General features: G+C 57.1%; 98 protein-coding genes and 1 pseudogene (2 of these 99 running past the window's edge). 44 read left to right on the plus strand and 55 right to left on the minus strand.

Annotated elements, in window-relative coordinates; translation table 11 throughout:
• The 7 genes from AB8B29_RS33490 to AB8B29_RS33520 all read right to left on the minus strand — a co-directional run.
• Window positions 1-3,416, minus strand: the 5' end (the start) of a protein-coding gene (locus tag AB8B29_RS33490; protein WP_439007057.1) for a hemagglutinin repeat-containing protein. Its footprint begins 6,238 nt before the window's first position; the window shows 3,416 of its 9,654 coding nt (coding positions 1-3,416); it begins with the start codon at window positions 3,414-3,416; the stop codon falls past the left edge of the window.
• An 88-nt stretch (window positions 3,417-3,504) separates the two neighbouring features.
• A complete protein-coding gene (locus tag AB8B29_RS33495; RefSeq protein ID WP_439007058.1) occupies window positions 3,505-3,939 on the minus strand; it encodes a hypothetical protein in 435 nt (144 codons plus the stop codon).
• A gap of 52 nt (window positions 3,940-3,991) precedes the next feature.
• On the minus strand, window positions 3,992-5,743 hold the full coding sequence (locus AB8B29_RS33500) for a ShlB/FhaC/HecB family hemolysin secretion/activation protein (RefSeq protein ID WP_439007059.1): 1,752 nt from the start codon (window positions 5,741-5,743) through the stop codon (window positions 3,992-3,994).
• Between the two features lie 20 nt (window positions 5,744-5,763).
• On the minus strand, window positions 5,764-6,441 hold the full coding sequence (locus AB8B29_RS33505) for an invasion associated locus B family protein (protein ID WP_439007060.1): 678 nt from the start codon (window positions 6,439-6,441) through the stop codon (window positions 5,764-5,766).
• A 484-nt stretch (window positions 6,442-6,925) separates the two neighbouring features.
• On the minus strand, window positions 6,926-7,420 hold the full coding sequence (locus AB8B29_RS33510; RefSeq protein WP_037197766.1) for a hypothetical protein: 495 nt from the start codon (window positions 7,418-7,420) through the stop codon (window positions 6,926-6,928).
• Between the two features lie 1,038 nt (window positions 7,421-8,458).
• Window positions 8,459-9,379, minus strand: coding sequence for an NmrA family NAD(P)-binding protein (locus AB8B29_RS33515; RefSeq protein WP_245297672.1), 921 nt, complete (start codon window positions 9,377-9,379; stop codon window positions 8,459-8,461).
• Complete coding sequence (locus AB8B29_RS33520; RefSeq protein WP_425350062.1) at window positions 9,376-9,786, minus strand: DoxX family protein; 411 nt, start codon at window positions 9,784-9,786, stop codon at window positions 9,376-9,378. The genes AB8B29_RS33515 and AB8B29_RS33520 overlap by 4 nt, the downstream gene beginning before the upstream one ends.
• A gap of 130 nt (window positions 9,787-9,916) precedes the next feature.
• Between AB8B29_RS33520 and AB8B29_RS33525 the strand changes: the two genes are divergently transcribed.
• A complete protein-coding gene (locus AB8B29_RS33525) occupies window positions 9,917-10,822 on the plus strand; it encodes a LysR family transcriptional regulator (protein ID WP_037201528.1) in 906 nt (301 codons plus the stop codon).
• 127 nt (window positions 10,823-10,949) lie between these two features.
• Here the strand turns inward: AB8B29_RS33525 and AB8B29_RS33530 are convergent, their stop codons facing one another.
• Together AB8B29_RS33530 and AB8B29_RS33535 are read right to left on the minus strand one after the other, a co-directional pair.
• On the minus strand, window positions 10,950-11,168 hold the full coding sequence (locus AB8B29_RS33530) for a DUF6500 family protein (RefSeq protein ID WP_037201539.1): 219 nt from the start codon (window positions 11,166-11,168) through the stop codon (window positions 10,950-10,952).
• Window positions 11,169-11,602: 434 nt separating this feature from the next.
• Window positions 11,603-11,812: a helix-turn-helix domain-containing protein gene (locus tag AB8B29_RS33535; RefSeq protein ID WP_037201537.1), complete on the minus strand. Its 210-nt coding sequence runs from the start codon at window positions 11,810-11,812 to the stop codon at window positions 11,603-11,605.
• A gap of 147 nt (window positions 11,813-11,959) precedes the next feature.
• On the opposite strand from AB8B29_RS33535, the gene AB8B29_RS33540 reads away from it, so the two are divergent.
• The 3 genes from AB8B29_RS33540 (at window position 11,960) to AB8B29_RS33550 (ending at window position 14,340) form a co-directional block, all read left to right on the plus strand.
• Window positions 11,960-13,075, plus strand: a complete 1,116-nt coding sequence (locus AB8B29_RS33540) for a hypothetical protein (RefSeq protein WP_439007061.1) — start codon at window positions 11,960-11,962, stop codon at window positions 13,073-13,075.
• A gap of 216 nt (window positions 13,076-13,291) precedes the next feature.
• On the plus strand, window positions 13,292-13,753 hold the full coding sequence (locus tag AB8B29_RS33545; RefSeq protein ID WP_037201522.1) for a mobile mystery protein A: 462 nt from the start codon (window positions 13,292-13,294) through the stop codon (window positions 13,751-13,753).
• Window positions 13,750-14,340: a mobile mystery protein B gene (locus AB8B29_RS33550; protein ID WP_037201520.1), complete on the plus strand. Its 591-nt coding sequence runs from the start codon at window positions 13,750-13,752 to the stop codon at window positions 14,338-14,340. Before AB8B29_RS33545 ends, AB8B29_RS33550 begins: the two co-directional genes overlap by 4 nt.
• Window positions 14,341-14,722: 382 nt before the next feature.
• Here the strand turns inward: AB8B29_RS33550 and AB8B29_RS33555 are convergent, their stop codons facing one another.
• From AB8B29_RS33555 to AB8B29_RS33575, 5 genes are all read right to left on the minus strand, one after another.
• On the minus strand, window positions 14,723-15,496 hold the full coding sequence (locus tag AB8B29_RS33555; RefSeq protein WP_092577586.1) for an alpha/beta fold hydrolase: 774 nt from the start codon (window positions 15,494-15,496) through the stop codon (window positions 14,723-14,725).
• Window positions 15,497-15,561: 65 nt separating this feature from the next.
• The gene (locus AB8B29_RS33560; RefSeq protein WP_092577588.1) at window positions 15,562-16,080 is read right to left on the minus strand and encodes a Dps family protein; all 519 of its coding nucleotides are present in this window, start codon (window positions 16,078-16,080) and stop codon (window positions 15,562-15,564) included.
• A 27-nt stretch (window positions 16,081-16,107) separates the two neighbouring features.
• Window positions 16,108-16,293, minus strand: coding sequence for a hypothetical protein (locus AB8B29_RS33565; protein ID WP_092577591.1), 186 nt, complete (start codon window positions 16,291-16,293; stop codon window positions 16,108-16,110).
• Window positions 16,294-16,551: 258 nt separating this feature from the next.
• Window positions 16,552-19,740, minus strand: coding sequence for an efflux RND transporter permease subunit (locus AB8B29_RS33570; protein ID WP_092577593.1), 3,189 nt, complete (start codon window positions 19,738-19,740; stop codon window positions 16,552-16,554).
• A 5-nt stretch (window positions 19,741-19,745) separates the two neighbouring features.
• Window positions 19,746-20,888 (minus strand): efflux RND transporter periplasmic adaptor subunit, encoded by a 1,143-nt coding sequence (locus AB8B29_RS33575; RefSeq protein ID WP_051964198.1) that lies wholly within the window; start codon window positions 20,886-20,888, stop codon window positions 19,746-19,748.
• 240 nt (window positions 20,889-21,128) lie between these two features.
• Here AB8B29_RS33575 and AB8B29_RS33580 point away from each other — a divergent pair, with 240 nt between their 5' ends.
• The 4 genes from AB8B29_RS33580 to AB8B29_RS33595 all read left to right on the plus strand — a co-directional run bounded on the left by AB8B29_RS33580 (window position 21,129) and on the right by AB8B29_RS33595 (window position 25,209).
• Entirely contained in the window at window positions 21,129-22,091 is a 963-nt protein-coding gene (locus tag AB8B29_RS33580; RefSeq protein ID WP_439007062.1) for a GlxA family transcriptional regulator, read from the plus strand.
• 93 nt (window positions 22,092-22,184) lie between these two features.
• Window positions 22,185-23,003 (plus strand): alpha/beta fold hydrolase, encoded by an 819-nt coding sequence (locus AB8B29_RS33585; protein ID WP_439007063.1) that lies wholly within the window; start codon window positions 22,185-22,187, stop codon window positions 23,001-23,003.
• Between the two features lie 129 nt (window positions 23,004-23,132).
• A complete protein-coding gene (locus AB8B29_RS33590) occupies window positions 23,133-23,891 on the plus strand; it encodes an SDR family NAD(P)-dependent oxidoreductase (protein ID WP_037200422.1) in 759 nt (252 codons plus the stop codon).
• A 79-nt stretch (window positions 23,892-23,970) separates the two neighbouring features.
• A complete protein-coding gene (locus tag AB8B29_RS33595; RefSeq protein ID WP_037200423.1) occupies window positions 23,971-25,209 on the plus strand; it encodes an MFS transporter in 1,239 nt (412 codons plus the stop codon).
• Window positions 25,210-25,314: 105 nt separating this feature from the next.
• Here the strand turns inward: AB8B29_RS33595 and AB8B29_RS33600 are convergent, their stop codons facing one another.
• The 4 genes from AB8B29_RS33600 to AB8B29_RS33615 form a co-directional block, all read right to left on the minus strand.
• Window positions 25,315-26,181: an aldo/keto reductase gene (locus AB8B29_RS33600; protein ID WP_037200425.1), complete on the minus strand. Its 867-nt coding sequence runs from the start codon at window positions 26,179-26,181 to the stop codon at window positions 25,315-25,317.
• Between the two features lie 496 nt (window positions 26,182-26,677).
• Window positions 26,678-27,964, minus strand: a complete 1,287-nt coding sequence (locus tag AB8B29_RS33605) for a cytochrome c (RefSeq protein ID WP_112440932.1) — start codon at window positions 27,962-27,964, stop codon at window positions 26,678-26,680.
• Between the two features lie 21 nt (window positions 27,965-27,985).
• Complete coding sequence (locus tag AB8B29_RS33610) at window positions 27,986-29,878, minus strand: monovalent cation:proton antiporter-2 (CPA2) family protein (protein WP_439007064.1); 1,893 nt, start codon at window positions 29,876-29,878, stop codon at window positions 27,986-27,988.
• Between the two features lie 3 nt (window positions 29,879-29,881).
• Window positions 29,882-30,484 carry an NAD(P)H-dependent oxidoreductase gene (locus AB8B29_RS33615; RefSeq protein ID WP_051964201.1) on the minus strand — a complete coding sequence of 201 codons (603 nt, stop codon included), beginning with the start codon at window positions 30,482-30,484 and terminating at the stop codon, window positions 29,882-29,884.
• A gap of 197 nt (window positions 30,485-30,681) precedes the next feature.
• Between AB8B29_RS33615 and AB8B29_RS33620 the strand changes: the two genes are divergently transcribed.
• The 4 genes from AB8B29_RS33620 (at window position 30,682) to AB8B29_RS33635 (ending at window position 35,237) form a co-directional block, all read left to right on the plus strand.
• Window positions 30,682-30,876, plus strand: coding sequence for a hypothetical protein (locus tag AB8B29_RS33620; RefSeq protein WP_081938863.1), 195 nt, complete (start codon window positions 30,682-30,684; stop codon window positions 30,874-30,876).
• A 379-nt stretch (window positions 30,877-31,255) separates the two neighbouring features.
• A complete protein-coding gene (locus AB8B29_RS33625) occupies window positions 31,256-33,982 on the plus strand; it encodes an ATP-binding protein (RefSeq protein ID WP_439007065.1) in 2,727 nt (908 codons plus the stop codon).
• 291 nt (window positions 33,983-34,273) lie between these two features.
• A complete protein-coding gene (locus AB8B29_RS33630) occupies window positions 34,274-34,513 on the plus strand; it encodes a DUF2188 domain-containing protein (RefSeq protein ID WP_037200430.1) in 240 nt (79 codons plus the stop codon).
• A gap of 4 nt (window positions 34,514-34,517) precedes the next feature.
• Window positions 34,518-35,237, plus strand: a complete 720-nt coding sequence (locus AB8B29_RS33635; protein WP_081938864.1) for a helix-turn-helix domain-containing protein — start codon at window positions 34,518-34,520, stop codon at window positions 35,235-35,237.
• A gap of 146 nt (window positions 35,238-35,383) precedes the next feature.
• On the opposite strand, the gene AB8B29_RS33640 is transcribed toward AB8B29_RS33635, so the two are convergent.
• Together AB8B29_RS33640 and AB8B29_RS33645 are read right to left on the minus strand one after the other, a co-directional pair.
• Complete coding sequence (locus AB8B29_RS33640; protein WP_113134376.1) at window positions 35,384-36,241, minus strand: alpha/beta fold hydrolase; 858 nt, start codon at window positions 36,239-36,241, stop codon at window positions 35,384-35,386.
• 25 nt (window positions 36,242-36,266) lie between these two features.
• Entirely contained in the window at window positions 36,267-37,667 is a 1,401-nt protein-coding gene (locus AB8B29_RS33645) for an FAD-dependent oxidoreductase (protein ID WP_037201632.1), read from the minus strand.
• Between the two features lie 223 nt (window positions 37,668-37,890).
• Between AB8B29_RS33645 and AB8B29_RS33650 the strand changes: the two genes are divergently transcribed.
• The 6 genes from AB8B29_RS33650 to AB8B29_RS33675 all read left to right on the plus strand — a co-directional run bounded on the left by AB8B29_RS33650 (window position 37,891) and on the right by AB8B29_RS33675 (window position 41,368).
• Window positions 37,891-38,727: an alpha/beta fold hydrolase gene (locus AB8B29_RS33650; RefSeq protein WP_439007066.1), complete on the plus strand. Its 837-nt coding sequence runs from the start codon at window positions 37,891-37,893 to the stop codon at window positions 38,725-38,727.
• Between the two features lie 133 nt (window positions 38,728-38,860).
• Window positions 38,861-39,196, plus strand: coding sequence for an SH3-like domain-containing protein (locus AB8B29_RS33655; RefSeq protein ID WP_037201636.1), 336 nt, complete (start codon window positions 38,861-38,863; stop codon window positions 39,194-39,196).
• 1 nt (window position 39,197) lies between these two features.
• Complete coding sequence (locus AB8B29_RS33660) at window positions 39,198-39,845, plus strand: nitrile hydratase subunit alpha (protein ID WP_037201638.1); 648 nt, start codon at window positions 39,198-39,200, stop codon at window positions 39,843-39,845.
• Window positions 39,842-40,186, plus strand: a complete 345-nt coding sequence (locus AB8B29_RS33665; protein ID WP_051964374.1) for an SH3-like domain-containing protein — start codon at window positions 39,842-39,844, stop codon at window positions 40,184-40,186. The genes AB8B29_RS33660 and AB8B29_RS33665 overlap by 4 nt, the downstream gene beginning before the upstream one ends.
• 1 nt (window position 40,187) lies before the next feature.
• Window positions 40,188-40,955 (plus strand): aquaporin, encoded by a 768-nt coding sequence (locus AB8B29_RS33670; RefSeq protein ID WP_439007067.1) that lies wholly within the window; start codon window positions 40,188-40,190, stop codon window positions 40,953-40,955.
• Window positions 40,952-41,368, plus strand: a complete 417-nt coding sequence (locus tag AB8B29_RS33675) for a DUF302 domain-containing protein (protein ID WP_037201645.1) — start codon at window positions 40,952-40,954, stop codon at window positions 41,366-41,368. The genes AB8B29_RS33670 and AB8B29_RS33675 overlap by 4 nt, the downstream gene beginning before the upstream one ends.
• A 212-nt stretch (window positions 41,369-41,580) precedes the next feature.
• Here AB8B29_RS33675 and AB8B29_RS33680 read toward each other — a convergent pair whose 3' ends face one another.
• The 7 genes from AB8B29_RS33680 to AB8B29_RS33710 all read right to left on the minus strand — a co-directional run bounded on the left by AB8B29_RS33680 (window position 41,581) and on the right by AB8B29_RS33710 (window position 48,466).
• Entirely contained in the window at window positions 41,581-42,453 is an 873-nt protein-coding gene (locus tag AB8B29_RS33680; RefSeq protein WP_439007068.1) for a hypothetical protein, read from the minus strand.
• Window positions 42,454-42,575: 122 nt separating this feature from the next.
• Window positions 42,576-44,729 carry a xanthine dehydrogenase family protein molybdopterin-binding subunit gene (locus AB8B29_RS33685; protein WP_092574620.1) on the minus strand — a complete coding sequence of 718 codons (2,154 nt, stop codon included), beginning with the start codon at window positions 44,727-44,729 and terminating at the stop codon, window positions 42,576-42,578.
• 11 nt (window positions 44,730-44,740) lie between these two features.
• Window positions 44,741-45,190: a (2Fe-2S)-binding protein gene (locus tag AB8B29_RS33690; protein ID WP_017965601.1), complete on the minus strand. Its 450-nt coding sequence runs from the start codon at window positions 45,188-45,190 to the stop codon at window positions 44,741-44,743.
• Between the two features lie 21 nt (window positions 45,191-45,211).
• Window positions 45,212-45,586, minus strand: a complete 375-nt coding sequence (locus AB8B29_RS33695; protein WP_037201220.1) for a c-type cytochrome — start codon at window positions 45,584-45,586, stop codon at window positions 45,212-45,214.
• 71 nt (window positions 45,587-45,657) lie between these two features.
• Window positions 45,658-46,875 (minus strand): MFS transporter, encoded by a 1,218-nt coding sequence (locus AB8B29_RS33700; protein WP_439007069.1) that lies wholly within the window; start codon window positions 46,873-46,875, stop codon window positions 45,658-45,660.
• Between the two features lie 28 nt (window positions 46,876-46,903).
• Window positions 46,904-47,731 (minus strand): alpha/beta fold hydrolase, encoded by an 828-nt coding sequence (locus AB8B29_RS33705; RefSeq protein ID WP_037201233.1) that lies wholly within the window; start codon window positions 47,729-47,731, stop codon window positions 46,904-46,906.
• A gap of 165 nt (window positions 47,732-47,896) precedes the next feature.
• A complete protein-coding gene (locus tag AB8B29_RS33710; RefSeq protein ID WP_245297513.1) occupies window positions 47,897-48,466 on the minus strand; it encodes a helix-turn-helix domain-containing protein in 570 nt (189 codons plus the stop codon).
• Between the two features lie 242 nt (window positions 48,467-48,708).
• Here AB8B29_RS33710 and AB8B29_RS33715 point away from each other — a divergent pair, with 242 nt between their 5' ends.
• A complete protein-coding gene (locus AB8B29_RS33715) occupies window positions 48,709-49,497 on the plus strand; it encodes an SDR family NAD(P)-dependent oxidoreductase (protein ID WP_051964338.1) in 789 nt (262 codons plus the stop codon).
• A gap of 182 nt (window positions 49,498-49,679) precedes the next feature.
• Window positions 49,680-52,436: a winged helix-turn-helix domain-containing protein gene (locus AB8B29_RS33720; protein ID WP_113134334.1), complete on the plus strand. Its 2,757-nt coding sequence runs from the start codon at window positions 49,680-49,682 to the stop codon at window positions 52,434-52,436.
• 40 nt (window positions 52,437-52,476) lie between these two features.
• Here the strand turns inward: AB8B29_RS33720 and AB8B29_RS33725 are convergent, their stop codons facing one another.
• On the minus strand, window positions 52,477-53,235 hold the full coding sequence (locus AB8B29_RS33725) for an SDR family oxidoreductase (protein ID WP_092574631.1): 759 nt from the start codon (window positions 53,233-53,235) through the stop codon (window positions 52,477-52,479).
• Window positions 53,236-53,423: 188 nt separating this feature from the next.
• Window positions 53,424-55,997, minus strand: coding sequence for an MFS transporter (locus AB8B29_RS33730; protein ID WP_245297515.1), 2,574 nt, complete (start codon window positions 55,995-55,997; stop codon window positions 53,424-53,426).
• A gap of 210 nt (window positions 55,998-56,207) precedes the next feature.
• Between AB8B29_RS33730 and AB8B29_RS33735 the strand changes: the two genes are divergently transcribed.
• A complete protein-coding gene (locus tag AB8B29_RS33735; RefSeq protein ID WP_037201210.1) occupies window positions 56,208-56,870 on the plus strand; it encodes a response regulator transcription factor in 663 nt (220 codons plus the stop codon).
• A gap of 51 nt (window positions 56,871-56,921) precedes the next feature.
• Here AB8B29_RS33735 and AB8B29_RS33740 read toward each other — a convergent pair whose 3' ends face one another.
• The 3 genes from AB8B29_RS33740 to AB8B29_RS33750 all read right to left on the minus strand — a co-directional run bounded on the left by AB8B29_RS33740 (window position 56,922) and on the right by AB8B29_RS33750 (window position 58,094).
• Entirely contained in the window at window positions 56,922-57,329 is a 408-nt protein-coding gene (locus AB8B29_RS33740) for a nucleotidyltransferase family protein (protein ID WP_245297516.1), read from the minus strand.
• 4 nt (window positions 57,330-57,333) lie between these two features.
• The gene (locus tag AB8B29_RS33745) at window positions 57,334-57,693 is read right to left on the minus strand and encodes a response regulator (protein ID WP_037201208.1); all 360 of its coding nucleotides are present in this window, start codon (window positions 57,691-57,693) and stop codon (window positions 57,334-57,336) included.
• 98 nt (window positions 57,694-57,791) lie between these two features.
• Window positions 57,792-58,094, minus strand: a complete 303-nt coding sequence (locus AB8B29_RS33750) for a hypothetical protein (protein WP_037201205.1) — start codon at window positions 58,092-58,094, stop codon at window positions 57,792-57,794.
• Between the two features lie 355 nt (window positions 58,095-58,449).
• On the opposite strand from AB8B29_RS33750, the gene AB8B29_RS33755 reads away from it, so the two are divergent.
• From AB8B29_RS33755 to AB8B29_RS33790, 8 genes are all read left to right on the plus strand, one after another.
• Window positions 58,450-59,844, plus strand: a complete 1,395-nt coding sequence (locus tag AB8B29_RS33755; RefSeq protein WP_439007070.1) for an ATP-binding protein — start codon at window positions 58,450-58,452, stop codon at window positions 59,842-59,844.
• A 142-nt stretch (window positions 59,845-59,986) separates the two neighbouring features.
• The gene (locus AB8B29_RS33760) at window positions 59,987-60,547 is read left to right on the plus strand and encodes a TetR/AcrR family transcriptional regulator (RefSeq protein WP_245297517.1); all 561 of its coding nucleotides are present in this window, start codon (window positions 59,987-59,989) and stop codon (window positions 60,545-60,547) included.
• A gap of 379 nt (window positions 60,548-60,926) precedes the next feature.
• Entirely contained in the window at window positions 60,927-61,757 is an 831-nt protein-coding gene (locus AB8B29_RS33765) for an alpha/beta fold hydrolase (protein WP_112440924.1), read from the plus strand.
• Between the two features lie 26 nt (window positions 61,758-61,783).
• A complete protein-coding gene (locus tag AB8B29_RS33770) occupies window positions 61,784-62,503 on the plus strand; it encodes a hypothetical protein (protein ID WP_037201200.1) in 720 nt (239 codons plus the stop codon).
• A 187-nt stretch (window positions 62,504-62,690) separates the two neighbouring features.
• Window positions 62,691-63,104 carry a GlcG/HbpS family heme-binding protein gene (locus AB8B29_RS33775; RefSeq protein WP_037201199.1) on the plus strand — a complete coding sequence of 138 codons (414 nt, stop codon included), beginning with the start codon at window positions 62,691-62,693 and terminating at the stop codon, window positions 63,102-63,104.
• Between the two features lie 392 nt (window positions 63,105-63,496).
• A complete protein-coding gene (locus AB8B29_RS33780) occupies window positions 63,497-63,976 on the plus strand; it encodes a sigma factor-like helix-turn-helix DNA-binding protein (protein ID WP_112440922.1) in 480 nt (159 codons plus the stop codon).
• 376 nt (window positions 63,977-64,352) lie between these two features.
• Complete coding sequence (locus AB8B29_RS33785) at window positions 64,353-64,655, plus strand: UBP-type zinc finger domain-containing protein (protein ID WP_081938877.1); 303 nt, start codon at window positions 64,353-64,355, stop codon at window positions 64,653-64,655.
• Window positions 64,656-64,679: 24 nt separating this feature from the next.
• Window positions 64,680-66,338 carry an FAD-dependent oxidoreductase gene (locus AB8B29_RS33790; RefSeq protein ID WP_092574639.1) on the plus strand — a complete coding sequence of 553 codons (1,659 nt, stop codon included), beginning with the start codon at window positions 64,680-64,682 and terminating at the stop codon, window positions 66,336-66,338.
• 456 nt (window positions 66,339-66,794) lie between these two features.
• Here AB8B29_RS33790 and AB8B29_RS33795 read toward each other — a convergent pair whose 3' ends face one another.
• The 4 genes from AB8B29_RS33795 to AB8B29_RS33810 all read right to left on the minus strand — a co-directional run bounded on the left by AB8B29_RS33795 (window position 66,795) and on the right by AB8B29_RS33810 (window position 73,682).
• Window positions 66,795-68,069, minus strand: a complete 1,275-nt coding sequence (locus AB8B29_RS33795; protein WP_439007071.1) for a hypothetical protein — start codon at window positions 68,067-68,069, stop codon at window positions 66,795-66,797.
• Window positions 68,070-68,219: 150 nt separating this feature from the next.
• Window positions 68,220-71,486, minus strand: coding sequence for an error-prone DNA polymerase (locus AB8B29_RS33800; RefSeq protein WP_439007072.1), 3,267 nt, complete (start codon window positions 71,484-71,486; stop codon window positions 68,220-68,222).
• Window positions 71,483-73,006, minus strand: coding sequence for a Y-family DNA polymerase (locus tag AB8B29_RS33805; protein WP_439007073.1), 1,524 nt, complete (start codon window positions 73,004-73,006; stop codon window positions 71,483-71,485). The genes AB8B29_RS33800 and AB8B29_RS33805 overlap by 4 nt, the downstream gene beginning before the upstream one ends.
• Complete coding sequence (locus AB8B29_RS33810; RefSeq protein WP_439007074.1) at window positions 72,921-73,682, minus strand: ImuA family protein; 762 nt, start codon at window positions 73,680-73,682, stop codon at window positions 72,921-72,923. Before AB8B29_RS33810 ends, AB8B29_RS33805 begins: the two co-directional genes overlap by 86 nt.
• A 239-nt stretch (window positions 73,683-73,921) precedes the next feature.
• On the opposite strand from AB8B29_RS33810, the gene AB8B29_RS33815 reads away from it, so the two are divergent.
• Together AB8B29_RS33815 and dinB are read left to right on the plus strand one after the other, a co-directional pair.
• Window positions 73,922-74,593 (plus strand): SOS response-associated peptidase, encoded by a 672-nt coding sequence (locus tag AB8B29_RS33815; RefSeq protein WP_439007075.1) that lies wholly within the window; start codon window positions 73,922-73,924, stop codon window positions 74,591-74,593.
• An 86-nt stretch (window positions 74,594-74,679) separates the two neighbouring features.
• Complete coding sequence (dinB, locus tag AB8B29_RS33820) at window positions 74,680-75,774, plus strand: DNA polymerase IV (protein WP_439007076.1); 1,095 nt, start codon at window positions 74,680-74,682, stop codon at window positions 75,772-75,774.
• Between the two features lie 177 nt (window positions 75,775-75,951).
• Here dinB and AB8B29_RS33825 read toward each other — a convergent pair whose 3' ends face one another.
• Window positions 75,952-76,380, minus strand: coding sequence for a thermonuclease family protein (locus AB8B29_RS33825; protein ID WP_439007077.1), 429 nt, complete (start codon window positions 76,378-76,380; stop codon window positions 75,952-75,954).
• Window positions 76,381-76,643: 263 nt separating this feature from the next.
• Here AB8B29_RS33825 and AB8B29_RS33830 point away from each other — a divergent pair, with 263 nt between their 5' ends.
• From AB8B29_RS33830 to AB8B29_RS33875, 10 genes are all read left to right on the plus strand, one after another.
• Entirely contained in the window at window positions 76,644-76,847 is a 204-nt protein-coding gene (locus AB8B29_RS33830; RefSeq protein ID WP_439007078.1) for a dehydrogenase, read from the plus strand.
• Window positions 76,848-76,919: 72 nt separating this feature from the next.
• The gene (locus AB8B29_RS33835; protein ID WP_439007079.1) at window positions 76,920-77,399 is read left to right on the plus strand and encodes a hypothetical protein; all 480 of its coding nucleotides are present in this window, start codon (window positions 76,920-76,922) and stop codon (window positions 77,397-77,399) included.
• A gap of 234 nt (window positions 77,400-77,633) precedes the next feature.
• Window positions 77,634-78,152, plus strand: a complete 519-nt coding sequence (locus AB8B29_RS33840; RefSeq protein WP_439007080.1) for a hypothetical protein — start codon at window positions 77,634-77,636, stop codon at window positions 78,150-78,152.
• 643 nt (window positions 78,153-78,795) lie between these two features.
• Complete coding sequence (locus tag AB8B29_RS33845; RefSeq protein WP_439007081.1) at window positions 78,796-79,536, plus strand: restriction endonuclease; 741 nt, start codon at window positions 78,796-78,798, stop codon at window positions 79,534-79,536.
• Window positions 79,537-79,569: 33 nt separating this feature from the next.
• Window positions 79,570-79,872 (plus strand): hypothetical protein, encoded by a 303-nt coding sequence (locus AB8B29_RS33850; RefSeq protein ID WP_439007082.1) that lies wholly within the window; start codon window positions 79,570-79,572, stop codon window positions 79,870-79,872.
• A gap of 146 nt (window positions 79,873-80,018) precedes the next feature.
• Window positions 80,019-84,620, plus strand: coding sequence for a hypothetical protein (locus AB8B29_RS33855; protein ID WP_439007083.1), 4,602 nt, complete (start codon window positions 80,019-80,021; stop codon window positions 84,618-84,620).
• A 620-nt stretch (window positions 84,621-85,240) separates the two neighbouring features.
• Entirely contained in the window at window positions 85,241-87,169 is a 1,929-nt protein-coding gene (locus AB8B29_RS33860) for a hypothetical protein (protein ID WP_439007084.1), read from the plus strand.
• Window positions 87,170-87,186: 17 nt separating this feature from the next.
• Window positions 87,187-87,525, plus strand: a complete 339-nt coding sequence (locus AB8B29_RS33865; protein WP_439007085.1) for a hypothetical protein — start codon at window positions 87,187-87,189, stop codon at window positions 87,523-87,525.
• A gap of 14 nt (window positions 87,526-87,539) precedes the next feature.
• A complete protein-coding gene (locus tag AB8B29_RS33870; protein WP_439007086.1) occupies window positions 87,540-90,056 on the plus strand; it encodes an Hsp70 family protein in 2,517 nt (838 codons plus the stop codon).
• A 287-nt stretch (window positions 90,057-90,343) separates the two neighbouring features.
• Window positions 90,344-91,204 carry a hypothetical protein gene (locus AB8B29_RS33875; RefSeq protein ID WP_439007087.1) on the plus strand — a complete coding sequence of 287 codons (861 nt, stop codon included), beginning with the start codon at window positions 90,344-90,346 and terminating at the stop codon, window positions 91,202-91,204.
• Here the strand turns inward: AB8B29_RS33875 and AB8B29_RS33880 are convergent.
• The 13 genes and pseudogenes from AB8B29_RS33880 to AB8B29_RS33940 all read right to left on the minus strand — a co-directional run bounded on the left by AB8B29_RS33880 (window position 91,181) and on the right by AB8B29_RS33940 (window position 107,200).
• Window positions 91,181-92,014: a TniQ family protein gene (locus tag AB8B29_RS33880; protein ID WP_439007088.1), complete on the minus strand. Its 834-nt coding sequence runs from the start codon at window positions 92,012-92,014 to the stop codon at window positions 91,181-91,183. The genes AB8B29_RS33875 and AB8B29_RS33880 overlap by 24 nt on opposite strands.
• Window positions 91,974-92,897 (minus strand): TniB family NTP-binding protein, encoded by a 924-nt coding sequence (locus tag AB8B29_RS33885; RefSeq protein WP_439007089.1) that lies wholly within the window; start codon window positions 92,895-92,897, stop codon window positions 91,974-91,976. Before AB8B29_RS33885 ends, AB8B29_RS33880 begins: the two co-directional genes overlap by 41 nt.
• A complete protein-coding gene (locus tag AB8B29_RS33890; RefSeq protein ID WP_439007090.1) occupies window positions 92,857-94,491 on the minus strand; it encodes a Mu transposase C-terminal domain-containing protein in 1,635 nt (544 codons plus the stop codon). Before AB8B29_RS33890 ends, AB8B29_RS33885 begins: the two co-directional genes overlap by 41 nt.
• A gap of 145 nt (window positions 94,492-94,636) precedes the next feature.
• Window positions 94,637-95,077: pseudogene (locus AB8B29_RS33895) on the minus strand (NAD(P)-binding protein); the annotation flags it as partial.
• Between the two features lie 40 nt (window positions 95,078-95,117).
• On the minus strand, window positions 95,118-96,017 hold the full coding sequence (gene folD / locus AB8B29_RS33900) for a bifunctional methylenetetrahydrofolate dehydrogenase/methenyltetrahydrofolate cyclohydrolase FolD (RefSeq protein WP_439007091.1): 900 nt from the start codon (window positions 96,015-96,017) through the stop codon (window positions 95,118-95,120).
• Window positions 96,018-96,020: 3 nt separating this feature from the next.
• A complete protein-coding gene (purU, locus tag AB8B29_RS33905; protein WP_125850816.1) occupies window positions 96,021-96,905 on the minus strand; it encodes a formyltetrahydrofolate deformylase in 885 nt (294 codons plus the stop codon).
• Window positions 96,906-97,076: 171 nt separating this feature from the next.
• Window positions 97,077-98,009, minus strand: a complete 933-nt coding sequence (locus AB8B29_RS33910) for an electron transfer flavoprotein subunit alpha/FixB family protein (RefSeq protein ID WP_125850819.1) — start codon at window positions 98,007-98,009, stop codon at window positions 97,077-97,079.
• Window positions 98,010-98,036: 27 nt separating this feature from the next.
• The gene (locus tag AB8B29_RS33915) at window positions 98,037-98,789 is read right to left on the minus strand and encodes an electron transfer flavoprotein subunit beta/FixA family protein (RefSeq protein ID WP_125850821.1); all 753 of its coding nucleotides are present in this window, start codon (window positions 98,787-98,789) and stop codon (window positions 98,037-98,039) included.
• A gap of 11 nt (window positions 98,790-98,800) precedes the next feature.
• Window positions 98,801-99,913: an aminomethyltransferase family protein gene (locus tag AB8B29_RS33920; RefSeq protein ID WP_125850823.1), complete on the minus strand. Its 1,113-nt coding sequence runs from the start codon at window positions 99,911-99,913 to the stop codon at window positions 98,801-98,803.
• A gap of 18 nt (window positions 99,914-99,931) precedes the next feature.
• On the minus strand, window positions 99,932-101,968 hold the full coding sequence (locus tag AB8B29_RS33925) for an FAD-dependent oxidoreductase (RefSeq protein ID WP_439007092.1): 2,037 nt from the start codon (window positions 101,966-101,968) through the stop codon (window positions 99,932-99,934).
• A gap of 8 nt (window positions 101,969-101,976) precedes the next feature.
• Window positions 101,977-103,218 (minus strand): Tm-1-like ATP-binding domain-containing protein, encoded by a 1,242-nt coding sequence (locus tag AB8B29_RS33930; protein ID WP_125850827.1) that lies wholly within the window; start codon window positions 103,216-103,218, stop codon window positions 101,977-101,979.
• A gap of 32 nt (window positions 103,219-103,250) precedes the next feature.
• Window positions 103,251-105,722, minus strand: coding sequence for an FAD-dependent oxidoreductase (locus AB8B29_RS33935; protein ID WP_245510434.1), 2,472 nt, complete (start codon window positions 105,720-105,722; stop codon window positions 103,251-103,253).
• Entirely contained in the window at window positions 105,719-107,200 is a 1,482-nt protein-coding gene (locus AB8B29_RS33940) for an aldehyde dehydrogenase (protein ID WP_125850831.1), read from the minus strand. Before AB8B29_RS33940 ends, AB8B29_RS33935 begins: the two co-directional genes overlap by 4 nt.
• A gap of 289 nt (window positions 107,201-107,489) precedes the next feature.
• Between AB8B29_RS33940 and AB8B29_RS33945 the strand changes: the two genes are divergently transcribed.
• The 3 genes from AB8B29_RS33945 to AB8B29_RS33955 are packed head-to-tail and all read left to right on the plus strand — an operon-like array spanning window position 107,490 to window position 110,309.
• Window positions 107,490-108,278, plus strand: a complete 789-nt coding sequence (locus tag AB8B29_RS33945; protein ID WP_125850834.1) for an IclR family transcriptional regulator — start codon at window positions 107,490-107,492, stop codon at window positions 108,276-108,278.
• A gap of 1 nt (window position 108,279) precedes the next feature.
• On the plus strand, window positions 108,280-108,927 hold the full coding sequence (locus tag AB8B29_RS33950; protein WP_125850861.1) for an HAD-IA family hydrolase: 648 nt from the start codon (window positions 108,280-108,282) through the stop codon (window positions 108,925-108,927).
• 26 nt (window positions 108,928-108,953) lie between these two features.
• Window positions 108,954-110,309, plus strand: coding sequence for an aminotransferase class III-fold pyridoxal phosphate-dependent enzyme (locus AB8B29_RS33955; RefSeq protein ID WP_125850836.1), 1,356 nt, complete (start codon window positions 108,954-108,956; stop codon window positions 110,307-110,309).
• Between the two features lie 72 nt (window positions 110,310-110,381).
• Here AB8B29_RS33955 and AB8B29_RS33960 read toward each other — a convergent pair whose 3' ends face one another.
• The 5 genes from AB8B29_RS33960 to fahA form a co-directional block, all read right to left on the minus strand.
• A complete protein-coding gene (locus AB8B29_RS33960) occupies window positions 110,382-112,334 on the minus strand; it encodes an acetoacetate--CoA ligase (RefSeq protein WP_125850838.1) in 1,953 nt (650 codons plus the stop codon).
• A 112-nt stretch (window positions 112,335-112,446) separates the two neighbouring features.
• The gene (locus AB8B29_RS33965; protein WP_125850840.1) at window positions 112,447-112,659 is read right to left on the minus strand and encodes a DUF2783 domain-containing protein; all 213 of its coding nucleotides are present in this window, start codon (window positions 112,657-112,659) and stop codon (window positions 112,447-112,449) included.
• Complete coding sequence (locus tag AB8B29_RS33970) at window positions 112,652-114,286, minus strand: FAD-dependent oxidoreductase (protein ID WP_439007093.1); 1,635 nt, start codon at window positions 114,284-114,286, stop codon at window positions 112,652-112,654. The genes AB8B29_RS33965 and AB8B29_RS33970 overlap by 8 nt, the downstream gene beginning before the upstream one ends.
• A 21-nt stretch (window positions 114,287-114,307) precedes the next feature.
• A complete protein-coding gene (locus AB8B29_RS33975; protein WP_125850844.1) occupies window positions 114,308-115,258 on the minus strand; it encodes an MBL fold metallo-hydrolase in 951 nt (316 codons plus the stop codon).
• 11 nt (window positions 115,259-115,269) lie between these two features.
• A protein-coding gene (gene fahA / locus AB8B29_RS33980) for a fumarylacetoacetase (RefSeq protein WP_125850846.1) crosses the window boundary here: on the minus strand, window positions 115,270-115,343 show its end. Its footprint extends 1,189 nt past the window's final position; only the last 74 of its 1,263 coding nucleotides appear in the window; the start codon falls outside the window, past its right edge; its stop codon occupies window positions 115,270-115,272.

A 115,343-nucleotide genomic window follows, 5' to 3' on the forward strand; every position in this document is an offset into this window, starting at 1 on the left:
CTGAATGCGAGGCTGCCTGCGGTGATGGCAATATCGCCCGAGCCGCCGGCATTCGTGGCCGTCTTCACGTTTGCGCCGGTCAGATCGGCCTGGCCGCTGAGGTTGAGCGCCAGTCCGCCGAGGACAAGGCTGCCGCCGGTCAGGTTCGCGGATGTGGCCGTGACCGATAGCGTGCCGCCGACAGCGAGCTTGGCGCCGCGTGTTCCCGAGAGATCGATCGTGCCGGTGTCGATGGTCAGATTGCCGGTGACATTGGTGTTGTTTGTGTAGCTGATGGTACCCGGCGCGGTCAGCGAGGCGCTGGCAAGGCTCTGCAGTAATGCGTAGCTGATGCCGCCATTTGCTACGGCGCTCAGATTCCCACCGGACAGCAGCGCGTTGCTGGCGGTGATATCGCCATGGGTGGTGGTGAGTGTCATCGTGCCGGACTGAGCATTGCCCTGTGCCAGCATCAGCGCGCCGGTGCTGGAGGCACGCGTCGCCGCGAAATCCACGCCGGAAACCAGGCTTCCAGCTGATATCGACTGGCCCTCCAGGCTGACATTGCCTGCCGCCATAGACTGGCCGGTAAGGGCGATCGTGCCGCCGGCCGTCATGGTCAGGTTCTGGTGAGCAACCGCATTGGTGGCGACGCTATTGCCGATGCTGCCGCTTGCAGTGACGCTCGTCGTACCAGCCGAGAGCAGGTTAGCAGCGTTGATGTTGCCGGCTGTGGCCTTGAGCGTGAGGCCCCCCGTCGAACCAAGAACGACACTGCCGTCGGCAGACTGCCCGGTTGCCACGAAATCGACACCTGAGACAAGCGTGCCCGCGGTGATGCTGGCGCCGGTGATGCCGACATTACCCGCAGCCAGAAGCGTCCCGGTCAGATTTGTCGCAGCGTTCACCGTGACATTGCCATGACCCGTGACATTCGAGCCGGTGAACGAGCCGCCTGTCACGCTGAGATCACCGGCGACCAGCAGCGGTCCGGCCGTAGCGCTGGTGGCATTGATCGTAAGGTCGCCTGCCGAGCCGATGACGATAGCGCCGGTCGAGGATTGCGCCATGGCGGCGAAATCGACCCCGGTTACCACCTGGCCGGTCGAAACCGTACCGCCCGAGAGCGAAATGTTGTTGGCTCCGAGGATCTGGCCGGTCGCGGTGAGGCTGTTACTACCCGAAAGCGAGATATCGCGGTGACCCGTTACACTGCCGAGACCGAGATCTGCCGCCGTGGCGGTGATCGTGCCGGCTGAGAGCAAGGCATTGGCAGTCAGAGTGCCGGAGGCCTGTAGGGTCAGATCACCGGCAGCACCAAGCGTGATATTGCCGCCATTGGCTTCCGTTGCGACGAAATCGAGGCCGCTAACGATCTGGTTGGCTGAGACCATGCCGCCCGAGAGCGAAACATTGCCGGCACCGAGAACCTGGCCGGTGGTCGTCAGGCTGGAGCTGCCTGTGAGCGTGATGGTCTGGTGACCAGTGATGTTACCGACAGTCAGATCGGCGGATGTGGCGGAAATCATTCCCCCGGCAAGCAGCGTATTGGCTGACAGGCTGCCCGAGGACTGGAGCGTCATGTCGCCGGCGTTGCCAAGAACAAGATTGCCGTTGGCCGCCTGCGTGGCGGCGAAATCCACGCTGGAGACAATGGCACCGGCCTGGATGGCCGCCCCTGAGATGAGGATGTTGCTGCTCCCAAGAATTTGGCCACTCACATTTGTAGCGGCATTCACGGAGAGCAGCCCATGTGACGTGAGGCTACTTGATGTCAGCGACGCCGCAGTTACCGTCAGATCGGTGGTAGACTGAAGGCTGCCTGCGGTAATATTGCCGGTCGCCGTGGTATTCAGCGTACCGGCCGATAGCAGGTTGCCCGTCGCGATATTGCCACCACTGGCCGTGAGGCTGAGATTCCCGGCGGAGCCGAGAACCACATTCCCGCTCGGGTCGGCACTCGTGGCAGCGATATTGATGCCCGAGACGACCAGACCGGTGGACACCGAGCGACCGGTGGCGCTGACATTGCCTTGCGCCAGCACGTTACCTGCAACAACAATATCGACGCCGGCGTTCAAGGCGATCGTCTGGTTGCTTAGCAGCGAAGCTGCCGAGATCGAACCGGCCGTGGCGGTCAGATTGAGGTCGCCGGTGCTGTTGGCCGCGCCCGCTATCGCGAGATCGCCGGAGGTGGCGACAAGCGTCGCGACGCCATTGTCTGCCGTGACACTGCCGGCGGCAATGCCGCCGCCCGAGCTCATCTGCACTGTCGTGCCGCTGGTGATGTCGCCAGAGACACTGAGCAGGCCAGTACCGCTTGCAAGCACGATATCGCTATCGGCGGCGACCGACTGCAGCGTGATTCCCTGATCGGCCTGGACCGCCACCTTCTGCTTCGAGGTGATCTTGGCGGCGGAGACTTGTCTCTTGGAACTGATGGTGACACCATCCCTACCCGAGGCATTGCCGATCGAGATCTTGCCGTCGGCCGATAGCGACAGTTCGCCGGCGTTGGCCGCCATGTCGCCGCTCATCTTGACGCCGGCGCCCTTCTCGGTAACGACGACCTTGATGCGATCTGCCTGCATAGCACCGAGGGCTGAGCCGTCGATGGCATATTCCGGTGTGCCAGAGGTCGCGGTCAGCGCCGTCACCTCTCCGGTGGCATAGTTGTACTGGCTGGCGCCGCCCGTCAGCCGGATGGTTTTGCCGTAGACCGGGGCATTCACATGGATCTGGCGTGAAACGACGTCGAAGAGGTCGACAGCGCCAGGAGCGGTCGCAAGATTTGCCCCAGCGCCTTCAAAGGTGACGTCGCCACCATTGACGGTGAAGCCCGTCAGGCTTCCGTCGGTGCCGATGTTGGGCACACCGGTCGTCAACGTCGCATGCGGCGTGTTGATGAAGCCACAGCCGGCGCACGTGATGCCGTTAGGATTTGCGATGATGACATCAGCCCGACCACCAAAAACTTCGGTGGGACCATTCAGGGCGGAGCGATTACCGCTCGTCACTTCGTTGAGGATGACCGAGGCCGGACCGGAATTCCTCAGATTCGGATTGCCCGGAGTAACGCCGCCGAGGTTCGACGTGCCAACTTCACCGTTGAAATTATTGAGGATCAGGCCGGGAGTGCCAACATTAAAGTTGTCATACTTGTTGTGCGACAGACCCGCCCCGTTTGGAGTGACGATATCGATCAGCGGCACGCCATTCGGCGCAGCACCTACGCCTGGTTGGTTGGCTGCGGGTGCCGATCCGGCCGCAGAGACCGACTGAGCATTGGCGATTGCCGGCTGCAGGAAGAGAAGTGCGCTGAGGACGATGGCGAGCGACTTTTGAGCAAGGCCGATAAGATGGTGGACCAAGCGCTTGCGGTCCCGCGCTACGGTGACTTTTGCTTTGCTGGAAAGCCGTCCGATCTGCTTGCTCATCGCTCGATTCCGTCTCTTTGAACGCCAACTCGTCTCATGCACTGCGGGTCTAAGTGACAACGGCGGTGGACCGTCGTCCGCCGCCGCCTTAACGATCTTTCTTGGCGGGCGCCGTCTGCGCACCGCCATCGAGCTTCTTGTATAGGTCGCCGAGTTTCGACGCCGGCACTGGGCACTTACGTGAACGGGCGAAATCACTCAGCACCTGATTGCGATTGCGCAGCGCATCGATCTCGACTTTTTCCGGGGACTTGGGGTCCATGAAGAACAGGGCCGGGAAGAACAGAAGGACACCGGTGGCACCCAGGATGACATTCTTGCCTTGTGCTTGAGAACGCTCCTTGACCGTCGCAAGGATCTGGCGCTCATTGGCTTCGAACTCGCGGGAGATGCCGCCGCAATCCATCCCGCTATCACCGACATTGGTCGCCGCGATCGGATGCGCCTCGCGGCCACCGCAACCCGAAAGGGCGATCGCACAGCAGAGGAGCGCTGCAATCGGAAGCGTGTCCGATCGCACCATCTTGTTATTCCTTGGCCGAATTAACCCCATTTACTTCCCCTAAATTAGCCAATCACCACCGCACCGCCGCGCTCGCAAAGAGCAGGCCTGCATTCTTTTTATCGATCGTGCCGGCCAGCGCGTCCGAATAGCCGATATCGAAATTGACGTTTCCACCGGCAAATTTGGCCCCGACCGTCCAGCCAAACATGTCGCCACCATCAATCCGATAGCGCGCCTGTGAAGCAATCCGCCCATAATCGAGACCGACGTAGGGACGGAATTCACCGAACATTTTTGCGAGCTCCGCATTGCCGGCGAAGGGCTGCGTTCGCCAGACCAGATCGTTGCGGACGAAGAAGCCGTTATTGCCGTAAAGCATGGTCTCGCGCGTACCGCGGACGGTGGAATAACCGCCAAGCGAGAATTGCTCGGCCCCGAACAGATTGTCGGGGGAATATTGCCCCGTGACGATCGAATTGACTTCAAAGCGTTGGCTGGCAAGCTCGAACGGCCTCGTCATGGTGATCGTGCCGGTGAATTTGGAAAAACGAGGATCCGCGTCTCCAGCACCGACATCGCCGGGCGCGACTGCATCAAAGAGATTGAGGCCCTGGCTATAGGATAGGTCGAAAACCCAAAGCCCACCCAGCATGCGGCGCGAATGAGATATACCAAGATCGCCAACCGTATATTTGCGGCTGCCAACCTCGATTTTGTTACCGAGCAGGAAATTGTTGGTTTCCTTGTAGGTCAGGCCGCTGTTGAGGGTGGTGATCGAGTCCTTGTCGCGGAAAATCACGCGATCGGCACCCACGCCCAACTGCTTGCTGTCGCCGGATGTCTGGAGCGGCCCGAAGTTCCCCGGAACGGAACTGTCGTATTCGTACCAGGAGCCATTCGCCGAGAAGGTCCAGTAACCATAGGGCACGCTGACATTGCCTGAATAGCTGTTGCTCTTGCCCACGCCATCGTCGCGCCAGGGATAGTCCGGGCCGCTATGCTCGTATGAAAAGTTCCATTGATCGTTGATGCCGAACAGGTTGTCATAGCCGACGGACGCCGAGGACTTGGAATACCCCGTCTGTTCCTGCCCGAGATTACTGTTGCCGAAGGAGAGATGCCACGGGTGTTCCGGCTTGTTCTCGACATTGAGGATCGAGGTGCCGTCGGTCTTGCCCGGCAACATCGCGGTCTTGGCGTTGTTGGACGAGAGACGGTTGATCTGGTCGAGACCCTGCTCGATGTCGCGCAGATTGGTGATCTCACCCTTCATGCCGGGAAAGGCCGTTGCCAGCACGCCGGAGCCGGAGGCGGGTTTACCGTTGATATAGATGTCGGACAGCGTGCCTTCGACGGCGACCAGGCGCAGCACCTTGGTTTTAGCGATATCCTGGGCCGGCACGTAGACACGCGAACTCACAAAACCCTTATCAAGGTAGAGATGTGTCAGGTCGCGCAGCAGGCCATTGATCTCGCCGACACCGACGCAACGGTTCGCATAGGGTGCTGTGACCTTGTCGATGGCAGCGGCCGAAATCTGCCTGACGCCTTCGACCTCGATACGGGTGATGGCAAAGCATGGGCCAACCTTCTTTCCCCCAGCTGCCGCAGGCGCCTGAGCCTCGGCTTGCGCCGGCTTCGGCGTCATCCGACCCAATGTCTCCAGACGTTGCTGCTCGGCTTGCTGGGCCTGACGGCGCGCGAAGTCGTCGTTCGGGGTTTGGGCGGCCGCAGGCGATACGGCAAAAGTTGCCGCCAGCAGGGCGCTGGCGGTCAAAACCACATTTTGGCGAGGAGCAGCTGGGCGCCGGGCTGACGTCATAAGAGATGCCTGCCTTTGCGTCAGTTGGAAGCAGGCTTCTGCAGCGCATCCAGCGCCGCCGACAATCCCTTCAACGAGAACTTGATGTTGACCTTCTGGCCATTCATCAGCTGCACATGACCGGTGCCATCCGCTGCCTTGGACAATGCCGCGATCATCTTGGCATCCAGCTTCTGCTGCGACCAGCAGCCGGCCTGATTGCAATTGCGATAGGCGAGTTGAACCACCAGCTTGTCGCTTGCGTCGATGCTCAAGCCCGCCGGCAGATACATGTTGAGTGGCACGAGCGCCGTCAGGACCAGCTCGCTCGCCGGCTGCTTTGCCGATTTCTTGTTCGATGCGGCTGGCTCATCTGTCGCCTTGGCGATCGCCAGCGTCAGAACATTGACGTCCTGGTCGCCCTGCTTCACCGTCGCGATCTGCGCCACTTCGCAATGCGTAGCTGCAGAGCCGTCTGCGGCTCTGCTGTCGATGCAGCGATAATACCAGTCGTCGAACTTCTGCACCCGCGCCTGCGGCGCTGGTGGCTGCTGGCCGTTTACCGCCTCGGCTGGTTTCTGCTGGGCATCCGTGCCTGCAGGTGCGGCTGACGGCTGCTCCTGAGCAAGGGCGGATGACGCGTATAGTGCCGATGAAACGAGAATTACGGATGCGAGGGACTTGATGGCATATGTCATAGCCTGCGCCGAAAACGTCATGCGAACCTTCCTGAAAGCAAAGGGACTTCAAAGAGGACAAAGGGGCTTTGTCCTGCGATCAATCATCAAATTCATGGAACAGCACCAGTACGCGGTGCAACCTGTCATCGGCTAAGGCGCTACATAGCAGACTTCTAATCTATGCATCAAAAAGTAGCGGGTGCGGCGCACCAATTCGCGCTCGTTTTTGGAGAGACGTGTTGAATCCGCAACATCATAGTTGCTATTCGCCATATTCGCGCAGATCTAAGGTCAAAATTTGCAACTACGCCGTGACCTTTACCTGCATGGATGGGTACCTCGTGAAGACACACGTTGCTGTTTACGCCAAGATTCTAAGTTGTGGGAAATAATCTAGGCGGCGGGCCTGGAGCGAGCGGCAGCTTCACCATTCGCTCAGCACAAGGCTCATATACTGCCTGATCGTTAAATTGAGAGTTTCCCACGACAAGTTTTAGTGTGGGCCTCTACGATTTGCTGTAGTTCAGACGGGATCTTTGATATCAGGGCCGTACGTGTAAGTGCCGTCCCACTCGATGACGGCTTTCGGCCGAACCCGTTTGAAATGGGATTTCACCGGTAACCCCGTATCAACTGATATCCAAATCTTCCAGTAATCAACCTGTTGGTACGATAGGTGGTCGTAAGACCAAATTTCGGTCTGGACGCCATCTATCGTTTCGCTCCCGAGATGTTCGCAGTTTTCGAGATCATTGGTTTTTGAATATTGGCGTGGTTCTACATGCCACGGTTTGGAATCGCCATGCCACCACTGCTTAGTGTCAACATATAGGGTGGTAAAATGGATTGCCTCAAGAGAATTGGTGCCGACCAACCGAATTCGTGGTGTGGCATTGAATTTATCCGTCATGGCCCTGACAGACGCGCATGCGTCATCTGCGGCAAAAGCTGGTGTCATTTCGGCGATGTGGGTGCATATCGCAAGTGCCACCGTCAGAGCCATGGCGTGTTTTTGCATGAAAGTCTCTCCCGACCTGAGCATCAATCATGGAAATACCAGAGGTAGCAAAAGCTGTCACGTCGCTGAGGAGAGTTGAGGTTGCCCGCACCATTGCCGTGCGATCCACCAATTGCTGCCTTGATGGAGATAGATGTGAGTCAGCGCCGAACTGTAACCCCACCCATAGTTTCAGATAACTGTCTGATAAAAATAGACATTTTTGATTTGAGCGGGTCCCCGATCGGCGCCGATTGAGACCCCGGTGATTTCGAGATTCTCTTTTTATTTTCAATGATGTAGAAAATAACGCCATGGGTTCCCGCTTCGGTGCTGTTTTACAACAGTGGGAATTGTGGGAACGCATCCGCTGTTCGGACCCCAAAGTGCGCAGAACGGTATGCATAAGCTGCGGATCGCAATTTGTCCCGTTCGCGGGCCGCATTTGCGTGTCGCAGCGTTCTGCCGAAAGTGGGTCTGGAAGTCATTGTGACGGCTCCGGACGAACACGATCGCGATGCCGCCCAGGCCCAAGGACTAACGCATCTCATCGCGAACTTGCTTGTGAAAATGGATCTCAGGCAGACTCGAATGACGACCAGGAGCTTCGAGGCAATGATGTCCGCTGTGGAGATGGTCCGGCACGACGCGCCGGAAGTGCTTGAGGCAATCTTGGGGGCAAACCCATATGCAAGCGGTATCCTCAAACGCTTCAAGTCACTTGCTTCTGCGTTAGAGGAGCGCACATAACTATGGAGCCTTTCTTGAGGCTTGGCGAAAATAGCGATCCACCAGGATGACCGCTTTATGGCGCCTTGCGGACAGACTGCTCAAGCCGGAACCGGCCTGTCAACCTTGGGGTCGATAGCAGTCGGACCGCTATGAAATGAAAAGACACGGATAGCGGACTTTTCCTAAGCCGAAAAGTCCACTATCCGGAGATTCAGAAGATTGGGCGGGAGTAGACGCGCCTCGTGTTGACTTGAGCTGTTGAGTGCCTCCTGCGACGCGTCGGACGCAGAAGCGGGTAGTCTCCGTCATGCCTGATCCGTCCCCGGCTTACGCCTTGGCGGCGTTCTGTGCAGCCGCGAAGACATCGCGTGCGGACGTCGTACCCGCCACTTGCTCCGTACCCTCGGTTCCGAGGGCCATCCATCCTGCATTCACGGCCTCAAACATTTCTTCGGCAGGTCCGGTGCGGCCCTTCGGGATGCCGAACTGCTCGAACGCTTCCGCCCACCCTGCACGCGGGACTGCAAAGGCTTTCACGTCGAGATTCAGGACTTCACCCAATTGCGCCGCGACTTCATCCGCGCTGACCATCGAACCGAGCTCGATGACGCGCTGTCCTGACCAGGCTGGCCCGACCAAAAGGGTTGCGACCTCCGCGCCGATGTCGTTCGTCGCGACCATGGTCGATTTCCGGTCTGTCGGATTATAGTAGACCGGTAGCGTTCCACCCTGGGCGACCTGCAAGCCGTAGAGGAAATTTTCGAAGAATCCGCCTGCGCGCACAAAGGTGACCGGAGATGCCAGGTCGCGAAACCCCTGCTCCAGAAGCGACAGCGCCGTGATCATCCCCAGCCCGCTAGTTCTGTTCGCACCCATCGACGAAAGCGCGATCACCCGCGGCGGCGCTGCCTTGGTGAGCGCTGCAAGATAGTTCGCAATCACGCCTTTTGCTTCTTTGTAATCGGGCGAAGGCGCCCATACAGAAGGTAACATAACGAACGCACCTTCAACGCCTTTTAGCGCCTGCTCGATGGCTGCCGAGTCATTCCAATCGCCATCTACCAGCTCAACGCCTTGGGCCGCCCAACTAGCCGCCTTTTCGCGATTGCGGACGAGCGCGCGTACCTTCCTGCCTTGTGCCAACAGATGTTCTGCGGTTGCACCGCCTACTTTTCCGGTAATTCCCATTACTAAAAACATGCGTTTCTCCTGATTTTTAGGGACAGAAAAATGCCCCTGTTTGTTCAACGGACGAGCGGCAGAATGGCCCGGACACGGGGATCGCGCAGATAGAGCCCGCCCCATGTCATCGCGCCGAGAGCCAAGGAAATGATTTCCGGCGGCGACCCCAACTCACCGATACGGACATGGGCGCAGATCGCACCTCCCAGAAAGCCCGTCACCAGGATCGCACCGAGGACGGTGGTGGCCGGAATGGCGTAAAGGATGGCGCAGGCGAGTATGATCGGACCCACGACACGGGTCAGGTCCATCGCGAATCCTGTTTCCTGCAACATGCTCGCGATCTGCGCCGGCGCGAAAAGCTGAATAGTCCCATCTGCCGCCAGAGCGGTAACGACAAACGCGCTCATTATCCGGCCAGCCCACAAGGAGCGATGCAAGGTCTTAGTGTCAGGCATCGGAAGCCGGTTCATAGTTTCGGACACTTGTCATTCTCCGATGAGATCATCTGATTTCGAAGGCTACTGTGTCTCTTGGATATGATAAACACCCAGGAATGGAACCAACTGTTCTCTCTGCGGCGAACAATACCGAGGCTCGACAATGCAGAATCTCGAACCCATCCTGATTTTCATAACGGTCGCGGAAATGGGGAGCTTCACCCGAGCAGCCGATAGCCTGGGCATCCAAAAAGGGAGGGCATCAACGGCGGTCCGGAAGCTGGAAGAAGAAGTTGGTGTCAGGCTTCTGCACCGGACGACGCGCAGCGTGCAGTTGACGGAAGATGGACGCGCATTTCATGCCCGTGCCCGCGATCTGCTTGCCGAGGTCGATGACCTACACTCGATGTTCGCAGGCGATAGCGTGGCACTTCGCGGGCGTTTGCGGGTCGATCTTCCGACCGAGGTGGCGCGCACAACGATCGTGCCGGCGCTGCCGGACTTCATGGCGGCTCACCCCGAACTGGAGCTGGAGGTATCGAGTACGGATCGGCAAGTTGATCTGGTTCAAGAAGGGTTCGACTGTGTACTGCGCCTTGGTCCCATCAGGGACGAAACGCTGATTGCCCGCCCACTGGGCCTGTTGCGCATGGCCAACGCTGCCAGTCCCGCCTATCTGGCGCGCTATGGAGTTCCTCGATCGCTAGAAGATCTCCAGCGCCAGGGGCATCGGACAATTCATTTTTCGACGATGCTGGGCGCAAGACCCCATGGATGGGAATATCCGGACGGCGACGGTTATGCGACGCTTCAGTTGCCGGGTGCGCTACACGTCAACAGCGCGCAGACTTACGACGCCGCTGCCCTCGCCGGCCTTGGCCTGATTCAGGCGCCAGTCTTGGGAATCGGCCAATACTTCGAGAGTGGAGCGCTTGTGGAGATCATGCCCGATTTTCGTCGCCGGGCGATCCCGGTGTCCCTCGTCGTAGCACATAGGAGCAATCTGTCGCGCCGAGTCCGCACGTTCATGAAATGGATCGAAGATGTGCTGACGCCGTATCTGGAATAGATGGCCGCTTTCGGGACGACCCACTTTACCCGAGAACGGCGAGGATGCGGGCGCTTTGCCGACGGGCCGAACGACCCCATGGCAAGTGTTTAACGCAGACAGGCACGATCCTGAAAGCGGTCGTCACCTACTGCCCAGATCTAATCATCTCACGAATTTTAGTCGCCTTCTCGAAATGATCGAGAGCATGGGTTTTGATCCACCACTCGGCGGCTTCCATAAGGAGGTCGGGGTCGTCGTTCTTGTTTGCAAAGAATGCATAGAATGACAGGCCAACGCCTTCACCCTTTTTTGAGATTTTGTCGTCGCAGACTGAAATGGCTTTCGCCCTTAGGGTTAGTCTCATGGTGTGCCTCATACTTCGCAACTCATCTTCGAGCTACCATGCCTTACTCGCCACAGAAATACTGAGATCCGTGGACAGATCGAATTGTGTGAGCAATACCTGCTCTCGACTCCATTTCGGCCCGCGGTCACGAGCCGTTCGGCAATAGAAGACACAGGAATGAGCATGGAGGCTTGACGCGTACGAGCGCCGACGACCGCTTGATTTGCCCAAAACTGAGCGCTATGACGCCGCCATTGTTCAGGAGTAGATATGGCTGACCAGATCCGCATCTAGTTGACGCTACGAGCGTCTCTCTACTGGACCGCAGAGGCACAACGCGCGGCACGTTCATCTGGTAGCACTTCCATGAAACTCCATTTCGGCCTGACAGTGTTGATTTCCTAGAGGAAAGCCTACCCAGACTGACAACTCGCCGCACAATCCGCGCCAGTTCAATCTCTTGGTTTGGAAAAGCGGACGCCGACGCCGCCACCATTTTCAGGAATAAACTCGATGCCAGCAGCCTCGAACGCTACCTGTATCGCCTCCAACGTCGCGGCATACCCTGGACGACCGGCTTCGATCCGCGTCACGGTAGCCGCCGTAATGTTAGCGCGGCTTGCCAGATCGCGAACGCCCCACCTAAGGGCAGCTCGCGCCATTCGGATTTGATCGGCATTCAACATTATAACCTTGACATAATCTCTATATGATTCAAACTCTATGCGACGGTTCACAGCGGCCACGCAGGGTGCTTGCGACACTCTACGCGGCCTGACCGCAATTCAAGCTTTTAGGGAGCTCGGATCATGGCTGATTCTGAGAATAGCAGAACTACGCGTGGAAAAGAAAATCCGGAGCGCGGCACGTCGGAAAACCTGCCGCACCTCATCGACCGCCGAAACCTTCTTCCCGTCGCGGCACGCCTCTTGAGCACGCTTGTTGTAGAACCCGGCGATCACTGGAAATCTAGCAGCCCGACGCCCGTCAGAGACATGTGGCCTCGCTGGTATGCCTGCCACCAGCAGCGCGTGAGAGCCACCCGTCTTAGAGAAAAGCTGGAAAAACAATTGCTCGAAGAGGCCGGTGGTCTTCCGATCGCGACGCTACGCAATGTTGGAAAGAATGGCGCCGTCGAGGTTCACTCTTTTGCCGACATCAATCGAATGGCCGCTCAGCTCGATGCCGAACACCTGTCTCAGGCGCGAGCCGAGCTTCGAAGACATCGGAGACGATGGAAGGAAGCCGATCGGCGTTTGGGATTCAGTGCGGCGGTCGCTCAGGAACAAGAGCTCGCGGAACGAGCCGGGATATCCGGACGTGTCATGTGGATCACACGGCCCTCCTCGCTCATCGAAGACACCGCAAAGCTCCATTGCCTCATCGTCATGCACGATCCCAGCCTGACGCTCGAAGATACCCCTTGGCCCGAGCTGCGGACGATGCTGAAGGATCTTATCCGCGTTGCGGAGAAGCGCCGGCCGAAATCATGCAATGGACCTGCATATCCCGTCAACGCAGCAGGCGTACGAGGCATTCTAAATTTGGCGAAGCATTACCAAGACGCGGCCAGCAAGCTTGGCGAGGGCTCGTCCAAGCCCAACCAGGCACCGCAGCGTCTTCTGGCGCTCCATGCGATGGAGCTCTATCTGAATGCATTCTTGCTCGCCAAAGGCGTGGACCCCTCCGCGATCCGCGGTCTTCAGCACGACCTTGGCGAGCGGGCGCGTTTAGCGTCTGACGCTGGCCTTGTTCTACGCAAGCGTACGGTGGCGCACCTGGCAACGCTCTCCACAAGCAACGAGTATCACGTCATCAGATATGCCCCAGAGCTTACGTCTACGCTGTCACAGGTGAACCGAGTTATGGCGACGGTCGATGAGCTCTCGCGGAAGGTGCCAAAGGCGTTGCGGGTATCCTCTTGATGACATCTTACCCGAGCGGCTGGCCAGGCGTGTACCTCAAATCCGCACCTACCTGAAATCCCGCGTTTTCACCTTGGTCGGCTCGTTCCGTTTGCAGACGACAGGCTGATTTTTCTGCCTGAAGATCAGATTATAGGCTGATTAAAATGCATTGATAATCAGCTTGTATACTGATAAGGATTGGCTCGTGATCAGGTTGCAGTCTGAGGACCATAGATGAAGAGCGACAGTCGAAAAAGGGGGCGCCGCCGGCTCGATGAAAGACTTCGAGCGCTCCAACCGATTGACCGGTTCAGGGCGCCGCCGAAGGGATGGGTGCGCGCACTACGCGACGCGCTCGGGATGACGGGTGCGCAGCTCGGCAAACGCATTGGCGTGCGCCCTCAAACTGTTGAAGCCATCGAGAAGTCTGAAGCCGCAGGCACAATCCAACTCAATACATTACGGCGCGCTGCTGAGGCGCTGGATTGCACGCTCGTCTACGCCCTCGTTCCAAACAGTTCACTTGAGACTGTCATCGAGTCGCGCGCGAGGAAAATCGCAACTCGCGAGCTTCAGCGCGTCGCACATACAATGCGGCTCGAAGCTCAAGGCACAGACGAAGTGGACTTCGAATCCCGAGTGCAGGCTTACATTCGCGATAAGCTCTCCGAGCGCGACCTCTGGAACGAGGCATGACAGATCTTTTTCAGGAGCCAGAGGACGCCACACCCCTTGAACCGCATGAGCGAGAGGGATTGCTTCAGACATGGATAACCCACCGTCGTGACCTCAACGAGGCGGAGCAGGAAAACATTGTGGAAGGTGCGGCTTGGGCGCGCCGGCGCGCGTCGCTTAAGCGGATGCTCAGCGAAGACTTCATGCAAACACTGCACAAGCGGATGTTCGGAGACGTCTGGGAATGGGCCGGCACATTCCGAACGACGGAGCGCAACATCGGCGTTGAGGCTTACCGTATCGGCGTAGAGCTTGCCAGCTTATTGAGCGACATCCGCTATTGGATCGAGCACGAGACATTTCCGCCCGATGAGATTGCGATCAGATTCCACCATCGCGTGGTCGCGATTCACCCGTTTCCGAACGGAAATGGCCGCCACGCTCGCCTGGCGGCCGACCTTCTGATCGAACGCCTTGGCGGCGAGCGATTCAGTTGGGGCGGCGGCAGTCTGGCCGATGTTGGTAAACTGCGCGCTCGATACGTCACAGCCCTGCGCGCGGCAGACAATCATGATATTGCACCGCTGCTGGAATTCGCGCGTATCTGACGGCCGTCGACTGCGCATCGCTCGCCTTGAAGGGCTTCGAACCGACGACCCCTCGGTAAAATTTCAATGTTGAAACCAAATATAAGTGTGATATCAATATTTTGACTTGTTTTAGATCGGCAATGGCAATTATGGAACTCGCTTGGAGAGGTGGGTTAATGTGTGCCCCAAGCATTTTTCAATATAAACTGCTTCGGCCTCGATGCCTTGGACTAGGCGCTTCATGATTTACGGAACAAGCGCTGAGCCGCCACTTGAAAAATGCGGCCACTAAGCTAGCGACCGCACCTCATTTAGCCATTGAAAATTCTATCACGCTCCGACTTCATGAATGTCGGCGACATCGGAATGTGTGAACTTCTCGAATCTCAAAGGCGTCAAATCACTTGGCTGTCGCTGCCTCTTCGATGATCTTCGCAACCTTGTCGGGATGGGAAACCATGACGACGTGCGATGCGCCCTTCACAACGACGGTATCTTTGGACTTGGCGCGTTCCGCCATCCAAGCAATAGCTTTCGGCGGGATGTTTTTGTCGGCGTCGCCGTAGATGAACCAGGACGGGATATTTTTCCACGCGGCATTCACGGACTTCTCCCCCAGGGCAGCCGACGTGACAGGGCGCTGGGTTGCCGCCATCAACTTCGCGGCAGCTTCCGGAACATCGGCGGCAAACTGGCTGTGGAACTTGTCCTGCTGAATATACAGGTCCTCTCCTCCATCATTCAGCGCTACAGGTGCCGCAAGCGTGCCACCAAGGGTGCTCCCAGGAAACTTACCTGAGAGATCGATAGCGGATTCGCCAGTGTCTGGCGCGAATGCGGAGACAAAGACCAGCGACTTTACCTTGGACGGGTACGCGGCCTCGGAGATGACCGATCCGCCGTATGAGTGACCGACCAGAACCACCGGCGTCTTAAAGCTGGCGAGGAGATGGCGCACATAGTCGCCATCGGATTTAACACCACGGAGAGGATTTGCGACCGCTGTGACGGAGTATCCATCAGCTTCCAGCTTTTTGATCACGCCGTTCCAGCTCGACGCTTCCGCGAACGCACCGTGGACGAGGACGATTGCTGGCTTTTCGGCAGCATTCGCCGAACCGGTCATACCGAGCGCCGCGGCGCCGAGCAGCGCGGCAGTTATCAACTTAATCATGGGAATTACCTTTTGCTTTAGGGAACGTTATTCGGTGAGGCAGACCTTGCTTTTGCGGCTAAAGGTCACCCGTTTGTGGAACGAAGGGTCTCAAAGAGGAACCACACCCTCATCTCGCCTTGGTCGATCCAGTTTTCGAGCAGACTGGCGGTCGCAACATCGCGATATTCATCGCAGAGCTCATGCAGAGCCCTCATCCTGGCGATGAGAACACCGTTGTCCTCGCGTAGCTCGGCGAGCATCTCATGCGGGTGAACAAATTCTGCGTCGTTATCTGTGATACGCTGCTGTCGCGCTATATCGCCGATGGAACGCAGTGTCGTACCGCCGAGCTTTCGAACTCGTTCGGCCAAGGGGTCCGTGATGGCAAAGAGTTCTTCGCCATGGGTATCAAGAAGCAGGTGATAGCTCCGAAAATTCGGCCCCGACATGTGCCAGTGAAAATTCTTGGTCTTAATATAAAGCGCGAAGACGTCAGCTAGCAGCGTTGTGGCAGCAGCAGAAATGTCCTTCACCGCTTCCCCGCCCAACCCAGTCGGCGTTTTAAGCGCAGCGGCGCGGTGCAAGTTATCGATCTGGTCCATTGAAAACTCCTTCTGCGTTTCTAGAGTTCATTCCATTCTGCCCGATGCCATTGGATCGCTTGCGGGGAATGACTCCAGTAGCGCCTCATCAACGAGTTCATCTGCTGTGGTGCGCTTTGCCTGGCGCCACTCAGGTGGCAAATCGACCATCTCGGGCATGACTTCGATGCCATCGCGGATCTCGGGTCGACTGCCGCAATTTTTGCTGTCCATTTCTAGATCTCCTTTTGCCTTTGGTGATCTTTGCGAAATGCAACGAAAATATCTTGGACATTTCAGCTCCTGCGCCGTCGGCAAGGACGCTTATCAATCTCGAAGATCGATAGCTGACCACTCATTTAGGATGTCGCGGCACCGAGCGACTAGATCGCTGTCTCGAACCAGCAAGCTCACCATCCTTTTCGGGGCCGCATATAGGACACCAAAAGAAGCGGCGCCCAAAGGGCGCCGCATGGAAGTTGCGATAGGGAATTACTCGGCGGCTTGTTGATGCTCAATGAGCACATTGTCATCTTTTTCCGCTGTCCGCGGCGAATATCTCGACCGAAGAACCACATAAAAGACCGGCGTTAGAAAGAGACCAAACACCGTTACACCGAGCATGCCGCTAAACACTGCTGTTCCAAGTGACTGACGCATCTCTGCGCCGGGGCCCTCCGCTATGGCTAGCGGCAGCACACCGAAGATGAACGCCAAGGCGGTCATCAAGATCGGCCGGAGGCGCAGGTGGCTTGCCTCAACTGCGGCCTCAACCGCCGACTTACCATTGTCTTGGGCCTGACGAGCGAACTCAACGATCAGGATTGCGTTCTTGGCCGCGAGACCAATCAGCACAACAAAGCCGATTTGCGTCAAAACGTTGTTATCCATGCCTCTCAGGTAAACACCCGTGAGAGCTCCGAGGACCGCAAGCGGAACGATCAGAATGATTGCCAGTGGAAGGATCCAGCTCTCATACTGCGCCGACAGCGCCAGGAAAACGAACACTACGGAAAGGGCAAAGATCCAGATCGCGCTGCCTCCGATATGCGTTTCCTGATAAGCGAGCTCGGTCCACTCGAACGTAGTGCCTGGCGGAAGAACTTGCGCCGCAATGCCTTGCATCTTGGCAATTGCCTCGCCTGTCGAGACGCCGGGAGCGGCATTTCCCTGGAGCGGGACGGAAACGTACATGTTGTACCGCTGCACCAAAGTAGGCCCACTTGCCTCCCGTATATCTGCGAGGGTTCCGAGCGGCACCAGAGCACCGGTTGCGGAACGCACTTTCAGATCAAGCATGTCATCTTTCTCAAGTCTGAACTTCTTGTCAGCTTGAGCTCGGACTTGATAGACACGGCCAAAAGCATTGAAATCGTTGACGTATGATACACCAAGGTTGCTCGATAATGTCTCGAAGATGTTGGGGATCGGAACATTCAAGAACTGTGCCTTATCCCGATCAATCGACAAGAAATATTGCGGGCTCGATTCAGAAAATGTTGTGAAGACTCCAGTCAAGCCCGGCGTCTTGTTGGCCATCACCATCATCTGTCTTGCGAGCGCGAGCGCACGCGTCATGCTGGAACTGTCCTGGTCCATCACCTGCATTTTGAAGCCACCGGAATTACCGATGCCCTGCACTGGCGGCGGCGGAATGGCGATGATGAAGGCCTCGTCGACCGCCTGGAGATTTTTGTAAAGGGTTTGAATAATCTTCGTTGATGTGTCCCCGCTCTTCAACCGCTCGTCGAATGACTTGAACGGTGTGAAAATCACGCCTGCATTAGATGCGTTGGTGAATGTTGCGCCGCTGAACCCGGCGAACTGAACGGCGTTAGCAACGCCTGGGGTCGACCTCGCGATTTCGCCCGCTTTTTTGATCACCGCATCAGTTCGTTCCAGCGAAGCTCCGTCGGGAAGCTCGACTACGACAATTGCATAGCCCTGGTCCATGATCGGAATGAACCCACTTGGCACCTTCGTGCTCAAGAACCATGTGGCGACCAACAAACATGGGAAGACAATCAAGGCACAAGTCAGTCCAGTCTTCGTACTAACGATATGACGAATGCTTGTGGAATAGGCACTACTCACTCTGTCAAAGCCGCGGTTGAAGAGCTCCGCCGACTTATGACCGATTCTTCCCGCGATGCTTCGCTTTGCAGATTCGTGTTCATGCCTCTTCAGCACCAGTGCCGCCAGTGCAGGAGACAATGTCAGCGAGTTGACTGCCGAGATCGCCGTTGCGATCGAGATGGTCACTGCGAACTGCTTGTAGAACTGTCCGGAAATTCCGGGAATGAAGGCGGTTGGCACAAACACGGCGATAAGCACGAGCGAGATAGCGACGACGGCCGTCCCGACCTCGTCCATCGTCCGATGAGCTGCCCCCCGCGGGCTCATACCGGCGGCGAGGTTTCGTTCAACGTTTTCCACTACGACAATCGCATCGTCGACCACAATGCCGATTGCCAGCACCAAGCCGAACAGTGTCAGCATGTTCAGAGACATGCCAAACGCCGCGAGGAAGGCGAACGTACCGACAAGAGAGACCGGGATGGCAACGATGGGCACTATCGCGGTTCGCCAGGACTGGAGGAAGATGAGAACCACGAGCGCGACGAGGACAATCGCTTCGCCGATGGTGCGGTAAACCTCATCGATCGAAGAAGCCACGAAGTCGGTGGTGTCATAGATGATGCGATACTCAAGACCAGGAGGGAACTGAGCTGACAGGTCCTTCATGATCGATTTTATCTGAGCCGCCGTTTCCAGCGCGTTCGTCCCCGGCCGGGCAAAGATGCCCATGCCCACCGCTGGCTTGTTGTTCACATAGGCGTTGGTAACGTAATCGCGGGCTCCAAGCTCAATGCGAGCAACATCCTCAAGCTTCACAAGTCGCCCGTCGGCTGTCGACTTGACGATGACATATCGAAATTGTCGGGCGTCGGAGAAGCGGCCATCTGTCCTGACGGTATACTGAAACGGATTGTCGACCGCTGCCGGAGGAGCTCCGATTGAGCCGCCGGACACCTGAACGTTCTGATCACGCAAAGCACTCACGACGTCGTTCGATGTCATGCCGTAAGAGGAGAGCTTTTCCGGGTCCAGCCAGATGCGCATAGCGTATTGGCGTTCGCCGAAGATCTGAATGTCGCCGACACCCTGCAGGCGTACCAGCACATCTCGAACGCGGTTTCTCGCGTAGTTGGAGGTATAGAGTTGGTCATACCTCCCGTTGGGAGAAAGCAGGTGGACCACCATCAGGAGGTCAGGCGAGCTTTTGTTCGTCGTCACCCCCAGTCGCTGGACTTCTTGCGGAAGTCTTGGGAGCGCAATCGCAACGCGGTTTTGCACGAGGACCTGCGCCTTATCCAGATCAGTGCCCAACGCAAACGTTATTGTGAGGGTCATCGCGCCGTCGGCACTCGAATAGGACGACATGTACAGCATGTCTTCCACGCCATTGACTTCCTGCTCAATCGGCGTGGACACCGTGTCAGCTATCGTCTGAGAATCTGCGCCTGGGTATGAGGTGCGGACGACGATTGTTGGGGGCGCGATTTCCGGATACTGAGCGACTGGCAGTTCGAAATAGGCAATTGAACCCACGATAATCAGCAGGAGCGAAATGACGGACGCAAAGATCGGCCTGTCGATAAAAAAGTGTGCGAACCTCATCTCAGCTACTCCGCATTCACGGCTGTCAGTGGTGCTGACTCAACCGGATCTTTGTTTTCAGGCGGAAGGGTAATTTCTTTCGGGTCGACTTTAACGCCTGGGCGGACGCGTACGACGCCCTTCACAACTAGACTCTCGCTGCCGTCGAGGCCACTTCTGACAACACGGTATCCGTCGATTCTCGGACCTGGCCGAATCGCTTTTGTCGACACGACATTGTCCTTGCCAACGACGAAGACAACGCGCTCGTCTTGATCGGAGCTAATAGCCTCGTCCGGTATCAAGATCGCCTTGTATGAATTTGAACCTTCAAGCTCGACCCTGCCGAACAACCCTGGCTGAAGCACGAAATCAGGATTTGCAAACCTGGCGCGGGCGCGAAGGGTTCCGGTCGCCGCGTCGACCTGATTTTCGGCAAAATCGAGCGTGCCAGTATAGGCCGTCCCGTCCCGGTCGCCCAGCTTAACCGAGACCTTCAAACCTCCGCCACCGCTCTGCAGGACGGAGCCGTTTTTGCGGGCGGCTTCGGCGTAACTCAGAAGACGACGTTCATCGATGTCGAAATAGAAGTCGATCGGGTCAAGCATGACTATCGACGTGAGGACTGTCTGGTCTGCGGTGACCAGGTTGCCAACGGAAATCAGATGGCGGTCGATGCGGCCGCTCAATGGCGCAACGATCCGGCTATATGTCATGTCGAGCTCAGCGCGGTCGACACTCGCTTGAGACCCTTGGAGATTTGCTTGCGCCGAGTCCAGTTCCCTCCGCCGATCATCGAGGGTCGCAACCGTCTGGCTCCCCGACTTAACCAGAGCGTTAACGCGATCAAATTGGGCCTGCGCATAGGTTAAGCCCGCATTTGCTACAGCGAGGCTGGCCTTAGCTTGGCTCAATGCAGTCACAAAGGGGCGTTGGTCGACCTTAAAAAGCTCATCACCTTCCTTGACCAGCTGACCGTCTTTGAAAGCAATGCTCTGCAGATAGCCACCGACGCGCGAACGGATATCGACCTGTTCGGCAGCTCGAAACCGGCCAATGAATTCATCCCTGTCTGTCAGGTCGCGAACCAGTGGCTTCGCTACAACCACCTGCGGAGCTGCCTCTTGGGCAGTGACGAAGTCAGTCAGAGCTACCGCCCATCCGGCCATACAAAGCGATAATACAAGAATTCGGGCTTTCATTTTCCACCTCACAAGTTGCAGCGTAACAAGGGCTGACGCCGACCTCGCATGAATGCGGGTCTGGCATTGTGAAAGCAGACTGACAGCACAGCAGTGCTAGTTATTGTACAATCAACGACTAATGTCCGGTCTTAGGACTGCGCTCTTGACCAAAACAGGCCCATGTCTCAAATAAGACGTATGCGGCACTTTAAGACGGAGCGATTGATGCGATCTGTGGGCTTTATTCTTGAAGACGGTTTTCAGGTCATGGGTCTTGCTGCCCTTTCGGCGTTTGAATTCGCCAATCAGGATCAGGGTACGGAGGCCTATAAGCTGACGGTAATGTCCGAGAAGGGAGGCACCGTTCGATCGTCGCTGAAGATTGGCGTAGAGACCGAACCCCTCGGTGATTTTCCCGACACGCTTATGGTTGTTGGCGAGCTGATCCCAAGCCCCTCTTCGCCGGTGTTGCGAGATTACATTTCCAAAGCGGGCACAGAATCGCGGCGAGTTGCCGGGCTTTGCACCGGAGCATTTCTGCTAGCCGAAGCGGGATTGCTGGATGGGAAGGTGGCGACTACGCATTGGGCACACGCTCGCGACCTCCAGAGACGGTTTCCCATGGCGCATGTCGATGAGGATCGAATTTTCACGCACGATGGAAACATCTGGACATCCGCGGGCATGAGTTCGGCGATAGATCTCACGCTGGCTCTGATCGAGGACGACTTTGACGCGGCCATTTCACGGTCGATTGCGAGGAAGCTTGTCGTCTATCACAGGCGGCCTGGAGGCCAGTCGCAGTTCTCGGCGCTCTTGGAGCTTGAGCCAAGGTCCGACCGAATTCGTCGCGCCTTGATTTATGCGAAGGAACATCTCCGCAATCCATTGACGGTTGAGGAGCTGGCGGAGGCCGTCAGCTTGAGCCCAAGGCAGTTCAGTCGCCTTTTTAGGGAGGAGACCGGCCAATCACCAGCGAAAGCGGTCGAGATGTTACGTCTCGAGGCCGCGAAAGCCATGTTGGAAGACGGTCGCCACCCAATGGAGATTGTAGCTCGCGACACGGGATTTTCCGATCGAGACCGGATGCGCCGCGCGTTTCTTCGCACACTCGGACAACCACCACAAAGCTTGAAGCGGGCATTAAAGCTCATGGATGGCGAAGATGTCGATTTAGCAGACGCATGAGTCAAAGTCCTAAAACGACGGATACCTGTCATATGAGACAAACTGGACTTTGGCTACAATGGGTCCAGCAATAGGTACGTCGGGAGCCAATAAATGCCTTCAGGGCCAGAGATCCACTCAGTCCAAACCAAGCATGGTGAAATTGCCATCCGGACCAATGGCGCAGAAAGGGGCACACCGCTAGTCCTCCTTCCTCGTTTCAGAGCCACAATGGACGATTGGGATCCGGCGTTCATCAAGTCGCTTTCCCGCGACCACCAAGTCGTGCGGTTTGACAATCCGGGCGTCGGTTTGTCTCGGGGCAGTTCGCTCAACAGCATAAAATCCATGGCCAGCGTAGCCGCCGAGGTAATTCTCCAAGTCGCTCCGCGCCATGCTGATGTTTTGGGTTGGTCTCTCGGAGGCGCGGTCGCCCAGCAGCTTGCCTTGGATTATCCCCACCTATTGCGTCGGATGATCCTGGTCGGCGCGACGCCAGGCGCAATCGCCGAAGGACCGCGCCAACAACCCCGTGTTGCCACCGTTTTGGCGAAGCAGGAAAACGACGAACAAGACTTTCTCTACCTCTTTTATCCCGAGACGGAAGCTGCGGTGTCATGCGGTCGAACCTCGATCCGCCGGATCGCAAACCAGCCCTACAGAACTCCAGGAGTAAGCGCCCTCGCCTTTATGGAGCAAGTTCAAGCCTTCAAGCGTTGGCCAGGGATACTACATCGAGCAAGAGAACTTAAATTGCCAATACTCGTCGTGGCAGGCGCACAAGATATTGTGGCCCCCGCCTATTGTTCGTTTGTCCTGTCTCAGCAGGTCCCTGACGCGAAATTCATCGTTTACCCAGACTCGGGTCACGCGTCGCTCTTTCAACATGCCGAAGAATTCGTTGAGGACGCAACGCGCTTCCTCGAAGCGTAACGAGACATCGAATGTCCGAAATCGCCGTTTCAATGGCATTTGAGCCAGCACGATTCTCCGCCATCATTCTCCCATCGAAACACGGTTGCCCAGCCAGAAAGTTGGCACCGAAAATAGATGGAGCGACTTATGCAAATGACTGGCAACACAATCTTCATCACGGGCGGCACTTCGGGGATTGGCCGGGCCCTTGCTGAAGCGTTTCACAAGCTTGGCAACAAGGTGATCATCGCCGGTCGCCGTAAAGCCCTGCTTGATGAGGTCTCGGCCGCCAATCCAGGGATCGACGGAATCGAGCTGAATATCGCCGACGCTGCGGATATCGAGCGGGTGGCGACCAAGCTGATCTCTGAATATCCGAAACTCAACGTGGTCATCAACAATGCGGGTATTATGCCGTTCGACGATCCGGCAGGCAAAATCGACGATTCCGTTTCGCAAAAGATCATCGAGACAAATCTTCTTGGCCCAATTCGCCTGACTTCGGCGCTTGTCGACCACCTTAAGGCTCAGCCGGACGCGACGATCATTCACAACACGTCCGTTCTTGCGTTCGTTCCGCTCGCTGGAAACGCTGTGTATTCCGCGACCAAGGCTGCGCTGCATTCCTATTCACTGTCCCAGCGTTTTGCGTTGCGTGACACCAACCTGAAGGTTCAAGAGATCGCTCCGCCGTGGGTCGACACAGACCTCGTTAAGAAGAGCGGCGATCCACGGGCAATGCCGCTGGGCGTGTTTATCGAAAAAACGATGGCGGGGCTCGCCACCGACGCTCCAGAGGTCTTCGTCGAAGAAATCACGGCTCTTCGCGATAACCCGGGCCTGAAAGAACATCAACTCGTTCACGACTTCAACGCGGCCCTCGTAGCAGACCCAATCCCCGTTTGAATATTGGACAGTAAACCATCGGCCTTCCCGCCGGTTAGACGGGAAGGCCGAGAAGAACGCAGTTAAGGGTACCCTCATCATGTCTGACCGCCTGAATCTGACACCGAAGATTCCCACTGAGACACTTTCCTCGACGCTGGGATCCCCTGAGCCAACGCCATCTTTGATGCCTGCCTATTTTCTAGCGCTTGGAACCTTCGCAATAGGCACAGAGGGTTTCATGATCGCGCCTCTGTTGCCGACAATTGCCGCTGATCTCGGCATGAGCCTGTCAGCGACCGCGATGCTCGTGGTTGTCTTCACGATCACTTTGGCCATAAGTTCCCCGATCACCACCGTGATTACTGGGCGTCTAAATCGCCGCGACACATTGTTAGTTGCCATGACTATTTTCGCCGTCGGCAACTTCGTGGCGGCATTCTCTGCAACGTTCTCCACCCTTCTGGTTGCTCGCTTACTTATGGCCGTCGCAGCAGGACTATTCGTTCCGAACGCGAACGCTCTGGCTGGGGCAATCGCCGGGCCTGCTCGAAGAGGAAGAGCGCTTGCTATCGTCAGTGGTGGCATGACCATCGCGATCGCTTTGGGGTTACCGCTTGGAGCCCTGGTCGGTCACGCCTTTGGATGGAGGACCACGTTTCTCGCCGTCGCTGTAATGGGCCTTGTGGCGATCGTCGGTATTATCGTGGGGATCGTCCGCACGGCAGGTGAAGGCATGTCCGTCGCAAGTTTGTCGGAGCGCATGGGCGTCATTCGGCAAGCGCCAATTCTCAAATTGCTTGCCATCACTCTGTTCTGGTCAATTGGCGCCTATACCGCCTACCCTTACATCGCACCATACCTCACTACTGTCTTGGGTTTTGGTACCTCAGGGATTGGCGCTACGGTCTCAATGTGGGGATTTGCGGCAGCGATAGGTGTGACCACCGGTGGCGCCTTGAACGACCGGTTCGGATCAGGAAGGGTCGTGACGGCGTCGCTCATTCTGCTCGGGTGCTCGTTTGCTGTTTTGGCGGCGGTGACTGTCCTTGGTCCAGCAGCGGCTCAAATACCTGCCTTAGTGGCTATCGGCGTCTGGGGTTTCAGCGTCTGGTCCTTCTTCCCCGCTCAGATGGCCAGATTGATTGCGGCATCGTCTCCTTCTCAGGCTTCGGTATCGCTATCCCTGAACACTTCGACAATGTACCTGGGCTTCTCGATCGGAAGTGCGCTGGGTGCAGGGATTATTGGCCTCGATGCTGTGTGGGCCATTGGTATTGCAGCTGCTGTCGCGGAAGCAATCTCGCTAACGCTAAACTACCTTTTCGCGAGGAAATAGAACTGGCATTGAGGGCATAGTTTCCCTGATGACGTTATTCAAAAACATCAGCCTTTTCCTGTCAGCCCGACAAACTCAAGCGAGCTTGTCGGGCTGATTGCTGTGTCACTGGCGACCTGCTGCATCGAGGGATGCGAACTCCTCGTCGCTAAGTTTGATGCCTGCCGCAGCGACGTTTTCTTCCAAGTGGCTTACCTTCGACGTGCCCGGAATCGGAATGATTACGGGGCTTCGTTTCAGCACCCACGCCAGTGCGATCTGGCTCGGGGTCGCGCCGTGGTTCTCCGCAATAACATCAAGCACGGAGCCACGCTTGGTGAGTTGGCCAGCTGCCAGAGGGAACCACGGGATAAAGCCGATCCCATTCTCCTCACAGTAATCAAGAACATCTTCGCTGGAACGATCGACGAGATTGTATCGGTTCTGAACCGTAGCAACTTTGAAATATTTTGAAGCCGCCTCGATCTCCTCGACTGAGACCTCGCTTAGGCCTGCATTCAAAATAACGCCAGTGTCGAGCAGGCTTCGGATGGCGACAAACTGTTCATCGCGTGGGACACGCGGGTCGATACGATGCAGTTGCCACAGCCCAATTTTCTCGACACCAAGTCGCTCGCGACTTTCGTGAGCACGGGCTACCAGCTTTTCGGGACGGCCATCCGGCGCCCACTGATCGGGGCCGGGCCGGGTCAACCCGGCTTTCGTTGCAATCAACAGCCCAGTGTAAGGGTGGAGAGCTTTTCGGATCAGTTCTTCTGATACGCCAGGCCCATAGGAATCGGCCGTGTCAATAAAATTGACGCCCAGCTCTGGTAATTTCTTGAGTGTGCGTTCGACTTCAGCTGGGTCTTGCGGCTGACCCCAAACACCCCGACCAGTGATCCGCATTCCGCCGAAACCCAACCGATTGACTACCGTCGAGCCTATAGCAAAGGTACCGGCTTCGGCTGCATTTGAATTCTTATCTGACATAGCTGAGATCTCTCAATTGCGACGATTTTCGGCTGCCGACAGGCGCCTCCCTCCCTCGTATAGGCGCTGGCCGGGACTTTATTGTAAGATTGGAGCGTTTTTGGGTTCGGTATGAAACGCCAACCAGCCGCTGGGGTGCCGGATATTACAGTCGATGCAAACCGCACCGCACTAATGTCCGCTTACAATCAGAGACACATCCTCGTTCGTCGAGCGGAGCAGATAATGTGACCTAAAGAGGCAAACATTCTGGCGCTTCAGACGAAGGGAGCCGTTCAATTCAAATCTTCTTGGCGCTCACGTGACAAATGGCAACCCGCTGTGTAAGCGAAGTCCAGCGGCTTTGACCAACGCGCTGGGTGACCACGGCGGTGCAACCGCGAAAGCTGTCGGTGCACTTTCCGCGTCCGTCCGATCGCAACCCACCTCCTGAACGGCAGTCTTGAATGATCCTTCCGGCCCTTTGGGAGCCACTTTGTCAACATGACCTGGTAGTTCACTTCCGCGCCTTCGCAACATCATTTGCTGTAACGGCACTTTTCTTCTCACCAAGGTCACTAATGACGAAGTTCACCAACGCTGCGATCTCCGCGTCACTGTAGACCGCCCCAAACGCGGGCATCGTCCGACCCGGCGCTGCCGTACTGTCTGAAGATCCTTGAAGGACAACCCGGATAAAATTGCTCCCTTCGACATCAGCTAACGTGTGGGCACCAATAATATTGGCCCGGTTGTTCACCAATCCGTCGCCGCTGAGCCCGTGACAGCTCGCACACGCACCAGCGTAGATCCGCGAGCCAAGGGTCTCGTCCGATTTTTTGGACGAGGCGTTCTGCATCGAGCTCTTACGATTCACACGAACCTTCTCGTCGCTCTCGATTGGAGGAACCGTCCGTAGATATGCGACTATAGCTTCAATGTCTGAAGTTGGGAGCCTGCTCAGGCTCAGGTCGACCGCTTCACGCATCGCACCGCCCGCAGGCCCGTGCCCGTTGGCATGCCCCTTTGATAAGAAGGCGCCGATCTCATCGTTGGTCCAGAGGCCGATGCCGCTATCCGGATCGGACGTGATGTTCCAGGCTTTCCAGCCATCAACTTCGCTGCCCGACAACGCCTCGCTCTGTTTGCGCTGGAACATCAGACCTCTCGGTGTATGGCACTCGCTGCAGTGCTCGAGCGCCTCTACAAGATATGCACCCCTATTCCATTGCTCATCCTTCGATGGGTTACTCTCGAAAGGATGAGACGGGAGAAAGAGAAGGTTCCAACCGCGCATAAGCCAACGTTGATTAAAGGGGAACGCAAGCGAATTTGATGGAACGTTCTCGCCCACAGGTGCAACTGTGCGCAGATACGCCCGGACCGCCAAGATGTCGTCGGTCGTCATTAGGGCGTAGGACGCATACGGAAACGCGGGATATAAATTCTCGCCATGAGCCCCTACCCCGGACCGGACCGCACGGACGAACTCGGCATCGCTCCAGGCACCGATCCCATGATCAGGATCAGTGGTTATATTCGATGAATAGATAGTCCCGAACGGCAGCTTGAAGGGTAGGCCCCCGGCAAATGGTTTCCCGCCCTTTGTCGTATGACAGGCAGCACAATCCGCCGCGATCGTCAGATATTCGCCTCGCGCAATCAGGGCTGCGCCGGTGGGCTGCAGCGCACTCGCTGTCACATCTGGCAGGGAATGTGGCCAGAAGAAAAAGAAACCGGCACCCGCCCCACCTACGCATCCCAGAGCCACAGCGGCAATTATCAGTTTCTGAAAACGCTTCATTCCAACCGCTCCTGTGGCAATTTACTGCCGCGATTGCTCAGCTTTCAGAGCGTGACTATCGTCGAGTACGGGCGGAGTCCAACCCCGTCGAACCAAGTCGTTGTACGCCGTTCGGTTGCCGAGCATCGCATTTTCGATGACTTTCCCGATGTCATTAAACCCGGCGATGAAGTCAGGATTGTCAGATACGGGCGTGACGCCATCAAAAAGGGGCGCCATCCGTTTCAATCCAGCTAGGTCTTGCTCGATAAACACGTTTCTTCTCTTTTCGACCTCATAGGGGTGCATGCCCAGCGACCGCAATGTCAGGACCGCGGCCTCCAAAGAACTGCCGAAAAGTTCTCGAACGATGTAATCCGCGCCAGCATCGGAGAGGCGATAGTAATGCAGCCGATCGTAAGCCCTGGCGACAATCTTGATACTCGGGTTGGCTCGTCGGGCGTAGGTCACGATCTCAACCGCGCGATCTTGATCGTCTATTGCAACAACGATGACGTTCGCTTTCGCGAGGCCCGCCGAGTCGAGGAGGTCAGGCCGCCCCGCGTCTCCAAAAAATGACCGAATTCCGAATTTTCGCAGATCATCTACCACGTCTGCGCGGAAATCGAGCACGACCGGCTTGTGTCCGTTCGCCAGCAGCATCCGGTTTACAATTTGGCCGAAACGTCCAAGTCCTGCGACGATGACAGTGCCCTCTTCGGGCTCGTCGTCGGCCCGGGTCGCACCGCGACTGTCCAGCAAGGTCACGATGCGGTCAAATAGGATGAACAGACCGGGCGTCAGGACCATCCCCAACGTGATAGCAAGTATCGAAATCGAGACCATCTCCTCCGAAAAGATATTTCGTTCTCGTCCCAATGAGAGCAACACAAAGCCGAATTCTCCCGCTTGGGCGAGGCCGAGAGCAAATAGCCAGGCTGCCGTCGCCCGAAGTCGGAATAGCCATGCCAATGGTAGGAGAACGCCGACCTTGATCAACATCATCGCCAACGTCGCGACGAGGACGATCGCCCAATGCTGCAGCAGTATCGATAGGTCGATCTTTGCACCGATCGTCATAAAGAAAAGACCGAGCAGAAGCCCTTTGAAGGGCTCTATATCGTTTTGAAGTTCGTGCTTAAACTCGCTGTTTGCCAACACGACGCCCGCGAGGAAGGCACCTAGAGCTGGGGAAAGGCCAACGGCGGACATCAGTGCCGCTATGGCAACGACTACTAGCAGGGCGGCAGCTGTGAAAACTTCCCGAAGGCCTAGTTGTGCTATTGCGCGAAAGACGGGCCGCGAAAGATAGTGTCCGGCGGCCAAAACGAAGACAACTGCTCCTAGCGTCAAGAGTGCAGATGCCCACCCCGGTAGCGTCGCAAAAAATGTTTCTCCATGAGCGCTGTTAGTGACAGTGGTGACCGAAGCAAGCATAGGAATGCAGGCCAGCATAGGAATGACTGCCAAATCCTGAAAAAGCAGGACCGCAAAACTCGCCCTTCCACCGTCGGACTCCAGGAGCCCTTTCTCTTCAAGTGTCTGCAGAACGATTGCGGTTGAAGATAATGCGACGACACAGCCGAACAGTGCGCTTTGCTGCCAAGAGAACCCCAACAACGTTCCGAAGACGCCGACTGCCACGAGAGTCAGAACGACTTGCAGGCCGCCCAAGCCGATGAGCTTGCCTCTGAGTCGCCAGACCATCTGCGGATCGATTTCCATCCCAATGAGAAAGAGCATCATCACGATGCCGAATTCCGAGAATTGTTCGAGATATTCAGATCCCGCCCCAGAGACGTGAAGGATGGGACCGACGATCACGCCAGCGGCGATGTAGCCCACAACTGAACCGAGCCCAAGCCTCCGCGAGATGATGACGGCGAAGACGGCTGCGGCGAGATATGCCAGGGCATAGAACGTTAAACCCTCCATAGCCTAGTGCTCCGCCATGATCGGCAAATCAGCCGGGAATATCGAGTCGCGGGTCAGCGCCTCGTCAAGATCAAGCTGGTTGGCTGTTATCGCGCGTAGGAGAGCGCCGTATGATGCAATATGTCGCTGCGCCTCCGGCGTGCCGATGTGATTGGCGGCGTGAAGAACGAATGGAGGCAGGAACTTCATTCCGCAGAGCGTCGCGGTTTGCTGCAAAGGCAGCAGGAACTGGCGCAATGGGTAATTATTGCCGCCAGTGGCCGAGTAGTCGCTCTCGCGGCCGCCTGTGGTGACGCAAATGAGCGCGAACTTGCCAGCCAGCAGCTTCCCCTGTGGACCATAGGCGAACCCGTACTCCAACACGAGATCCTGCCACTCTTTCAGAAGCGAAGGCGTCGAATACCAATAGATCGGGAATTGGAAGACAATGACATCGTGGTCCAGCAAGCGTTCCTGCTCTCGATCGATATTGATCTGGAAGCGAGGATATTCCTCATAGAGATCAACGAACGTCAAACCGCCGACTCTACGGGCCGCATCGGCCATTGCGCGATTAATACTCGATTTCCGTTGTGCGGGATGCGCAAACAGAACTAGGACACGCATTCTGGTACCTTCTCTTGCCACACAGTTCGCAAACCAATTCGCCACCACCTCAATGGTACAGTGTCATCGTCATTAAAGGGTTGGCCTCTCCATTTATTGGACGATCCGGCAGGAGCGAGCAAACACACGCCGCACTCGATTCTGACAAGAATTCTCCACCGACTGGGTTAGCCTCCAACGCGTCAAAGGAGGCTTCGATGCCCGAAACGCTTACAATTACTGAGATGAGGTCAGATCCATTAATAGCGCTGTTGAACCGAGCCGATGGTATCGACCCCAGAAGTTTCCTGAAGCTGCTCGATGAGGCTGCGCAGAAACTGAATAAACACGGGGGGTCCGGCCAGGTTGGGCCTACATTATGGCATCGCAGCACCGGCGGTTCTGTTATCTGATGGCTTTCTAACGCTCCACACATCCTGCGAAGCGCGGAATCCCGATCAAGGCTTCGGAGACGCTACTCCACGCCAGCGTTTTTTTGTCATTGTTTCGCGTGCGTAGCCTGTTATTGCTCGCGGTATGGCTCCAAGTCGATTTCCGGCATCGATTTTAGAGCCGCATATTTATAACGGGGCCGTTTATGATCCACCACATCGACCTCTGGTGAGCTGGTGAGAAATGAGTCAATATTCTACAAGGCTGAAGAGGGAAAACTTGATCTAAAACTACGAATTAGAACTTCTTGAAAGACCCGGCTAAGAACTGTAAGGGCAGACGCGGCGGTGCAGAACCCGAAAACTGAAAAAGTGAACCAAGCTGAATCTTGGGGGCGGCATGTCAGTCTTATATTTCGATAGTTTCGAGCTAGATATCGAAAATCGGAGGCTGTCTGCGGATGGGAAAGCACTGCGCCTTGGTAGTCGGGCCTTTGATATTCTCGCCGCACTTGCCACGCGGGCGGGACAGGTCGTCAGTAAAGAAGAGCTTATTCGGGCGGTTTGGCCAACCACAATCGTTGAAGAAGGTGCGCTGAGAGTCCATCTGGTCTCGCTTCGGAAGTCACTCGGGGATGAAGCTCGGAAATTTATCGAAAATGTGCCCAGCCGAGGATACCAGTTTCTACCGACTGTCAGAGTGAGTCATCGCCCGGCGACGAGCCGTCCAGCGAATCCGATCGATAAGTCGACATTGCCGAGAACGGCTACCAAACTCCTTGGTAGGGAAGATTTTATACGAACGACCGCTGAGTTTTTTAAGACAACGAGGCTCCTTACGATTGCTGGTGCCGGTGGCATAGGCAAAACATCGGTCGCAATAGCCGTAGCCAGATTGCTAAGTCAGCAGTATCGGGTGCTGTTCCTGGATCTCGCCGCCCACTCAACTGGCGAGACATTGCTGCCATCGCTGGCAAGTCAGCTGGGACTAAGTGTCTACGGCTCGAATGTTCTCCCAGCGATTATTGGCGAATTGCAAAAGAGCGCCACCCTCTTGGTTTTTGATAACTGCGAGCATGTTGTCGACGAAGCCGCTCGTGCCGCCGAGGAAATTCTGAAGGCTTCGCCATTGACCACTATTTTGGCGACAAGCCGGGAGCCATTGCGGGCGTCTCTTGAGCGTGTACGGCAACTTCCACCTTTGGAGGTTCCCCCTGAGGGTTCATCGACCATAAACGCATCAGAATATGCTGGTTTAGAACTTTTCATTTCTCTTGCGGGCCTCGTGGCCGATGAAAGTGACTTTGCACGCCCCGATGCAATGACTTTGGCGGCCGATATCGTCCGCAGGCTCGATGGTATACCCTTGGCCATCGAACTCGCAGCCGCACGAGCGTTCGATATGGATCTCGAAAGTCTTCATCGCTCGGTCGCGGACCCGCTGGCGCTGTTAAGGCGAGGTCGTCGTACCGCACCGCCCCGTCAACAAACGCTAAGAGCCGCTTTGGACTGGAGCTATAACACGCTAGAGCCCACCCAAAAGGACCTGTTAGATCGGCTTTCTGTTTTTGCTGGTACATTCACTGCGGACCACGCAAGGTGGGTTGCTGCTGAGGATGTCTCCGACGAAGAATTCTACGATGCCTTTGACGGGTTGTTTCTAAAGTCTTTGCTCAACGTCTCCGGAGCAGGCGGCAACTATCGGCTCTTGGTCACCACAAGGGAATATGCGGCGACCAAACTCGCCAACTCCGGTTTTGATCAATCCTGCAAATTGGCTCACGCTAAGCTTTGCCGCGCTCGGCTTGCCGAAGCTGAGCGCGATTGGACTGTTCTCGATACCGGTAGTTGGCTCAACGAACACGCAGGCTTGGTTCACGAACTCCGAAGCGCACTAGAGTGGGCATTTTCCAAGGGCGGCGAGACGCGGGCCGGAATTGATCTTGTGGCCAGTTCCAACATCATTTGGACCCAGCTTGGCCTGATGGCTGAGCAGCTCAGGCACCTCGAACGCGCCCTCGCCTACTTCGATCAGCTAGAAGAGGTCGACGCACTTACCGAGATGAACCTACGGGTCTCTCATGGCGGCACTCTTTACCACATCAAGAGCTCGGAACGTGACCAGGAAGCAATCGAAGAGTTTTCCAAAGCCAAATCCATTGCCGAGAATTTGCGTGACCACATGAACACACTCCGCGCGGTCGGAGGAATGACGGCAATCCACACCATGAATGGTGACTACGTCGAGGCGATATCACTTGCACACCGTTTCAACGACCTCTTTGGGAACGTACTGCCGAATGCAGCGAGCCGCCTCCTTGCTCACAACTTCCACTACATCGGAAACTTTGATGCCGGGTTGACGCACGCGCAAATTGCACTCGAACTCGCAAGGGGAGGTGTCCGCGGGACTCTCAACAACGGAGCGAGTTATGATCAGCGCATCAGTGCTTTATCGACGGTCGTCAAGACGCTGTGGGTTCAGGGAAAGCTTTCAGAGGCGAGGTCATTGCTTGCCTCGACATTTGAAGAAGCTAGCGCATTAGATCACGCCATCTCGTACTGCCTCTTCCTTTCAGTTTCCGCATGTCCAACTGCGTTTGGCATGGGAGACCATGATCTAGGAGTTCGGCTTCTCAGCCATCTAGCCGAAAAAGCAACGAAGAACTCCCTCCTTCGGTGGCAAGAATGGGCCACGACGTTCCATCACGTCGCTAAAGCCGTCCAGTCGGGCAACTCGGACGAGTTCAATCAAAGCCTTAGGAATGCGAAGGGTGCCCGGTTCGAAAATTGCCTTATGGCAGGCGGCCACCTCGCCGACGACGAGACGTTGGATCGTGCGCTTTCAAAGAACGCGGGGTGGTGCCGTGCAGAATTGTACCGATTGAAGGGAGAGCGACTTCTTCTTGAAAATGCTCAAGATGGCCGGGAACTGATACGTCGTGGATACGATCTTGCAACCGAACAAGGCGCAAAGTTTTGGGAGCTTAGATCTGCGACCAGTCTCGCAAAACACGCGGCGGAATCTCATGGTCGGGCAGAGCGCGAGAGGCTAGCGGAGACTCTTTCCTTTTTTGAGGGTGAAGCTTTGTCCGTGGACGTCTCCGCAGCACGTAAATTAGCATAGTCTACAGCCGTCTGTCACGGCCGAAACTTACAAGATCGTATAAGCATCCGCGGCGCATGATCGGATCACCACTCGATCCGAATTAGCAAATGCGACACGATCAACAGCATAGTCAGCCAGAGAGCTATTCGACAGGGTTGCCACTGCTGATCATCAAATCAGCAATGTTCTCAATCGCGCTCTTTGCAATCCTCGGAAAGGCAGGTTGCGCACCACACCAGGTTCCCGCCCGCTACATAGACCTTCTTAATTAATCGGCGATGACTTCCAGCGACTTAGAGAGAATTTCGAATGCATATCACCTATCACATTGGCCCCCATGACGGTGGCTTTGCGTACCGTCTTGATGACGTTTGGTCAGAGCCCTTCAATACACATGAGGATGCCTTGACGGCGGCAAGAATTGCGGCGCAGCGACAGCAGATAGCAGGCCGCGACACCGAAATCGCTTTTGAGACGACCGACGGCAAATGGCATCGCGAATACTCCCTTGGCACCGACAGACCTGAGACTGAGGTCGTCGACGGTTAGCAAGATGCCTGCTCGTTCGGGATATAGAAGGACCAAGAGCTCTGATCCAGATCGTATCGTCAGCGAGATTGCACGGCTTAACGCCTTGCAATCTCGTTTCCGCTCGATGTTGAAGGGCTATAATTTTCGTTACTTTCTGTTCGGGACCTTCCCGGCGCCAGATCGCCCACTGATTGCCGACAACGTTCTGGCGACCAACTGGCCCACCGATCTGCTCAACGCCTACAAATCTCGAAACCTATTGACTGAAAGCCCGCTTATCAGGAGGCTTGAGCGGACCGTCCTTCCAGTGCCGACGATGCCACTACTTCTCGCCCGAGCCCCTCACCCTAGTCACAGACCTCAAGACGGGATTTTCATCAACGAGGGATTCTCGTTCACGTTCGCTGTTGCACTCTCGGATTCAGAACAGCGACGTTACGTTTGTCTAATGTCTGGTCGGCGAAGGGTCGAACGCCACGAAGAGATGGCGATGCTTATGATGGCGCTTATGGGAGCGGTAGACTCATATAGTTCGCGTTCGCGGGCAACTGACGTTTTGACACCTCGCGAGAGAGAATGCCTCCGATGGGCCAGCGAGGGTAAAACGAGCCGCGAAATCGGGCAGATACTTGCGCTCTCCAATCATACAATCGATGGCTATCTCAGGGCCGCCATGGAAAAGCTCGATGCGGTAACGCGCACACAAGCGGTGGCAACGGCGTCTAAGCTTGGATTAATCTGAAGGCGGATGCATCGCGAGGTGCTTGGCATCTCTGGCAACGGCATAGCAATGGCAAAGCCAGGATGAGCGAAATGGTGAGCTCGGAACGGCATTTAAGTCTCCATGGTGGTTAGAAGAGCGATTAGAAGCTCACAGCAAGCGTTGAATTACCGGATTCGCTTGATGAAGGACGCAATCACGTCTGCAGCGTATTCAGGCACCTGATGTTGGGGTGCATGACCGGCCTGCGGCACTGTTACGATGTGAAGTGACTGCCAGAAGGTCGACACCTCGAACCAATTGTCGACCGGGCAAGCGATGTCGCGGTCGCCGCTGATGACGAGGATCGGATGGCGTCCAGCGGCCATATCCTCCATCTGCTGCCCGTTCGGGTCCGGGAAAATGGTGGTACGGTCTTTTGCTTCACTCAGAAGCTTCATGAACGTTGCCTCCTGAATCATGGGCGAGCGGTCAATTTTTCGAGCAGCTATACGCTCGTAAGAAAGTCGAGCAGCCTCTTTGCTCAGAGGAGATTCAGGCTCGAAAAACAGAATTGTTTCGTCGTCGAGGTCGTTTACAGGCTTCATCGCGGTCTTCATGAAAAGAGGGTCCCCGCTAATCTTGGAATGGCCTGGAGGGGCAGTTCCGATCAAAACCAGATGGGACACCAGTTCCGGATACGTCAGGCTGAAGACTTGAGCTACGACACCTCCGAGCGACCAGCCGCCCATCACAACCTTCTTGTATCCAAGGAAATCGATCAGGTCCTTGGCGTCTCTCGCCAGCGAGGCTCGGTCGTAGGTTGGTTCTCCCGTGGATGCACCCAAGCCTGTATAGTCGAAGGTGATAACGGTGAAGTCCTTGGCCAACTCGTCGAGAAACAGGGGGTCCCAGGCATCAAGTGTCCCCCTGAAACGGACCGCAAGAACGAGTGGCGTTCCCTGCCCGATCAAACGGTAGGCAATGCGTCGCCCGTCCAAGTCTGCGTATTTCGTCTCGGTGTTTGTAGCGTTTTCCAAGGTCATTGATCTCTGTCCTATTAAATCGATGTCACGCGGCTTTGCGAACGACAGCTGATCCCGATACGTTCGCAAACAGCATATTCAGCCCTTCGGTGATGGTTGGATGGGCGAATATCCCGTCGCGAAGCGTTGTGAAGGGCAGACCACCAAGCATCGCCATTTGAACGACGCTCATTACTTCGCCTGCGTTCACGCCGAGCATGCTGAAACCAAGGATCTCGTCGGAATTGACCGCAACGAGCGCTTTCATGAACCCCTTTCGTTGTGAGAGGGTCCTTGCTCGCGGCACGACATCCATCGGAAGCTTCGCGACGCGGTACTCAATGCCTTCCTTGAGCGCTTCCGCTTCGTTCATCCCGATCCGCGCAAACTCCGGATCGATAAAGACGCAGTACGGGATCATTCGACCCTTTGTGGTTCGGTTGCCGCCCGCCATGGTGCTCTTGACCACGCGGTAGTCATCAAGGGACGCGTGGGTGAACATAGGAGTTCCGGCGACTTCACCCATCGCCCAGACGCCGTCGGCGGTCGTCCGAAGATGGTCGTCAACCTTGATGAAACCTCGATCGTCGACCTCGACACCTGCCAGTTCGAGCCCGATTCCCGCTGTTCGGGGACGTCGGCCCGAGGCCACGAGGATGTGCGATCCCTCGAATACTCGACCATCCGCGCTACGGACAGTGACACTCTCGCCTGAGCGCCCGCTAACGGAGAGGTCGTAGGCGCTGAGCGCCACCTCTATCCCCTCGCCACCGAGGATCTTCAGAATGCCTTCGCTGACGTCTATGTCTTCCCGCGGAGCAAGCCGGGGTCCCCGCTCCAGTATGGCGACCTCTGAACCCAGGCGACGGAACGCTTGGCCCAGTTCCATTCCAATGTAGCCACCGCCGATTACGATCAACTTCGTGGGAAGGTCGCCAAGCTGCAGAGCTTCGACGTGGGTGATCGGAGCTGCGCCCGCGAGACCCGGAAGATCTGGTACGTCTGCTGTCGTTCCCAAATTGATAAAAACTTGCTCGCCCGAAACAGTTCTCGTTCCAGACGCGGTCTCAACCTCAATTGTTTTCGGGGCGATGAACTTACCCCAGCCCAAGACAAGATCGAAGCCGCTTGCGTCGAAACCGGCTTGGTTTGTTGCAACCATCTCTGCCACGACACGCGCGGTGCGATCGCGAACAAGATCGAGACTGCTACGGACGTTGTCGGCTGTGATCCCGAACTCGGAAATCCCCTTCATGGAATGCGCGACTTCGGCGCTGCGGATAAGTGTCTTGCTGGGAATGCAAGCTATGTTGATGCACGAGCCACCGATGAGACCCGCCTCAACGACCGCTACCTTCTTGCCCGCCTTTGCTTGGTCCATGGCCAGCGTCTTGCCAGCTTTGCCACCGCCAAAGATCAAAATGTCGAATTTGTCGACCGAATTCATGGTGCACCTCGTTACGTTGATGCCCCTATGAAGCGGAAATCTCAGAACGCGGTCTTGTAAAATTCGATCTCTAGCCGCGACCAAGCGTTCATAGCCATCAGCGCCGAGACAAGCATACCCTCCTCAAAACAAAAGCCGGATCGTCAAAGAACGGAGCGGGCTCACCTGCGAGTTTGGGAGGAATTCAGTCGAGGCCAAGGCGCCGAAAATGAGGAGTATTCACATGGCTGACGGCATCTTTATCAACGAGACGATCGACCAACTGTCCGTCGATGGCGTGTCGGTACGATACGTGAAGGCGGGGAAGGAAAATGGCGTCCCGTTGCTTCTGACGGCTCCCTGGCCGGAGAGTATCTTTGCTTTCAATCTCGTTTGGTCCGACCTCTGCAAGCTCGGACCCGTTATCGCGGTAGATCTCCCGGGATTCGGTCAATCTCAAGCCCGGGAAGATTTGATGTCGCCGGACGCGATGGGTAATTTCGTGATAAAACTCATGGCTGCCTTCGGAATCGAGCGGGCGCATGTTATCGCACCCGACGTGGGTACCTTGGCCGCGCTGTTCGCCGCATCCAAACGGCCAGACCTTTTCGAGAGCATCGTTGCAGGCAGCGGAGGCGCCAGCATGACCCTGCTGGGCGAGTCGTTGGCACAAGTGGTGGCATCGAAAAAAGCCGCATATGTCGGCTCGGACGGCGGCGAACAGGTCGTGAAATTCGTTTCAGGTTCGGCGAGAGTTACAATTCCAACGGAGATCCTCGAAGACTACCGACTGTCTTCTGAGGGCCAACGCTGGAACGAAGCTGCAGATTTCGTTCGGGCCTATTCCACCGATTTGCCCCGGCTCGAAAAGCTCCTTCCCGACATTCAGACGCCAGTTTTGGTTATTTCCGGCAAAGATGACCCGCTTGCTCCCCCATCAAATGGGGACTTCCTGGCAGGACTTCTTCCCCACAGCCTGGCCGAGATCGTCGAGGCAGGTCATTTCGTTTGGGAAGATGCCTCGGCGGACTATGCACGACTGGTCTCAAGCTGGATCATGGACGGTTACAGGTCGGTATAAATGGAGCGTGCAAGTTTGAGTTGCCGAGGTTCTTCACCCACTTTGTAATCCGAATTCCGCGGCGACAGCATCTTACAAGAATGTGGCTAGCGCTCAGTCATTTTGAAGCCAATTGCTCTCAAGGAGAATCCTTATGCAGACTGCGGCAACGCATATCGGCGGAGTTGTGCCAGCGCTAGGCGAGGTACCCGTTTTCGCGCCAGGCGATCGCGTAACGATCGCTACCCGCTCGCCTATTGGGCACTACCGAGTGCCAACTTACCTGCGCGGGAAACTCGGAACCGTAGAGGAAGTCATCCCTACGATGGCCGTTGATAACGAAGAAGAGGCCTATGGACGCAACGCCGGTTCCAAAGGGCACTACTACCGCATCGCCATCCCGATGACGGAGATTTGGTCCGACTATGTGGGCTCGCCCAACGATGGCTTGCGAATTGAGATTTTCGAAAATTGGCTGGAAAGGATTTGAGATGACCGACCACGGCCATGACCACGATCATGATCACCCTCACGAGGCTATCACGGCCGACGAGCGTCCCGGATACTACGAGATAATGGAAACCGCTGTCAGAGAACTACTGGTTGAGCGCAAGCTTTTCGGTGCCGACGAGATCAGAAGGCAGATCGAAGTCCTCGACTCGCGAACTCCCACACTCGGCGCCAAGGTCGTCGCCCGGGCTTGGATGGATCCCGCTTACAAGGAACGGCTCCTAGAAAACGGACGCACCGCCTGCGAAGAACTGGGCATCACATTCTACGACGATACGCAACTGATCGTGCTCGAGAACACGGCGGACGTCCACAATCTGATCGTCTGCACCTTGTGCTCCTGCTATCCCCGGCCCGTCCTTGGTCTGCCACCAGACTGGTACAAACTGAAGCCGTACCGAGCTCGCGCCGTCCATGAACCGAGAGCGGTGCTGGAGGAGTTCGGCACCCACATCCCGGACGACGTTGAGATCCGCGTCAGCGACTCCACGGCTGTCATCCGATACCTGGTCCTGCCTTTGCGCCCTGCTGGAACAGAAGCTCTGAGCGAAGACGAGCTCGCCGACCTCGTCACACGCGACGCCATGATCGGCGTGATCCCTGTAAGCTACGAAAAGGAGGCCGCGTGATGGGCTCAGAGCTACTCGTCAAAAAGCTACCGAACGATATCGGTGGCGAGTCTGCCGGAAAAATCGAACGCGTTGAGCACGAGCTACTTCCTTGGGAGAAGCGTTGCCATGCCCTGGCCGACGTCCTCGACTTTCACAAAATAATCAACACCGAGGAAAAGCGCCGCGGTGTTGAGGCACTCGGATCTGAAATGGTCGGCAAGCTCACTTACTATGAGCGGTGGATCGCCGCATTTGCCAACATCCTCTTCCAGAAGGGCATTCTGACGCCCGGGGAACTTGCAGTCAAAATGGAAGAGGTCGAAAGGCGTTGGCTCGCAAGTCAGCAATCGGCATCCTAAAATGGCCGAGACCTCTCTTCCCGCAAACGTCCGGTGCTTTTTCGAACGCGACCCCGCCCTGTCTCTTTTTAGGCGGGCTTTTGTGGAGAGCGTGGGAACCGGGCTTCTTGCGATTGCCATGGTCGGGTCGGGCCTCGCGGTCTCGACGTTCGCGAAAGCTCAGCCGTTACCAGCATCGCTCATAATCGCGATTGCGATCGCTGGATCCCTGGTTGGCTTGATCGTTGCCCTGGGGAAGGTTTCCGGCGGCCATTACAACCCGCTAATAACATTCGCACAGTGGCTTGGGGGCGAGCGTAAAGGCGACTGCACTGTAGGCTACGTCATCGCTCAAATTATTGGTGGCGTTGTCGGGGCATTGGTAGCTGGGCAGATGTTTGGAAGCCCGTTTCGGACGGTCTCTCCTGAATTTCCTTCCTTCGGGATGCTCCTTAGCGAGTTAGTAGCCTCTGCTGGACTGATGACAGTCGTCTTGGGATGCGCACGAAGCAGCAGATGGGACACCGGCCCCTTTGCAGTCGGCTCTTGGTTGGTCAGCGCGATCCTCGCCACTCCATCCACCTCTTATGCCAACCCAGCGGTAACGCTAGCTGCCGCCTTCGCTTCGGGGCCTGTTGCCTTGGCGCCCATGACTGCCATCGCTTTCGTCGCAACCCAGGTGATGGGGATGGTCGTGGCGATCGGCATCAATAAGATCGCCTTCGGTTCCACCTCTGAGCCTGCCGGAAACACCGCACCAGCTGGCTCTTCCCAGGAGAAGCTCACATGACCGCCGGATTGACTGTTCTGAAGACCCATACAAACCCAGCCGATACGATGGCGGCATTCGAGCGGGCGATTGTCGCACGAGGGATGAAGGTTTTTGCTCGAATAGACTTCGCTGCCGACGCAGAAGCCGTGGGATTGCATCTTGGCCCCACTTTGCTGACAATTTTTGGCAATCCCAAAGTCGGCACCGAGTTGCTCCTGCTCGACCAGCGGGCGGGCATTGATCTGCCACTGAAGGCGTTGGCGTGGAGCACCCCCGAAGGGCATTGGCTTTCGTACAACGAGCCGTCTTTCGTCGCCGAGCGGCATGGATTGGGTGCAAAAGAGGTCATCCTCAAAATGAGCCAGGCGCTTGCGGGCGCCGCTGATGAGGCGATGAACACCGTCCCGCCCTCGCTAGACAAGAACACCTGAACGCGGTGCCAATCGACCAGCCGGTTCCGGCGCCTTTCTATACCCAGTTCATCAATGACGATGACATTTTCATTCCTAACGAAGCGGTCACCTCCGGAACCACCACGCTCTTGGGAGAACTGCACAAAGGGGGTGGCCCTGAAGCCAATGCGTCAGCCCGCCCGGTAATTCTCGGCCGAAGAAGAAGCGTACCATCAGGTTGCGCTTCTTCACTACATCATGAAAACGGGCGTTGCACCGCACGGAACGCTCCGATCCCGAGCGAAGTTCGCCGAATAGTGCTGAGCCTCGAAGCCCGCCCGCTGATAATTCCTGAAGCTCGTGCCCAATGGACTATCGACGGTCGCAGGTCGGCCAGTCTCGGCCATTGCGATGACGGCTCCCTTGTCCCTGACATCGCGTAAACGCCGCGCTATCACTGCTGACTGGAGGCCCTTCCCTCTCGCGCTGACTAGTGTTGCATCGACGCCAAACCATGCCCCAGCAGATCCGACAAAAGCCGCTCCTGCTGAGCAAGGCTCATCGTCGGCATACGCGACATAGCACGTCCACCTGTCCCGGCTGGCGAGCGCTTTGAACCACTCGAAAGTCGCGGTTGGAAAGCCATACCCCGCGTTAATCACGTTGGCGAAGTCGCTCGCCTTGCGGTTACCATCAGCTATTTCGATCCTGGGTTCGTTCGGCACAATGTGAGGGACCGCTCTGGAGAAGAATTTTATCCAACCACTGTCCTTCTGTATGACCCCCATTCGGGACAGAGCGGCACTGGAAGCATTGAAGCCCTCCTCGTCAACTTGAATTACCCACGTTTTCGATGCGTTGCGATCCAGCCATCGCACCCCTTCTGCCATCTCCTTATCGTTAGCAGACCACTGCGGTTCAACGGCAAATCCGCGATTGAAGGGGACGGCAGAAAGCTCACGACAGGCTAGAAAGCACGCATTGTCGCTCCGGAAAGTCTCGATCCCCAATTGCTTCCGAACCGACGGCGGCGCGGCATCCAGCATGTCCATCCATGCTTCGGCCTCGATCGCGCGGATTGTCCTCGACAAGTTTGCCTGAATTTCAATTGGCTGGATGTTCATACGGTTCTCTCGCATTCTCTTCTCAGTGAAAAGGAACATATTTCTCAACGCCTTCAAGGTGAAAGCTGGGTCTTCCCGTACTGCAGGCCGCGATTGAACATGCGGCCTGCAGTCCTGCGGTATTACGCAAGTGCCTCGGCAAGCGGTAGGGAGCGAATCCGCTTTCCTGTTGCCGCAAAGATCGCGTTGCCAAGTGCCCCGGCTGCAGCGGCCGTTCCTGCCTCGCCGACACCTCCGGGCGCTTCGCCACTCTTGATCTGATAGACCTCGACCTTGGGTGCCTCGTTGATACGAAGTACCCGATAGGTGTCGAAGTTTGTCTGATCGACAGCACCATCAGTGAACGTGACCTGATTGAACATCGCGCTGCTCAGGCCAAAGATCACTCCACCCTCCATCTGGGCGACAACGGTGTCTGGATTGATCACAACGCCGCAATCAACCGCGATGACCGAGCGAAGGAGGCGCACCTCCTTTTCATCGGTGATCTCAATTTCCAGGATGTGGGCGAGATAGCTTCCAAAAGCCACTTGAAGGCTGATGCCTTTGCCCCTTCCCGGCGGCAATGCTTGACCCCAGCCTGCTTTCTCCGCGGCAAGGTTCAGTACCGCAAGTGCTCGCGGATTCTTCGTGAGCATCTTCCGGCGAAACTCAAGCGGGTCCTGCTTTGTCGCGGTCGCCATCTCATCCACAAAGCTCTCGACTACAAAGAGATTGTGCGATGCCCCGACACCTCTCCACCAGCTGGTATTAACACCCGCAGGCTCGTCGCGAACATAATCCGCAAAAACGGCCTCTTCATCGTAGGGGGTCTCCGACGCGCAATCGACGGCATCAGGATCGATGCCATTCTTGAACGCTGCCGGCGCCCACCGTGCGAAAATGGAGGACCCGGTCACCCGATGCGTGCGGCCAATCAAGCGGCCGTCCTTGTCGAGGCCTGCGGCCACCCGATCGTAGTAATATGGGCGGTAATAGTCGTGCGTCATGTCCTGTTCGCGCGTCCAGACCAGTTTGACGGGGTAGCGGGTGCCCTTCAGGAGTTTAGCCGCCAGCTCGATCGTGTCGACGTCCAACCGGCGTCCAAACGCTCCACCCATCAACTGATTGTTCACGGTGACTTTTTCGACCGGCAGCCCTGTGATGTCGGCGACCGCCTTTTGTGTGCGGACAGGCACCTGTGTGCCTACCCAGACCTCCGCCCGGTCGTCCTGAATATGCAGGGTGCAATTCAGGGGTTCCATCGGTGAATGCGACAGGAACGGCGAGCGGTAAATCGCCGAGAGCTTTGTTGGGGCGTTTGCTATTACGTCAGCCGCTTTATTTTCGTCGCGGATGACGACCCCCGGCTGTTGCGATACCTGGTCCATCTTGGCGACAATAGTGTCCAAGGTGACGGCGCCGTTTTCACCCGACTCCCATTCGATATTGAGGGCGTCCAGGCCTTGCTTCGCCGCCCACATGTGTTCGCCGATCACCGCAACAGCGGCATTATCGGCGGTCACGATGTCGAGGACACCTTTCACGGCGCGAGCCGCAGCTTCGTCCATTTTTTTGAAACGGCCACCGGTCACCGGAGATATCGCCAGCGTCGCATATTTCATGCCGGGGACCCTGATATCCAAACCGTAGACGACCGAACCGTTGACTTTCCCGGGAGTGTCGAGCCTCTTAGCTCGCGTTCCGATGACTTTGAACTGAGAAGCGTCCTTCAATGGAACATCGGCTGGAACGGGCAGCTTTGCCGCCTCGGCCGCAATGTCATAGTAGGTCGACGATCGATTTGAGGCGTCGTGATAGATCGTCCCCTCATGGACCCGACACTGCGCTGGATCGACCCGCCACTTGGCGGCCGCCGCTCCAACAAGCATGGTACGCGCCGTAGCGGCTGCTTGCCGTAGCCGCATCCAATCGGAACGAGTTGACGTCGACCCACCAGTCGCCTGGTCGTACAAGATGGGATCCATATATTTCGAAATGTCCGGCGGTGCTGCTTCCACTTTTAACTGGTCCAGCCGTAGCTCAAGCTCTTCTGCCATCAACATCGCGCTGGATGTATAGATACCCTGCCCCACCTCCGTGTGCGGCATGATCAGGGTGATGCCGCTTTCATCAATTTTCACAAAGGCGTTGGGCGTGAAGGCGACATCTTCAGAGGAACTCGCAGGGCCGCTTGCTCGCCCCATCCGTGGCAGTTGAACCGCCAAGACAAGACCGCCGGTTGCCAGGACGGTGCCCTTGAGGAACCCGCGACGGGAATGAAGATTGTTGATCATGTCAGTCTCCTCTATGCCGCCGCCGTGTGGATTGCGTCGCGGATCCGGACATAAGTGCCACAACGGCAAATATTGCCTGCCATTGCCTCATCGATGTCGGAGTCCGTCGGCTTCGCGTTGCTATTAAGAAGCGCGGTTGCCGACATGATCTGGCCGGATTGACAGTACCCGCACTGGACAACCTCCTTTTCGAGCCACGCCGTCTGGATTTTGCGCCCGTTCTCGGTCTCACCGACGCCCTCGATCGTGGTGATCTGTTGAGCATCGATCATATCCATGGTTGTCTGACAGGATCGAACTGCCATGTTGTCTATCAGGACGGTACAGGCTCCGCATTGGGCGATGCCGCAGCCGTATTTGGTTCCGGTCATGCCAAGCACGTCTCTCAAAACCCAAAGCAGTGGCATGTCGTCCGGGACATCGACTTCATGTGTTTTGCCGTTGATGGTGATCGTCTTCATTGGTCTAACCTTCCTGGGTCTCTATTGCGCTGTCAGTGTTTTCAGGTAGCTGATGACATCTGCTCGATCCTGGTCTTTCGGGATTGACGCGCTCATGCGGGTCCCCTTGACCAAGGCGGCTGGCGCTTTAAGGAAAGCGTCGAGAGTAGGCTCATCCCATGTGAGACCAGACCCCTTCAACGCAGCGGAATAGTTGTACCCAGCAATGCTTCCAGCAGGGCGACCGACAACATTCAGAAGGCCCGGACCGACCTTGTTTTGCTCAGTCGTCGCGTGACAGGCACTACAGCGGGCAAAGACCTTTTTGCCCTTGTCTGGATCTGCATCGGCTCGGACCGACGAGGCCCCAAGCACGATCATTCCCACGGCAATCATGACGGCCTGCAACTTTTCCATGGTTCCTCCTTTGGAAAACTGGAATGGCGAAACGGGCAGCAATCTCTTGCCGCCCTTGTCGAATTCGATTTTTAAGTGACGCTTCTGGGTTGCCTAATCCTCGCACTCGCGTAGGTAGCAATGAGAAGAGCGATGCCTTCCCCAATCACGCCGGTAATGCCCAGGTCACCGACACCGCCTCGCGAGAGCACGACGGATCCGATGGCGCTGCCCACGGCAAAGCCCAGGTACATGAACGACATGCTGAGTGAGACTGCGATTGGCACCGCGGGCTGGCCGACCTGAATCAATGTGGCAATCTGTGCTGGATAGAATGCCCAGATCGCGATACCCCAAAAAGCAACAGCAATGATCGTCGGAACAATGGCCTGATCGGGCGTAAGAGATCTTGCAAAGAATATAAGCGAGAGGAAAACTGACACGGCGAGGGTCAGGCTGGCGGCGACGACCGGTCTTGCTCCCATCAGATCATTCAGGGTGCCACCAAGTACGATGCCGATTGCAGCGCCGATCCCCCATACCGAGACGACGGCGCTAATTCCATTTGGGCCAAGGCCATCGACCTGGCTCAGATACGGAGCGATGTAGGTCCAGACCGAATAGGTACCGAGGGCCCAGAAGAAGATCACAACCAGTTCCCGGAAGACCTGGGGGCGTTTAACGATCGCAAGGCGCTCGGAGACCGACGCAACGTGCATTTCTGTTCCATCGGTACGAGGCAGTTTTGCAACCAGCGCGACCACTGCGATGATCGACAGGGCTGCGACGCCAAGGAAAGTCACCCGCCACCCGAGGGCGTTTCCAACGAGTGAGCCAATTGGCAGCCCGATTGCGATTGCTATAGTCAAACCACCGTTCAAAATGGCAAGGGCCCGACCGCGTTTCTCTGGCACAACTAAGGCACCCATCAAGGCGTTGGCGCTCGGGGTGTAAAGTCCCGCCGCCATGGCCAGTAGGACACGAGCAGAAAAAATTCCCCAGTATCCTTGGGATGCCCAAGCCACCAGATTAGCCAACGCGAAAGCCGCCATGGTCAAGACGAGCAGACGTTTGCGGTCGACCCTTCCAAACAGGATGGTTAGGAGTGGCGATGTGATCGCCAAGGTAAGGGTGAAGACGGTGACCAGGCTACCCAGTGCCGAGACCGGAAGTGAAAGATCCTCACCCATTTTTGGCAGAAGGGGAACAATCATGAACCCCTCCGTGCCAATGGCAAAGGTGCCTAATGCCATGATGTAGGCTGGCGCCAGCGACTGACCTGCCGCGCGTTCGCTTGAAATGGAAGTCATTTGGATCGCCTCTGCGCCAGCCTGGCAGTTATGATGCTGCCTTGATGAAGGTCATCACATCAGCGTTGAACTTTTCAGCCTGCGTCTGAGCCAGACCGTGAGGCGCACCCGGATAGACCTTGAGTGTCGCATTCTTGACGATCTTTGCGCTCTTGAGGCCAGCTGCGGCGATCGGCACGATCTGATCGTCGTCCCCATGAATGATGAGGGTCGGCTTGTCGATTTTCTTGAGATCGTCCGTGTAGTCGACCTCCGAAAATTCGCGAATGCAATCGTATTCGCCCTTGATTCCGCCTTCCATTCCCATCAGCCAGAACGTTTCACGGAGGCCTTCGTTGACCTTGGCGCCCTCGCGATTGAAGCCATAGAAAGGCATCGTCAGATCCTTGTAGAACTGAGAGCGATCGGTCGCCGTGCCCCTTCGGATGCCGTCGAAGGCTTCAATGGGAGTGCCTTCAGGATTGGCGTCGGTCTTGAGCATCAGCGGCGGGACTGCGCCGACGAGCACCACTTTTGAAACCCGCTTGGTTCCGTGACGGCCAATGTAATGCGCCACTTCGCCGCCGCCGGTGGAGTGGCCGATCATGACCAAGTCCTTCAGATCGAGGTGCTCGATTACCTCAGCGAGATCGTCTGCATACTGATCCATATTATTACCGGTCCAGGGCTGATCAGATTTTCCATGGCCACGACGGTCGTGTGCAATGACCCGGTAGCCATTCATGCCGAAATACAGCATCTGTGCGTCCCAGGCGTCACTCGAAAGTGGCCAGCCGTGCGAGAAGAGGATCGGCTGCCCCTTGCCCCAGTCCTTGTAAGCGATTTTGGTGCCGTCTTTTGTTGTGACAAAGCTCATGTGGCGGTTTCCTTTTTTTGTTTTGGCTGCAGCTTGGGTCTCTTGCGGCATGCCGATTGCAAACGATGCGGTTAAAGCGGCACCGGCCAGCAGCGTATCGCGGCGGCTGATGAGAAATTCATTGGACATTTTCGTCACTCTCGTCTTGAGATGGGCGCCTTCTAATCAGGCGTTTGCAAATGCATGCAGGTCTGCCGAGCCAAGGCGACGCCACGACGCTGGAGTGTGTTGAGTGGTGCACTTGGCAGCGCTCAGGCGCCGCCACTTGAGCGGGGTGACACCCACCAAGCGCTTGAACACCTTCGAGAGATGCGCCTGGTCACTCAGACCACACGCATGGGCGATCTGGCTCAGCGGCTCGTCTGTCGAAGAAATGAGATATTTCGCGGCATCGACGCGGCGACTTAAAACGTAGTCATAGGGCGAGCGGCCGAAGGAGACCTTGAAACCCTTCGAGAACCGACTCGCGCTCAAGCGGACTTGGTCGCCCAACTCCTGGACACGGATGCAACCATCGATGTTCTCATCTATGTAGCGGACCACCTTGTTCTTCTGCCAATCGGAAAGCCCCGCAACGGTCTTGTGGCAGTTCCGGCGGGGGCCGTCCGCCATGTCAGCGAGCCGAACACGACTTTCCGGACGGAGATCGATTGCGGTGTCCTGGGGTCCGAGACCCCAGACGCGTTCACCGCCCGGGCCTACGAGGAATGGAATGAATGAAACCGTTCGTGTCATGGCAGCGTCCTTTCTGCTTCGATGGCTGAAAGGTAGCTGCAGGCTGCCCCGTAACACGAGCTAAGCGATGTTAAGAGATGTTAGGGCGTTAACGACCCGGAGCGCGTTCCGTTAACAACACCGATTTCGCGACCAAGGTTGCCTGCCACTTGAAGGTTCGCGTGGGCGCCCGATGATACAATAAACGGATCTAGGGCGTGCCTATATGTGAAGCTAGGCAGACAGGGAGCTTCAAGCACCAAATGCAACAGGATGACGTCACTTTCGATGGACGGTCTGATAGGGTCCGGCCCCTGGCTGGACAAGTAGCGCTTTTGACCCGAGCGGATGAAGGGGTCGGCATGGCCACAGCTGCCGCGCTGGCTCAGTGCGGCGCCAATCTGGCATTGACGCTTCTCGACACGGAGGTTGAGCCTGCTTCGCTGGACGAACTCCGTGGCGTCGGCTGTAAAGTCGTGGTGTTTAGAGCACCCACGGATTGTAGTTCGACACAGCATACCCAGCTGGTTCGACAGGTTATCGCGGAATTCGGAAGGATTGACGTCTTGGTCGCGAACTCTGAGTATCGTGTCCAATGGCAAGTCGACGACGATGACCTCGATGAGGATCAGGTTGAGTTGCAATATTCTATGAACGTCAAATCTAACATCGCGCTCATACGAGCAGTGATACGGGTCATGACCAGTGGTGGGCGCGTTATTGCCCTTGGTTCTAGCCTTGCGGATCGTGTCGGAACGCCGGGCCTTGCCGATTTTGCGGCAACTCGTGCCGCGTTGACCGCCTTCTGCAAGGGCGCGGCGCATGACCTGGGACCGCGCGGAATCTCGATCAACGTCGTCCAGATGGGCGCCATCGCTTTCGACGCCGTTGCAGTTTCACCGGACATCATCGAATCCGAACGCGCTTCAACTGCCCTGAAGAGGCTTGGGAGGCCCTCGGAAGTTGCAAGTGCAGTCACGTTTCTTGCTGGTCCGGGCGCGTCTTTCATCACAGGCAGCGTGTTGAACGTCGACGGTGGGTATAGCGCCTAGCCCGCCTGTTCACGCTGAGGGTTATTGAACCCATGAACCAGTTGGTTTATAGACCATTCTGATATCAAGAATGGGCTGAGCATGAGAGTGGCATCCGTACGAGCGTTGGACCTTTCAGCTTCAGCCACTGGTAAAAACGACCGTGTTCTTGTGTTTACTCGGCCGATCAGGTCCAGCGACTAATGACTGTGCTGAGATTTGGTCGTTTCGAACTCGATATCGCTCATCGTAGTCTCTCCGAGTCGGGGAAAATCCTTAACATCGGTGGCCGTGCTTTCGACATTTTGGCCGTTTTAGTTGCGCGAGCTGGGCAGATCATCAGTAAAGATGAACTGATCAAAGCCGTTTGGACGACTACGACCGTCGACGAAGGCGCTCTGCGCGTCCATATGGTGACGCTTCGAAAGTTGCTGGGGGATAGAGAGGCCGGGCGATATATCGAAAATATCCCTGGACGTGGCTACGCCTTTGTCATGCCGGTCCAAACTGTTGAAGATGGCGAGAGCAGCAGTGATGTGCAGCCGGTTGCGGTTCCAAAAGAGAACATCTCAAGCAATCTACCTCGTCTTGCAGGACGTTTGATAGGCCGGGAGACCTTTGTTGAGGAGACCGCACGACTTGTGGCCTCGAACCGCCTCGTCACGATCGCTGGTGCTGGAGGAATTGGAAAAACGTCGGTGGCTCTCGCTGTTGGCGAGATCCTGAGCGAGTCACGGCCAGTCCTGTTTGTAGATCTTGCTGCGCTCACTGACGGGCGGCTCATCATGCCGACACTTGCTTCGCTGCTTGGAGTCACAGTGTTTTCGGACGACGCCGAGCCCGGCGTCTTGCGGGCATTGGAAGATAGCAATGTTCTGCTTGTGTTCGACAATTGCGAGCACCTGATTCTCGAGGCCGCGTCTTCGACCGAAGACATTCTGACTGCTACGCCTAACGTTTCCATCTTGGCTACGAGCCGTGAACCTCTGCGCGTTTCAGGCGAAAGGATCCGGCAACTGCCATCGCTGGTCATTCCGCCGGAAGACGCTACCAACGCTGATTGGTCCTCGTTTTCAGCGATGGAACTCTTTATCGACAGGGTGATGCTCTCATCTGACTTCGAAAGTTTTGATCGGCCTGAGGATTTTGAAACCGTTGCGTCAATCGTCAGGCGGCTCGATGGAATTCCGCTGGCGATTGAATTTGCAGCTTCCCGCGTCGCTCATCTTGGCCTTGTCAATCTTGCTAACTCCCTGGATGACCCGCTGACCGTGTTGCGACGGGGGCGCCGTACCGCCCCACCCCGCCAACAGACCCTGCGAGCCACGCTGGACTGGAGCTTCGATAGCCTGACCCCTACAGAGAAAACGCTTTTCGAATACGTTGCCGTGTTTGCCGGTTCATTCTCGTCGGATGCAGCTTTCTCTGTTAGCGGAAGCAGTCTCTCCGAGGACGATTTCTACGAGGCTTTTGACGGTCTATTCCTGAAGTCTTTTCTATCGGTGAGCGCCGGAGACGGAAGCTATCGACTTCTCGAAACGACCAGGCGTTATGGTCTTGAGAAGCTGGATAAGAGCGGTCAGTCGGATGCGATCAGAGCCGCGCACGCTGTCTATTGTGAGAAGGAGCTGCAAAGCGCGGAAGCCGATTGGACGGTTCTGGCCACTCCGCAGTGGATGCTACGCTACTCATCTCTGATTAATGACGTCCGAGCTGCGATACAGTGGAGTTTCAACAATGAACGCGACGCCGATTTCGCGATCCGTCTCTCGGCGAAGTCAACGGTTCTCTGGGCGCAACTCGGCCTCATGAACGAACAATCGAAGGTGGTCGAGCAAGCCTTGGCCAGACTTCCAGGTTCCCAGCACGTCGGGACGCGCATCGAAATGGAGCTTCGGATATCGAGGGGTGGAGCGTTATTCCACGTCCGAGGCTACCCTGCCGACCCTGAAGCCTTGGAGGAATTCGATCGCAGTGCCGAGATTGCGGAATCGCTGGGCGACATGCCCACCTTCATAAGAGCTACGGCGGGCCGAGCCTCCATTTGGGTTTCAAACGCGCGATATGCTGAAGCTATTGATATGGCGCTAAAACTTGGAGTTCGTTTTCCCCAGATGTCATTGGGATCTTTCAGCCGGATGCTTGAACACGGATACTTCTTCCATGGCAACCTCAAGCTAGCCTCTGAACATGTGAAAGGATCTCTTCGGGATGCTGAAGGGTCTCTGCGACGGACCTTAAACGCTGGTGTCGGTTTCGATCAGCGCATCATTTCCCGAGCGGTACTCATTTTCGTGAAATTCTTGCAGGGTGACACGTCTGAAGCATTTGGAGAACTCGACTCCGCTTTGGAAGAGGCCCGTGCTCTCGATTACTCGATATCAACGTGTTTGCTCTTGTTTTTGACGGCATCGCCGATCGCTTTCTTGTCTGGCGATCACAAGCGAGCGGGTGAGTATCTAGATATCGCGGAGACACTCACCAAAAAGCATGACCTCCACAGATGGTCGCTATGGGTGGCTGCCTATCGGTCCTTTATCTCCGATGGCATTCAACAGCAAGCGACCGAAGAAATTTTCCATTCGGCCGTCGGAATGAGGTTGGAATACCTGCTCGTCCTGGCGGGCGTTCGGGCGCCGTTAGAGGCCTTGGATCGAGGCATAAAAGGAGAAGGCGGCTGGTGCCGTCCAGAACTACTGCGGATAAAGGCCAAGGTATTAAACGAGTCGGACCCAATTCAAGCCCAGTCGCTGATCGAAGCTGCCCTGGATGAAGCGCGTCGGATGGAAGCCCCCTTCTGGGAACTTAGGGCGGCCAATACAGCCTATGAACTGGCGGGGCCTAATCAGGAGATCACGGCGCGTAACATGATCAAGAGCACTCTCGATAAAGTCGACGGAGCCTATTTGACCGCCGATATTGCGAAGGCACGGGAGATTCTCGACGTCGGTGATCTCTGACGGACGGGGCGACCGCCCGCCAGAAACAGGACGATCAGGCTTAGCGCGGAATCGGATTGTCGATCAGGCTTTGGTTGAACTGCGTGAAGAAAACGTGTTCGCCGGAACCGGGGTTGTCGCGCAGCGGTTTGATCATGTCGACGACAATTTCGGGCGACTCGCTCGCAAGCTTCGCCATCGTCTCGTTGATGAAAGCTTCCAGCGGCATCGCCCGAGGATCGCCACTCTTCTTGATCAGATCGGTATCAACCCACGGTGGAGCGATTTCCTGCACCGAGACAGACGTCTCGCGAAGTGCAAAACGCAGCGATAGCGAATAGGAGTGCAATGCTGCCTTCGTGGAGGAGTAAACGGCATTGTAGGCGATCGGCACGTAGGCGAGCACCGACGTGTTGTTGATGATCACGGCGTCTGCCTTAGTCTTGAGATGCTCGACGAGTGCAGACGTCATCCGGATTGGACCGAGAAGGTTGGTGTTTACGATGCTTTCGAGAACAGTTTCCTCGATCGGACGCGCGGCGTCATCAAACGGCATGATGCCGGCATTGTTGACCAGGACGTTGAGGTCTGGGTAGTCCGCAACAACGCGCTTTGTCACCAAGTTGATGCTTTCGACATCGGTTATGTCCAGCTCGTAAGCCGCCATCCCGGGATTGGCGTTGATGACGTCATCGAGATATGACTTTCGGCGCCCTGAAATGATCACCTGGTTCCCTCGCTTGTGGAACGCTTCAGCGAGGCCGCGACCGATGCCGGAACCGCCACCAGTGATGAAAATCGTGTTTCCCTTAAGGTTCATTGCTAGTCTCCTTGGAAAATTGAGCGATACTGCCAGACCCTATTCAGGACCGGCGCAGCGTTGCGATCGACCAATCTGGCGGAGAAAAGGCGCTTAGGTTTGCTGGCCCGTACGCCGTCGCTGCAATCCGTGTTGGCTCGACAACATCAAGATCGAGCAACGGGCGCGAAATTGCGAGTTAAGGCTTGCTAAGAGATATTAGTGTCCTTAGCGCTCGATTGAGCGGGAACGTGCACAATTTCGGAAGCCGGGGCAGGGTCGGCTGAGGTTGCGATTGGAAGGACGATTTCGAATATCGCGCCGCCTTCGCCGTGGTTCCTAGCAGATAACGACCCACCATGAGCCTCAACGATCGTCTTGCAGATCGCGAGGCCCATCCCCATTCCATCACCCTTCGTCGTGAAGAACGGAGTGAACAACTTCGAAATATTAGCTTCATCTATGCCTGTGCCGTGATCCCTTACCGATACCTTTAAAAGCTCTGAGTCATCGCCATGGATTTGCAGGGTGATCTCACGCGATGCGTCAGGCACATCCTTCATTGCGTGAAGGCCGTTCGTGATCAGATTTGCGATGACCTGCTGTAGCTCGACCTTATCGGCGACCACGGCGCCGCTCCTCGCGAAATCAATCCGAACCGTCGTCCCGCTGTTGGTTGTTTCCCTTTCGAGTAAGCCCACGACATCCATGACGAGTTCGCCCAGATCCAGGATCTCAGGCCGCTTGCCGCCACCCTTCAGCCTCTCGCGAGTTCTCTGGATAATCTGGCTAGCCCTGACGCTGTGTTCAACAGCTCTTTCCGCGGCCTTGGTCGCTGCCGCTAGATCGGGCGGGCTCGTTTGAAGCCAACGAACGCACGCTTGGGCGAACATGACAACCGCGCCGATCGGCTGATTGACCTCATGGGCAATCGATGCCGAAATTGCGCCGACAGTTGCAACACGGCTCGCGCGCGCGAGTTCGCCTTGAGCAACCAGCAATGCTTCCTTCGCCTGTTCGCGTTGGGTCACATCGATCATGGCGCAGGCGACACGGTCATATGCCGCGGCATCGTCTGGAAAAGCGATATAAAAAAGCACGATAACTTCACGACCGTCGAGGCGCAAAAGCTTGGTTTCGATCTCCAGATTATGAACCTGGTTCGACATCGCCGTAGTGATTGAAACAGCGAGATCATTGCGAGGCGGTAGGAAACGGTCAATTGATCCCAGAACGTCGTTTCGGGACGCGCAGCCGAGTAGTGGGACCGTTGCTTCGTTAACGTCCACAAAGCGCACCAGCTGTGAGCATTCATTGCCAAAGCCAGGGTCCGACGCGAGAAGTGCAGAGATATCGAACCTATCATTGCGCATTTTTTCGATGCGTTGATATAGTTCGGCGAGATCAACCTCACATAGCGAGACGTGCGACTGTTCAAAGATCGAACGGTAGCGCTTTTCACTCTGCGCGAGCGCGCCAAGAGTACGACGTCTTGCACTGGCATCGAACGCAACCCAGCTCATTCCGCCGGTGATGGCGAGATAAAATCCAACAGCTACGAGGCCGCTGTAACCAGCGAGTGCCTGGGCCGCCACTGGCGAGAAAGCACCGCCGATAATGCCACCAATGTTAAAGGCGATCGACGTTCCAGTGTACCGAACCCGTGCGGGAAAGAGACCTGGAAGCCAAGCTCCCAACGGTCCATTTACGAAGCCCATCGAGAACAGGGAGAAGGCGAGAAACAAGAAAATGACGAAAAGCGATCCGCTGCCAAGCATTGGAGACAAGGCAATACCCGAGACTATCGTTCCGAAGCAGCCGTAGATAAGAACACGCTCAGGCTCCATGCGATCTGAAAGCCAACAAGCGAGCACGATGGCGACGGCCATGAAACCAATCGCGCCCAGCTCGACCATCAGGAAGGTTGGTCGAGAGTAGCCGAGTGTGGATGTTCCGTAGCCAAGCGCGAAGGCTGTTACGGTGTAATACAGCGAAAAGCATGCGACGACGCCGAAAACGCCAGCAACGACGGCGCCCATGTGGTCGCGAAGGACCTCGACCAATGGCACGTTTGCTGGCTGCGCCTCGGCCATTGCCTCCTGGAATTCCGGCGTCTCTACGAGATTGAACCGGACCCAAAGCCCCATTCCGACCAGAGGAGCACTTGCAAGGAAGGGTACCCGCCATCCCCAGTCCACAAACTGCTCTGGTGATAGAGCAAGCGTTAGGCACAGAAATAATCCATTGGCTAGAACGAAGCCGATAGGTGCACCGAGCGGCGCAAACATAGCGAATCGAGCCTTCCAACCAGGAGGCGCGTTCTCCAGCGAAAGCAAAACAGCGCCTGTCCACTCGCCGCCGAGTGCCAGGCCCTGTCCGAATCGAAGCACGCATAGAAGAAGAGGAGCCAGCCAACCAACCACTGCATAAGTCGGCAACATGCCGATCGCCGCTGTGGAGATCCCCATCATGAGCAGCGATGCCATCAAGGTCGTCTTGCGGCCGACCCGATCGCCGAAATGTCCGAAAACAGCTCCGCCGAGCGGGCGGGCAATAAAGGCGATGCCGAAGCTCGCATAAGCGCCTATTAGCTCCAAAGAGCTGACCGAAGCTGGGAAAAACAGCGGACCGAAAATCAAGCTGGCAGCTGTGGCGTATATGTAGAAGTCGTAAAATTCTACAGAAGTCCCGATGAGGCTGGACAGCAAGATCCGGACCGTCATTGGCCGGTCAATGCTCGGATGGAAGCTCCTCGCGGGCGTCAAAATCGCGCTATCGATCATAAAATTGCAAGCCGCTCCTGGAGTTATCAGCAAAATGCATCATTGGTTCCCGTAAGCTCATGATTTTTCGCAGTCAATGTTGGACCCTCAAATCCAATACCAATATATGGGGTTGGCTCGCTACGGTCGGCGGCCATTCATATTGACGGGTTCGATGCGCAAAAGCTATGTGTCGAGTAGGATACAAAAGCTTCTTGAAGGGTTTAACCAATGACGACGCGCCCATTCAAATCCGCGGCGGTTAGCCCGACCGATAATTCCGCCGCGTTGGTTGTCGTCGTCGATGATGACCATGGTATGCGAGAAGGTCTCCGAGAGATCCTGCAATCTGTGGGAATTGAGACCCTTGGCTTTGCTTCAACTGCGGAACTACTGGCAGAAGCACTTCCTGACCGCCCAGGCTGCCTTGTCCTCGACGTCAGGTTGCCGGGCCTAAGTGGGCTCGATCTGCAAACCAAGCTCAATGCATTGGGAAATCAGCTGCCGATCATATTCATGACAGGATATGGGGACATCCCGATGAGCGTCAGGGCAATGAAGGCTGGTGCAGTCGACTTCCTGACCAAGCCCTTTCGTGACCAAGAAATGCTGGACGCTGTGGCGATTGCCATTGAGAAGGACCGGGCCCGACGCTCGGAGATTTCGGCGAACTCTGAAGTTGCCGCCTTGGCCGCAACGCTCACCCCTCGCGAAAAGCAGGTGATGGCGGCCGTCGCCACGGGCCTTCTAAACAAGCAGATCGCTCACGAGCTGGGACTTAGCGAGATCACGGTCAAGATTCACCGTGGAAACGTCATGCGGAAGATGAAAGCCACCTCAATCGCCGATCTGATTCGTAAGGTAGACAGCCTTCAAACCGCCAGCGCCGGTTAGCGGCTATCGTGTGGGTTTTCCGCCTGGCTGTGATAAGATCTTCTACAGTGCTCACGTCGAGGCTGGCTGCGGCGCAGATCTCAACTTCGATGATCGGACGCCAGACCTCTCAATGTTCTGACGGGCGCCGATATCGCCTTTCAATTCCGTCACAGAGGCCGAAAATCCGGCGATCAGTGATGACGCCATGCCGCTACCGTAATGTGGGTTGTAGACAGGCTTAACTGGGATGCCTGATAAGGTGGCAGAGATTTCGTTGTGCCGATGACCCACTACAGCAACAACTGAGCTGGCGCCGCTCCCAAACGCCGCAATTGCTGAGCGGCGAACGAGGGGAACATTGTCAAACTCTGCTTGGAGCTTGTCCTTTCCGCCCTCGCCCATTCTGCTGGCCGTTCCAGCGGCGAGCAGGACAGCCGCGACCGAAGGTAGTTTCAGAAACGTCAGCGCAATGCTCACGCCTTCAGCCTTCGATGCACTTGACGAGGTCATCTGCGAGGATCGGCTTTTGCAGTAGAGCTTGCGCTCCACCCGCAAGCGCCTTCCGGATGATGTTTTCGTCCTTCAGGGCCGTCATCATCACGATTCGCATCTCGGGGTGCTTTTTTCGAACAATGTCCAAAAGTTCGAAACCGCTCATTCCAGGCATGTTGATGTCTGACAGGAGCAAGGTGAGACCCTCTTTTTGATCGAAGTTCAGGAATGCCTCACCTGACGGGAACGGCAACGGCTCGTAACCCATTGCCTCCAGGAAGCCGCTTGTTGCCTCAAGGAGCACCTCGTCGTCATCGACGATCGCTACGGATTTCTTAACGGCAGACACTGAGTTTTCCTTTCATGGCTGCCGATGCAGCGTTGCGGCGAACGTAGGGCTTTTCCGAGCTCTCCGAAATCATACGATGGTTTGTATTTCATGTATGGCTAATGAAGCGTATTCCCGCCAACGGATACGATCCACTCGCGCGGACGCTGATGTATGACAGTTGCACCAGTCACTTCGTAACCGTCATTGTTGCGAGAACGGCTTCCGGCCCGCATGATCTTGCTTCTCTGGAACGGGGATAGAATGCCCTGAAAGACGATCTCGTCGGTGAGGTCTGGACAATGAATAGGGCTGCGCTCGTATGCGGTCTCGGAGGGCTTAGTAAAAGCCAAGCCGCTTTGGTATGCTGCAACTTTTATGGTGCCAGAAGAGCGAGCGATGGTCCCGAGATAGACATTCATAATAAAATTCCTTGGGCTGATTTGTGAATGAGCCAAAGATGCCCTGTTCCAGTCCGGCTTTCGATTGAACAGTGGTTTCGACACCCCAAACCATTGTATGGGCTGATGAAAGCTGATCGTGGGGTCTGCGTCCTCACGTCCCCGCCCTCGTTCAGAACAGAATTCTCATACCCGCGGCAGAAACCTCCCGTTGCGTGGGCTCCGCAGCGACGCCGACCTATACCGGCGTATAGGATGACTGCACCTTGGTTGCGATTGAACCATCCCTGTCATCGGGTAGCCTCTGACGTCATCACCGGTACCGTGATCGCCATTTTGAAACGGTCGCATATCGACAATGACCTGGGGGAACACAATGAACAGCTCGTCTTTCGGCGAATTCGCATTCGACCTCCAAGCTCGACAGCTCACCCATCGGGGAGAGCGCGTGCGCCTGGGGCCACGGGCGTTCGATATCTTCGCTTCGCTCGCAAGCCGCCCGGGCGAGATCATATCGAAAGACGAGATCATCAAGTCGGTATGGGGCAGCACTCATGTCGACGAGGGAGCGCTGCGCGTTCACCTGGTCGCCCTCAGAAAGGCATTCGACGACAAGGGCGCCACCGGGATCATCCAAAACGTTGCGGGGAAGGGTTACGTTTTTGCCGCCTCTGTGACGCGCAAGCCTCCCTTGGATACACCGGTGCAGCAGGCTCAGGAGGGCAACCTGCCGTGGCCAAGCCGACCTTTGGTCGGTCGCGATGCCGTTTTGGCCCGGTGGGCACATGAGCCTCACCGTTTGGCGAGCATCGTTGGCCCCGGAGGGTCTGGAAAGACCGCGGTTGCGATCGCGATTGGGAACCTCCTACGACTGAAAAAGAAGGTGTTCCTTATCGACCTAACTGAGGCTCGCGACCAAGCAGGCTTACTCTCGGCTGTAGGAAGGGCGCTACTGCAGTACTCGCGCACCACATTGACGGTCGCGAGAATCGCTGATGCGGTACGCGATGACGACATCATGCTTATTCTGGATGGCTGCGAAAACATCGTGGACGACGTCGCGACGTTCGCCGAAGCGTTTGTCGCCAGCACCGCCTCCGCCATGGTTCTCGCGACCAGTCGCGAACCACTACGCAGCCTTGGCGAACGCGTCAGGTACCTAGCCGGACTCGACCTCCCGGGAAATGACGACACGGAATGCTTGGAAGTCTCTCCCGCCCTCACTTACTTTCTAGAAGAAGCCTTGGCTGCGGGCGCTGAGATCAATACTGCTGACCCACGGACAACTAAGCTTGCTGCCAATATTGTCCGTCGATTGGATGGCCTTCCACTTGCGCTCGAACTCGCAGCGCACCGCGTAAGGGACCTTGGCATTTCTGGTCTTGACGCAGCACTACATGAGCCTCTGGCAGTTCTTCGCTTTGGCCGCCGGACTGCGCCCGAGAGACACAAGTCATTACGTGCGAATTTGGACTGGAGCTATAGGTCTTTGACTTCAGAAGAACGGGACGCGTTTTGCGCGCTTGCGGGTACTGAGGCGACTGAACCGCGCCGTCTCCGCATCGGTGATGAGGCGATGGAAGGGTTGATTTCGAAGTCGCTGCTGAAGTTTTCTTCTGGATCTCATGCCTGGTTTCTCTCTGAGGCATCGGCACAATTCGCCGCCGAATTAGTCGCGAAGCAAGATCGTGACAACTTCGGAATGCCGGGAATGCCTGGCCGCAGCCCGCATCCAACGTCTGAAATAGGCTCAGGGCCAAGGCCCAGCTGATTCAATCGGCTCAGATTCATGAACCTGCACCCCTCAATTTTCAGCTACTATTTGCTCGCGGGGCTTGAAGGCTGACGGCTGCGTCCGTATCCCCTTTTGAAAAGGGAGACGACAATTGGCAACGTCTGTGAGGGAACGGATCTTGGCGGCTGGTCTGGAGCGCTTTCACGCGCTTGGATATGATGGTTGTGGTGTCCAAGAAATTTCTGACACCGCGGGAGTTCCAAAGGGGAGCTTCTATAACCATTTCCAATCGAAGGAAGAGTTGGCGATCGCGGTGTTGGAACAATACGCGGCTTCCTCTCACCGGGAAATTCTCTTTGACGCCAACCTCGCACCCTTAGATCGGATCCGATGCCACTTCGAACTTTGCCTGGCGCGTCATCAGCAATACGGTTTTGACCGTGGTTGCTTGATTGCCAATCTAACCGCTGAGAGTTCGACGGCGGTTCCTGCTTTACAAGCGGCTCTGCGTTCGGATCTTGACAGATGGACACAGAGCTTGGCAGCAGCCGTGAAAGCAGCACAAGAAATCGGACAAGTTCGTTCCGATATCGAGGCGAGTGAACTCGCTCGATTTTTGGTGAGCAGCTGGGAAGGTTGTGAACTTCGCACGAAGCTAACCGGCGACCGTGGTCCGCTGGATGACTTCTTCAAAATGGCCTTTGTATTGCTCAGCAATGTGGGTCCACATCAACCCTAGAATCGCCCCAAAATGTTAAACGGTAGCTTGCTCATCGGTGGAGCCGTCCTGGTGGGCAAAGGAAAGTCGTTCTTTGCAATATAGGCTGCGTCCGGCAGCAGCTTGAAGCGCTGGCGCACGATAATTTGCAAGGTCAAAACTCAATAAGCGTCATCTGGACAGCCTCGCCGAGAAAATTCGGCACCTCTTTCGAATAGATTCGAATGCGCAAGCCAGGTGCCAACGCCTCCTCTTTGTTCAGCAATTTAATGGCTGCTCCCGGGTATTTCGACCTTAACATCACTTAATATGCCTTAACTCGCGTGATTGGCACCCGCCAGGCAGTATCTCCTCGGAAACACACACGGCTCGAGCCGCATCACAGAGGAAGGAATACAGCATGTCCGTCACATTAGAGACAGCACCTACCGAATACGTCGAGGCTGGGGGCATACGGTTCGCCTATCGCCGTCTTGGGCCGAAGACCGGCGTGCCGCTCGTCTTTATGCAGCACTTCACCGGAACAATGGACGCTTGGGATCCCATCGTTGCCAATTCACTTGCAGCGGATCGCCCGGTGGTGATCTTCAACAATGCTGGCGTCGGGACATCTGGCGGCAAGACGCCCGACAACGTCGTTCAGATGGCGACTGACGCTGAGAACTTCATCAACGCACTTGGCCTTGTTGAAGTCGATCTCCTTGGCTTCTCGCTCGGCGGTTTCTTGGCGCAGATCATGGCCGCCCGTTCCGCTGTCAAGGTCCGCAAAATCATCCTTGCTGGCACCGCACCAAAGGGTGGGGAAGAGCACCTCATGGAGGTCGTCGAGGACGCGTTTTCCAAGAATGCTCCTGATGTGCGCCTCCCCCTCTTCTTCCCGTCGTCAGACGCAAGCCAAGCAGCCGCGAGAGCCTTCGTTGCCCGTGCTACCGTCCGCAAGAACGATCGTGACCCCGACAGCGGCGACGACGTCAGCAATCCTCAGGCCGCTTCAATTATCGGCTGGTGCGCTGAGCAAGACCCGGACCACGCCTCCCTGAAGGCAATCAAACAGCCCGCTCTGATCGTTCACGGAAGCGACGACACTATGTTCCCGTCGATCAACGCGTACGAGATGTTCAAGAACATGAGCACGGCCACCCTGATCATCTATCCGGACTCTGGCCACGGTGCGCTGTTCCAGTACCCCGAGACCTTCGTCGCCCACGTAAAAACATTCCTGGACGCCTGATCGCTTCACATACAAGGAGAAATACCATGAACGTACTCGCACAGAAGATTATCAACGCCCACGGTGGTCTCGATCAGTGGAAAAAGTTCTCTCAGCTGTCCGCTCACCTCGTCCAAGGCGGCGCCCTTTGGACACTGAAGGGCCAGGCTGGAAAGCTTGATGAAACGAACGTCACCGTCGGTCTCGGCGATGAATGGGCATCGCACTCCCCTCTGGGTCCCGAGGCGAAAGTCACACGCTTCGAACCAGGCAAGGTCACCATCAAGGACAACGGCGGGAATATCGTCGACGAACTCGAAAGCCCTCGCGCGTCGTTCGCTGGCCACACCTTGGAAACACCCTGGTCTGAGGAGCAGCTTGCCTACTTCGCCGGGATCGCCATGTGGACCTATCTCAATATGCCGTTTCTGCTCGCGGCGCCGGGAGTTGAAACCGAAGAGCTCGGTGACTGGACGGAGAAAGGCGAGACCTGGAAGCGCCTGAAGGTGACGTTCCCGAAAGAAATCGCGACCCACAGCACCGTCCAGACGCTATACATCGATGAATCCGGTCTGCTGAAGCGTCACGACTACGACGTCGAGATCGCTGGTAACACACCCGGTGCGCATTACATCAGCGACTATACCGAAGTTCAGGGGATCAAGTTCCCGACTGTACGCCGCATCTTTCCGCGCCAGCCTGATGGACAATCGATGGCCGAGCCGTTGGTCGTTTCCATCGATCTCTCTGACATCAAACTAAGTTGATCGCCCGGCGGGCGAGGCACCGCCCTCGCCCGCCCTCAACGGTCGCACGCGGTGTTCGACCTGCAATCGGCCGCTCGTCACAAGCCGCACGAGTCATCACCCTACCCGATCTGACAATCGCGCTAACTGCACCCAGCCACCGCTGGGCGCAGTGGCGCCCCGATCCCTCAACACACTGGATAACAACATGAGTGTCGTCGACCTCTCCCTCGCCAGAGCCATGATCGAAAAAGCCGAACATGCGGCCAAACAGATCGGCGTTAAGTCCACAATCGTCATTCTCGATGGTGGTGGAGACCTGGTCGCCATGGCGCGGATGGACATGGCTTGGCCTGGAGCATTCGACTTGGCGATCGGCAAAGCCCGGACAGCCAGAGCGTTCCGAGCCCCGTCCGCCGTCTTCGTTCCGATGATCCAGCCAGGACAAGCGCTATTCGCCGTCAGCTCGGTCAATGGCGGGACTTACGTCATTCTTGGTGGGGGCATCCCGATCCTTCTCGATGGGAACGTGGCAGGAGCCGTTGGCGTAAGCGGCGGCTCAATCGATGAGGATATCGCGGTTGCTGAAGCCGCGCTGAAAGCTCTTCCAACCCCAAACTAGCAGAAGAAATCCAATGACTAGACGAGACAAGGGAGCCGATATGTCCGGTTCCCGAAGATCGACGCGGCTTCTAACTGCAAAAGAATTCGAAGATTTTGCGGCCCCTCGTTTTGATGAGGGGATTCAAAAGGAGGGGCCGCGACGCGAATGCGGATTGGAGAGCATTCGCTGTGAGGGCCTTGCCCTCACGATCAGCGGCCAGCGGGAGGGCGGATCCCGGGCGGCTGATGAGACGAGTGTATCCAATTGCGCGGCTAATTCTTTGACAATCCGATCCTGTGACTAAGCCTCCTGCCGACTCCCGGCTCAGGCGCTTCGAGAGTTGAAGCATCACCGACGCGGCGGCGAAATCATCCAATATTTGACCCCGTCCGGCGCTTAGAGAAAAACCTATGAAAAACTTTAGCGCAGCGGTCCTCCCACACCTTCCGTCGTTGAGGCGTTTTGCACGAGGCCACTGTCAGGACGTGGATGCAGCGGATGTCCTCGTGCTCACCACTCTTAAGAAATTGCGAGCTCGGTGGCTCTGGATGGCGCACTCAAATGTACGCCTCAGTGCTCTTAGGTTGATGTGTGGCCTGGTGGATGGGCAAGCGTCGCCAACACCGACCGCTGACCATTCTGAGAACTATGGGCAAAAGTTCATCGGACCAGCGATCGCTTTGTCAAAACTGGCGCCGGTCCAACGAAGCTCGATACTTCTGACTTCGGTAGAGCGGCTCCCTCATCGCGAGGCTGCGCAGGTCTTAGATATTTCGGAGGGCGAGCTTCTACGTTTGCTGCCGCAAGCGCGGGAGCAGCTCAGGCTCATTGTCGAAGCCCCATTCCGGCAAACGCTCATCAAAGGGCCTTACCTGCGGAGGGTGAAGTGACAATTCGGGTAATCACAGAAGCAGACCTTCAATGCTTCATCGATCACAGTCTCGCTCCAGAGAAAAAGACTGAAGTCGAGAACTATCTCCATGGCGATCTGAGCGCCGCTCAACGTGTGGGCGCCTATGAACGTCAGGCCGAGGCCCTTCGTCGAACGCTTGGCCCCGTCGGGACTGAAGATGTTCCCGCAAGCTTAAACACCGCACTCCATAGCGCAGGATATCAACTGCCGCGACAGACAGCGCTCGTCCTTGGCGTGGTGGCAGGCATTTTTATCGGGGCCTTAGCCGGGTGGAGCTCCCGCGCGTTGCTAGAAGCAGGCACTTCGGTACAATCCCCCGGTCATTTACAACAGCCAATCGGATGGAGCTCCCGATGAGTACGTGCACCCATAGATCTAGCGTACACAGAGTGAAACCTCGCACATTGGGCTGCGAGGAATGCCTGGAGATTGGACAAGGCTGGGTACACCTCAGGCTCTGCCGGGAATGCGGTCATGTCGGATGTTGCGATGACTCCGTCGGTCACCATGCTACCAAGCATTTTCAGGAGACCGGCCACCCCATAATCGAGGGCTACGATCCTCCCGAAGGTTGGGGATGGTGCTTTGTCGACGAGACAATCGTCGAACTCCCCGACCAGACACCACATCCGGGACCTATTCCCAAATTCTATTGAAGCCGGACCGGCTGGAGCATTCTCATGGCAATTTCGAATAATCGCGCGGAACAGATGTTCCCAGTCCTAAGTGCTAGCCAGATGATATCCGCCCGCAGGTTCGCCAGCGGAGAACCTCGCCACTTCTATGCAGGTGAGATGGTGGTAGATTTCGGCGAAAAAGACGCGCCGGTCTGGCTCGTGCTTGAAGGAAGCTTGGACGTCTTTCGCCACGACGGCCTTGCCCATGAACTAAATGTGGTGACCTATTCGTCCGGCCAGTTCACAGGCGAGGTCAGTCAACTGGCAGGTCGACCTTCATTGTTGAGAGGTGTCGCGGGTGCGGAGGGATGCATTGCGCTACCCTACGACGGATCACACCTCCGGGCGTTGGTTATCGGTTCAGCCGACATTGGCGAATTGGTGATGCGAGCCTTTATCCTTCGTCGCGTTGCTTTGATCGACAACGGAGGGGCTGGTTCGATCCTAATTGGCACCCCTGGGAGCCCCGCCATCACTCGTCTGCAGGGATTTCTTACGCGCAGCGGCTATCCCCACTTGGTTCTCGACGCCTCAGCAGACGAGAGTGGTCGAGACCTCGTCAAAAAGCTTGGCATCTCGGCCAACGAGTTGCCTATCATGGTTTGCCCTAGCGGCAATGTGCTCAACAATCCAAGCAATCAGGAAGCCGCTCTTTGCCTTGGGATCACACCGGACATCAACACAGACGTTGTGTATGACGTCGCAGTCGTCGGGGCGGGTCCCGCTGGATTGGCTACATCGGTCTACGCCGCCTCCGAAGGCTTGAAAGTGATAGTGCTAGATGAACGAGCTGTTGGCGGCCAAGCCGGGGCGTCGGCTCGAATCGAGAACTACCTTGGCTTTCCAACGGGAATATCGGGACAAGCTCTTGCTGGCAGAGCGTTCAACCAAGCCCTCAAGTTTGGTGCAGAGATCGCGCTGCCAATCGAAGTTCGAAAATTTGTGCCCGCATCGGATGGTTATCACTCCTTGGAACTGGATGACGGTCGGTCCGTTCGGGCCAAAACTGTCGTAATCGCGTCAGGTGCTCGGTACCGCCGACCAGCCGTCGCGGACATTGATAAATTCGAGGGATCGGGGATTTCCTACTGGGCCACATCTGTTGAAGCCCGCCTCTGCCAAGGTGAAGAGATCGCGCTTGTTGGCGGCGGCAATTCCGCAGGACAGGCGGTCGCCTACCTCGCGCCGCAGGTAAAGAAACTGCACCTCGTTGCCCGCCGCCCCCTGGAAGAGACAATGTCTCAGTATCTGGTGGACCGCATAGGGCAGCTACCAAATGTCGAAATCCATATGGGCTGCGAGATCGACGCTGTATCTGGCGACACCCGCTCTGAGCTTTCTGGAGCAGTCGTCAGGAACAACGCGACGGGTGAAAAGCGAGATCTCGAGCTGCGGCATATGTTTCTTTTTATCGGAGCAGACCCCAATGCCGCGTGGCTCGTCGAGCATGTGAAGCGGGATCGGTCGGGTTTCATTGTGACAGGCCCTGACGCAAGCCGCGGTTCCGACGCGGACATGCGATCATCTCTTGAAACCAGTCTAAGGAATCTATTCGCGATCGGAGATGTTCGTTCAGGTTCCACGAAACGTGTGGCTGCGGCAGTCGGTGAGGGTGCCGCGGTGGTTGCCCAGATCCACGCTGCGCTAAGGGCATCCGCCTAACCGTCGCCCTTGGCCAGGATCACGTCTGAAGCCGTTGGTCACCGAATGCATAGCGATCGCACACCCGCTTCATCGATCTTAATGAAGGCGTTTGGCACGAAGCGCCTTGGCAACCCGACTAACGCATATACGCTACGCGGTGCGCTACCGTCATGATCGCAGCTCTGACTTTAAGAAGACCGTTGCACAGTTCGCAGAACAGTGCTGCAGCTTCGAGACCTTTTTTCTGACCGATGATTTTAAACAAGCGAGACCGGCTGTGACCCGGAGCCGAAGGTTGAACCCTCTTAAATAGGGCGCAACTTATTGATTTTCATTCGTAAATGGATGTAGAGGTGGTGCCACGATCGGCGTAAGTCTTGACTCCATTTTTTGATATCTTCAACGTTTTCAGTTCGTTATCGCGGATTCCGCTGGGGTCTATCCTTGCATGCTTTTTCACATCCACCATACGGATCAGCTTTGAGGGCAGCGCAGCCAATAGCGTTTGAAGGCGGACGGCCCACTGTCGTAGGAAGGAGGCTCCCCCCATGTGTTCTTCGGGCTTTCGACAAGCGTATCATCGTCGATCGGAACAAGCGTAAGCGGCAACGCTGCGGACAACGCCGTTTGGCGGTACCAGCCGATGGCAGTCTGTTGAAGGCGTTTGGCGACTGCGTCGCGTTCCGCGGCAGGTGGAATGCGCAAACGCTCGGGGTGTTCTTTGACCTCGACCATTGGATCGTGGAGCGCCACTCGCATGAGCTCGCCGTCACCGGCGAGCCGCAACTCGAATTCATCCTGCGAAGCCGGTACGGGCCGGTCGTAATCTGAAGTCGTGTCGATGACATGGGCGGTCAGGATCGGCAAAGGCTGATGGTTCGCTTGCATGTCGACACGACGGATTTGGCACAGTTCGGCGACGGTCTTGTCTCGTACCTTGGATTTGGCGAGTTCGTCGACCAAGGTCCAACTGCCCTGCATCTTGCTGACAAATGGAACAGATCCATCGGAACCGTAGGACAAAAACCCGGCTTGCTGAGCCATTGTCTTTACGATCGTGTTCACGATCTGGATATTCCGCGCACTTCTCGCACCGTCCTCGGGCTCACCAGGACACCGCACCCAGAAGCTTGCGCTCGATGGGACCGCTGTATTCTGAAAACCAATGACATCGTCATTCAACGGAAAAGCCACACCTTGCTGCACACTCCTCTGCATGACCAAGCCACGCTGAAGTTTCGCAACGTCTGCATCCGGAGAATTGTCAAGGCCGAGAGCCCGCATCTCGTCTTGAACATTGGCGATCCAATAAAACGCTGCCCCGACAGATAGCCGCAATTCAAACCGCCTGGAGCCTTCCCTGCCGATCCGACCTTCAAAGATCGGATAAGCCGGATCCGTCTGCTTGATGCTAACCCGGTTGAACGAGCACCACTGCTTTAGTTTGTCCGCGGGTATATCGCCCGCGAAAGCCTCCGACGACAACACGGTCCAGTCGCCGGGCAAGATCTTGATGAGAGTTTGCGGGCTCAGATCCGCCCCAAAGCTAAATGCCCGCACCAGCGCGTCTGTTGCGGATTGTACTCTTTCGCCGACGGTTCCCGCGCCAGCCTTTATTGGCGAGGCAGGTGCATTCTGCGCCCGCAGCGACGATGATGCGATCGCGAAGCAAACAAGTCCAACCAACACGGCAAGCGTGATGCTGCTCGGCTTGCAGCCACAAGATCTGCAACTAACTTTCGGCGACATGTCCCACCAATCCATCATTGCAATAGTGGCGAGTGATAGCCGCTGGGCATTAACAGTTCGGCTCACTCGCTCGTCAAATTTAAATAACTCTCCGAGTGCGGCAATCGGCACTCTTGATGGGATCGAAACGTGCGACCACTCCGCCGCCAACTACCTAAAATCCCGCGTCTTCACCTTGATCGCATCCAAATGCAGATAAGCATCCACGACGTCCCGCGCACGCGGCCCCTTCGGAAACCCGCGCGGATCCGGCACAGGCGACCCATGATGAAACTCATCCCCACGCCCATGCGGCAACGGAAAGACGGCATCCCGATCCCCAACACTTGCCAGTTCCCCCGACAGATCAGCCAGCCGATGTGCGACCAGATGCACGACCTCCCCTTCCCGCTGGATGCGGCCATGGACACCGATCATGCCGGCACCGAGCACGACACGGCGATATTTTTCGAAGGTCTTTAGCCAGACGACGAGGTTGGCAATACCGGTCTCATCCTCGATGGTGATGAACATCACCCCCTTGGCGGACCCCGGCCGCTGGCGAACGAGCACGAGGCCGGCGGCCTCGAGCCACGTGCCATCGCTGGCCTGCATCGCCTCACGGCAGGTGACGATACGGCGCCTGGCCAGATCGGTGCGCAGGAATGAGAGGGGATGGTTGCGCAGGGTCAATCCGACATGGCCGTAATCCTCGACCACCTCGCCGCCTGATGTCATGGGTCTCAATGCCACTGTTGGCTCATCAAGCTCCGGAACGGTCTCGTTTTCGCGTGCGGATGCGGCCGCAAACAGCGGTAGCGGTTCGTCACGCAATGCCTTGATCGCCCAGAGCGCCTCGCGCCGGGCAAGCTTTAGCGATGGCTGGAAGGCATCGGCTTCGGCGAGTTCAACGAGCGAGGCGGCCGGCACGCCGGCGCGGTGCCAGAGATCGTCAACCGAGGCGAACGGCTGGTCGGCACGGGCCGCAACGATTGCGGCGGCGTCTGCATTGGCGAGCCCCTTGACCATCCGCAGGCCAAGCCGGACGGCAAATCGGCTGTCGTCACCCGTCGGCTCAAGCGTGCAATCCCAGCGGCTGGCGTTGACACAGACCGGGCGGACCTCGACGCCATGATCGCGCGCATCGCGAACGATCTGGGCCGGCGCATAAAAGCCCATCGGCTGGGCATTGAGCAAAGCGGCGCAGAAGACGTCGGGATGCCAGCATTTCAGCCAGGAGGAGGCATAGGCGATCAGGGCGAAGGAGGCGGCATGGCTTTCCGGGAAACCGTAGCTGCCAAACCCTTCGAGCTGCTTGAAGGTCTTTTCGGCAAACTCCTGCTCGTAGCCGTTCGCCACCATGCCGGAGATGAGTTTCTGGCCGAACTTGGAAACGCCGCCAGTATGCTTGAAGGTCGCCATGGCCCGGCGCAACTGATCGGCCTCGCCCGGCGTGAAGCCGGCGCATTCGATTGCCACCCGCATCGCCTGTTCCTGGAACAGCGGCACGCCGAGCGTCTTGCCAAGCACCTTCTCCAGCTCGGGCTTGGGATAGACGACCTTCTCCTTGCCCTCCCGGCGCCGGAGATAGGGATGCACCATGTCGCCCTGGATCGGACCGGGGCGGACGATCGCCACTTCGATGACGAGATCATAGAAGGTGCGCGGCTTGATCCGCGGCAGCATAGACATCTGCGCCCGGCTTTCGATCTGGAAAGTGCCAAGCGTGTCGGCCTTCCTGATCATCGCATAGGTGCGAGGATCCTCGGGCGGGATGGTGGCAAGATCGAGAGTGATGCCCTTATGCTCGGCCAGCAGATTAAAGCCCCGTTTCATGCAGGAGAGCATGCCGAGCGCCAGGCAATCGACCTTCATGAACTTCAGGATGTCGATATCGTCCTTGTCCCACTCGATCACTTGCCGATCGGCCATGGCCGCAGGCTCGATCGGCACGAGCTCGTCGAGCCGGTCACGGGTCAGAACGAAGCCGCCCGGGTGCTGGGAGAGATGCCGCGGGGCACCCATCAGCTGCCGGGCAAGTTTTAGCGTCAGTCGCAGGCGCCGATCGCCAAGATTGAGATTGAGCTCCTTGGCATGCTGTTCGCCAACGTCCTCGCCCCAGCCCCAGACATTGGAGGAGAGCATCTTTGTCATGTCCTCCGGCAGGCCGAGTGCCTTGCCGACATCGCGCACCGCTCCTTTCGATCGATAGCGAATGACGGTCGAACAGAGGGCGGCATGATCGCGGCCATAGGTCTCGAATACCCATTGCATGACGATCTCGCGCCGCTCGTGCTCGAAATCGACATCGATGTCCGGCGGCTCGCGCCGCTCCTCGGAGACGAAGCGCTCGAACAGCAGGTCGTTGATATCAGGGTCGATCGAGGTGATGCCGAGCACATAACAGACAGACGAATTGGCAGCCGAACCCCTGCCCTGGCAGAGAATGTCTTTTGAGCGGGCAAAGCGGACGATCGAGTTCACCGTCAGGAAGTACGGCGCATATTCGAGCTTCTCGATCAGCCGCAATTCGTGCTCGAGGTTTTTGCGCACCTTGTCCGGCAAACCCTCCGGATAACGCCAGGCGGCCCCTTCCCACGTCAATTGCTCCAATGTCTGCTGCGGCGTCAGGTCCGGATGGGCGCGCTCCTCCGGATATTGATAGGCGAGTTCGTCGAGCGAGAAGCGACAGCGCTCCATGATTTCGACGGTGCGGGCGAGCGCTTCCGGATAGCGGCCAAACAGCCGCACCATTTCTTCCGGCGGCTTCAGATAGCGGTCGGCATGCCGCTCCCGCCGAAACCCGGCATCGTCGATGGTGACGGTGTGGCGAATGCAGGTGACGACATCCTGCAGAATGCGACGCTCGGGAATGTGAAACAGCACGTCGTTGGTGACGACAGTCGCAACACCCATGGCCGCTGCCATGTTCGACAGCTCGTGAAGACGCATCTGGTCGTTCGGCCGGCGGCGCAGCGTCAGCGCCAGATAGGCGCGATCGCCGAAGGTTTTTCGCAGGCGGCGCAGGTTAAGGGCACAGGTCTCATCGGCCTGGTCCGGCAGGAGGACCACAATCAGCCCCTCGCCATAGGCGACGAGGTCAGCCCAATCCAGCCGACATTTCGCCTTGCCGCCACGTTTCTTGCCAAGCGACAGCAGCCGGCAAAGCCTGGCATAGGCGGGTCGATCCGTGGGATAGACGAGCACCGACAGGCCGCCCTCGAGATCCAGGCGGCAACCGACGATCAGCCGGACGCCGGTGTCCTTGGCCGCCTGATGGGCGCGGACAATGCCGGCGAGACTGTTGCGGTCGACGATCGCCAGGGCCTCGATACCGAGCTCGGCCGCCTGCGCGAACAGCTCCTCACAGGAGGAGGCGCCGCGCAGGAAGGAAAAATGCGAGGTCACCTGCAATTCGGTATATCTCAGGCTCGTCATCCGAATATCCCGTGCAGGAACCATTGGTGACTGCCGGTCTCCCCATGCTCGCCGTCGCCGGACCGGAAAATCCAATAACGCTCGCCGGCATCGTCCTCGACCTGGAAATAGTCACGGACGGCTGCAAGCTCCGCATCGCGTTTCCACCACTCGCCAAAGACGCGCTCAGGCCCATCGGCGCGCCTGACCCACCGGCGGATGCCGCGCCAGGTAAAACTGACCGGCGGGTGATCCGGCAAGAGCGCCATGGTCTCGATCAATTCCGGATGCGGCAACAGGCGCGTTGGCCGCGGCCAATGATCCGGCCAGGTCTCGCCCTTGTCCGGGGTCATCGGCGCCACGCGGGTAACGGAGCGTTCGGGCACATCGCTGGCAACGGGCGCAAGGCGATAGAGCCGGCGCTCACCGATACGGTTGCCAAGGATGTCGATCAACCCGGACACATCGGCTTGCGGTTCTTCAACCAGCGAGGAGATTACCTGGCGTTCGATGAGTTGCTCGGCATGGGTTGCCGTCAGCGACATGATCTCGATGCCAAAGCCGGGATCGATGGTCTCGATCCGGTCGGTGAGCAGTCGCGTCAGTCGCTTGAGGTCACGAACCGGCGTCGCGGTTCCCACGCGGATCGCCTGGTAGGAGCTGTCGACCCGGTGAAACAGCAGATCGATGCGGCGGGCGCCGAGACCTTTTTCTTCCAGCGCGCGACAGAGCTGGTCCACGAGCTTGGCGGTATAGCGCGCAATCGTCTCGGCCGCCGCGATCGGCTCGCCGAAAGACCGGCGGACCTCAACCAGTTCCGGCGTGCGCACCGGATCGATCGGCTCGGTGACCCGCCCCACCACCTGGTCGAGACGGCGGCCGAGCTCCGGCCCGAAGCGAAGGGTGAGCGGCGCACGCGGCTGGCTTGCCAGCTCGCCGATCGTGTTGAACCCGAGAACGCGAAGACCGGCGACAATAGTGGGATCGAGCCGAAGCGCTGCGATCGGCAGATTTTCGACAGCGTCGGCCTGAGCGCCCGTGGGAATGACAAGTGTCGGATCTGTCAGAAACCGGGCACAGGCATGGGCAGCACCCCAGCTGTCTGCAACCGCCGCCCGCGCGAAAATGCCGGAGGCGAAGAAGCGGTTGACCATGCCCGACAGCATCAGCGCCTCGCCGCCATGCAGATGATCGGCGCCTGTGGTGTCGATCACCAGCCCATCAGGCGGATCGGCGGCGACGATCGGCGCATAGCGCTGCAAGGCCCAGAGCGCCAGGCGGTCGAGTGCCTCGGCGTCGGCGGCCGGATCCGCATCCATGACGACGAGGTCCGCGACGAGTGCCTGCGCCTTGGTCGCCGGCATGCCAATGCGCAAGCCGGCTGCCATCGCAGCCGCGTTCGCCGCCAGAACGACGCGCCGGCGCTGCTCGCGGCCGATCAGGACGAGCGGCGTCTCAGGCGGAGGTGCTGCGTCGCCCAGTTTCCGTCTGAGGCGATCCGTGGACCAGCTCGGAAGGAAGAGCGATACGACCCTTGGCATCGGGGGCCTCCACTTCAAAATCGGCACTGTCTCCGGCGCGACATCGGATGAGCTCGAGCAACCAGCGGGCACGACCAACGCCTGGGACGGGCAAGGGGGAGGATGGCAAGACAGAAACCCGCCAGCGGGTGACGGAGGCCGTCGGCTGGCCGAAATCGGAGGCCTCGGTCTGTCGGCGCCAGCGGCGGATGGCAATGCCGATGGTGCCGGAACGTTCGGCCGCGAGCTGCAGCCGGCGCGAGGCGGTCATCGACAGCCGCGCCAGCTCACCGACGACGACACCGAGGCCACCGTGTCGGAGGCCCTCTTCCATGCAGGAGAGCAATGATTTCTCGTCACCGGCCTCGACATAGATAACGCGTCCGGGCAGCAGCCCCACCTGGGCCAGCGCCGGCGCGAACAGGTCCGGCCGTGTCACGCACCAGAGCACCTGGCCCTTCGAGCGGGCGGCAATTGCCGCGGCGAACAGGGCTGCTGCCGCGCCGTCGATGGCGCCGTTGCCACCGCCGGCGACTTCATGCAGGGCTGCGAGCGCCAGCCCTCCTCCCGGAAGCCGGCTGTCGATATCCGTCACACCGAATGGCAAAACCTCTCGCACACGGCCGCTTGGACCTTCGAGCCGCTGGATGCGGTCTCGAAGCTCGGCGACGACGGAACTGACGGCAGGTTCGGGCATTTTGGACAGATAGGCTCCTCAGGGGTTTGCAATATGGCGCTTGGCTGATATGTTCTCTATTTGTTCCTTATCGGGTCATGAGTCAATCGGGAGAGTAAAAGAGGCGGCGGCGTCAGTGATCGGGGAACGGGCAAGGTCGGAGTCTTCGCACAGATCGACGGAGAATTCCGAAGGCGACGACACACCCATCCCGAAGCTGGTATGAATAGGCTGGGATGGAGAGGCAGGAGGATTGGGGCGTGTGTAATCTGTACAATGTCACGACGACACGCGACGCCGTGATGCAGTTCACCAAGGCGTTCAGCGACAAGGCCGGTTGGAACGAACCCTCGCTCGACGTCTATCCTGGCTACCAGGCGCCGATTGTCCGCGTCGGAGACGACGGGCAACGCGAGATCGCGCGTGTCACCTGGGGCATGCCATCCCCGCCAGCCTATGTGAAGAATTACGATCCGGGCGTCACCAATATCCGCAATGTCGGCTCGCCGCACTGGCGCCGCTGGCTTGGGCCGACAAGCCGCTGCGTTGTGCCGTTCACCTCCTTTGCGGAGCCGGATCCCGCGAGCAAGGTTCCCGGCGGCAGGATCCCGAATGCCTGGTTTGCCGGTAACGAGGACCGACCGTTGATGTTTTTCGCGGGCTTCTGGACGCCATGGAAGGGTATTCGGAAGGTCAGGGATGGCGAGCGTGAATATGAGCTGTTCGGGTTTCTGACGACATCGCCGAACGAGATCGTCGCTCCGATACATTTCAAGGCCATGCCGGCGATCCTGACGACGCCGGAAGAAGTCGACCTCTGGCTCACGGGATCCTGGGACGAGGTCAAGCACCTGCAGCGTCCCCTTCCCGACAACATGCTTGTTATCGTCGAACCGCCGGCTCCATCTCCGGAAGAAGGACTGCTGTTGTGACATACAGTTCGGTTCAAAGGCCGTCCTACAAAACTGCCGCGCAGGATGTCAGGCGGCCCCGGCCGTCGGCAGGGTGAGCAATCGCCATGGACACCTTCGGCACACCGCGCAAGATTCTGCATGTCGACATGGATGCGTTCTATGCCTCCGTTGAACAACGGGACAATCCCGAGCTTCGTGGGCGGCCGCTTGCCGTCGGCCATGGCGAGGCGCGCGGCGTGGTCGCGGCAGCCAGCTATGAGGCGCGGAAGTTTGGGGTGCACTCGGCCATGCCATCGGTGACAGCCAAGCGAAAATGCCCAGAGTTGATCTTCGTCAAGCCGCGCTTTGATGCCTATCGCGCAGTATCGCAGCAGATCCACGCCATCTTCGCTGAATACACGCCGCTGATTGAACCGCTATCCCTGGATGAAGCCTATCTTGATGTCACCGAGAACCTGAAGGGCATCGAGATCGCGACCGAGGTCGCCGAACAGATCCGCGCCAGGATCAAGGCCGAGACCGGACTAACGGCGTCGGCCGGCGTTTCCTACAACAAGTTTCTCGCGAAGATGGCATCGGATCAGCGCAAGCCCGACGGGCTCTTCGTCATCACCCCGAAGAACGGATCGGCCTTCGTCGAGGCGCTGCCAGTCAAGAAATTCCATGGCGTCGGGCCAGCGACAGCGGAGAAGATGCTAAGATTGGGGATCGAGACCGGTGCCGATCTCAAGGCCCGCGACCTTGCCTTCCTGCAGCAGCATTTTGGCAAATCCGGACCGTATTTCTACTGGATCGCCCGCGGTGTCGACGAGCGCGAAGTCGACCCCGACCGCATCCGCAAATCGATCGGCGCCGAAGATACATTTGTCGAGGATATCGATGATCTCGAACGCGCGACGGCGGAACTGAGGCCGCTTGCCGAGAAGGTTTGGCGCTACTGCGATGCGCAGGGCATCAGCGGCAAGACAGTGACCGTGAAAATCAAATATTCGGACTTCACCCAGGCGACGCGCAGTCGAACCGGGACCGTGCCGTTCACGAATATCGCTGATGTGTTCGAAGCTGCGTCAGGACTTCTAACAACCGTCTATCCCTTCAAACGGTCCGTGCGCTTGCTGGGTGTGACGCTATCCTCGCTGACCAATGATCAAACTGGCGACGCGACCCAGGGGCAGCCGCAACTCGACCTCGATCTGTAGCTGGGACAAGGCGCCGAATGAAAAATGCCGCCGCCGGAGGGGAGCCGAACCACGCCCTTATCATAGAGCGGCTTAGCCAGGACGCGGATCTGCGATCGGTCGGTCTCCGATAGACTATACTGGGCACTTGATTGGCACCGAAAAGCCTATGCTATTCGCTCAACATCCTCGCTAAGGCTATTCTGGACACCAAGGGCGGCGGTGGCCATCCCAACGACGAGCCACACCCTCATCAACGAGTTCAGATCCGATTGAACGATCATCGCGCATGATCAAACGCAGTTTCCGGCCATATTGGTCCTCGTCGCGATCGGCCGACACGAGGTCAAAGCTGCCGGCATTCAATAAATCCTGAAGGCGAAAGGTCGCTGCTTCGCCGAGTTGCTGCTCGTAGGGGCAGCGGCCCGGGTGAGTTTCCGGCGCATCGATATCGGCGATGCGGATTTTAACGCCGTTCATCCAGAACGTGTCGCCGTCGACAACGCAGTTGACGCGTCTGTCCTCGCCGCAAATTGTGAACCTTGGAGCTGGTACGTCCACACCGGTCGCACGCGCCTGACCAACCACAGCTAAAACCGTCGCGATACCTATCAAAATTTGCCTCATCTGCCCTCTTTACCGACACGCTTGACTCTTTTTGGAAATGAGAACATTTATAGAACAAATGTCGGGAGCTGTCATGGACAGCAACGAAAAATACTTCGTCTGTCATATCGAAAATGCCTTGGAAATCTTTTGCCAGGCAAAATGCGCCAGGCATCAAATGCAGCGAACGTCGAGGAGAGATCGCCGAACTCCTGATCGCCTGACACCTGACGACAATTTGACAATGAGAACCGCCGCGCTCCGGCGGAATGGAGACGTGCGTCGTGAATGCTGAATCTGCCGTACCCGAAGAACTGGAACCCGATCCGATCGAGGCGATCATCGCCGCGCATGACGGCGACGCGAGGGCGGCCGTCGCTGACCTCGTGCAGCGCATCCAGCACCTCCGCCGTCAGCTTTCGCTTGCCTCTGCCGTGATGAGCAAGGGCATGACGCGAGGTTGGCAACCGAGCATGGATCAGACCTGAAGGAAGCAAACGATGGGAAATGTAATCCCTTTCAGTGGGAAACCCGCAGCAGCACCGTCTCCGAAAAACGGCATGCTGACGATCAGCCAGAGCGATGCAAAGGCATTCGACGATTTTATTCGCTTCGCTGAGCGGCATTGTTACGATGAGATCGGCGTCGACAAGGTAGCTAAGTCGAGAACCCTGCGCTTGCATCTTGAGCGTATGCGCATGCTGGTCGACACGTTGATCGATTATGCCAATGAGGAGATCGACTTCTACTGGATGGGGCCGGACGAAATGCAGCTCGAAGAAGCGGACCCGCTGCTGATATCTGAGATTAGCGGCAGGTCAGGGCTTCGTTTCCACCGGGTCAGCATCTACCAGCTTCCCGATGATATCTTGTTCGGCACGCTTCAGGTCGCCGTTGATGAGAAAGCTGGCGAAACCTGCGGGTTGGTGCGCATTCGCCAATGGCCGAGCGACCTCCTCAGCGGGCCTCGATGGACGCAAAACGAGGCAAATCTCGACGAGACGATTCAAGCGTTCGTTGACGCGGCTCAAGTGGACTGATGGGTATGAGATTAAGCTCATAGACGCCTGAGAAGCCACCATTCCATTGCTCGTTTGCTGAAATCAACCGCGCTTTTAACGAGCATGAAAGGATCGGAAAAGCCGGTATATGGAACAAGGCGTGTCCGGAACTCTTGCGAAAGAAGCGGGCAAGAAGGTACAAAGTGGTTCGGAAGCGCTGCTAAGCAAGCCCGCTGCCTGAACGTTGGCGCGCAGATTTTTGGGTAGAAGCAGATGACATTTCGTAGGGCCAGTCTATTTGTCTTTTATTCGTTTGCGATGACGCTCGTATGTTCACAGGCGCCTGCGCAATCCGCGATCGAGCATCACGCTTGGCAGGATAAGCGAAAGTTTTCACCCTACAGCCGGACTGCACAAGCCATAACGGGCAGCATCAAGCTCTCGGGCAATGCGGTTTTCGCGAGTGAAGGCAGCAAAATGACAATCGAATTCGGCAATGGCAAAAGGGCTCAGTTGACTTCAGTAGGCGCATCGTGGAGGCAATGGGATTTTGCACCCGAGCAAAAGACGACCGCCGAAGTTTTCAAAATCGCTAAGGATCCGGACATACTGTTAAACGGCAATACTTTATGCGGAAATCCGAAGACTAAACCCGCCAGATATATCGTCTTTTTCGAACAGTCATCGCTTGGCGATCAATTGCTTGGCGTTGCCGTTTTTGAATCCGCCAAACCGCCGCACGATATCAACAGCGTTGGTCTCTGCGGCACTTTCAACTATTCGATTGACTAATTCCGGCTGGAAACGGAAATAACGTCGACCCTTCGGTGAGGTGCTTCACTATGACCGCTGCGCTGCGACATCTCTTCGATATGATCTTGCCAAATAATAAATTCCCGTCTTACTGCCGCCGATGAGAGCCGCCATACAACGACATCTGCTAGTCTATCGATTGGCACTCGTGGGTTTGCCGTCCCTAGGCCTGTATTTCTATCCTGATGTCTTCACGATTATACCGTTTATGCTCCTGCCGGCCATTCTGGGAGCCTTCCTTAGCCTGTCTCGGGAAAAGCATAAAAACAATACCAAGGCGAAAAGCGCAATAGACTGGTACGACGGCGTTGTTTGGATATGGAACGGTTGTCAAAAAGAGACACGGTGAAATCTCTTGGATTTTCGCTGAGCGACATGACGCCCGAAGTTGGTTCTACGCCTGGATGGGACCGGATCGGACGACTTGCAAATTCCTATTTTGATCTGGCACATCGACAACGAAGATTTGATCTGCATCCAGGGACGCGCCTTCGATGAAAAATCCTGGCCTAGTACTTATGAAAAGGAGCCCTGGTTTAAACAGCAAAACATTCGCCCCTAGGGGTTGCAAAATAACAATGACGGATCCACCATTGCGTCTATAGCAATCGGTGAACGCATAATGATCTCTAAAGATAAGTACATCGAAATCCTTGCCGCCGCCCTTCAGCGCATAACAATACCGGGCGCTGACGTGCAATGGAACGTGAAACTGGGAAATCGGCAGTTCGACGTGCTCGCCACGGTGACCGCCGGAATGCATTCCATCCTCATCGGATACGAGATCAAAGACAAGTCGCGTCCGATTTCCGTCGACGCGATCGATGCTTTCGTGACCAAAACCAGAGACGCCGGTGTGAACAAGGCTGTCTTCGTGAGCACCTCCGGCTTTCAGAGCGGGGCCATCGCCGCAGCCAAAGACCATAACATCGATCTATTTGGCATAGAGCTGATGCCGACTGGCTTGCCGGGGATCGATCAAAGTTCAACCTACCTCGTAGTAAGCAGTCCGGGAGCGCCAACCTTCGATGGGCTGGAGGTATCGGTGGCTAATGAGAATGCGCGGACCAACTGTGTCGAAAGCATAAGTGTCGCTTACAAGGACGGCAGCAACATCCAACTCCCGGATGAACAGACGCAAATGACCTATTATGTCGAGCGGAGCAAATTCCAGTCGGGACGATCGCTTGGTGATGTCATCAACGCGACAGCATCCGAACTCGTACCACTCGACCAGACCAGAGAGGAAACCATTGTTGTCGACGAACTGCTCACTCCTCCTGACGAGTATTTCATAAAGAGGGGAACGGCGAAGGAAATCCGGCTCTCTATAAAGGGAATAACCGCAAAAATACTCTCGTAAAACGCGCAATTCGAACTCACCAGCATGAGTACAATGGTGCGATATACCAATCTCGCTTCTGGAGTTTCCACCGAAGTGCCAGCCAAATCGTTGCCAGTCGGCGAAACAAGTTTTACGCAGGGAGAATTCTACTTCTTGTACGAACCGCTGAGATACTTTTATTGCGATCGCGTGGATGGCGACACCGCGCATATCTATCTCGTAGAGAGCTTCCAATCAGGACAGCTCGTCCAGGGATTGTTCACCCAATCGAACAGCTACAGCCCTTTTTATATGGAATTGAGAGACCGCAAGACCAAAGAGCGGCTTACCGATCGCCTTCGCAAGCTTAGATGATGACTTAGCTATATAAAATCGGCGGAGCGCAGATAGACTTTGTTATCGCCGGCCAACAGGCAGATCTTATGCGACGAGTTCTATCCGAAAATCAGCATAGGCGGCGAACAAAAAACATTGCCATAACCTCACTAGGTGAGTCGTAGATGATCGCTCTCGAACAGGCCCATTCCGATAACTTAAGAGCCGGGCTTTTGAAGTTAGACCATTCAGGTCCAACCGGTTTTGAAGGGCTCGTGGCCGTTTTGCTGACGAATTTGCTTGGTCAACCTTTTCGGCTAGCGAGGGCTGGAAGTCAACGCGGCCGCGACGGCGATTCCGCGTTTGACGCAGGAGAAACCTATTTCGAAGCGAAACGCTATGAAAACGCAGTGCCTCCCAACGAGGTAAAAAGCAAGCTCATTGACCTGATGAACGATGATACGGGCCAGCTGGATCTATGGGTTCTAGGCGCCACAACGGAAATCGGCGCCCAAACAGCACGTGACGTGAGAGCTGCTGGATCCAAGATCGGGATCTCCGTAGTCATCCTGGATTGGTCGAATACGAGTTTTGGTTCTCTGATAACGGCAATCGCCGCTACTGCGGAAAGGGCGAAGGAATTCATCTCCGAGAACCTAAAGACAGAAGATCAGCACCTCGCAGGCCCCGCATCAACGGCTATCGACTATTTCGCGTCCCACAGTGAACTGGACCAACTTAGAACCGCTTTGCTGAGCGAACTGTCGTCTGGCACAAGCGGCTTGCAGCATGTCAAACGGCAGAACGAAGACTGGATGAGACGGAGAATGGGCAGCAAACGGTTGGCCCGTGCCGCGTTTGGCCAACAACTAGCCCCGCTGGCCGACGCTGGGACATTGTCGTTCGCTCGAGCCGACGAGGTTATTCTTAGAGATGCTTTCGCCGGTCCTCCCCGTGACGAACTCTTCATAGTCGCCGGACGCGAGGGTGTCGGCAAATCCTGGCTCGTGGCACGAGCGTGGTTGCAAAGTAATCCGCGTCCGCTTTTGGTGATTTGCCAAGCCGCGGAGCTTCTAGCAAACGGCGGGGACTTCGATCGGTTCCTAGTAGAGAAACTGATTGCGCAAACAGGTGAGCAACCGGCCGAAGACGTCGTCAAAAGATGGCAGAGACGCGTGCGGGGATGGCGGGAGAACTCTCAACCCGGACATGTCCGTCTCGCGTTTGTTATTGATGGACTAAACGAAACCGGCGCCGCTGAATGGGGGGCACTCATCGATCAAGCGGCGCACGTACTTTCAGAAATCGGGGGAACCCTGATAGTTACCACCAGAACCGATCACTGGAGAGATGTATCGAGTGCGGTGCTGACACCAGCCCGCATGATCGAGTTAGACGCTTGGTCACAAGACGAAGTAAGTTCAATCTTGAGAAGCCGCAGCATCGAGATCGCTGGCTTAGATTCCGATCTCTTAAGGTCGCTGCGAAACCCCCGGATACTCGGTATCGCGATAGACCTGCTGGAGGCAAACGAGATCCAGCTGATGGGCGAGCTCAGCGTAGGTCGTCTAATGTTCGAGCATGCACGGAAGGCTGCTAGTAATGGTGCAGCTCTGCTCTCGCCACCGCAATTTGCAGTCTTGCTCGCGAAACTCGGGCGCACTTACCTCGACCGAAGGCAGAGCCAACAAACGGACGATCTTCTGCTGTTCGACGCTAACGCCGATAGAGACCTCGCCTCGGTTGCCTCAAGCCAGTTCTTCATCGCAGCCCCGGGAAACTCGGATCTCTACGCGATTCGACCCGACGGCCTCATTCTCTCACTAGCCCTGTGGCTAAATGAAACCCTAGAACGCGAGCGCAGGAACAGCCGAAAGCCGATAGATGAACTGGACCGGATCATTGAGCCAATCAGCGCTCTGGATGAAACGGGATCCACTGTGATGCTCGCGGCGCAAGTCGCGTGCCTAGACTCCCGGACCCATCGAGACGTCCAATCAGCGCTCGTTGAGCGTTTCACGGGGCTTCAAAACGTCCCTCAGAATGCAGAGCAGGTTTTCTCCGCGCTGGCTAGGAGCGCTCCAGAAGCATTCCTGGCTGCGGCGGAACATGCGTACACAGCACCGGTCAATCCTCGCAACGTTGACTGGCTCATCAATGCACTCATTGTGCAACGCCAGGACGCGAAGGTCTGGTCTAGTATCTCGAAATGGGCGCAACGCTGGCTTCAGATCTATTCGCTCGCACCCGAGAGGATGATGTTTCGATCCACAAACCGGGACACCCCCGCCGAAGTGGGGAAAGAACGCACTCGCAGGACAAGCGAGATGGCTGCACGATTAAGGTCTATGACGGAATGCGAGAAAACCTTTGTTGCCGACCGATTAGTCGAATTCGATCGATACGAGTACGACCGATTGCATCACGCGACCTTCCTTCTTTTGGCGGGAAAGCCGCTTACCGAATTTGCTCCGTCATTTGTAGCTTGGTGCGTAGCTGATTCACTTGCACCATCGATACATGCCGCCGACAAACAATTCCTGCAACTGATCCGATTCAACCTTGTCGATTGGAAGGAAACGCGAGAGGCGCTCCTCGCTGGAATAGCAGATTTTACCTCGGACGCGACATCGAATGTCGGCAAGTGGGCGCGCGTCGAATGCCTGCGTGCGACAGGTGATATCCAGGACGCCGCAGACGCAGAAGAACTCGCCGAGTGGCTAACGCGTGATCGCGGCAACTTTCCTGGTTGGTCTCTTCTCGAGAAATACTGCCCTGTGGATCCTTGCGATCCGGCCTCGGTCAAACCGAAGGAAATCGACGAGACTGCCGAACAATACCGGGCCATAAACCCTGGCAAACTGGCGTGCGATATGGGGCAAGGCGTTGAAGACCGCTTCTTCAACATGGCGCGTGCCGGAGTTACGAGGTTTCGTGGGGAAGTAGCGCTCGGTACACACCGCGCACTAGCTGATCATGTGCTGACGCGGCAAGATTTCGAGCGCCGTCAAGGCATGGTCGCGCTCTTGGAGCATAGCTCCGCGTTGAATAGGAAACAGGCCGGCGTCCTCCTCTCCTACGGGCAATCGAGTTCTGCGTCGGTCAAGGGAGAGAGACAGGAGCGCGACGCTTGGATAACCGCCCAGTATTCATTGCTGGCGGCTATCTCGCACCTTACGCCTGATGAACAGCTCGAGACGATGGTTGCGGTAAGGACTGACACTATCTTCCTTGACGTGGTTGATGCGATGCGGCCCGCTTCCCCTGCAAAGGTAGATGAGGTTCTTGATCGGGTTTTAAAGGGAGGTGACCCGATCGCCCAATCAAATGTGCTGGCTGCTTTGCAGCACACCCGCCCTCGGCTGTCGGTGCGCGCGAAACAGATAATTACGCAACTAATTGGTAGTCCGGAAACTGTTGCGCGGGCGCAGGCCATGAAAATCGCAGCAAACGAGAAAGATTCGGAGTTGCTGAGGGCCGTTGTCGATAGTGGGTGGGACGCTCGTGCTTGCAAGAACAAGTTTGAGCAGTGGTATGGGTCTTCAGCGATACTTGAGGCAGCCTGTGCGGGGCTTCTAACTGTTGATATGGCTTTAGACCGAATAGCTTTCGCTCAGTATGGATTTGCGGCAGAGAAAATGGGACTGCACGGTTCTGCAGAAGTAGCGTCCCGTGTAACCGCAGCGCTGATGCGAGCAATTGGAGCGAAAATAACCGCGCAGCCCCCAGACATAGCGATTTCGGCAACGTCATTTACCGGCGCGAAACCGCCGATGGTGTCGTTGCATGCGAGGCAATCTGATAAGCGACAAAAGGGAGTTGAAGAACAGTTCGATGATCTGAAGGAAACGTTCGACGATCGACAAAAGAGGATTGGCAACGCATTCGATCGCTTCTCTGCCGAGCTTGATGCGGCCGGCGCCAATCTCATCTTGGCAGACATGACTCTGGAGGGCATCGAAGCTCTCGTGGAAGCTGCTCCTTCAGACGCGCAGGATTGGCTTGCTGCTCTAGTTGGTGCGCCGGATCACGTCGTCAGACACCACCATCATTTCGCGAGCGAGCTCAGCGTTGTTTTTACCAGACGCGGATCTGAGTTAGCGATGAATTTTCTCCCGAGGCTGATGGAGCTGAAGCCGACCGTTAGGATGGTGCACGGTTTGGCCGAAATACCAGCAATCGCTACCCTCCTCTGGAAGAACGCCGACAACGAGATAATCCGATCGATTTGTAAGAAGAGACTCCGAGCGTGCAATACTGATTCCGACCTTGCCGCTGAAGTGCTTGCCGCTTTCGCTAGCGGCCAGCAAGCGACTGTGACACACGTTATAGAAGAGTTGCTTTCTACAGGACAGCCCGTCAACGTTTGCAGAGCCCTTATGATTTCCGGCTACGCCGACGTAAATCCGCACTCCGAGCAAGTTCTCGCTCGCTTCTCTAGTACCTTTGGCTACGTCGGCATGGCGGCCAGAGCCGCCCGGGAGGCGTACAATCGCAATGTCTGGGCACGCGAATGGTATAGACAGATGTCTATCGCGTCTACACCGGCTTCGTTTTGGCAGGCGTCAGTACTGTTCACAAAGATCGTTGATGGCCGCTTGAGTGTTTGGGAATCCGGAGAGCGGGCTCCCAGCGAGGTGTTCCTGTCTTTCTTCCCGACAGTGAAAAGGGAACTGAAGAGTCGCATTGAAAAGTGGGAATCGAAGCGGGCAAAGCTGCTGTTCGGAGAAGAAATTCCTGATGAGATGTTCTTGAAAACACCGGCTGCCGGAATTTACTCCGCATAGACGTTGGCATTGCCGAACGCCGATTTCGACCAAGCCCCTTCGCGCCGATCAGTGAACTGGGCCTCGCGGCTGTTGGCTATAGGTGCGAGGCGGGTAACCTTTCTGGAGGGTATGTGGCAAGAGATGGCTTCGGTTTAAACAGCGAATGCCCTGACGCCCGTGACTGCCGAAAATGTGCTCGCAATCCCGGACGACGGATCGGTCGATACTGGCGACGAAATGGCGGAGTCGCGTACGCAACGTCGCACAACGAGCTCGAAGTTTCGTGCTCAATTGGGATCGGCGTTGCGAAAACTCCCCGGCCCTCGTCGTAACTGTCCGCAAAGCGATGATCATCGACCGTTGGAACCCAACAATCCGTGCGCTACCCTGGAGTAGTTACCGGTTTCCGATCGGTTGCTGACGATAGTTCAGGCCAGAATGCGAACGCCCGTTTTGCCACAGTCGCCCCAATACCTGCTCCCCTGCAGACCATTTCTTTTGACGAAAGCAAAAGAAGGCATAGGGATGACTCTAAATCGTATTTCGGAAAGTTGTATTCCATGCGAGGTTGTGCTCAAAACTATTAACGTGATCAGGGAGGCCGTTAAGGTATAGAAGTGCATAGCGAAGAACTTTCCTTGGCATCCAACGCATTCTATGTACTTGGAGCATCTTACAACTCGACCGCGACCGAGATTGCGGATCTTGTCGATGATGCGGAATTCTCGTCGTTGTTTTCCGAAGCAGACCTGCAAAAGGCGAAGCAGACACTGCTTACTCCACGGCTCCGACTATCTGCAGAAATATCTTGGCTCCCAGAACTCAGCGATGCGCAGATCGCAAGGGTTTTAGCTGAGCGGATCAAGCTCACAGACGATACCGTGCTCGCTGCCGTCGAAACCCTACCCGAACTTGCCAAAGTCAATTTGATAGCGGACGTTTCAACGCGCGCGTCTCTCGACGAAGACACGGTTTCACGCTTTCTTGCTGCATGGGAATGGATCGCTCCCGACGAGGTCTTAGCCTTCTTGAAGGTCGGGCGGCGTTCCGCTGGACTTCCTGAACCCGATGCCAAGCTCCTGCAGACGTCGCTGCAAGATCTGAAGGCGCGACATGCCCGAGTGATCGTCGACAGCATTCTTCGCGGGACGGATCCCACATCGGTCATGAGCAATGTCGTTAACAGCGAGGTCGCGGACGGCTCTCCCTCGGCGTTGCTTCCGACGATGGTGAAGGAATACGAGAGACGAAACGAACGGAGCCTGTCGACGGCCGCTGATGGGATCAAGGAAACTATCGAAAAGTCGAAATCCGGCGGCCTAGAACTGCCGGACGCACTGAAGCTCATTTCGAACACGCTACGGGACTGGAGCACGTTCGCTCGGCCCGTCGCCGGCTTTTATCGCTGGCGGGGGTATTCGGAACCCCGCACCAAGGCGCTTTACTACGAGATCAGGGCATTCCTTCTTGATCTCGTGAACAACGATGGCAAGCTCGAAGAGGCCAAAAACCTCATCCTGTGGAGCGGAACCTACCTTGCGCTTACAGAAGATCTCAAAAAGGTCTCGGACAAGGATCTCGCTGACGTCGAAGAACTCATTGCGGACAGGCGTCGGGCGGAACTCTTCGAACCGCTCTTCAAAGCCGGCGAGACGGCAAAGTCCGGGTACCGAGAATTCGCCAAGGTCGCGAGAAAGAAGCCTATCGACCCATCGGCGCCTGCTCCGGTCGGATCGTTCATGTCTGCCCTGAAAACTTATCTGGTCGACGGTGATCCTGAACTTGCAGCCGTGGTCGCAAGGGATTTGTCACTCTGCTTCAATAACGATCACAATGACCCCGCGCTCGCCTACAAGGTCCTGCACGCGGCAACGATACTGCTGAAGAGCCACACCGTCTCTGAAGAGACCAAGGCAAGGTACCGTGAAGACTCCGAGACGCTCTACCGGAACTGGAAACTCCCAGAATTAGAGAAGCAAAAAGGTAATCTGTCTGGGATGACAACCCTGGTGGAGCAGGCGATGGCCGATGCGCCGCCCGGTATCAAGGGGGAGTTTGCGGAGTTGCACGCCGTGCTCATGAAGAAGCGGAAAGAGAGCCGGGCAAAGCTTATCGGTTGGGGCGTCGTCGCTGCCATCATTGGTGGAATAGTGGTCTTCAACTCGAACAAGCCGTCGACCTCAAACTATTCCCCTTCCCATTCGTCATCATCGAACACTTCAAACGGTTCATACAAACCGTCCACGTCGAACTACTCCACCTCCGACACCCCATCATCATCTGTAGGTGCTTTCGAAGCCAAACCCTCGGTCGGAACCGGCAGATCGCTAAATCGCTCCGAGCTGCGCTATTGCATCTTCCAGGGTAAGCGGCTCGATCTGCTCCGCGGCATGACCTTCACCAACACTGCCGTGGACAGTTTCAATACTATGGTCTCGGACTTCAACAGCCGATGCGCCAATTTCCGATACGGACAGAGCGACATGACGCAGGTTGAAGGTGAGGCTTCCACAAGAAGTTCCCAGTTCTTCAATGACGCGTCGGCTATTGCAAAGGACTGGAAATGAACGAGCAACCCGACGAATTGGGCATCGTCGCCAAATTATGTGTCGAACAATGGAAGCTCCTGCAGCGGTTCTCCAAGGCGATCGAGCTTGTGCCAGACGCGGATCGAAGCCGACTAGCAGCGCAGATCCGATATTCGGAGCTTCAACTTCAGTCGCTCGCATCGGAAGCCGGGCTGAAGCTCGTGACATTTGATGGTGAGTCGTTTGGCGCGGGCGTCCCTGCGACAGCAGACAATCTCGAGGATTTTTCTGAAGAAGAGGGGCTGATCGTCGAAAAGACAATCGAACCGGCAGTCGTTCGCGACATGCGCGTAATCCAACCCGGCCGTGTATTGCTGACCACCCAAAACCAATAGCAAGGGATCTCATCATGTATCTTGGAATTGATCTCGGCACTTCGAATTCCGCCGTCGTCGGCTACATCGACGGACAACTCCGGCTCTTCAAGACGTCAGATGGGAGCGACGTGCTGCCCAGCGTCATATATGTCGACCGTCGAGGCCACCGCTTCGTCGGAAAGAGCGCATACGACCGCACAGTGACGTCGCCCCAAAGCGTGGCGTCCGGCTTCAAGCGCCTGATGGGCACCCGCAGTCCCGTCCGTATCAACAACGAGGAGTGGACGCCCGAAGACTGCAGCGCGGAGGTGATCCGGACTCTCATTTCGCAGGCAAATACGGAGTCCGGCGAAAAAAACATCGAAGGAGTGGTCATCACCATCCCTGCTGCTTTTAATCAAATGCAATCTGAGGCGACTGTAAAGTCGGCTCGCGCTGCGGGCCTCGACAAGGTTAGCCTGATTCAGGAACCGGTCGCCGCGGCGATCGCCGCAATCGCGAAATCCTCGGTCAAGGATGGCGTCTTCCTTATCTACGATCTGGGGGGCGGCACCTTCGACGTGGCGCTTGTCATCAGCACCGCCGGATCGGTGAATGTCATCGCACATGAAGGTATCAACATGCTCGGCGGTCGCGATTTCGACAGACGCATCTTCGACAGCATTGTGCGTCCGTGGCTGGTGTCGAACTTTAACCTCCCGGAGCATTTTCAGAAGGATCCGGCATATCGCCATCTGACCACGATATCGCACCATGCCATTGAGCGGGCGAAGATCCAGCTTTCTGCATCGAATTCGGCGTCGATCTTTGCCAGCGAGGACGACGTGCGGATGAAGGATCTTGACGGAAATGAGATTTATCTGGGGATCGACACGACCCGCGACACCGTTACCACCATCATTCAGGATCGCGTTTTGGACACTGTCGCACTTTGTCGGAAGGTGATAGCCGACAATGGATATCGAGCCGAAGACATCAGCAAGATAGTTCCGATCGGCGGTCCGTCAAAGATGCCGTTGATCAGGGAGCTGCTGCAGAGCGAACTGGCTATCGAAGTCGAGCAGACCCTTGATCCGATGACCGCCGTGGCTATGGGGGCTGCGATTTTCGCCGAAAGCCGCGTTTGGGAAGACACACATTCAACGCGCAAGACCTCGCGCTCACGAGAAGAGGTTCGCGGCAACATCAATCTCGTATTCGACTATCCAGCCCGTGTGACATCCGGGTCCGCGCGGTTGAGCGTCAAATCCGACGACGGCAATATGGGCAAGCACTGGATCGAAGTTGTTGATGAGAACGGCACGACGACCGGACGGTCCGCGATCGATGGCCCGCTTCGCATCCCATTAGCCTTGCGGCACGACGGAGATAACAGGTTCAAGATCACAGTGTCTGGAGAGGATGGCTTCGCTATTCCCGATCTTTCCCGCGAGATCGTGATTACCCGCGCGCCCGCAAGCGCGGCAAGCATTCCGATGACCTACACGCTGGCGGTCAAGACGCAAGTTGGCACCGTTGGATACGAGCGAAACAAACTGACCCCTCTCGTCGTAAAAGGAACAGCGCTTCCCGCCGAAGGACGCCAGCCATTCCGCTCGGGAAAGACGCTACGCGGAGGCACGGCAGACACACTGAACTTTGAATTCTTCGATATGGCGACCGGTGTCGATGATCCCGAGAAGAGCCTCCACATCGGTGACTTCAGGCTCAATGCCGAAACCGATCTGACTCGTGGGGAAAGGATCTCGCGCGGATCTGATCTTATCGTTCACTGGCGCATGAGCGACAATGGCACGCTCAGCTTTACGGTCGAGAGCCCTGAAATCGGGCGTGTGATCGATGCCCCCGCGCTCTACTTCGTGGAAGGAGGACACATCAACTTCGAGGGGGAACAGGGGTCGCAAGTGGCCTCGTCTTTGCTTGCGCGCGCCGAAGAGGAATTGCGTGAGTTGGGCGACGTACTGCCGCATCTTACGTCGGATACGACCCCCCTGCGCAATCGAATAGAAGACCAGCATGCCGCACTCTCCTCCTCGGTCGATGCCGACACGCACAGGTCAGTGACGGAAGAGGCGCGCAAGATCCGCCAGGAAGTCGCTCTCCTGAAGATCAGCCCGGAGAACGTCGAGCAGGTTGTCACGCGCGAAGTCGCGAGCGCTGAAGTCGACTTCGACGAAGTGCGGAATATCGCTGATGAGGCAGACATCGATCGGCATGATCGTCTGGTCGCCACGGCAAGGCGCACCGTCAGAGAAAGCGACTTCGATTCGGCGCGATACGCTCTCGACGAAATGCGGTCCATCCGCTTCAAAATCGTTTCGAGCCAGCCGGAATTCCTTGTCGGGCTGTTCTACGAGATTGCCGAAGAGGCTTACCTCGCCATTGATCATGACCTCCACGCTAAGTTTGTCGCCGCGGGAGGAGCCAGCATCACGGCCGGGGATCTGGACGGCTTGCGCGCGGCGATCAGGGGCATCCTGAACAATAGGGTATCAATGGAAGTAAGTGGGGCAAAGATTGTGGAACTCGCCCACCTTCTCGGTTCGTGATTTTCATTTGGACAAAGCGATGACTATCCTGCGACGCATTCTTAGGTTCGTCGCAGTCGTAACGTGAAAACCGGGCATTCCGAAATGATCAGTGGCCGGCGCCACTTACAACCAATTGGCCGGCGTTGCTATCAGCTTACCCTACGCTGTCGGGGATTAAAAACAATGAATAATAGCTTCGTAGAGATGTACTTTGGGTTGCATGCGCCGCAGCTACCGTTATGACTATTATTTCGAGATAAATATTAATTTGCTACGAGCATAAGGCCAAAATACGGGTGTCTTTGATGTCGTTACAGAGTGCCGTGAAGGATCTGCCATCAGCCAGAATTCTACTGGCACAAGAATTCGAGAATGGCCCGAAAATCGACCCGCTAAAGATCATCCAGATTTATGACGACGGTGAGTGGGAGACATTCATCGACGAATGGGTCCACTCGCTCACGTCCACGTATGCGAGCGTGATGCGACCTACCGGAGCCGGCGATAAGGGTATAGATATTGCAGGCTTCTGCGATACGGATCAACTAGTCGGCACGTGGGATAATCACCAGTGCAAGCACTACAATGCCCCTTTGAGTTTTGGGGTCATAGCCCCAGAAATCGGAAAGATGCTCTGGTACTCCTACTCAGGTGAGTACAAAGCACCGAGAGCGTGCCGTTTTATCGCGCCCAAAGGTGCCTCGACATCGCTGTCCCTGCTACTGACTAATGCAGACAAGCTGAAAAAAAAGATCCTCGAAGACTGGGACAAAAGCATTTCCACCAAAATCACGTCAACCAGCCCAATACGGCTCGATGGGAAATTTCTGGAGTACATAGAAAACTTCGACTTCCGCATCTTCTCATCTGTAGCGCCACGATCGATAATCGAAGCTCATCGCAAGACACCTTATCATCTTGGTCGATTTGGAGGCGGATTACCGTCCCGGCCGCATCCAGCAGCTGTTCCAGCCGAGATCGAAACGACGGAGGCGACCTATACGTGCAAGCTGCTTGACGCATATGGCGAGCACAAGGGCGAAACCGTTGGAGCTGTCGCTGTCGCTTTGCCTTTAATTCCGAGATTTTTTGCGTTGTGTGTCGACAGGCGCCACTTTTTGCCCTTAAATACGAGACGACGATCAGCTTCGTTCGATAGTATTTGATGTTGAGGCGCGACGTCGGTTCTCAATCTGGCGACCGATCCGCTCGACGGTTAGGAGCAAGCGGTCGTCCTTTTGATAACTCCGTAGCAAGGCGACTGTGGCGAAGTCATCGATACCAGTGGCAAACAACGCCGCTTTGAGTAGCGGACGCTTCTGGGCAACTGCAATCGCGGCGAGACAGAAGAAGCGGATGTCCGGATCGAAACTCTGCAGTGCCGAAGCAGGATCTCCGCGGACATTCTTTAGTGCCATCGTAAAGGTGACGCTCCGCATTATCCGTCGGATTTGGCGGATGCTGTTCTGCATTACCGCTTGCTCAAGCAGAACCGACCCAGTCCGCGCGCGCTGAAGCAATTTTTGAGACAGGACGGCCTTACCCAACTTGGGTAACGTCGGCGTGAGCATCGCCCCACAGATTTCACAGTCGAATGCCCAAGCTCGCCGCCAATGCTTGAGTGCGAGGCTGCGCATCGTACAGTTCGGACAGGCTTGGAATGGAAAAAGCGCGGTCAGCGCAGCTTCGGTATCGTTCAATGCCGGAAAGGTCAGGGACTGGACAAGTTCAGGAGTAACCCTCGCGGCTAAGGCGATCTTTTCGACTGTGCCTGCTTCGAGCCCGAAATCGAGGGAAACCGCATAGCGATAATCCAGGCCAACGTGCGCCAGAAGATCGACCAAATCGCAGTAGTTGGCAGTTGCAAGCCGTCTAAGCCAGCCAGAAAGCAACTCATCTTGGGTAGGCATGACAGTTTTTGGCAGCGGGCGCAGTTTACGGGCCTGCCTGCTCCAGCCGCCGTTGCGCAGGCGCATGACGCGACCAGACGGGAGACCACGTGGCGATCGCGCCATCGGTGATGCATTCTTCGCCCGAGCAGATGGCATCGATGGAAAGATCCTTGACCAAAGAGAAGATGCGCGATGTTACTCCACCGGACAGCGCCAATATCTGCTTGAGGGATTTAATTTTCAGATTGGATTTCTTCGCGAGTGGCATCGCCGCGATAAGCGTCTGGATCATATCCGAGAATTCGGCGTCGTCACGCCAGTTTGGCAAGTGATGCTCATCGAGACGCCGGGCCAACTGAACATCGCCGCGGATGGCATCGACTGCCTCGCTAACCCCGAAACAGACCAGCGAGGCCTCCAGTTCATTGCTGAGGTAACGCAGAACATTGAGGAAACGGCGTTGTTCGCGATGTGTACCCGCCAATAGATTGTGGACTTCGTCGACCATGATCATCCGCAAACCGAGGTCGCGCAGCAGGGCAATGACACGGACCTCGAGAGCGGCGACACTCTGCGCGCGTATGCCCAACGCCGTGGCCGGTGCACCGACGGCAGCGAGGATGTGCAGATAGAATCGCCGCTCGTCAGGAGCCGGCGGCGCCTGCAACAGCAGAAGCGGTGTACGGGTTATGCCTGCGGTCGCATCATATTCCGGGGCGTATCTGCGCGTGAGATTTCGGGCGATCATCGTCTTGCCGATACCCGAGGCGCCGTGGACGAGAAGACCTGGCATGCGTGTCTGCCTCGGCGCTTCGAGAAGAAACTGCAATCTGTCCAAGACACTTTCCGCGCGTGGAAATCCGATCCAGATGTCCGATTGAATGAGGGCGATGCGACCGTCTTCACCTGATCCTTCAGCTCTCACGTCACCATCTCTCCACCTTGAACAGCGGCCGCGACGTATCACCCGTGTCTACGGGGCGCAGCCCCTGGGATGATCCATCAGTCTGCACTGCTTCCTTCAATTGATCTTGTCTTTCGCGGGACCGGCGCTCCGCCTTGGTCCGCACGCGGCTTTCATCCGCGATCTGGCGTTGCTGATGGATCAACTGGGCAAGCACTACCTCATTTGATCCTTTCCTGCCCAAAGCACGGCCCTTCTGCATGGCCTCGCGATATTCCCGCAGCGACACCGGTGGGGTTTCCAGGTTGCGGTACCGCGCTTCGATACAACGTCCGCCTTCCAGTTCGACCCAGATCGACGAAAGATCGCGGGGGTCGTACCGCACGATCACTTTCCCATCTTTACGACCAATGTGCCCTGCCAAGACATCCGACCAATAGCGGATACCGAACAGATGGATACCGTCTCGCCTAACCTGGCGCTGTTCGCTTGGCAGGAAGCTCACCTTAAACGCATCCATGTCGAAGGGAATATCGCTCGACATCTGCGCGGCCAAAGCCTCCCATTTGGCGACGGGCGTACAACTGAGACTGGAGTGAATGCTGTTGTTGTAGCGGCAGATTTCCAAGGCGAACCAGCTATCGAATTCGCTCAGCGTCATTGCCGCTTTGACTTCGGCCTTATAACTGCCCTTGGCGGCAACGGACGATTGCGTGGTTCCAGGCAATAGATGGACAGCTCCCATCATCGTGCCAATTAGCCGCTCGATGTGCCCGCCGAAGTGGGGGCTCCCTTGAGGCCTGTAGACAAGCTCAATTCCCCACTCCAGACACGCCGCCTGAAACGCCTTGGATCGGAAATCACGGCCGTTGTCTACGTGGATGCTGCGCGGTTTACCCTGTGCAGGCCAAGGCGCATTGCAGCCGATCTCGGAGAGTAACTCTGCCTTCGGCGCCACCGCACGGGTAAGGCAAAGTGCCACCGAAAGGCGCGAAGGCGCATCGAAGCTGACGTAGTAGCCGTTGACGATCCGCGTTGCGATGTCGATCGCAAGCGTCACCCAAGGACGCCCGATGGGTGTGCGTTCAAAACTGTCGACAAGGATGATGTCTGCAGGCGTATGGTCGATCTGAATGACATCCAGAGGTAACTCGGCCCTGTTTTTACCTGTTACCGGCGCAAACCTTTGACGTGCTACCTTTGCGCCCTCTCTTGCCTTCATGACTTCACGCTCATCCATCGCATCAAGACGTCGCTGAATCGTTCGCCGCGTCGGCGCTTGCAGCCCGAGTTCACCACAGGCCATCCTGATCTCCGACACCACACGCGACAAGCTCGCGCGTTCCCGCCGCAAGTAGTAGCGACAAAGATACTCTTTGATGAGCGTCTCGACCTCGCTAGATATCACCGTTACGCCTGTACGGCGGCCACGCTTCTGCGGCACCAGCGCACTGGTCCGCCCGCCGTCCTCGGCAAGGCGCCATATCCAACGCCAAACCGTTGCCCTGCTTACGCCCAACTCCCAAACTGCATCATGAATGCCGCTTTCCAAACTGCCCTTGCCAGAAAGATAATCCTGAACAAGTGGTCGCAAGACCGCCGCTCTCCGCGTGGCTTCAGCACCGATGGTCCCGGCGCGGTCCTCTTCCCTATCCATAGCAGCCAACCGCCCGCCCCTGTGAACCCTGTCTCAATTTTAGGGGCAAAATCTCGAATTTAAAGGCAAAATATCAGATTTAGGGACAAAGAAGCGCCTTTAATTTCGTTGAAGCTTCCATCTCGCCTTTAAGAGCAAAGCGACAGTCGTTGTAAAGCACTTCGGTTGCGGCAAAACCCGGATATATTTCCACGCCAAGCGCTTCCGCCTTTTCCGCAAGCCAGCGACAGACGAGACCGAGCGAGACGATGTAATTGCCGTGATTGTTCATCAGCGGCGGCATCAGGAAGTTCGGCAGGCGGATGGAGCCTGCGGGCCCGAGGAACAGGAACTGGTCGTCCTTGACTTCGGTCTTGAAGGGGTGGCCCTCCTCGTCGCGCCAGCTTGGCAGGAGCCTGTCGATGCCGATCGGATCCACCACGGCGCCGGAGAGGATATGCGCACCGACTTCCGAGCCCTTTTCCAGCACCACGACGGAGAGGTCCGGATTGACCTGCTTCAACCGAATTGCGGCAGACAGGCCAGCAGGTCCGGCGCCGACGACTACGACATCGAATTCCATGCTTTCGCGTTCGGGGAGTTCCATTAAATCCTCATTTCATTGCCTGGTGCAGACCGTTTGCCGCTCAAAATGTCGGCGGTCGGCGACCCGCCTTGCGATAGGCGGCAATCACTGTATTAGCCATGAGCATGGCAATGGTCATTGGACCAACGCCGCCAGGTACGGGCGTAATGACACTGGCGACTTTTTTGCACTCCGTAAAGGCAACGTCACCAACGAGGCGGAACTTGCCCTCCCCCTTGTCTGGTGCTGGCACGCGATTGATACCAACATCGATGACAGTTGCGCCGGGTTTGATCCAGTCTGCTTTCACCATTTCTGGACGACCGACCGCCGCGACTAAAATATCCGCGTTTCGGCAGACTGCCGGCAGGTCCTTCGTGCGTGAATGCGCCGTCGTCACGGTCGCGTTTGCGGCGAGCAGCAGTGCCGACATCGGCTTACCGAAGAGATTAGAGCGGCCGATGACGACGGCGCTAAGGCCAGACAGATCCGCGCCGTGAGTGCGGCGCACGAATAGCATAGCGCCGGCTGGCGTGCAGGAAACGAGCCCTCCGTCCAGATCGCCGGTTGCCACCTTCCCGGCATTGACGACATGCAGACCATCTACGTCCTTCTCCGGCAGGATCGATTGGATGATCGCCTCGGAATCGAGGTGCTTGGGAAGCGGTAGCTGGACAAGTACGCCATGGACGGACGGATCCCTGTTCAGCGTCTGTACGAGGCTCGAAAGCTCTTCCTGCGTCGTTGCTTCCGGCAGTGTATGCTGGATTGAATTATATCCACACTCCTTGGCCATCTTGCTCTTTGCCCCGACATAGGCGTGGCTGGCCGGATCATCACCCACGATGATCACGGCAAGTCCGGGGGTGCTTGCGGCCTCAGCCTTCAGCGCTGACGTCGCGGCCTTGACGCTTGCTATCATCTCGGCAGCGACTTTGCGTCCATCAATAAGTTCAGCCATGACTTAACCCATACGCTCGGAGACATAAGATCCCGGGCTCGCCGGGAAGACGACTGTTCGATTGCCGTTGATGAAAGTGCGGTGGTGGATGTGGGCATGAATTGCACGCGCCAGAACCTGGCTCTCAACATCGCGGCCAATCGATACATAGTCCTCGGCGCTCTGAGCATGAGTGATGCGCGCCGTGTCTTGCTCAATAATCGGACCTTCGTCCAGATCGGCTGTTACGTAGTGAGCCGTCGCTCCGATCAGCTTTACACCGCGCTCATAAGCCTGCTTGTAGGGATTGGCACCCTTGAAGCTTGGTAGGAAGGAGTGGTGAATATTGATGATCTTACCAGACATCCTCTGACACATCTCGTCGGAGAGGATCTGCATGTAACGAGCAAGCACAATCAATTCGGTGCCGGTCTGCTCGACAACTTCCATTATCCGCGCTTCGGCCTGCGGCTTGTTGGCTTTGGTCACCGGGATGTGGTGAAATGGAATGTCGTGATTAACGACTACCTTCTGATACTCGAAATGGTTTGAAACCACGCCAACGATATCAATTGGCAGCGCGCCAATCTTCCAACGATAGAGAAGGTCGTTCAGGCAGTGACCAAAACGCGACACCATCAGCAACACCTTCATCTTGGCGTCACCTTGGTAAAAATTCGCCGCCATATCGAAAGTCTTGGCGACAGGTGTAAACGCCGTCTCGATGTCCTCGATGGTGGCGCCCTCCTGACTGGAGAAGGTCAGGCGCATGAAAAACATTCCGGTGTCTACATCGTCGAACTGGGAAGAATCTATGATGTTACATCCCTTCTCGGCGAGAACGCCCGTGATGGCGGCAACGATGCCGCGCGTCGATTTGCAGGATACGGTCAGGATGTAGGTCTTCATCTCATGGTCCATTATCAGTAGGAGGTGTCAGGAGCACTTGCTCGTGCGTCGCGTTTTGGCTGGACGACAGAGTCGTAAGCTGGTGCTGCGCAGGCGGGCAGTGGCGATTAGGGCGATTGAGACCGGCGGATGCTGAGCACCCGACGGCTAATTCTCTCTTGTTGAGGCCGACTAGAGCGCCTTCTCAAGTTCCGGCAGTATCTCGAAGATGTCGCCAACCACGCCGTAGTCGGCGACTTGGAATATCGGCGCCTCCTCATCCTTGTTGATAGCAACGATAACCTTGGAGTCCTTCATTCCGGCTAGGTGCTGAATGGCACCGGATATGCCGCAAGCGATGTACAATTGAGGGGCAACCACTTTGCCGGTCTGGCCGATCTGCCAGTCGTTCGGAGCGTAACCCGCGTCCACGGCGGCGCGTGATGCCCCGACCGCGGCACCGAGCTTGTCAGCGACCGGCAGAATTACCTCCTTAAACTTCTCCGACGAGCCTAGTGCGCGTCCGCCGGATATGACGATTTTGGCAGAGCTTAGTTCCGGGCGATCGGAGGAGGAGAGTGCGTCGGTAACGAAACGTGACAGAGGCGAAGAAAAGGCTGCCGACGAGATCGTCTCGACGGCAGCAGTTGGGCCCTGGGGGGCCGGGGAAAACGAGGCTGTCCGCACAGTGATCACCTTCTTAGCGTCGGCCGACTGCACCGTCTGGATGGCGTTGCCTGCGTAGATCGGACGCTTGAACGTGTCGGCGGAGAGGACCTCGACGATCTCGGAGACCTGCGCGACATCGAGCAGGGCGGCAACGCGCGGCATGACGTTTTTGCCCACCGAGGTGGCGGCAGCGATGATCGTGTCGTAGGAACCGGCAAGCGAGACGATGAGGGCGGCGAGCGGTTCGGCAAGGCTGTGGCCTAGCGCGGCATCATCTGCGATGAGCACCTTCGAAATGCCCTGAAGCTTTGCTGACTCTTCGGCCACCGCGGATACGCCGGCACCGGCGACAAGCACATGTACGTCGCCGCCGATCTTGGAAGCCGCCGTCAGCGCCTTGGCTGTCTGGTCGGAAAGCGCGGTATTGTCGTGGTCAGCCAAAAGAAGAATGGCCATAGTCTTAGTCTCCTTGTTTCTGCCAGATCAGAGGACGCCGGCTTCGGTCTTGAGCTTTTCGATGAGCTCGGCGACCGTCTTCACCTTGATGCCGGCCTTACGTCCCTCTGGCTCCTCAGTCTTCAGAACCTTGAGGCGTGGGGCGGTGTCGATACCGAAGTCGGCCGGACTTCTCTTGTCGAGTGGCTTCTTCTTGGCCTTCATGATGTTCGGCAGCGAGGCGTAGCGAGGTTCGTTGAGGCGAAGGTCCGTCGTGATGATGGCCGGAAGCTTGACTTCGATGGTCTGGAGACCGCCGTCGACTTCGCGGGTCACGTTGGCGTTGGAAGCATCAATGATCTCTACCTTGGAGGCGAAGGTGCCTTGGGCCCAGCCGAGAAGAGCGGCGAGCATCTGACCGGTCTGGTTGGAATCGTCGTCGATCGCCTGCTTGCCGACGATGACGAGGCCGGGCTGCTCGGCTTCGACGACGCCCTTGACGATCTTGGCGACAGAGAGCGGCTCGACGGCATCTTCGGTTTCAACAAGGATGGCGCGATCGGCACCCATCGCGAGCGCGGTGCGCAGCGTTTCCTCGGCCTTGGCCGGGCCGATGGAGACGACGATGACTTCAGACGCCTTGCCGGCTTCCTTCAGCCGCAACGCCTCCTCGACGGAAATTTCGTCGAAGGGGTTCATCGACATCTTCACGTTTGCCAGTTCAACACCGGAACCATCAGGCTTGACGCGGATCTTGACGTTGTAATCAACGACGCGTTTGACGGTGACGAGAATTTTCATCGAAGTCCTCCTCAGGCTCGCGACCGCGTGGACTTCGGGTCATAAACAGCGGCGCGATGGACCGTGACAGCCGTTCCATCCTCCAGCGTTAAGCTCTGTCCTTCGTTAGCGCATGCGATCGAGACATAAGCCATGGCGATTGGATAACCGACCGTGTGTCCATAGGCGGCAGACGTGACACGACCGACGGCATCCGCGTCCAGTTTTACCGCAGTTCCGATGGCTGGGAGCGCGGCACTCGCCGGGAGTTCGAGCAGCACGAGAAGTCGCTCGGCCCCGTCAGACTTCTGACGCTCAACAATGGATTTTCCGGGATAGGCGGCGTCCTTTGGCTTTATCGTCCAACCAAGACCTGCCTCAACAGGCGTCGTGTCTTCGCCGATATCGCGTCCCCAGATGGGATAGCGTTTTTCGATTCGCAAAGACCCCATCGAGCCCGCGCCGCAAGGCACAAGACCCAGAGGTTTGCCCGCTTCTAGTAACGCGTCGTAGAAGCTTTCGATATGTTCGGTTGGAACCCAGAGTTCATATCCCAGCTCACCGGTGAAGCCTGTGCGTGTGACGATGACGCCATCCACGTCGGCTACCTTGGCTGTCGTGACTGCGAAACCCGGCAGCGCGTCGTTCGATACGTCGAGTGCGGTGACGCGTTCCAAGCATGCCCTTGACTGCGGTCCCTGGAGCGACAGTGAGACATAGCGGTATCCGAGCGAGACGACATGTACACCATAGGAGGCGCCCCTTTCCTTCAGGTAGGCCTCAACCCGCTCGACACGGTGCGGGGCTGGAATGACCCAAAACAGGTGCTCAGAAGGGCGATAGGTGATGACGTCATCGATGAAACCGCCCTGGTCGTTGAGGATGCCGCAGTAAACGCCGCGACCGGGAGCAACTTTCGTCATGTCAGCGACGAAGGTATTGTTCAGGAACGTCTCGGCTTCGGCACCGGCGACCTCCAGCATAAACTGGCCAAAGATCTCGAACAGGCCCGCTGCGGTACGAACCGCTGAATGTTCCGTTTTCGCGTCGGTAAACACATTTGCCGTCAGGAAGTGCGCCTTCTCGGCCATCTCTGCATTGCGGGCCTTGAAGGCATGGTAAAGCGGTGTGCGCTTGGCTGTCATGGAGTAGTCCTTTCGGTCTTAAAGAAACAGGGTCGGGCGTTCGCGTTTGAAAATTCGGTCCTCGGGCTCCGTTCCCAGCACCTCGCGTGCGTGGCGATGTCCTGAGTAAACGGCACTCTGGATAACCCCTGGACATTCGGCATCGCCGATCGTGCGGAACGGGATGCCCTTTTCCGCAAGGCCGACAGCAAGGGTGGTGTCTGGCAGGCGGGTGCCGACGACGATCAGCGTCGTGGCCGAGATCGTCGGCAACGACTCTCCCGTGTCGCCTCTGATGACAGCAAGTCCCGCTTCATCCCAAGCGCTAGCGACAGTGTTTGGATACATTCGAACCCCGGCTGCCTTCATTTCGGCAATCATGCGCGGCTGTTCGAGGGTATGACCCATCCATGCCGACAGCGATGGCATTGGGGTGACCAAGTTCACTTGGTGCCCCTTTGCGGACAGGTCGGCGGCAAGCGCATTGGCCATGTAGTAATGGTCGTCATCGTAGATCACGACGGATGGACCGATCGCTGCGCCGTCCATTACAAGGTCAGGCGTCAGGGCAAAGTCTGCAAAGCCGGAAATCGGCTGCAGCCGCGTGCGTCCTGCCCCGTCGCTGCGCCAAGGGGCCCCGGTAGCGAGAAGGACATGGTCCGCCCCGAAGTCGGCGATGCCGTCGGCACCCAACTCACTACCGGGATAAAGATTGACGTTCGGCATTTGCTGCAGTTGGTAAAGACGATAGTCCTTGACCCGTCCCCATGAGGAAAGTCCCTTTATACGAGCCTCACGGGTGGAGCGACCGCCGAGCTCGTCGTCACGCTCGGCTACAGTCACAGCATGACCAGCCTTTGCGAGAACGAGTGCCGCTTCCAGTCCGGCCGGACCAGATCCTACGATCAGGATATTTTTCTCATTTTCTGTCTTTGGTATCCGTTCCGGATGCCAGCCGCGGCGCCATTCCTCCGAAATGGTCGGGTTCTGGGTGCAGCGCAGTTCCATGCCGACGGTTTCCACCGCCACGCACATGTTGCAGCCAATGCACTCCCGGATATCCTCGATGCGGCCTTCGCGGATCTTTTCGGGCAAGAAAGGATCGGCAATCGAGGGTCGTGCGGCGCCGATCAAGTCCAGTACGCCCCGTCGAATTTGACTCACCATTGCGTCGGGAGAAGTAAAGCGACCCACTCCAAGGACAGGCTTGCCGGTCACAGTCTTGACGAACTGGGTAAACTCTTCCTGGAAACCTTCCGCATCATAGCGGGCCGTACCGCTGTCGCGGCTCCATGAGGAGACATTGACATCCCACATGTCGGGAAGATCCGCCAGGCTCTCTATGACCGCCCTACCCTCTCCCGTGTTGAGGATGCGCTTAGGTCCAGAGAGCTCATGAACGGCAAAGCGCACCGCTACCGCCATCTGATCGCCTGCCTCCTCCTTTGCTTCTTCCAACACCTCCCGGAACAGCCGCACGCGGTTTTCAAAGCTGCCGCCATACTCGTCGGTCCGGAAATTGTAGGCCGGCGAGAGGAAGTGCCAGAGGATGGAGGCATCGTGGGAAGCATAGACGTAGGCGATGTCATAGCCAGCCTTTTTGGCGCGGCCGATTGCGTCGCGAAACGATCGGCGCAGCGTTCGGATGTCGTCCTTGTCCATCGCCTTTGCCATAAGGGGCATGTCAGGCTTCAAAGTTGGCAGGACAGAGGGCCCCATGGCAGGGTAACCTGTCGTGAGGCCGCGCGAACGGATGCCAGTGTGGCCTAGTTCGATGGAGGCAAGGGCGCCGTGCGCGTGGATTCGATCGACGGAGCGAGCATGGGCCTTGACGTCGCCTTCATCCCACAGGCGCTCATATGGCAGCCCCGCGAGATCCGAAGTCGGGTCGATCTCGCTGAGCTGCATGGCAACGATACCCCAACCGCCTTCCGCCCGCGTTTCGCGAATACCGATGGCGCCGTTTGGCATCAGATAGCTATGGCCGATGGCGTGCGGCATGGACACGAAGCGGTTCGGCGCTGTGACCGGACCAATTTTGATCGGCTCAAACAGGATTGAGTAACGCGGGTCCATGCCACACCTCACCGTGTTGTCTTGATTGTGCCGTCAGCGATCCACCGGTCGATAACGGAGAGGACCTGCTGCGAGAATTCGAGATCATTGATGTGGCAGTCGAGAACTGTCAGCTCGATTGGATCGACCATGACGTTCCGGTACTCATCTACCATCTCGGCCAGTGCAACGGGATCATGAGCGGGCATGCCCTCTACGTCCCAAGCGTGAATGCCTTGCGTAGGCAATACAAAATGAACCGGGCCCTTGGATTGCCGCAGCCGGCTGGCTACTTCACGTGCGAGTTCGCGACGTTCCTCGGCCGTAAGAGATGCTGAAGCAAGAAGACGGTTGTGGGCATGATATGGCCGGTCTCGAAACCTCTCTGGCACTGGCTGCCAGGTAGCGAAATCAATCATGTCGCCGAAGGCGGGCGCAGCGATGATCGGCGTGCCGCTCTTTCCTGCGGCAAGCATGCGATTAGCGCCGGCATTCACGACGGACCCAACCATCAGGTTGCCGATTTCGGCGACAGCCAGTTCGAGCACTGCAGCGAAGTAGCCTTGCTCCGCCAAGCTTTCCAGCGCCATACCACCCATGCCCGTTCCATGGAAAACCGCAACAGAAAAGCCGCGGTCGATCAGCGGTTGGCGTAGATGGATCATGTACTGGAGGGCCGACGAACCGAAGCTGACCATGCCTATAACTGGACGATCAGGGTCGGGCGGCTCCACAGCGAGCGCCGCGCCATAAACGGCACCCGCGGCCTGGCTCAGCGTTGCCTTGCAGATATCGTTGAGGCCATAGAGACCGCCGGCCCATAGGATCATCTGGATATCGGCCGAAAGCCGATCCGGCGCGATGAGTGGAGAAAACGCGATCGTAGATACAACATACTTCGGAACGCCGATCGGCAGGGCGCGGGCACAATCCAGGGCCAGGTCTGTTCCCATAGTGCCGCCAAGCGCAATCATCCCGTCGATGCTCCCCTCGGCATGAAGTTTTGCGCAAAGCGCGGAAGCCCCTGCCGCCATAATCTGCATCGCAAGATTTTCGTCCTCGGCACTGACGGCATCCTCGATGGTTTTCCCCGCCGCGGCGGCGACTTCATGCTTGGAAATATTCGTCGGCACAGAAGGGTCGCCGAGCACACTGACATCCATTGTCAGGACATTTCCGCCGAGCCTGCGGATACGGTCGGCTACATAATTGAGTTCTGCATCCTTGGTGTCGTAAGTGCCGATCACAAGGATCGTTCTCTGCTCGCTCATTTTATAGTTCCCCATTTTCTGTATTATTGACTTCAGCCGCGCATGATCGTGCCGCTGGGATCGTAAAATGCCCCAAGCTGGACTCGTGCGGCATGCATTTTTCCGGCGATCTGCACCTCGAACTCACCTTCATCGAGCCAGTCTTTCGTTACTCCGGCCTCCCGATGCAGCGAAGCGAGGCCAATCATTGCCTCCACTCTCCAGCCCCAGCCGCCGGAGGTGATGTGCCCGACAAGCTCGCCCTTCTTGAAGATGGGCTCATTGTGGATGAGGTAAGGGCCAGCCTCGGCGGTGGCGTGCTCGAGCATGATCGACACCGTGCGATGTGGCGTCGCTGCGCCATGGGTCGCTTTTTGCTTTGCAAGAACATCGCGTCCGACGAAGTCTTCTTTCGAGAGCTTGACGGCGAAACCGAGACCGGTTTCGAACGGCGTGTCTTCTTCGCCGATATCGTGGCCGAAATGCCGAAAACCCTTTTCTAGGCGGCACGCGCCAAGCGCGAACATGCCCGCATGGCGAAGTCCATGGGCTGCGCCGACCCTCACGATCTCTTCGTGAAGATGAACGGTGAATTCACTCGGAACCATCAACTCATAGCCGAGTTCGCCGAGGAACGAACGGCGGATTGCCCAGACGCGCGCGAAGGCAAGGTCGATCTCGCGCGCAGCACCGAAAGCGAATGCCTCGTTTGACAGATCGTCCGCCGACATCTGCTGCAGGATGGCACGAGACTTCGGACCGTGGATCGTCAAGAGGCCATAGGCTGACGTGGCGTCGAACAGCTCGAACCGCCACGCGGGATCGGCATGGCTGCGGATATAGGCTTGGTCGCGGATCTGGCTCGGATGGCCCGTGACGATCATGAATTGCTCGGCGGCGATGCGAGTGACCGTGACATCGGCTTCGATACCGCCCTTGCCATTGAGGAACTGTGTGTACACCGAGGTACCGACGGCCACGTCCATTTCGGCGCCACTGACGCGGTTCAGCGCCCGTACGGCGTCCGGTCCCTGCACCAGGAGCTTGCCATACATTGACTGGTCGATCAGAACCGCCTGATCGCGCGCGGCGAGGCACTCTTCTTTTACACGTTGCGACCAGTCCTGCCAGCCGAGGCTCGCCCGCTCTGGCCAGACGGGATTGGCGGGATCGAAATACATCGGCACTTCCCAGCCAATGCGCTCCGCCATCAGGGCACCGGCGGAGAGGAGCCGGTCGTGGAGCGGAACGCGGCGGATGCCGCGCGCAGTCTCTATCTGTCGGCCCGGCCAATGCAGGCCCCAGTGAAGGCCGATGCCTTCAGTGACGCGCTCCGCGTTATAGGCCTTGTTCTTCTGAAAGGGGTGCGCGCGCGCCGCCAGCATCGAGGCGACCGCGCGTGGCGGCTGTCCGTCCGTCATCCAGGCCGCCATTGTCAGACCCACGCCGCCGGAATTGAGGATCCCGTTCGAATTCATGCCCGCAGCGATGAACAGGCCGGGCATTTCCGGCGCCGGTCCGATATAGGGCCGTCCATCGGGCGTAAAGCTCTCGGGCCCGTTGAAGAAGGTCTGAATGCCCATGGTTTCGAGCGCAGGGAAGCGAGTAAAGAATTTTTCGAGCACTGGTTCGACATGCTCCATGTCGAATGGCAGTTCGTCGAACTCGAAGCTGTCGGGAATGCCGTCGCGCGCCCATGCCTTGCCGCGGGCCTCGAAACCGCCGATCAGCAACTTGCCCGCATCTTCCTTGGTGTAAAGGCGTTCCTCAAGTACAACGAGCCCCGGAAGCGTGCGCGGTAGGTCCGGGATAGCTTCGGTGAGAATATAGAAGTGCTCGGCGGCATGTAGAGGAACGGTTACACCGTGCTCTGCTGCAAAGCGTAGCGACCACATGCCGGCGGCCAGCAGCACCTTCTCCGTGGCGATCACACCCTTGTCGGTCTCTACGCCAATCACCTTGCCATTGCGTGTCAGGATGCGAATAGCCCGGGTATGCTCATAGATTTTCGAGCCGAGAGCCTTAGCTCCTTTGGCGAGCGCCTGGGTCACATCCAACGGGTTCACTTGCCCGTTCGATGGCACGAGAAAGCCGCAGTGCACGTCGGAGGTATCGACGAGCGGCCAGATTTCGTTGATCTCCTCGATGCCGAGAAGTTGGCTCTCAATTTTCATTCGCGCAGCATGGTCGTGGTTGCGACGTAGTTGCTCGGCACGAATATCTGACAAGGCGAGATGCAACGTGCCGTTTTGCTTGTAGCCGGTCGCCTGCCCCGTCTCGACTTCTAGCTCCGTGAAGAGGCGTGCCGTATATTTGGAGAGCTCGGTCTGGGCGGAACTCTCGCGAAGCTGACCGACGATGCCAGCAGCATGCCAGGTTGTCCCCGAGGCCAGCTGCTTTCTCTCAACAAGAACGGCTCCTTCTACACCCTTTTTAGCGAGGTGATAGAGGGTAGAGACCCCGATGATGCCGCCGCCGATAATGACAGCCGGCGCGCTTTCCGGAAGATTGTTAAGTGAGGTCACAGCTGGATCCATGCAGTCTTGAGGTCTAAGAATTTGTCGAGGGCGAAGGTGGATTTGTCGTGGCCGTTGCCAGACTGCTTCACGCCGCCAAGGGGAACGGTCAGATCGGACCCACCATAAGTGTTGACGTGCACGATTCCGGCCTTCAGTGCCCGGACCATGCGGTGAGCGCGGGACAGATCGGCAGTCCAAACCGCCGATGCTAGGCCGAAATCGGTGTCGTTGGCGAGCCGGATGGCCTCATCCTCGTCCTTGAACGGGATTACGGAGAGGACCGGTCCGAAGACCTCTTCACGTGCTACTTCCATTTCCGCACGGACATTGGCCAGCACCGTCGGCGCCATAAACCATCCTCCGGTTTCCTCTCTAAGCCGACCACCTCCGGTCAACAGAGCGGCGCCCTCGGCTTGTGCGCGTTCGGTAAAGCCCATGCTCTTCAGAAGCTGCGCTTCGGAATTGATCGCACCGGCTTCTGTGGATAGGTCCAGAGGATCTCCCACTTTCATGGACCCTGCGATCTTTGCCACCCTGGCCGCAAACTCTTCGGCGATGGACGCTTCCACCAATAGACGCGAGCCGGCAATGCAAACCTGTCCGGAATTGCGGAAGATTCCATAGGCGGCTACTTTCGCAGCCTTGTCGAGGTCTGGGGCGTCGGCGAAAATTATATTCGGGCTCTTGCCACCAAGTTCTAGATAAGTCCGTTTGAGGTTGGAGCGGGCCGAGTATTCCAGAAGCTTTCGTCCAACGCCTCCAGATCCCGTGAAGGCCATCACGTCGACATCCATCGACAGGGCGAGTGCTTCACCGGTGACAGAGCCCCTGCCAGTGACGACGTTAAAGACCCCCGGGGGCACCCCGGCCTCGAGTGCAAGGTTCGCGAGCCGCAGCAGAGTAAGAGAGGCCGTCTCCGCTGGCTTCAGGACGACGCTGTTGCCAGCCGCTAGCGCGGGTGCGATCTTCCAGGCACCGATCATGAGAGGGAAGTTCCACGGCACGATAGCAGCAACGACACCGATGGGCTCCCGGTGCACAAGAGCCAGCACGTCGGTAGCGGTCGGCGCAATCGCACCATAGACCTTATCAATCAATTCTGCGTAGTAGCGAAAGGTGGAAGCTGCGCTCAATGGCTCGGCCTTAAGGGCCATTGCTATCTCGGTGCCGTTGTCGCGCACGCCAAGTACCGCGAGGTCGAGCGCATCGCGTTCTATGAGTTCCGCCAGCCGGAACAGCACCTTTTTGCGCTGGGCAGGGGTTGAGCGAGACCAGGCGCCACCCTCGAACGCAGCGCGGCCCGAGGCGCATGCGAGAGCCACATCGTCATGATCGGCATCGGCAATGGTCGTTAGCTGCTTGCCATCCAGTGGGGAAAATACGTCTAGCGTCGCGCCGGATCGGGCCTGCCGCCATGCCCCGTCGATAAGAAGCCCTTGGGGTGCGACCTCGGCTGTTCGCCGGGCGTCAATTTCGCTTTGCATATCGAGTTACTCCACCGTTCGGTCTTTACCGGGGTGTACGTGGACTTCCCGCCTCGACGCCGTTGAAACCAAGGCGTCATACACCTGCAGCAGCAACTGCCACTCCGTGCACCGACGGCAGAGCCGTCCTAGACAGTCATCTAACGCAAACTCCCAGTTTGCTGGTGTGGTTCATTATTATCTACACCGTTTCAAAAATGTTGCATCTGAGACTGGTTTCTGTCAAGTAGTGATCAGGCAAGGCGGAAAAAAATGTAAATCGCTGCCAGGGAACGCGAAGGCGAAAGCCATGAAGACAGTCGACAATGCAATGAAACTGCTGAGTTTTTTCTCAGCACAAGCCCCTGAGCAAAAGCTGAGCGACCTGGCTCGGGCTGCTGGCATGGACAAGGCAAGCGCTATGCGCAGTCTTGGATCGCTGGTCGCCTGTGGCTTGGTTGAGCAGGACAGCGAGACACGTCACTACCGGCTTGGCGCGGGGATGCGAAGGCTCGCTCGCATTCGAAATTCGACCGTCCCGATCGCGGTGGAGCTTCAGCACGTTCTTCACGATCTGACCGTCCAGACAAATGAAACATCGCACGTCAGCGTCTTTTCCGGGCAGGACATGACGACTGTGGCGGTATGTGAGCCGTCCCGGCCAACGCGCGTCTTCGTTGATCCCACGCAACCGCTGCCCGTGCACGCAACGGCATCAGGGCTCGTGTTTTTAGCCCACGCCAGCGACGCAGTCGTCGATAAGGTGCTAGCAGGCATGGACGTACCGATGAGCTTCACAGCGACCACAATAAGCTCGCCGGCTGAGCTCAGACTTCGGCTTGACGGTATCCGCAAGCGCGGTTTTGCGACCGCCACTCGCACATTCGAAGACGAGGTCACTGGCATTGCAGCACCGATATTTGACGCTCGTGGGCTGATCCAGGCGACGATTGCAGCAGCCTGTATCTCATCTCGAACGACAGAAGTTCTTGCAGGCGAGATCGAGACCTTCGTGCTCCGTGCTTGCCTCTCGGCGACCCGCGCCTTGGGCGGTACGCCACCCGCGGATTTTCTACATAGGATCAAGGAGAATGGTTGATATGACGCAACGAGCGTTGGTGTTGGATTTTGGCGGCGTGATTTCAAAAACGCTGTTTGAAACCCATGATTTAAGCGAGGAAGCCCTCGGTCTGGCCCCAGGCACCCTCACATGGCGTGGCCCCTTTGACGTCAGTACTGATCCGCTGTGGAGCGATATGCAGGCGGGTCGGATCAGTGAACGGGACTACTGGACTACCCGCGCCCGAGAGACCGGCAGTCTGGTGGGCAAGGAGTGGGATACGCTCCCACCGTTTCTTAGTGCGGTGCGCGGCGACGATCCCTCGCAGGTCATCCGTCCCGAAGCGCTGGCGGCCATCGCTACAGCAAAAAAGGCCGGTCACCGTCTGGCGATCCTGTCCAACGAACTCGACCTCTTCTACGGGAAGGAGTTTCGAGACAGGCTTCCGTTCCTCGCAGACTTCGATCTGATTGTCGATGCAACTTACACGCAGATCCTGAAGCCTGATCCGCGCGCCTTTGACTTCATTACCGACGGCTTGGCCATATCCGCCGCCGACTGCGTCTTCGTGGACGACCAATTAAAGAACATCCGAGGCGGCCAGGCTGTCGGCATGACCTGCGTCCATTTCGATGTCACCCAGCCTGCCGAGAGCTACGAGCGTGCTCTCACTCACCTTTCTGCCTGACCCATCATATCGAGGAGATCCATCCGATGGCCGATAGCAACTTCCTGACCGAGCATAATGCCCGCCACGTCTGGCACCCCATGGCCCATCCGGCCGAAATGAGGGCTAACCCGCCCACTATCATCAGCGCCGGCGAAGGTGCCGAGATCATAGACGTTGACGGTAAACGGCTCTTGGACGGCGTCGGTGGTCTCTGGAACGTTAATCTCGGCTACTCCTGCGATCCTGTTAAGCAAGCAATCACCACGCAACTGGGCGAACTGCCCTACTACTCGGCCTTTCGCGGAACCACTAACGGCCCGCTGATTGAACTTTCGGTGGCGCTTGCTGAGTTTTTTGCTGCCGACGGCATGGTTCGGAGCTTCTTCACATCCGGCGGCTCCGACAGCGTCGAGACCGCCCTTAGACTTGCTCGCCAATTCCACAAGTTGAATGGACAGCCGGAACGCACCAAATTCGTTTCACTTAAGAAGGGCTATCACGGCACGCATTTCGGCGGCGCTAGCGTCAACGGAAACCAGAATTTCCGCCGAGCCTACGAGCCGCTGCTGCCGGGTACGATTCATCTCGCCTCGCCCTACACGTACCGGAACCCGTTCAACACGGATGATCCAAAGGTGCTTGCAGATAGCATTGCGCGTCAGTTTGCCGATGAGATTGCCTTCCATGGGGCTGATACTATCGCTGCCTTGATCATGGAGCCCGTGCTTGGTGCGGGAGGAGTCATAGTGCCGCATGAAAGCCTGATGCCGGCCCTACGCGCACTGTGTGACAAGCACGGTATCCTTCTGATAGCTGACGAAGTTATAACCGCCTTTGGGCGCACCGGTGCCTGGTCGGGAAGCCGGCTGTGGGGAGTCAAGCCGGATATGATGTGCACTGCCAAGGCGATCACGAACGGCTACTTCCCGTTCGGCGCTGTCATGATCGGCGAAAAGGTGACTGAGGTATTCGAGAACGATCGCACCGCTATGGGCAGCATCGGCCACGGTTACACTTATTCAGGCCATCCGGTAGGAGCAGCCGCGGCTATTGTGTGCCTGGCCGAAACGGTCAAGCAGGATCTTGCCACGAACGCGGCCGAACGCGGCATTGAATTGCTTGAGGGGCTCGAGACCCTCAAGGCACGCTATCCTTTGGTTGGCGATGTACGCGGGAAAGGTCTGATGTGCGCGCTAGAGCTTGTTTCGAACCGCGACGACAAGGCCCCCGCCGCAAAGGACAAAGTTGCTCAGGTCTATAAGGGCGCCTATGAGGCGGGCGTTATGATTCGCACCTCAGGCAACAACATCATCCTTTCGCCAACGCTTATCATCAGCAAGCAGGACGTGAGCCGCATTCTAGAAGCGCTAGAGGCTGGGCTGAAATCCGCGGCAAACTAACCGCCAACAAAAAGGTCGGGCTCAGTCAAACCTGATCCCGGCCGATACAAGTGACGTTTGTCTCCTAGCCTGTCAGACCCGAAGCTCAGGTTGATCTACGAAAAGCTCCAAAGCCATTGGGTTCGCCAGCGAATCGAGGTTACGGACCGGCCGGCCATGCACGACATCCCGCACCGCAAGCTCAACGACCTTTCCAGTGTTGGTCACCGGAATATCATCGACTGCAATGATCTTGGCAGGCACATGGCGCGGCGAAGCGCCCGTTCTGATTTGCTGGCGAATCATCTGTTTCAGGTCCTCATCCAGCACGGTGCCACAACTGAGCTTTACGAACAGCACAACGCGTACATCATTGTCCCACTCCTGGCCGATGCACACGGCGCCCGAGATGCCAGGGATGCGTTCCAACTGGTTGTAAATTTCCGCAGTGCCGAGGCGAACACCGCCTGGATTAAGTGTGGCGTCGGATCGGCCATGAATAACGATACCGCCGTGCTCCGTCCACTCCGCGAAATCTCCATGGCACCAGCAGTTTTCGAAGCGCTCGAAGTAAGCAGCGCGGAAGCGTGATCCGTCCGGATCATTCCAAAAGCCAATGGGCATCGACGGGAACGATCTCGTGCAGACAAGTTCACCCTTGCCCTCGCGGATCGGAAGTCCCGTTTCGTCGAACACCGCGACCGCCATGCCTAGACCCGGGCCCTGAATTTCACCCGACCAGACGGGCAAAGTCGGGTTCCCTAGCACGAAGCACGATACGATATCGGTTCCGCCGGACATGGACGCGAGATGCACCGACGGATTAATGTCGCGGTAAACGTAATCGAAGCTTGCAGGCGACAGCGGGGAACCGGTGGATAGCAACGCCTTCAAGCTGGAGAGATCGTGTGTCTCTCGAGGTTTGACGCCCGCCCTCTCCAATGCGTCGAGGTATTTCGCCGAGGTCCCAAGGACTGTGACGCGTTCGGCCTCGGCATAGTCCCAAAGGACGTTCGACGTGGGTGCGAATGGCGAGCCGTCATAAAGACAAAGCGTGGCGCCGCTTGCGAGGCCGGATACGAGCCAGTTCCACATCATCCAGCCGCAGGTCGTATAGTAAAAGACCCGGTCTCCGTCCACGATGTTACAATGGAGTCGATGTTCCTTTAGATGCTGTAGAAGCGTGCCGCCCGCAGAATGGACAATGCATTTGGGAACACCGGTTGTTCCCGATGAGAATAGGATCATCAGCGGGTGTCCGAACGCAAAAGGCTCGAACACAGGCTCACAGGCGGGATGATCCGCGATCACGGCGGCTAGAGTTGTGCCGTCCTTGAGCTCTGCAGCGACTGCCTCCGCATTACCGCAATAATCGACGATAATGAAGGGCACCCCAAGTCGGCCTTCGAGAGCCCTGACCTTTCCCGCCAGGTCGATCCGCTTGCCATTGTACCAATAGGCATCGCAGGTGATGAAAATTCTTGGCTCGATTTGACCAAAGCGGTCTACGACGCCCTGTTCGCCGAAGTCTGGGGAGCAGGAAGACCAGATCGCGCCGAGTGATGCCGCCGCTAGCATGCAGGCGACTGTTTCAGGAAGGTTCGGCAGCATTGCCGCGACACGATCGCCAGCGCGTACACCCATGGTCCGGAAAGCCTGCTGGAGCCGCGAGACTGCCGCATTGAGCTCGTCGAAACTCCAGCGTAGTTCTCTTTTGTCCTCTCCGCGAAATATCAGCGCGTCACCGTCACCGCGGTTTCGCAGCAGGTTCTCAGCAAAGTTTAACTTCGCTTGCGGAAAAAACCGATCCTCAAGAATATGCCCTGCATCGAGGAGCGGGTGGTCCCCTTTGTCTCCTATTACGCCACAAAAATCCCATACAGCTGACCAGAAGGCGCCGCGATCGCGCACCGACCATGCGTGAAGGTCGTCGTGCGTTGGAAGGGCAATTCCAAACTGCTGCGAGCACCAGTCTTGGAACAGCGCCATCTGCGTCGGAACGGCGACCTCGTCCGGTATGAAATGCGGCTTGATCGTTCCATTCATCAAGCAAACTCCTTTAATCGAGCATTGAAGACGGCTCGTCCGCTGACCATTGTCTCGCTGCGGCGTCTTAGAGCGCGACAGAGGTCCGATGCTGAAAGCGCCGCCGCTATGTTCAAACCGCGGAGCCAACCTCCGGCCCAATCCCCGAGCGTGCAAGCGCAAGGGCTTGCCCGATGGTTTCATAGTCGCCTACTTGATTAAGAAGGATTAGGATGAGGCGTGCATTCAGGGCCTGGCTCTCTTCGTCAGTGAGCCCTTCGTGGGTCTTGATGAGCATGGCATAGGTCTCGTCGGGCCGTGAAAAATTGGGTTTGGTCTCAAGCATTCGTTTGATCCTTTGCAAGCGCGCGGGAAAGGGCGGCGGCGACGGCGTCGGCATCAAAGCTTACGAAGCGGGCGACCACGTGCTGATCAGGGCGAACGAGATAAACGGCGCTCGACGCCGCACCAAGATATCGCTCAGCAATCGCGCTACCCGGGGACGCGGCAAGTGACAGCACTTTCACGGAGACACCGTGGGCCATAAAATTTTCCGGAACTGTTGCATTGAGCGAAAGTAGCGTGAAGTCCGAGCCTATCAAACGCAGGAGCCATTCATCCCCCACGGGGGCGTCCGGACAGGCACTTCCAGGCCGCGAACGTGCTGGCATAAGGGCATTGTCGGGACCATTCAGCGGCGAGCCATCATAGGTACAAGGTAGGGACAGTCGCCCCGAATTCACAATGGTGCGTGCAAAAGGCACGGCCTCCGCCAAGGAGACGACCGCGTTTCGGAACAGCTTGGAAACAGCCGATTTCGGCGTGATAAAATCAGTTGCCCGCGTCGAATTGGCGATATTCTCGTCAGCGCCGTATACGCGCTCCCAATCATAGCTGTCGAGCAGGGCCTCTCCGGCAGTGCCGTTTACGACCATGGCGAGCTTCCAGCCAAGATTGTCTGCGTCCTGAATGCCAGAATTGGCTCCACGCGCGCCAAAGGGTGACACTTGGTGGGCAGCGTCGCCAGCAAATATAACCGGGCCGTGACGGAAACTGTCCATGCGCCGGCACTGGAAGGTGTAGATCGAGCACCAGTCTAGCTCGTATTCGACATCAGGGCCGAGCATTGCACTGACACGAGCCCGAATGGATTCGGGCTGCAATTCCTTCTGCCGGTCGATCTCCCAGCCTAGCTGAAAATCGATCCGCCAGATGTCATCCGGCTGTTTGTGGAGCAGTGCGCTGTCGCCCGATTTGAAATGGGGCTCGAACCAGAACCACCGCTCGGTCGGAAAATCGGCCTTCATTTTTACATCGGCGATCAGGAAGTTGTCCTCGAAGACGCGTCCCTCGAAGCCGAGCCCGAGCATGGAGCGTATTGGCGACCGAGCGCCATCGCATGCGACTAGCCAGTCAGCCTCAATCTGGTAAGGACCATCCGGGGTCGAGACGTCGATGGTTACGAAACCCTCATTGCGTTCGACCGCCTCGATCCGGTTGCGCCCTCGAATCTCGATCGGTGCGCCTGCAGCCTGCGCCCGCACGATAGCCTCATGCAAAAAGCGCTCGAACCATGGTTGCTGCAGATTAATGAAGGCAGGTAACGCATGACCTTCTTCCGGTAGTAGGTTGAAGGAATAGAGCTGGCGGTTATCGTGAAACACCTTACCGACATTCCATTGGACGCCTTTCGCAAGCATTGCCTCGCCTGCACCGAGACGATCACAGATTTCAAGTGTCCGCTTGGCAAAACAGATCGCGCGGCTGCCGAGTCCAACACCTTCCTGATCGTCCAAGACAACGACTGGAACGCCGCGCTTACCGAGGTCAAGCGCGGTGGCAAGCCCGACGGGTCCACCGCCACCGACTACGACAGGACGCCGCACTGGTGAGCTTGCCGACTGATCGGCGCAACGAACATAGGGATATAGCCGGAAAGCTATCGGATAGCGATCCGTGACGAGATTTTCCATTGTCCCCTCCCTGGGAAGCGGTCAGCCCTGGAGTTGTGCCCACATTTCAAGATCCCGCGCTGCTGTCCAGATGCGCGGATTGTCGATACCCCGCGCTTCGTCGTAAGCGCGCGCTACATTGAAAGGCAGGCAATGTTCGTAGATGGCGTAGTCTTTGAATTTCGGATCGCATTCGGCGCGAACAGCATCCCATGCCTCGCGTAGTGTACCGCCTCGCGCAGCAATGCGGGCCACGGGCCGATAGGTAGATTCGACAAAATCGCGGGTTCGGTCGAGAGCAGCGTTCACCGCGTCGCGACCGACAACCGCGTCACCACGACCGGGTGCAATGGCTGCCAAATCGTAGGCCCGGATGGCTTCGAGCGTCCCGCCCCAATCGGCAAAATGACCGTCGCCGCAATAGCAGGCCGAATGCGCTTCGACAATGTCACCCGTGAACATCACATTCTGGTCCGGCACATAGATGACGGCATCGCCTGCAGTATGGGCGCGGCCCACCTGCATAATGTCGACCCGGCGCTTGCCAAGAAAAACGGACATCCGCCCGTTGAAGGTCGTGGTCGGCCACGTCAAGCCAGGGATCGATTCGTGTCCCTGGAAGAGACGTGGGAAACGTTGGAACTCACTGTCCCAATCTTCCTGGCCACGTTCGACAACCATTTTGCGGGCCGCCTCGGACATGATGATCTGGCCAGCGTTGAAAGCGCTCGCCCCCAGCACCCGAACAGCGTGATAGTGCGTCAGTACCACGTGACTTATCGGCTTGTCGGTAACACCGCGAATGCAGTCGATAACTTTTTGCGCAAGACGCGGCGTAGCCTGGGCTTCGACCACCATTACACTTTCATCGCCGATGATGACGCCAGAGTTGGGGTCACCTTCGGCCGTAAAGGCATAAAGCCCATCACCGATCTCGGTGAAGCTGATCGTCTTTTCGCTGAGGTCGCCTTGGGATGCAAAGGCTTTAGCCATGATTTTCTTCCTTATCGAGCGTAGGGATCGGAAAGCGCAGGCAGGATGCGACCTGTACAGTCGCCAAATCCAATCGTGTAACCGT

The sequence above is a fragment of the Rhizobium sp. 11_C7_N12_5 genome (assembly GCF_051811145.1).
In the GTDB taxonomy this organism is placed as follows: Bacteria; Pseudomonadota; Alphaproteobacteria; order Rhizobiales; family Rhizobiaceae; genus Rhizobium; species Rhizobium lusitanum.

Excerpts from the sequence above, each read along its gene's own strand:
- AB8B29_RS33495 (WP_439007058.1), bottom strand. The coding sequence starts at position 3,939 with ATGGTGCGATCGGACACGCTTCCGATTGCAGCGCTCCTCTGCTGTGCG.
- AB8B29_RS33500 (WP_439007059.1), bottom strand. The coding sequence starts at position 5,743 with ATGACGTCAGCCCGGCGCCCAGCTGCTCCTCGCCAAAATGTGGTTTTG.
- AB8B29_RS33505 (WP_439007060.1), bottom strand. The coding sequence starts at position 6,441 with ATGACGTTTTCGGCGCAGGCTATGACATATGCCATCAAGTCCCTCGCA.
- AB8B29_RS33510 (WP_037197766.1), bottom strand. The coding sequence starts at position 7,420 with ATGCAAAAACACGCCATGGCTCTGACGGTGGCACTTGCGATATGCACC.
- AB8B29_RS33520 (WP_425350062.1), bottom strand. The coding sequence starts at position 9,786 with ATGAACCGGCTTCCGATGCCTGACACTAAGACCTTGCATCGCTCCTTG.
- AB8B29_RS33525 (WP_037201528.1), top strand. The coding sequence starts at position 9,917 with ATGCAGAATCTCGAACCCATCCTGATTTTCATAACGGTCGCGGAAATG.
- AB8B29_RS33530 (WP_037201539.1), bottom strand. The coding sequence starts at position 11,168 with ATGAGACTAACCCTAAGGGCGAAAGCCATTTCAGTCTGCGACGACAAA.
- AB8B29_RS33535 (WP_037201537.1), bottom strand. The coding sequence starts at position 11,812 with ATGGCGCGAGCTGCCCTTAGGTGGGGCGTTCGCGATCTGGCAAGCCGC.
- AB8B29_RS33540 (WP_439007061.1), top strand. The coding sequence starts at position 11,960 with ATGGCTGATTCTGAGAATAGCAGAACTACGCGTGGAAAAGAAAATCCG.
- AB8B29_RS33545 (WP_037201522.1), top strand. The coding sequence starts at position 13,292 with ATGAAGAGCGACAGTCGAAAAAGGGGGCGCCGCCGGCTCGATGAAAGA.
- AB8B29_RS33550 (WP_037201520.1), top strand. The coding sequence starts at position 13,750 with ATGACAGATCTTTTTCAGGAGCCAGAGGACGCCACACCCCTTGAACCG.
- AB8B29_RS33555 (WP_092577586.1), bottom strand. The coding sequence starts at position 15,496 with ATGATTAAGTTGATAACTGCCGCGCTGCTCGGCGCCGCGGCGCTCGGT.
- AB8B29_RS33560 (WP_092577588.1), bottom strand. The coding sequence starts at position 16,080 with ATGGACCAGATCGATAACTTGCACCGCGCCGCTGCGCTTAAAACGCCG.
- AB8B29_RS33565 (WP_092577591.1), bottom strand. The coding sequence starts at position 16,293 with ATGGACAGCAAAAATTGCGGCAGTCGACCCGAGATCCGCGATGGCATC.
- AB8B29_RS33570 (WP_092577593.1), bottom strand. The coding sequence starts at position 19,740 with ATGAGGTTCGCACACTTTTTTATCGACAGGCCGATCTTTGCGTCCGTC.
- AB8B29_RS33575 (WP_051964198.1), bottom strand. The coding sequence starts at position 20,888 with ATGGCCGGATGGGCGGTAGCTCTGACTGACTTCGTCACTGCCCAAGAG.
- AB8B29_RS33580 (WP_439007062.1), top strand. The coding sequence starts at position 21,129 with ATGCGATCTGTGGGCTTTATTCTTGAAGACGGTTTTCAGGTCATGGGT.
- AB8B29_RS33585 (WP_439007063.1), top strand. The coding sequence starts at position 22,185 with ATGCCTTCAGGGCCAGAGATCCACTCAGTCCAAACCAAGCATGGTGAA.
- AB8B29_RS33590 (WP_037200422.1), top strand. The coding sequence starts at position 23,133 with ATGCAAATGACTGGCAACACAATCTTCATCACGGGCGGCACTTCGGGG.
- AB8B29_RS33595 (WP_037200423.1), top strand. The coding sequence starts at position 23,971 with ATGTCTGACCGCCTGAATCTGACACCGAAGATTCCCACTGAGACACTT.
- AB8B29_RS33600 (WP_037200425.1), bottom strand. The coding sequence starts at position 26,181 with ATGTCAGATAAGAATTCAAATGCAGCCGAAGCCGGTACCTTTGCTATA.
- AB8B29_RS33605 (WP_112440932.1), bottom strand. The coding sequence starts at position 27,964 with ATGAAGCGTTTTCAGAAACTGATAATTGCCGCTGTGGCTCTGGGATGC.
- AB8B29_RS33610 (WP_439007064.1), bottom strand. The coding sequence starts at position 29,878 with ATGGAGGGTTTAACGTTCTATGCCCTGGCATATCTCGCCGCAGCCGTC.
- AB8B29_RS33615 (WP_051964201.1), bottom strand. The coding sequence starts at position 30,484 with ATGCGTGTCCTAGTTCTGTTTGCGCATCCCGCACAACGGAAATCGAGT.
- AB8B29_RS33620 (WP_081938863.1), top strand. The coding sequence starts at position 30,682 with ATGCCCGAAACGCTTACAATTACTGAGATGAGGTCAGATCCATTAATA.
- AB8B29_RS33625 (WP_439007065.1), top strand. The coding sequence starts at position 31,256 with ATGTCAGTCTTATATTTCGATAGTTTCGAGCTAGATATCGAAAATCGG.
- AB8B29_RS33630 (WP_037200430.1), top strand. The coding sequence starts at position 34,274 with ATGCATATCACCTATCACATTGGCCCCCATGACGGTGGCTTTGCGTAC.
- AB8B29_RS33635 (WP_081938864.1), top strand. The coding sequence starts at position 34,518 with ATGCCTGCTCGTTCGGGATATAGAAGGACCAAGAGCTCTGATCCAGAT.
- AB8B29_RS33640 (WP_113134376.1), bottom strand. The coding sequence starts at position 36,241 with ATGACCTTGGAAAACGCTACAAACACCGAGACGAAATACGCAGACTTG.
- AB8B29_RS33645 (WP_037201632.1), bottom strand. The coding sequence starts at position 37,667 with ATGAATTCGGTCGACAAATTCGACATTTTGATCTTTGGCGGTGGCAAA.
- AB8B29_RS33650 (WP_439007066.1), top strand. The coding sequence starts at position 37,891 with ATGGCTGACGGCATCTTTATCAACGAGACGATCGACCAACTGTCCGTC.
- AB8B29_RS33655 (WP_037201636.1), top strand. The coding sequence starts at position 38,861 with ATGCAGACTGCGGCAACGCATATCGGCGGAGTTGTGCCAGCGCTAGGC.
- AB8B29_RS33660 (WP_037201638.1), top strand. The coding sequence starts at position 39,198 with ATGACCGACCACGGCCATGACCACGATCATGATCACCCTCACGAGGCT.
- AB8B29_RS33670 (WP_439007067.1), top strand. The coding sequence starts at position 40,188 with ATGGCCGAGACCTCTCTTCCCGCAAACGTCCGGTGCTTTTTCGAACGC.
- AB8B29_RS33675 (WP_037201645.1), top strand. The coding sequence starts at position 40,952 with ATGACCGCCGGATTGACTGTTCTGAAGACCCATACAAACCCAGCCGAT.
- AB8B29_RS33680 (WP_439007068.1), bottom strand. The coding sequence starts at position 42,453 with ATGAACATCCAGCCAATTGAAATTCAGGCAAACTTGTCGAGGACAATC.
- AB8B29_RS33685 (WP_092574620.1), bottom strand. The coding sequence starts at position 44,729 with ATGATCAACAATCTTCATTCCCGTCGCGGGTTCCTCAAGGGCACCGTC.
- AB8B29_RS33690 (WP_017965601.1), bottom strand. The coding sequence starts at position 45,190 with ATGAAGACGATCACCATCAACGGCAAAACACATGAAGTCGATGTCCCG.
- AB8B29_RS33695 (WP_037201220.1), bottom strand. The coding sequence starts at position 45,586 with ATGGAAAAGTTGCAGGCCGTCATGATTGCCGTGGGAATGATCGTGCTT.
- AB8B29_RS33700 (WP_439007069.1), bottom strand. The coding sequence starts at position 46,875 with ATGACTTCCATTTCAAGCGAACGCGCGGCAGGTCAGTCGCTGGCGCCA.
- AB8B29_RS33705 (WP_037201233.1), bottom strand. The coding sequence starts at position 47,731 with ATGAGCTTTGTCACAACAAAAGACGGCACCAAAATCGCTTACAAGGAC.
- AB8B29_RS33710 (WP_245297513.1), bottom strand. The coding sequence starts at position 48,466 with ATGACACGAACGGTTTCATTCATTCCATTCCTCGTAGGCCCGGGCGGT.
- AB8B29_RS33715 (WP_051964338.1), top strand. The coding sequence starts at position 48,709 with ATGCAACAGGATGACGTCACTTTCGATGGACGGTCTGATAGGGTCCGG.
- AB8B29_RS33720 (WP_113134334.1), top strand. The coding sequence starts at position 49,680 with ATGACTGTGCTGAGATTTGGTCGTTTCGAACTCGATATCGCTCATCGT.
- AB8B29_RS33725 (WP_092574631.1), bottom strand. The coding sequence starts at position 53,235 with ATGAACCTTAAGGGAAACACGATTTTCATCACTGGTGGCGGTTCCGGC.
- AB8B29_RS33730 (WP_245297515.1), bottom strand. The coding sequence starts at position 55,997 with ATGATCGATAGCGCGATTTTGACGCCCGCGAGGAGCTTCCATCCGAGC.
- AB8B29_RS33735 (WP_037201210.1), top strand. The coding sequence starts at position 56,208 with ATGACGACGCGCCCATTCAAATCCGCGGCGGTTAGCCCGACCGATAAT.
- AB8B29_RS33750 (WP_037201205.1), bottom strand. The coding sequence starts at position 58,094 with ATGAATGTCTATCTCGGGACCATCGCTCGCTCTTCTGGCACCATAAAA.
- AB8B29_RS33755 (WP_439007070.1), top strand. The coding sequence starts at position 58,450 with ATGAACAGCTCGTCTTTCGGCGAATTCGCATTCGACCTCCAAGCTCGA.
- AB8B29_RS33765 (WP_112440924.1), top strand. The coding sequence starts at position 60,927 with ATGTCCGTCACATTAGAGACAGCACCTACCGAATACGTCGAGGCTGGG.
- AB8B29_RS33770 (WP_037201200.1), top strand. The coding sequence starts at position 61,784 with ATGAACGTACTCGCACAGAAGATTATCAACGCCCACGGTGGTCTCGAT.
- AB8B29_RS33775 (WP_037201199.1), top strand. The coding sequence starts at position 62,691 with ATGAGTGTCGTCGACCTCTCCCTCGCCAGAGCCATGATCGAAAAAGCC.
- AB8B29_RS33780 (WP_112440922.1), top strand. The coding sequence starts at position 63,497 with ATGAAAAACTTTAGCGCAGCGGTCCTCCCACACCTTCCGTCGTTGAGG.
- AB8B29_RS33785 (WP_081938877.1), top strand. The coding sequence starts at position 64,353 with ATGAGTACGTGCACCCATAGATCTAGCGTACACAGAGTGAAACCTCGC.
- AB8B29_RS33790 (WP_092574639.1), top strand. The coding sequence starts at position 64,680 with ATGGCAATTTCGAATAATCGCGCGGAACAGATGTTCCCAGTCCTAAGT.
- AB8B29_RS33795 (WP_439007071.1), bottom strand. The coding sequence starts at position 68,069 with ATGTCGCCGAAAGTTAGTTGCAGATCTTGTGGCTGCAAGCCGAGCAGC.
- AB8B29_RS33800 (WP_439007072.1), bottom strand. The coding sequence starts at position 71,486 with ATGACGAGCCTGAGATATACCGAATTGCAGGTGACCTCGCATTTTTCC.
- AB8B29_RS33805 (WP_439007073.1), bottom strand. The coding sequence starts at position 73,006 with ATGCCAAGGGTCGTATCGCTCTTCCTTCCGAGCTGGTCCACGGATCGC.
- AB8B29_RS33810 (WP_439007074.1), bottom strand. The coding sequence starts at position 73,682 with ATGCCCGAACCTGCCGTCAGTTCCGTCGTCGCCGAGCTTCGAGACCGC.
- dinB (WP_439007076.1), top strand. The coding sequence starts at position 74,680 with ATGGACACCTTCGGCACACCGCGCAAGATTCTGCATGTCGACATGGAT.
- AB8B29_RS33825 (WP_439007077.1), bottom strand. The coding sequence starts at position 76,380 with ATGAGGCAAATTTTGATAGGTATCGCGACGGTTTTAGCTGTGGTTGGT.
- AB8B29_RS33835 (WP_439007079.1), top strand. The coding sequence starts at position 76,920 with ATGCTGACGATCAGCCAGAGCGATGCAAAGGCATTCGACGATTTTATT.
- AB8B29_RS33840 (WP_439007080.1), top strand. The coding sequence starts at position 77,634 with ATGACATTTCGTAGGGCCAGTCTATTTGTCTTTTATTCGTTTGCGATG.
- AB8B29_RS33845 (WP_439007081.1), top strand. The coding sequence starts at position 78,796 with ATGATCTCTAAAGATAAGTACATCGAAATCCTTGCCGCCGCCCTTCAG.
- AB8B29_RS33850 (WP_439007082.1), top strand. The coding sequence starts at position 79,570 with ATGGTGCGATATACCAATCTCGCTTCTGGAGTTTCCACCGAAGTGCCA.
- AB8B29_RS33855 (WP_439007083.1), top strand. The coding sequence starts at position 80,019 with ATGATCGCTCTCGAACAGGCCCATTCCGATAACTTAAGAGCCGGGCTT.
- AB8B29_RS33870 (WP_439007086.1), top strand. The coding sequence starts at position 87,540 with ATGTATCTTGGAATTGATCTCGGCACTTCGAATTCCGCCGTCGTCGGC.
- AB8B29_RS33875 (WP_439007087.1), top strand. The coding sequence starts at position 90,344 with ATGTCGTTACAGAGTGCCGTGAAGGATCTGCCATCAGCCAGAATTCTA.
- AB8B29_RS33880 (WP_439007088.1), bottom strand. The coding sequence starts at position 92,014 with ATGCGCCTGCGCAACGGCGGCTGGAGCAGGCAGGCCCGTAAACTGCGC.
- AB8B29_RS33890 (WP_439007090.1), bottom strand. The coding sequence starts at position 94,491 with ATGGATAGGGAAGAGGACCGCGCCGGGACCATCGGTGCTGAAGCCACG.
- folD (WP_439007091.1), bottom strand. The coding sequence starts at position 96,017 with ATGGCTGAACTTATTGATGGACGCAAAGTCGCTGCCGAGATGATAGCA.
- purU (WP_125850816.1), bottom strand. The coding sequence starts at position 96,905 with ATGAAGACCTACATCCTGACCGTATCCTGCAAATCGACGCGCGGCATC.
- AB8B29_RS33910 (WP_125850819.1), bottom strand. The coding sequence starts at position 98,009 with ATGGCCATTCTTCTTTTGGCTGACCACGACAATACCGCGCTTTCCGAC.
- AB8B29_RS33915 (WP_125850821.1), bottom strand. The coding sequence starts at position 98,789 with ATGAAAATTCTCGTCACCGTCAAACGCGTCGTTGATTACAACGTCAAG.
- AB8B29_RS33920 (WP_125850823.1), bottom strand. The coding sequence starts at position 99,913 with ATGACAGCCAAGCGCACACCGCTTTACCATGCCTTCAAGGCCCGCAAT.
- AB8B29_RS33925 (WP_439007092.1), bottom strand. The coding sequence starts at position 101,968 with ATGGACCCGCGTTACTCAATCCTGTTTGAGCCGATCAAAATTGGTCCG.
- AB8B29_RS33930 (WP_125850827.1), bottom strand. The coding sequence starts at position 103,218 with ATGAGCGAGCAGAGAACGATCCTTGTGATCGGCACTTACGACACCAAG.
- AB8B29_RS33940 (WP_125850831.1), bottom strand. The coding sequence starts at position 107,200 with ATGCAAAGCGAAATTGACGCCCGGCGAACAGCCGAGGTCGCACCCCAA.
- AB8B29_RS33945 (WP_125850834.1), top strand. The coding sequence starts at position 107,490 with ATGAAGACAGTCGACAATGCAATGAAACTGCTGAGTTTTTTCTCAGCA.
- AB8B29_RS33950 (WP_125850861.1), top strand. The coding sequence starts at position 108,280 with ATGACGCAACGAGCGTTGGTGTTGGATTTTGGCGGCGTGATTTCAAAA.
- AB8B29_RS33955 (WP_125850836.1), top strand. The coding sequence starts at position 108,954 with ATGGCCGATAGCAACTTCCTGACCGAGCATAATGCCCGCCACGTCTGG.
- AB8B29_RS33960 (WP_125850838.1), bottom strand. The coding sequence starts at position 112,334 with ATGAATGGAACGATCAAGCCGCATTTCATACCGGACGAGGTCGCCGTT.
- AB8B29_RS33965 (WP_125850840.1), bottom strand. The coding sequence starts at position 112,659 with ATGCTTGAGACCAAACCCAATTTTTCACGGCCCGACGAGACCTATGCC.
- AB8B29_RS33970 (WP_439007093.1), bottom strand. The coding sequence starts at position 114,286 with ATGGAAAATCTCGTCACGGATCGCTATCCGATAGCTTTCCGGCTATAT.
- AB8B29_RS33975 (WP_125850844.1), bottom strand. The coding sequence starts at position 115,258 with ATGGCTAAAGCCTTTGCATCCCAAGGCGACCTCAGCGAAAAGACGATC.